At 65.2% G+C, this 113,416-nt stretch carries 105 protein-coding genes, 1 pseudogene and 1 riboswitch (1 of these 107 running past the window's edge); of the genes and pseudogenes, 63 read left to right on the forward strand and 43 right to left on the reverse strand.

Translation table 11 applies throughout. The features are described from left to right. Positions 1-154, reverse strand: a pseudogene (locus tag AEQU_RS11670) (M15 family metallopeptidase); its annotated part reaches 858 nt to the left of the window's first position; the annotation flags it as partial. 273 nt (positions 155-427) lie between these two features. On the opposite strand from AEQU_RS11670, the gene AEQU_RS12730 reads away from it, so the two are divergent. Together AEQU_RS12730 and AEQU_RS02025 are read left to right on the forward strand one after the other, a co-directional pair. Next, the gene (locus AEQU_RS12730; RefSeq protein ID WP_244874831.1) at positions 428-916 is read left to right on the forward strand and encodes a very short patch repair endonuclease; all 489 of its coding nucleotides are present in this window, start codon (positions 428-430) and stop codon (positions 914-916) included. 167 nt (positions 917-1,083) lie between these two features. After that, on the forward strand, positions 1,084-2,721 hold the full coding sequence (locus AEQU_RS02025; protein ID WP_022739258.1) for an ATP-binding protein: 1,638 nt from the start codon (positions 1,084-1,086) through the stop codon (positions 2,719-2,721). On the opposite strand, the gene pdxT is transcribed toward AEQU_RS02025, so the two are convergent. Further along, entirely contained in the window at positions 2,715-3,266 is a 552-nt protein-coding gene (gene pdxT, locus AEQU_RS02030) for a pyridoxal 5'-phosphate synthase glutaminase subunit PdxT (RefSeq protein WP_022739259.1), read from the reverse strand. The two genes, AEQU_RS02025 and pdxT, sit on opposite strands and share 7 nt — an antisense overlap. A gap of 5 nt (positions 3,267-3,271) precedes the next feature. Then, positions 3,272-4,150: a pyridoxal 5'-phosphate synthase lyase subunit PdxS gene (pdxS, locus tag AEQU_RS02035; protein WP_041714841.1), complete on the reverse strand. Its 879-nt coding sequence runs from the start codon at positions 4,148-4,150 to the stop codon at positions 3,272-3,274. A gap of 262 nt (positions 4,151-4,412) precedes the next feature. Here pdxS and AEQU_RS12735 point away from each other — a divergent pair, with 262 nt between their 5' ends. Then, on the forward strand, positions 4,413-6,311 hold the full coding sequence (locus AEQU_RS12735; RefSeq protein WP_197536799.1) for an aminotransferase-like domain-containing protein: 1,899 nt from the start codon (positions 4,413-4,415) through the stop codon (positions 6,309-6,311). Here AEQU_RS12735 and AEQU_RS02045 read toward each other — a convergent pair. The 3 genes from AEQU_RS02045 to thiM form a co-directional block, all read right to left on the reverse strand. Then, positions 6,308-7,168, reverse strand: coding sequence for an ATP-binding protein (locus tag AEQU_RS02045; protein ID WP_022739262.1), 861 nt, complete (start codon positions 7,166-7,168; stop codon positions 6,308-6,310). The two genes, AEQU_RS12735 and AEQU_RS02045, sit on opposite strands and share 4 nt — an antisense overlap. A 103-nt stretch (positions 7,169-7,271) precedes the next feature. Further along, entirely contained in the window at positions 7,272-7,571 is a 300-nt protein-coding gene (locus tag AEQU_RS02050) for an MTH1187 family thiamine-binding protein (RefSeq protein WP_022739263.1), read from the reverse strand. A gap of 24 nt (positions 7,572-7,595) precedes the next feature. Continuing rightward, entirely contained in the window at positions 7,596-8,480 is an 885-nt protein-coding gene (gene thiM / locus AEQU_RS02055; protein ID WP_022739264.1) for a hydroxyethylthiazole kinase, read from the reverse strand. A 78-nt stretch (positions 8,481-8,558) separates the two neighbouring features. After that, positions 8,559-8,695: riboswitch (TPP riboswitch) on the reverse strand. A gap of 109 nt (positions 8,696-8,804) precedes the next feature. Between thiM and AEQU_RS02060 the strand changes: the two genes are divergently transcribed. Then, positions 8,805-10,043, forward strand: coding sequence for an MnmA/TRMU family protein (locus AEQU_RS02060; RefSeq protein WP_197536800.1), 1,239 nt, complete (start codon positions 8,805-8,807; stop codon positions 10,041-10,043). 51 nt (positions 10,044-10,094) lie between these two features. On the opposite strand, the gene AEQU_RS02065 is transcribed toward AEQU_RS02060, so the two are convergent. After that, on the reverse strand, positions 10,095-11,021 hold the full coding sequence (locus tag AEQU_RS02065; RefSeq protein ID WP_022739266.1) for a LysR family transcriptional regulator: 927 nt from the start codon (positions 11,019-11,021) through the stop codon (positions 10,095-10,097). A 397-nt stretch (positions 11,022-11,418) separates the two neighbouring features. Between AEQU_RS02065 and cysK the strand changes: the two genes are divergently transcribed. After that, positions 11,419-12,351, forward strand: coding sequence for a cysteine synthase A (gene cysK / locus AEQU_RS02070; RefSeq protein ID WP_022739267.1), 933 nt, complete (start codon positions 11,419-11,421; stop codon positions 12,349-12,351). A gap of 120 nt (positions 12,352-12,471) precedes the next feature. Next, positions 12,472-14,127 (forward strand): PAS domain-containing hybrid sensor histidine kinase/response regulator, encoded by a 1,656-nt coding sequence (locus tag AEQU_RS02075; protein ID WP_022739268.1) that lies wholly within the window; start codon positions 12,472-12,474, stop codon positions 14,125-14,127. Positions 14,128-14,133: 6 nt separating this feature from the next. Here AEQU_RS02075 and AEQU_RS02080 read toward each other — a convergent pair whose 3' ends face one another. The 4 genes from AEQU_RS02080 to AEQU_RS02095 form a co-directional block, all read right to left on the reverse strand. Further along, positions 14,134-15,114 (reverse strand): helix-turn-helix transcriptional regulator, encoded by a 981-nt coding sequence (locus AEQU_RS02080; protein WP_022739269.1) that lies wholly within the window; start codon positions 15,112-15,114, stop codon positions 14,134-14,136. 25 nt (positions 15,115-15,139) lie between these two features. After that, the gene (locus AEQU_RS02085; RefSeq protein WP_022739270.1) at positions 15,140-16,249 is read right to left on the reverse strand and encodes a cation diffusion facilitator family transporter; all 1,110 of its coding nucleotides are present in this window, start codon (positions 16,247-16,249) and stop codon (positions 15,140-15,142) included. Between the two features lie 409 nt (positions 16,250-16,658). After that, positions 16,659-17,597, reverse strand: coding sequence for a hypothetical protein (locus AEQU_RS12575; RefSeq protein ID WP_022739271.1), 939 nt, complete (start codon positions 17,595-17,597; stop codon positions 16,659-16,661). 160 nt (positions 17,598-17,757) lie between these two features. Beyond that, positions 17,758-18,993: an LL-diaminopimelate aminotransferase gene (locus AEQU_RS02095; protein WP_022739272.1), complete on the reverse strand. Its 1,236-nt coding sequence runs from the start codon at positions 18,991-18,993 to the stop codon at positions 17,758-17,760. A 267-nt stretch (positions 18,994-19,260) separates the two neighbouring features. Between AEQU_RS02095 and AEQU_RS02100 the strand changes: the two genes are divergently transcribed. Beyond that, on the forward strand, positions 19,261-22,650 hold the full coding sequence (locus AEQU_RS02100) for a molybdopterin-dependent oxidoreductase (RefSeq protein ID WP_022739273.1): 3,390 nt from the start codon (positions 19,261-19,263) through the stop codon (positions 22,648-22,650). 10 nt (positions 22,651-22,660) lie between these two features. After that, the gene (locus AEQU_RS02105; RefSeq protein ID WP_022739274.1) at positions 22,661-24,046 is read left to right on the forward strand and encodes a 4Fe-4S dicluster domain-containing protein; all 1,386 of its coding nucleotides are present in this window, start codon (positions 22,661-22,663) and stop codon (positions 24,044-24,046) included. A gap of 131 nt (positions 24,047-24,177) precedes the next feature. Here the strand turns inward: AEQU_RS02105 and AEQU_RS02110 are convergent, their stop codons facing one another. The 3 genes from AEQU_RS02110 to ettA all read right to left on the reverse strand — a co-directional run bounded on the left by AEQU_RS02110 (position 24,178) and on the right by ettA (position 27,401). Continuing rightward, entirely contained in the window at positions 24,178-24,945 is a 768-nt protein-coding gene (locus AEQU_RS02110; protein ID WP_022739275.1) for a zeta toxin family protein, read from the reverse strand. Between the two features lie 2 nt (positions 24,946-24,947). Further along, positions 24,948-25,502 carry a helix-turn-helix domain-containing protein gene (locus AEQU_RS02115; protein WP_022739276.1) on the reverse strand — a complete coding sequence of 185 codons (555 nt, stop codon included), beginning with the start codon at positions 25,500-25,502 and terminating at the stop codon, positions 24,948-24,950. A gap of 219 nt (positions 25,503-25,721) precedes the next feature. Further along, positions 25,722-27,401, reverse strand: a complete 1,680-nt coding sequence (ettA, locus tag AEQU_RS02120) for an energy-dependent translational throttle protein EttA (RefSeq protein WP_022739277.1) — start codon at positions 27,399-27,401, stop codon at positions 25,722-25,724. Between the two features lie 433 nt (positions 27,402-27,834). On the opposite strand from ettA, the gene AEQU_RS02125 reads away from it, so the two are divergent. Further along, positions 27,835-28,731, forward strand: coding sequence for a hypothetical protein (locus AEQU_RS02125; RefSeq protein ID WP_022739278.1), 897 nt, complete (start codon positions 27,835-27,837; stop codon positions 28,729-28,731). 340 nt (positions 28,732-29,071) lie between these two features. On the opposite strand, the gene AEQU_RS13015 is transcribed toward AEQU_RS02125, so the two are convergent. Beyond that, positions 29,072-29,197 (reverse strand): hypothetical protein, encoded by a 126-nt coding sequence (locus tag AEQU_RS13015; RefSeq protein ID WP_279055468.1) that lies wholly within the window; start codon positions 29,195-29,197, stop codon positions 29,072-29,074. Positions 29,198-29,354: 157 nt separating this feature from the next. Between AEQU_RS13015 and AEQU_RS02130 the strand changes: the two genes are divergently transcribed. Then, positions 29,355-29,822: a low molecular weight protein-tyrosine-phosphatase gene (locus AEQU_RS02130; RefSeq protein WP_022739279.1), complete on the forward strand. Its 468-nt coding sequence runs from the start codon at positions 29,355-29,357 to the stop codon at positions 29,820-29,822. 26 nt (positions 29,823-29,848) lie between these two features. Here the strand turns inward: AEQU_RS02130 and AEQU_RS02135 are convergent, their stop codons facing one another. From AEQU_RS02135 to AEQU_RS02155, 5 genes are all read right to left on the reverse strand, one after another. Then, the gene (locus AEQU_RS02135) at positions 29,849-30,202 is read right to left on the reverse strand and encodes a nitrous oxide-stimulated promoter family protein (RefSeq protein WP_022739280.1); all 354 of its coding nucleotides are present in this window, start codon (positions 30,200-30,202) and stop codon (positions 29,849-29,851) included. Between the two features lie 236 nt (positions 30,203-30,438). Then, positions 30,439-31,503 (reverse strand): class I SAM-dependent methyltransferase, encoded by a 1,065-nt coding sequence (locus tag AEQU_RS02140; RefSeq protein WP_022739281.1) that lies wholly within the window; start codon positions 31,501-31,503, stop codon positions 30,439-30,441. Continuing rightward, positions 31,500-33,476, reverse strand: a complete 1,977-nt coding sequence (locus tag AEQU_RS02145) for an elongator complex protein 3 (RefSeq protein WP_022739282.1) — start codon at positions 33,474-33,476, stop codon at positions 31,500-31,502. The genes AEQU_RS02140 and AEQU_RS02145 overlap by 4 nt, the downstream gene beginning before the upstream one ends. A 164-nt stretch (positions 33,477-33,640) precedes the next feature. Further along, positions 33,641-33,922, reverse strand: coding sequence for a hypothetical protein (locus AEQU_RS11680; protein ID WP_158318392.1), 282 nt, complete (start codon positions 33,920-33,922; stop codon positions 33,641-33,643). Positions 33,923-33,930: 8 nt separating this feature from the next. After that, positions 33,931-34,479, reverse strand: a complete 549-nt coding sequence (locus AEQU_RS02155) for a PD-(D/E)XK nuclease family transposase (protein ID WP_051353367.1) — start codon at positions 34,477-34,479, stop codon at positions 33,931-33,933. Between the two features lie 269 nt (positions 34,480-34,748). Here AEQU_RS02155 and AEQU_RS02160 point away from each other — a divergent pair, with 269 nt between their 5' ends. The 9 genes from AEQU_RS02160 to AEQU_RS02200 all read left to right on the forward strand — a co-directional run bounded on the left by AEQU_RS02160 (position 34,749) and on the right by AEQU_RS02200 (position 41,292). After that, the gene (locus AEQU_RS02160) at positions 34,749-35,213 is read left to right on the forward strand and encodes a hypothetical protein (protein ID WP_022739284.1); all 465 of its coding nucleotides are present in this window, start codon (positions 34,749-34,751) and stop codon (positions 35,211-35,213) included. 12 nt (positions 35,214-35,225) lie between these two features. Continuing rightward, positions 35,226-36,290, forward strand: a complete 1,065-nt coding sequence (locus AEQU_RS11685; RefSeq protein ID WP_051353368.1) for an Imm32 family immunity protein — start codon at positions 35,226-35,228, stop codon at positions 36,288-36,290. Positions 36,291-36,645: 355 nt separating this feature from the next. After that, the gene (locus AEQU_RS12795; protein ID WP_041714349.1) at positions 36,646-37,011 is read left to right on the forward strand and encodes a hypothetical protein; all 366 of its coding nucleotides are present in this window, start codon (positions 36,646-36,648) and stop codon (positions 37,009-37,011) included. A gap of 9 nt (positions 37,012-37,020) precedes the next feature. After that, positions 37,021-37,278, forward strand: coding sequence for a hypothetical protein (locus AEQU_RS02175; protein WP_022739286.1), 258 nt, complete (start codon positions 37,021-37,023; stop codon positions 37,276-37,278). A gap of 15 nt (positions 37,279-37,293) precedes the next feature. Next, complete coding sequence (locus tag AEQU_RS02180; protein ID WP_041714350.1) at positions 37,294-37,575, forward strand: hypothetical protein; 282 nt, start codon at positions 37,294-37,296, stop codon at positions 37,573-37,575. Positions 37,576-37,626: 51 nt separating this feature from the next. Then, positions 37,627-38,070, forward strand: coding sequence for a DUF4240 domain-containing protein (locus AEQU_RS11690; protein WP_022739288.1), 444 nt, complete (start codon positions 37,627-37,629; stop codon positions 38,068-38,070). A 53-nt stretch (positions 38,071-38,123) separates the two neighbouring features. After that, the gene (locus AEQU_RS12740) at positions 38,124-39,455 is read left to right on the forward strand and encodes an RHS repeat-associated core domain-containing protein (RefSeq protein ID WP_197536807.1); all 1,332 of its coding nucleotides are present in this window, start codon (positions 38,124-38,126) and stop codon (positions 39,453-39,455) included. After that, positions 39,455-40,003, forward strand: a complete 549-nt coding sequence (locus AEQU_RS02195; protein WP_022739290.1) for a hypothetical protein — start codon at positions 39,455-39,457, stop codon at positions 40,001-40,003. Before AEQU_RS12740 ends, AEQU_RS02195 begins: the two co-directional genes overlap by 1 nt. A gap of 566 nt (positions 40,004-40,569) precedes the next feature. After that, positions 40,570-41,292 (forward strand): hypothetical protein, encoded by a 723-nt coding sequence (locus AEQU_RS02200; RefSeq protein ID WP_022739291.1) that lies wholly within the window; start codon positions 40,570-40,572, stop codon positions 41,290-41,292. A gap of 235 nt (positions 41,293-41,527) precedes the next feature. Here AEQU_RS02200 and thrH read toward each other — a convergent pair whose 3' ends face one another. Continuing rightward, a complete protein-coding gene (gene thrH / locus AEQU_RS02205) occupies positions 41,528-42,127 on the reverse strand; it encodes a bifunctional phosphoserine phosphatase/homoserine phosphotransferase ThrH (RefSeq protein WP_022739292.1) in 600 nt (199 codons plus the stop codon). Between the two features lie 225 nt (positions 42,128-42,352). On the opposite strand from thrH, the gene AEQU_RS02210 reads away from it, so the two are divergent. Further along, on the forward strand, positions 42,353-43,039 hold the full coding sequence (locus AEQU_RS02210) for a beta/alpha barrel domain-containing protein (protein WP_022739293.1): 687 nt from the start codon (positions 42,353-42,355) through the stop codon (positions 43,037-43,039). Between the two features lie 150 nt (positions 43,040-43,189). On the opposite strand, the gene AEQU_RS02215 is transcribed toward AEQU_RS02210, so the two are convergent. Beyond that, positions 43,190-44,098, reverse strand: a complete 909-nt coding sequence (locus AEQU_RS02215) for a Ppx/GppA phosphatase family protein (RefSeq protein ID WP_022739294.1) — start codon at positions 44,096-44,098, stop codon at positions 43,190-43,192. 126 nt (positions 44,099-44,224) lie between these two features. Further along, positions 44,225-45,013, reverse strand: coding sequence for a sortase domain-containing protein (locus AEQU_RS02220; RefSeq protein WP_022739295.1), 789 nt, complete (start codon positions 45,011-45,013; stop codon positions 44,225-44,227). A 623-nt stretch (positions 45,014-45,636) separates the two neighbouring features. Here AEQU_RS02220 and AEQU_RS02225 point away from each other — a divergent pair. Next, positions 45,637-46,494 carry a hypothetical protein gene (locus tag AEQU_RS02225; RefSeq protein ID WP_022739296.1) on the forward strand — a complete coding sequence of 286 codons (858 nt, stop codon included), beginning with the start codon at positions 45,637-45,639 and terminating at the stop codon, positions 46,492-46,494. Between the two features lie 21 nt (positions 46,495-46,515). Further along, positions 46,516-47,676 carry a CapA family protein gene (locus AEQU_RS02230; protein ID WP_022739297.1) on the forward strand — a complete coding sequence of 387 codons (1,161 nt, stop codon included), beginning with the start codon at positions 46,516-46,518 and terminating at the stop codon, positions 47,674-47,676. On the opposite strand, the gene AEQU_RS02235 is transcribed toward AEQU_RS02230, so the two are convergent. Further along, positions 47,673-48,854, reverse strand: coding sequence for a beta-ketoacyl-ACP synthase 3 (locus tag AEQU_RS02235; protein ID WP_022739298.1), 1,182 nt, complete (start codon positions 48,852-48,854; stop codon positions 47,673-47,675). The genes AEQU_RS02230 and AEQU_RS02235 overlap by 4 nt on opposite strands. A gap of 196 nt (positions 48,855-49,050) precedes the next feature. On the opposite strand from AEQU_RS02235, the gene AEQU_RS02240 reads away from it, so the two are divergent. Genes AEQU_RS02240 through AEQU_RS12100 form a run of 6 tightly spaced genes read left to right on the forward strand, consistent with a single transcriptional unit; the run spans position 49,051 to position 56,110 of the window. Continuing rightward, positions 49,051-50,016, forward strand: coding sequence for a nitronate monooxygenase (locus tag AEQU_RS02240; protein ID WP_022739299.1), 966 nt, complete (start codon positions 49,051-49,053; stop codon positions 50,014-50,016). 10 nt (positions 50,017-50,026) lie between these two features. Continuing rightward, positions 50,027-50,989: an ACP S-malonyltransferase gene (locus tag AEQU_RS02245; RefSeq protein ID WP_022739300.1), complete on the forward strand. Its 963-nt coding sequence runs from the start codon at positions 50,027-50,029 to the stop codon at positions 50,987-50,989. Between the two features lie 2 nt (positions 50,990-50,991). Continuing rightward, positions 50,992-51,750, forward strand: a complete 759-nt coding sequence (gene fabG / locus AEQU_RS02250) for a 3-oxoacyl-[acyl-carrier-protein] reductase (protein WP_022739301.1) — start codon at positions 50,992-50,994, stop codon at positions 51,748-51,750. Then, positions 51,747-53,039, forward strand: a complete 1,293-nt coding sequence (gene fabF, locus AEQU_RS02255) for a beta-ketoacyl-ACP synthase II (RefSeq protein WP_022739302.1) — start codon at positions 51,747-51,749, stop codon at positions 53,037-53,039. The genes fabG and fabF overlap by 4 nt, the downstream gene beginning before the upstream one ends. A 9-nt stretch (positions 53,040-53,048) precedes the next feature. Further along, on the forward strand, positions 53,049-53,510 hold the full coding sequence (gene fabZ / locus AEQU_RS02260; RefSeq protein WP_244874832.1) for a 3-hydroxyacyl-ACP dehydratase FabZ: 462 nt from the start codon (positions 53,049-53,051) through the stop codon (positions 53,508-53,510). Between the two features lie 2 nt (positions 53,511-53,512). Continuing rightward, the gene (locus AEQU_RS12100; protein WP_022739304.1) at positions 53,513-56,110 is read left to right on the forward strand and encodes an acetyl-CoA carboxylase carboxyl transferase subunit; all 2,598 of its coding nucleotides are present in this window, start codon (positions 53,513-53,515) and stop codon (positions 56,108-56,110) included. Between the two features lie 403 nt (positions 56,111-56,513). Here the strand turns inward: AEQU_RS12100 and AEQU_RS02270 are convergent, their stop codons facing one another. The 3 genes from AEQU_RS02270 to AEQU_RS02280 all read right to left on the reverse strand — a co-directional run bounded on the left by AEQU_RS02270 (position 56,514) and on the right by AEQU_RS02280 (position 60,479). Continuing rightward, positions 56,514-57,503, reverse strand: a complete 990-nt coding sequence (locus AEQU_RS02270) for a diaminopimelate dehydrogenase (RefSeq protein WP_022739305.1) — start codon at positions 57,501-57,503, stop codon at positions 56,514-56,516. 71 nt (positions 57,504-57,574) lie between these two features. Next, entirely contained in the window at positions 57,575-59,770 is a 2,196-nt protein-coding gene (locus tag AEQU_RS13175) for a sensor histidine kinase (RefSeq protein ID WP_022739306.1), read from the reverse strand. Then, the gene (locus tag AEQU_RS02280) at positions 59,760-60,479 is read right to left on the reverse strand and encodes a response regulator transcription factor (RefSeq protein ID WP_041714355.1); all 720 of its coding nucleotides are present in this window, start codon (positions 60,477-60,479) and stop codon (positions 59,760-59,762) included. The genes AEQU_RS13175 and AEQU_RS02280 overlap by 11 nt, the downstream gene beginning before the upstream one ends. Before the next feature lie 467 nt (positions 60,480-60,946). Between AEQU_RS02280 and AEQU_RS12850 the strand changes: the two genes are divergently transcribed. From AEQU_RS12850 to AEQU_RS11700, 6 genes are all read left to right on the forward strand, one after another. After that, positions 60,947-61,702: a C39 family peptidase gene (locus AEQU_RS12850; RefSeq protein WP_244874833.1), complete on the forward strand. Its 756-nt coding sequence runs from the start codon at positions 60,947-60,949 to the stop codon at positions 61,700-61,702. Positions 61,703-61,797: 95 nt separating this feature from the next. Next, positions 61,798-62,523 carry an ABC transporter ATP-binding protein gene (locus AEQU_RS02295; RefSeq protein ID WP_022739309.1) on the forward strand — a complete coding sequence of 242 codons (726 nt, stop codon included), beginning with the start codon at positions 61,798-61,800 and terminating at the stop codon, positions 62,521-62,523. After that, complete coding sequence (locus AEQU_RS02300) at positions 62,517-63,350, forward strand: hypothetical protein (protein ID WP_022739310.1); 834 nt, start codon at positions 62,517-62,519, stop codon at positions 63,348-63,350. Before AEQU_RS02295 ends, AEQU_RS02300 begins: the two co-directional genes overlap by 7 nt. A 109-nt stretch (positions 63,351-63,459) precedes the next feature. Beyond that, positions 63,460-64,176, forward strand: a complete 717-nt coding sequence (locus AEQU_RS02305) for a DUF5067 domain-containing protein (protein WP_022739311.1) — start codon at positions 63,460-63,462, stop codon at positions 64,174-64,176. A 101-nt stretch (positions 64,177-64,277) separates the two neighbouring features. Next, positions 64,278-64,697: a helix-turn-helix domain-containing protein gene (locus AEQU_RS02310; protein ID WP_022739312.1), complete on the forward strand. Its 420-nt coding sequence runs from the start codon at positions 64,278-64,280 to the stop codon at positions 64,695-64,697. 19 nt (positions 64,698-64,716) lie between these two features. Then, positions 64,717-66,090, forward strand: coding sequence for a serine/threonine protein kinase (locus tag AEQU_RS11700; protein ID WP_051353370.1), 1,374 nt, complete (start codon positions 64,717-64,719; stop codon positions 66,088-66,090). A 118-nt stretch (positions 66,091-66,208) separates the two neighbouring features. On the opposite strand, the gene AEQU_RS02320 is transcribed toward AEQU_RS11700, so the two are convergent. From AEQU_RS02320 to AEQU_RS02330, 3 genes are all read right to left on the reverse strand, one after another. Continuing rightward, positions 66,209-67,096 (reverse strand): TrmH family RNA methyltransferase, encoded by an 888-nt coding sequence (locus AEQU_RS02320; protein ID WP_022739314.1) that lies wholly within the window; start codon positions 67,094-67,096, stop codon positions 66,209-66,211. A 15-nt stretch (positions 67,097-67,111) separates the two neighbouring features. Then, the gene (locus AEQU_RS02325) at positions 67,112-68,194 is read right to left on the reverse strand and encodes an acyltransferase family protein (RefSeq protein WP_022739315.1); all 1,083 of its coding nucleotides are present in this window, start codon (positions 68,192-68,194) and stop codon (positions 67,112-67,114) included. Positions 68,195-68,477: 283 nt separating this feature from the next. Continuing rightward, positions 68,478-69,299 (reverse strand): helix-turn-helix transcriptional regulator, encoded by an 822-nt coding sequence (locus tag AEQU_RS02330; protein ID WP_022739316.1) that lies wholly within the window; start codon positions 69,297-69,299, stop codon positions 68,478-68,480. Positions 69,300-69,942: 643 nt separating this feature from the next. On the opposite strand from AEQU_RS02330, the gene AEQU_RS02335 reads away from it, so the two are divergent. The 7 genes from AEQU_RS02335 (at position 69,943) to AEQU_RS02365 (ending at position 75,440) form a co-directional block, all read left to right on the forward strand. Next, a complete protein-coding gene (locus AEQU_RS02335; protein WP_041714865.1) occupies positions 69,943-70,890 on the forward strand; it encodes an undecaprenyl-diphosphate phosphatase in 948 nt (315 codons plus the stop codon). Between the two features lie 382 nt (positions 70,891-71,272). Next, positions 71,273-72,250, forward strand: a complete 978-nt coding sequence (gene nrfD, locus AEQU_RS02340) for an NrfD/PsrC family molybdoenzyme membrane anchor subunit (RefSeq protein ID WP_022739318.1) — start codon at positions 71,273-71,275, stop codon at positions 72,248-72,250. 21 nt (positions 72,251-72,271) lie between these two features. After that, complete coding sequence (locus tag AEQU_RS02345; RefSeq protein ID WP_022739319.1) at positions 72,272-72,733, forward strand: GntR family transcriptional regulator; 462 nt, start codon at positions 72,272-72,274, stop codon at positions 72,731-72,733. A gap of 83 nt (positions 72,734-72,816) precedes the next feature. Continuing rightward, a complete protein-coding gene (locus tag AEQU_RS02350; protein WP_022739320.1) occupies positions 72,817-73,749 on the forward strand; it encodes a slipin family protein in 933 nt (310 codons plus the stop codon). Positions 73,750-73,860: 111 nt separating this feature from the next. Continuing rightward, positions 73,861-74,154, forward strand: a complete 294-nt coding sequence (locus tag AEQU_RS02355) for a helix-turn-helix transcriptional regulator (RefSeq protein WP_022739321.1) — start codon at positions 73,861-73,863, stop codon at positions 74,152-74,154. Then, entirely contained in the window at positions 74,151-74,801 is a 651-nt protein-coding gene (locus AEQU_RS02360) for a HipA N-terminal domain-containing protein (RefSeq protein WP_022739322.1), read from the forward strand. The genes AEQU_RS02355 and AEQU_RS02360 overlap by 4 nt, the downstream gene beginning before the upstream one ends. 3 nt (positions 74,802-74,804) lie before the next feature. Further along, positions 74,805-75,440, forward strand: coding sequence for a HipA domain-containing protein (locus tag AEQU_RS02365; RefSeq protein WP_022739323.1), 636 nt, complete (start codon positions 74,805-74,807; stop codon positions 75,438-75,440). 4 nt (positions 75,441-75,444) lie between these two features. Here AEQU_RS02365 and AEQU_RS12455 read toward each other — a convergent pair whose 3' ends face one another. Continuing rightward, a complete protein-coding gene (locus AEQU_RS12455; RefSeq protein ID WP_041714364.1) occupies positions 75,445-75,687 on the reverse strand; it encodes a helix-turn-helix domain-containing protein in 243 nt (80 codons plus the stop codon). Here AEQU_RS12455 and AEQU_RS02375 point away from each other — a divergent pair. The 10 genes from AEQU_RS02375 to aroF all read left to right on the forward strand — a co-directional run bounded on the left by AEQU_RS02375 (position 75,686) and on the right by aroF (position 84,167). Next, positions 75,686-76,003 carry a hypothetical protein gene (locus tag AEQU_RS02375; protein ID WP_022739324.1) on the forward strand — a complete coding sequence of 106 codons (318 nt, stop codon included), beginning with the start codon at positions 75,686-75,688 and terminating at the stop codon, positions 76,001-76,003. The two genes, AEQU_RS12455 and AEQU_RS02375, sit on opposite strands and share 2 nt — an antisense overlap. Further along, positions 75,996-76,265, forward strand: a complete 270-nt coding sequence (locus tag AEQU_RS02380; protein WP_022739325.1) for a hypothetical protein — start codon at positions 75,996-75,998, stop codon at positions 76,263-76,265. The genes AEQU_RS02375 and AEQU_RS02380 overlap by 8 nt, the downstream gene beginning before the upstream one ends. A gap of 254 nt (positions 76,266-76,519) precedes the next feature. Next, positions 76,520-78,949, forward strand: a complete 2,430-nt coding sequence (locus AEQU_RS02385) for a molybdopterin-dependent oxidoreductase (RefSeq protein WP_022739326.1) — start codon at positions 76,520-76,522, stop codon at positions 78,947-78,949. 9 nt (positions 78,950-78,958) lie between these two features. Then, on the forward strand, positions 78,959-79,576 hold the full coding sequence (locus AEQU_RS02390; RefSeq protein WP_041714367.1) for a 4Fe-4S dicluster domain-containing protein: 618 nt from the start codon (positions 78,959-78,961) through the stop codon (positions 79,574-79,576). 12 nt (positions 79,577-79,588) lie between these two features. After that, complete coding sequence (gene nrfD, locus AEQU_RS02395) at positions 79,589-80,791, forward strand: NrfD/PsrC family molybdoenzyme membrane anchor subunit (protein ID WP_022739328.1); 1,203 nt, start codon at positions 79,589-79,591, stop codon at positions 80,789-80,791. A 112-nt stretch (positions 80,792-80,903) separates the two neighbouring features. Then, a complete protein-coding gene (locus tag AEQU_RS11705) occupies positions 80,904-81,590 on the forward strand; it encodes a nucleotidyltransferase domain-containing protein (protein ID WP_022739329.1) in 687 nt (228 codons plus the stop codon). Further along, positions 81,580-81,969, forward strand: a complete 390-nt coding sequence (locus tag AEQU_RS11710) for a HepT-like ribonuclease domain-containing protein (RefSeq protein WP_022739330.1) — start codon at positions 81,580-81,582, stop codon at positions 81,967-81,969. Before AEQU_RS11705 ends, AEQU_RS11710 begins: the two co-directional genes overlap by 11 nt. Positions 81,970-82,228: 259 nt before the next feature. Beyond that, the gene (locus AEQU_RS02415) at positions 82,229-82,792 is read left to right on the forward strand and encodes an HdeD family acid-resistance protein (protein ID WP_022739331.1); all 564 of its coding nucleotides are present in this window, start codon (positions 82,229-82,231) and stop codon (positions 82,790-82,792) included. A gap of 296 nt (positions 82,793-83,088) precedes the next feature. Further along, positions 83,089-83,370 carry a chorismate mutase gene (locus tag AEQU_RS02420; protein ID WP_022739332.1) on the forward strand — a complete coding sequence of 94 codons (282 nt, stop codon included), beginning with the start codon at positions 83,089-83,091 and terminating at the stop codon, positions 83,368-83,370. Next, the gene (gene aroF / locus AEQU_RS02425; RefSeq protein ID WP_022739333.1) at positions 83,367-84,167 is read left to right on the forward strand and encodes a 3-deoxy-7-phosphoheptulonate synthase; all 801 of its coding nucleotides are present in this window, start codon (positions 83,367-83,369) and stop codon (positions 84,165-84,167) included. Before AEQU_RS02420 ends, aroF begins: the two co-directional genes overlap by 4 nt. A gap of 111 nt (positions 84,168-84,278) precedes the next feature. On the opposite strand, the gene AEQU_RS12585 is transcribed toward aroF, so the two are convergent. Next, positions 84,279-84,854, reverse strand: coding sequence for a DUF1269 domain-containing protein (locus AEQU_RS12585; protein WP_022739334.1), 576 nt, complete (start codon positions 84,852-84,854; stop codon positions 84,279-84,281). A 628-nt stretch (positions 84,855-85,482) separates the two neighbouring features. On the opposite strand from AEQU_RS12585, the gene AEQU_RS02435 reads away from it, so the two are divergent. From AEQU_RS02435 to AEQU_RS02455, 5 genes are all read left to right on the forward strand, one after another. Beyond that, complete coding sequence (locus AEQU_RS02435) at positions 85,483-86,469, forward strand: hypothetical protein (protein ID WP_022739335.1); 987 nt, start codon at positions 85,483-85,485, stop codon at positions 86,467-86,469. Positions 86,470-87,300: 831 nt separating this feature from the next. Continuing rightward, the gene (locus AEQU_RS02440) at positions 87,301-87,909 is read left to right on the forward strand and encodes a hypothetical protein (protein ID WP_022739336.1); all 609 of its coding nucleotides are present in this window, start codon (positions 87,301-87,303) and stop codon (positions 87,907-87,909) included. A gap of 33 nt (positions 87,910-87,942) precedes the next feature. After that, the gene (locus AEQU_RS02445) at positions 87,943-88,782 is read left to right on the forward strand and encodes an energy-coupling factor ABC transporter ATP-binding protein (RefSeq protein ID WP_022739337.1); all 840 of its coding nucleotides are present in this window, start codon (positions 87,943-87,945) and stop codon (positions 88,780-88,782) included. Next, positions 88,779-89,633, forward strand: coding sequence for an energy-coupling factor ABC transporter ATP-binding protein (locus AEQU_RS02450; RefSeq protein WP_022739338.1), 855 nt, complete (start codon positions 88,779-88,781; stop codon positions 89,631-89,633). The genes AEQU_RS02445 and AEQU_RS02450 overlap by 4 nt, the downstream gene beginning before the upstream one ends. Then, positions 89,633-90,400, forward strand: a complete 768-nt coding sequence (locus tag AEQU_RS02455; protein ID WP_022739339.1) for an energy-coupling factor transporter transmembrane component T family protein — start codon at positions 89,633-89,635, stop codon at positions 90,398-90,400. Before AEQU_RS02450 ends, AEQU_RS02455 begins: the two co-directional genes overlap by 1 nt. Before the next feature lie 18 nt (positions 90,401-90,418). Here AEQU_RS02455 and AEQU_RS12855 read toward each other — a convergent pair whose 3' ends face one another. After that, positions 90,419-92,278 carry a DUF6320 domain-containing protein gene (locus tag AEQU_RS12855; RefSeq protein ID WP_022739340.1) on the reverse strand — a complete coding sequence of 620 codons (1,860 nt, stop codon included), beginning with the start codon at positions 92,276-92,278 and terminating at the stop codon, positions 90,419-90,421. Then, positions 92,251-93,267 (reverse strand): alpha/beta hydrolase, encoded by a 1,017-nt coding sequence (locus AEQU_RS02465; RefSeq protein ID WP_022739341.1) that lies wholly within the window; start codon positions 93,265-93,267, stop codon positions 92,251-92,253. Before AEQU_RS02465 ends, AEQU_RS12855 begins: the two co-directional genes overlap by 28 nt. 391 nt (positions 93,268-93,658) lie before the next feature. Here AEQU_RS02465 and AEQU_RS02470 point away from each other — a divergent pair, with 391 nt between their 5' ends. Further along, positions 93,659-95,860, forward strand: coding sequence for a HelD family protein (locus AEQU_RS02470; protein ID WP_022739342.1), 2,202 nt, complete (start codon positions 93,659-93,661; stop codon positions 95,858-95,860). 4 nt (positions 95,861-95,864) lie between these two features. Here AEQU_RS02470 and AEQU_RS02475 read toward each other — a convergent pair whose 3' ends face one another. The 5 genes from AEQU_RS02475 to AEQU_RS02495 form a co-directional block, all read right to left on the reverse strand. Next, positions 95,865-96,296, reverse strand: coding sequence for a hypothetical protein (locus AEQU_RS02475; protein ID WP_022739343.1), 432 nt, complete (start codon positions 96,294-96,296; stop codon positions 95,865-95,867). Between the two features lie 12 nt (positions 96,297-96,308). Beyond that, positions 96,309-96,746 (reverse strand): LytTR family DNA-binding domain-containing protein, encoded by a 438-nt coding sequence (locus AEQU_RS02480; protein WP_022739344.1) that lies wholly within the window; start codon positions 96,744-96,746, stop codon positions 96,309-96,311. A gap of 265 nt (positions 96,747-97,011) precedes the next feature. After that, positions 97,012-98,583, reverse strand: a complete 1,572-nt coding sequence (locus AEQU_RS02485) for a C69 family dipeptidase (protein ID WP_022739345.1) — start codon at positions 98,581-98,583, stop codon at positions 97,012-97,014. 157 nt (positions 98,584-98,740) lie between these two features. Beyond that, the gene (locus AEQU_RS02490; protein ID WP_022739346.1) at positions 98,741-100,099 is read right to left on the reverse strand and encodes an MFS transporter; all 1,359 of its coding nucleotides are present in this window, start codon (positions 100,097-100,099) and stop codon (positions 98,741-98,743) included. 51 nt (positions 100,100-100,150) lie between these two features. Then, positions 100,151-100,996 (reverse strand): MerR family transcriptional regulator, encoded by an 846-nt coding sequence (locus AEQU_RS02495; RefSeq protein ID WP_022739347.1) that lies wholly within the window; start codon positions 100,994-100,996, stop codon positions 100,151-100,153. 446 nt (positions 100,997-101,442) lie between these two features. Here AEQU_RS02495 and AEQU_RS02500 point away from each other — a divergent pair, with 446 nt between their 5' ends. The 6 genes from AEQU_RS02500 (at position 101,443) to AEQU_RS02525 (ending at position 109,974) form a co-directional block, all read left to right on the forward strand. Further along, the gene (locus tag AEQU_RS02500) at positions 101,443-101,748 is read left to right on the forward strand and encodes a hypothetical protein (RefSeq protein ID WP_022739348.1); all 306 of its coding nucleotides are present in this window, start codon (positions 101,443-101,445) and stop codon (positions 101,746-101,748) included. Positions 101,749-101,777: 29 nt separating this feature from the next. Next, a complete protein-coding gene (locus tag AEQU_RS02505; protein WP_022739349.1) occupies positions 101,778-101,975 on the forward strand; it encodes a hypothetical protein in 198 nt (65 codons plus the stop codon). After that, positions 101,972-107,059: a DEAD/DEAH box helicase gene (locus AEQU_RS02510; RefSeq protein WP_022739350.1), complete on the forward strand. Its 5,088-nt coding sequence runs from the start codon at positions 101,972-101,974 to the stop codon at positions 107,057-107,059. The genes AEQU_RS02505 and AEQU_RS02510 overlap by 4 nt, the downstream gene beginning before the upstream one ends. 554 nt (positions 107,060-107,613) lie before the next feature. Then, positions 107,614-109,191, forward strand: coding sequence for a helix-turn-helix transcriptional regulator (locus AEQU_RS02515; protein WP_022739351.1), 1,578 nt, complete (start codon positions 107,614-107,616; stop codon positions 109,189-109,191). 116 nt (positions 109,192-109,307) lie between these two features. Further along, positions 109,308-109,577 carry a nucleotidyltransferase domain-containing protein gene (locus tag AEQU_RS02520; RefSeq protein ID WP_197536802.1) on the forward strand — a complete coding sequence of 90 codons (270 nt, stop codon included), beginning with the start codon at positions 109,308-109,310 and terminating at the stop codon, positions 109,575-109,577. Next, positions 109,561-109,974 (forward strand): HI0074 family nucleotidyltransferase substrate-binding subunit, encoded by a 414-nt coding sequence (locus AEQU_RS02525; protein ID WP_022739353.1) that lies wholly within the window; start codon positions 109,561-109,563, stop codon positions 109,972-109,974. Before AEQU_RS02520 ends, AEQU_RS02525 begins: the two co-directional genes overlap by 17 nt. Positions 109,975-110,123: 149 nt before the next feature. Here the strand turns inward: AEQU_RS02525 and AEQU_RS11715 are convergent, their stop codons facing one another. From AEQU_RS11715 to AEQU_RS02545, 4 genes are all read right to left on the reverse strand, one after another. Further along, positions 110,124-110,645, reverse strand: coding sequence for an acyl-CoA thioesterase (locus tag AEQU_RS11715; RefSeq protein WP_022739354.1), 522 nt, complete (start codon positions 110,643-110,645; stop codon positions 110,124-110,126). Between the two features lie 227 nt (positions 110,646-110,872). Further along, the gene (gene rhaM, locus AEQU_RS02535) at positions 110,873-111,184 is read right to left on the reverse strand and encodes an L-rhamnose mutarotase (protein ID WP_022739355.1); all 312 of its coding nucleotides are present in this window, start codon (positions 111,182-111,184) and stop codon (positions 110,873-110,875) included. Between the two features lie 168 nt (positions 111,185-111,352). Continuing rightward, positions 111,353-112,039, reverse strand: a complete 687-nt coding sequence (locus tag AEQU_RS11720) for a LexA family transcriptional regulator (RefSeq protein WP_022739356.1) — start codon at positions 112,037-112,039, stop codon at positions 111,353-111,355. Positions 112,040-112,043: 4 nt separating this feature from the next. Then, positions 112,044-113,294 (reverse strand): arginine deiminase, encoded by a 1,251-nt coding sequence (locus AEQU_RS02545; RefSeq protein ID WP_022739357.1) that lies wholly within the window; start codon positions 113,292-113,294, stop codon positions 112,044-112,046. Between the last annotated feature and the right edge of the window lie 122 nt (positions 113,295-113,416).

The raw sequence follows: 113,416 nt of genomic DNA on the forward strand, positions 1-113,416 counted from the left end.
CCTTCGGCTGGTGCGTTGTCGCTTGGGGCTCGGCTCGCTTTTGGGGCGGCCGGCTCCGGCGACGTGCGATCGTCACTGGAATGCGCCAGTTGCGACTGGCGGGACGATGGGGGCTCCCATGGTAGCGCTTGAGTTGCACGACGCGTGACAGCATCGGGAAAAAGACGCACACCTTACGCTTTCTTAATCGGGGCGTTCAGGGTTCCGCAAGCGGGAAGGTGCAGGCGCTATAATAGCGGTCATGAAAAAGCCGATAGAGAAAACGAAAGAGGCGATTGCGCAGAACGATGCGGGCGATGCTTCCGACGTCGCGACTGATCGCGCAATCGAGGCGAGGGAGGAAGTCTCAACGGAAGCTGCCGACGAAGGCTCTGCGGAGACCGCAAGCAGAGGCTCTGCGGAAGGCGAGGAGGATGCCGAATCTCGCGTGCGCTTATCGAAGACGAACCGCTATGATTTCGGGGTTGTGTCGGCGGCCACGCATAAATCGATGCAGGGCAACAAGAGGCGCGACACGAAGCCGGAGGTGCTCGTGCGCCGCATGCTGCGCGAGATGGGCTTTACCGGCTACCGCTGCGATTGGAAAAAGGCGCCTGGGCGGCCCGATGTGGCGTTCGTGGGGCGCAAGCTGGCCATCGAGGTTCGCGGGTGCTTCTGGCATCGGTGCCCCGTGTGCAGCCTGTCGGTGCCCAAGAAGAACCTCGATTACTGGGAGGCCAAGTTCGCCCGCAACGTCGAGCGCGACGAGCAGAACCTGGCGGCATTAGAGGAGGCCGGCTGGAAGGTGCTCGTGCTGTGGGAGCACCAGCTAAAGAAGAAAGAGCTACCCGCCACGCGCCGCCTTCTATACGAATTCGTGCGCCGCGAGGACGACCCCGACTACGACGAGGCGTTTCCTGCAGAAGAGATGGTCTGAGTATGCTATTCAAATCCAGATTTATCAAATCGTGATTTGAATTCTCTGAACTGGGGTCTTGCACAATGTTGGGTTTGCGCGCACCGACAAATACAAGCGCTGTTGCAAATAGTCTCAGGTTGTTTCATACTAATGAGACTTCTTGAAGCTATTTACGGGGGTGGGCTATGAGTGTGTACGACTTCAATCTGGAGGACTATATCGGTCTTGCCCGACGCCTTGGCACCGACACGGAGCGGGTAGAGGTGAAAGCGGCCGCTCAGGGGCTTCCGAAAAGTATGGCGGAGACGCTGAGCGCGTTTTCGAACACATCGGGCGGCGTGGTGGTTCTGGGGTTGGCGGAGCGCGCGGGCTTCCAGGCTGTTCCGGGCTTTAAGGCGCGCGCTGTGGCCGATGGGTTGGCGCAGATGTGCGGCGAGAAGATGAAACCGCCCGTGCGGGCGTCGGTGGAGATCGTTGAATTCGAAGGGTCGCCCGTGGTGGTGGCCACGGTGCCCGAACTGCCGCCCGAGCTTAAGCCCTGCTTCGTCAAGTCGTGCGCAATGCATGACGGCTCCTATGTGCGTGTGGGGGATGGTGATCGGAGGCTGAGCCCCTACGAGGTGGACCGCCTGCTGGAGGGGCGTCGGCCGCCGCACTACGATCGCGAGGTGGTCGAAGGGGCTTCAGCGGGAGATTTTGACGACGAACTTCTGGAGGGGTTCATTCGCCGGCAGCGTGCCGATTCGCCGCGCGCGTTCAAGGGCATGAGCGACGAGGAGCTGCTTGAGGCGCTCTGCGTGACGGCTCGTGACGGGGAGGGGATCGTGCGACCCACATTGGCGGGACTTATGGCGCTCGGGCGCTTTCCACAGCGTTATTTCCCGCGGGCCTGCCTTTCGTTTACGGTGATCCCGGGGACGTCGAAGGCCGATGTGAGCGTCGAAGGGCTGCGTTTTCTCGATTCTCGCGAGATCGTCGGGCCCATCCCTGTGATGATATCGGAGCTGATGGTGGCGCTGCGACGCAACGTGCGCGTCTCGTCGAAGGTGGAGGGGGCGTTTCGCATCGATAGACTCGAGTATCCCGAGACGGCCGTGCGCGAGGCGGTGGCCAACGCGCTCATGCACCGCGATTACTCGCCGGACGGGTGCGCCTCCCAGGTTCAGGTGACTATGTACGGCGACCGCATTGAGATATTGAGTCCAGGTGGTTTGTGCCGGGCTATGACGGTCGACCGTTTGGGCGAGCTTGGCGTTTCCTTCCCGCGCAACCAGGCACTGGCCAACATCCTGCGCGCCACCCCCTATGCCGAGGGGTTTGCCGAGGTGGGCAGTGTGGTGGAGAACAAGGGCACGGGTTACTTCCAGATTCGGGCCAGCTTGCGCGAGGCGAATATGCCGGAACCGGTAGCCATTGACCACATCACCGCTTTCGAGGTGGCGCTGTACAAGGCCGGCGCTGGCGCGGAGGCAGGGCGGTTCGGGTTCGGGTTCGGCGGCCGCGCGGGGGGTGGCGGCCGCGGTGGTGTTCGGCTGCCTGAGGGCGCTGCGGGCGGGAAGATCGTGCGATCCGTCACGGAGTGGTCAGACGAAACAGGTCGCTTCCATACCATTCATGTGCTGGCGCCGGGTACGGTGGAGTGCGACATCGTCGACTTCTTGGAAGAGGCGCCCGCACCGGTGAGCTCGCGGATTCTTATGGACGCGTTGGGCAAGTCGAAGGCGACGATTAGCCGCGCGCTCAATCGGCTGATGGACAAGTCTCTTGTGGAACGGCTGGGGCCGTCGCGCGGCCCGGGCGCCGTCTATCGGTTGGTTCAGTAGGCGCGCTTCAAAGGCGCGAGGAACGCTTCGTAGAGGCGGTTGTCGTCGTCGAGTTCGGGGTGGAAGGCGGCGGCAATCTGGTTGCGGTAGCGCACGGCCACCGGTGCGTCGTCCAGGGTGACGAGGAGCTCGACGTCAGAACCGAGGGCTTCGATGCGCGGGGCGCGAATAAAGGTGAGAGGAACTGCTTCATCTTCCCAGCGACCCTCGGCGTGGAAGCTGCCGAGTTGGCGGCCGTAGGCGTTGCGGCGCACGGTGACGGGCAGGGTGCGGAAATGGTCGGCGAGCAGGATGAGGCCGGCGCAGGTGCCGAGGGCGGGGAGGCCCTCGGCGATGCGTTGGCGCAGCGGTTCGAACATTCCCAGGTCATGCAGCAGCTTCGCCTGTACGGTGGACTCGCCGCCGGGGAGCACCAGGCCGTCGAAGGGACGGGCGAGGTCGGCGGCCTGGCGCAGCTCGATGGTGGTGCAGCCGAGGGATTGCAGGCGCTGCTCGTGCTCGATGAAAGCGCCTTGCAGGGCGAGAACGGCGATGGTTGGGGACATGGGTTCTACTGCCCCCGCTCTTCCATGATGATCTGGATCTCCTGCTCGTTGATGCCCACCATGGCCTCGCCGAGGTCTTCGGACAAGGCGGCGAGCATCTCAGGATCGTTGAAGTTCGTGGTGGCCTTTACGATGGCCTCGGCGCGTCGGGCCGGGTCGCCCGACTTGAAGATACCGCTGCCCACGAAGACGCCCTCGGCGCCCAGCTGCATCATAAGGGCCGCGTCGGCCGGGGTGGCGATGCCGCCGGCGGCAAAGTTCACGACGGGCAGCTTGCCGGCCTCGTGCACCTCGCGCAGCAGCTCCACCGGCACTTGCAGCTCCTTCGCCGCTTCGAACAGCTCATCGTCGCGCAGGTTCTGGATGCGGCGGATTTCAGCGTTCATCCGGCGCATGTGGCGCACGGCCTGCACGACGTCGCCGGTGCCCGGCTCGCCCTTGGTGCGGATCATCGTGGCGCCCTCGGCAATGCGGCGCAGGGCCTCGCCGAGGTCGCGGGCGCCGCAGACGAAGGGGACGGCGAAGACGGTCTTGTCGATGTGGTAGGTGTCGTCGGCCGGCGAGAGCACTTCGGATTCGTCGATGTAGTCGATGTCGATGGCCTGGAGGATCTGCGCTTCGGCGAAGTGCCCGATGCGGCATTTCGCCATGACGGGGACGGAAACGGCCGCCTGGATGCCCTCGATCATGGCCGGGTCGCTCATGCGGGACACGCCGCCGGCCGCGCGGATGTCGGCGGGGATGCGCTCGAGCGCCATAACGGCCGCGGCTCCGGCGGCCTCGGCGATGCGGGCCTGCTCGGGGGTGGTGACGTCCATGATGACGCCGCCTTTCAGCATTTGGGCGAGCTGGCGGTTGAGGGCTACGCGCTCAGCAGAGGTGATGGGAGTAGCGGGGTTGCCGGCCTGGTTAGCGGCGGGGGCGGTTTCGGTCACGAGGACTCCTTCCTTTTGCAAAAGATATGAGCGGAAGGGTAAGGGATAACTGAGCTTAGTGTTATATTCAATTTGGGAAGTTTTAATAAGGTCAGTTGGAAGTGGCCTCGGTTTCGCAAAGAGCCGACGAGCTGGCGATCTGGCAGAAGACCAGGTGGTCGTAAAGGAGCAGCTCGTTCAAAGCGTGCTGCAGGAGGAGGAAGGGAAAGCGATGCTCACGTATGTGCTAAATCGCGGAGGGGAGACGAGCCTGTACGAGCAGCTTTACCGGGCGCTTCGAGCCGACATCGAGTCGGGTGCTCTTTCGGCCGGCGCGCGTCTCCCTTCCAAGCGGGCGTTCGCGAAGCATTTGGGAGTGAGCGTCGTCACCGTAGAGGGGGCCTTAGACCAGCTGGTGGCCGAGGGCTATGTGCGCGCCGTGCCCCGCAGCGGCTTCTATGTGCAGGAAATCGGCCCGAATTTGGCAAGTTTTTCGAGGGTTTCGACGCGTGAAACCGTGAAATCGCCTTCCAAAGCCGATTTCGAGGGCAAAAGCGCGCTCGGCGTAGCCAAAATGGGGGTTTCGGGAAACGATGACGTCGAAACCCTCGAAAAACTTGCCACAAAAGACGAGTCCTTTTGTATAGCTTGTGGCAAAGGGGATGTTTCGGGGGCGTGTGGGGGGTTCCAGGGCGAAGCGAGCCTCTGCGGGAATGCGACGAAAATCCGGAGCAACGCGTGCATCGGGGATGACAGGGCCGAATGCGGGGCATCTTGGTGCGGCCAGAATGGCGCCGGACGCAAATGGCTCGCCGATTTCACGGGGGCGACGGCGCCGGAAGGGGTGTTTCCCTACGCGGCGTGGGCACGGACGCTGCGGCGCGTGTTGGCCGACGAGAGCGAGCGCACGGTGCTGGAGGCGTCGGGGCCTCAGGGATCGCCTCGGTTGCGGGCGGCCATCGCAGCGCATCTGCGGGGCTTTCGCGGCATGGAGGTGCATCCCGACCAGATCGTGATCGGTTCCGGTGCCCAGTCGCTTTATGGCCTGCTCGTGCAGCTGCTCGGTCGTAATCTGGCGTACGGCGTGGAAGACCCCGGCTATCCGCGGCTTACGCGCATCTACGAGTCGAACGACGTGGCGGTGCGGCCGATCGCTCTCGATGGGGAAGGGCCGGTCTTGGAGGCGCTTGAGCGCGCCCGCATCGACGTGCTGCACTGCACGCCGTCGCACCAGTTTCCCACCGGTATCACGGTGCCGGTGTCGCGCCGGCGCTCGTTGTTGGAATGGGCCCAGAGTGGGGTTGCCGCGCCCGAGGACGGTGCAGCGGCTAGGGAGATTCGCGGTCGGAGCGTGAAAGCTTCCAGTGCCCGGTCGCGCTACCTCATCGAAGATGACTTCGACTGCGAGTTCCGCATGGCGGGGCGTCCCGTACCTCCACTCGCGGCCCTCGATGGGGCTGGGCGGGTCATTTACGCGAACACGTTCTCGAAGACGCTCGGGGGTGCTTTCCGCATTGGCTACATGGTGCTGCCCGAGGCGCTGGCCGAACGGTTCCGCGACCGACTTGGCTTTTACGCCTGCACGGTGGGTGCATTGGAGCAGCTGACGTTGGCGCGGTTCATGGAGTCGGGGGACTACGAGCGCCATGTCAATCGCCAGCGGACGCGTTACCGGCGGCGGCTGAGCGCGCTGATTGACGCACTAGCGGCGTCTTCGGCCGGCGATCATTTGCACTTTGCCAATGCGGGTGCCGGGCTGCACTTTCTCATGGAGGTTAGGGGTGTCGAAGGAGACGAGAGAGATAGTGCGACTTTCGAGGAGCGCGTGGCCCGGCGCGCTGCGATTCGGGGCGTGCGCCTGGCGCCTTTGGGCCGTTATCGGTTCACGGGTTGCGAGGCGGGAGCTCCTGGGCGCAGCTCGAACGAAACGGTAGGCTGCCGGTGCGAGGCTCGCGAAGTCGAGGGTGCCCGAAGGGTATGCGACGAGGTGCGGTCTGGGTGCAGCGAGGGGAGGGGTCGGCGCCGTCCCGCCTTCGTGATGAGCTTCTCTTCCTTGGAAGAAGAGACGATCCCGGAGGTAGCCGGGATCGTCTCGGAGGCGGTTATGGTCGAGCTGGGCGCCCGTGTCTAGCCGATGACGTCGCCGTTGACGGCGAAGGTGACCACTTCGAAGGGGATGTCCTTGCCCGATTGGGCGCAGGCCTCGGCGGCGGCGCGCTCGAGGCCGCAGCAGCAGGGCACCTCCATGCGGGCGACGGTGACCGAGGTGATGTCGTTGGCGGCGATGATGGCGGCGAGCTTGTCGGTGTAGGAGCCCTCGTCCAGCTTGGGGCAGCCGATGATGGTGACGTTGCCGCTCATGAAGCGCTCGTGGAAGCTGGCGCAGGCAAACGCGGTGCAGTCGGCGGCGATAAGCAGCCCGCGGCCCTGGTAGTAGGGGGCCTGCACCGGTACGAGCTTGATCTGGCACGGCCACTGGGCCAGGCGGTTCGGCAGGGCGGCGGCCACGGCGGAAAGCGCGTCGGTGGCGCCGGCAGCGGCCGGAGCGGCGGCGCGGCCGGCCGGCGTGGGGGCCGGTGCCGAGGCGCCGTTCAGGGAGCGGCTGCGGGAACCGGGGCATCCGCCCTGGTGCGCAGGCGACGGCGCCGGCTTCGGAGCGTCGTCGATGAGGGTGCGGGCGGCCGAGCCGGGACAGCCGCTGCGGTGCTCGGCCGCGGCCGGAACGCTGCCAGCCGTCGCGCCGCCGTTGCGGGCGGCCAGGTGTGCCGCCACGGCAGCCTCGTCGTAGGGAGCGGCTTCCCGCTCGACGAAGGAGATGGCGTCGGTGGGGCAGGCCGGCAGGCAGTCGCCCAGCCCGTCGCAATAGTCGTCGCGCACCAGGCGCGCCTTGCCGTCGACCATGGCGATGGCGCCCTCGTGGCATGCGTCGACGCACAGGCCGCAGCCGGTGCACTTGTCCTCGTCGATGTGAATAATCTTGCGGAGCATGGAACCTCTTTCGCTTCGTGTCGTATTTCGGGCAGCATCATAGCGGGCCAACGCGAAAGCGCAAGGGCCTCCATGCAGATGATGGAAAGTTGTGGACGAACCCCTACTCGGTCAGCAGTGCCTCCACCTTCTCGACTTTGGTGTGCAGGGTGTCGCTGTGCCCCGGGCGGATGTCGGCCTTCAGGATTACCTCGGTGCGGATGCCCTGATCGGCGAGGCGCATGGTGGCGTCGCGCACGACGGCCATGACCTCGTCCCACTCGCCCTCGATCTCGGTGAACATAGAGGTAGTGCGGTAGGGCAGCCCGGAGTCGCGGATGACGCGAATGGCCTCCGCCACATAGGGGGCCAGCTCGTCTCCCACGCCGAAGGGGGCGATGGCAACGGCAATAAGGGTGTTCATGGGAAGCTCCTTTTGTTTCTCGGCTTACGCGGCTGATGTGCTGGTGAGTTCCAGGGGCGCTTCGGCCACTTCCTCGGCGGTGAGGTTGTAGAGGGCGTCGAGGAAGGCGACTTGGAAGCTGCCGGAGCCGTTGCAGGTTTCGGCAGCGCGCAGGCCGGCCAGGTTGTAGGCGGCCGTTGCGGCGAGCGCCGCCACGAAGGGATCGGCCACGCAGGCGTAGACCGCGCACACGCCCCCCAGCGAGCAGCCGGAGCCGGTGATGCAGGTCATGAGGGGCGATCCGCCGGAAAGGCGCGCCACCTGGGCGCCGTCGGTGACAAGGTCGGTAGTGCCGGAGACGGCCACGGCCCCTCCCGTGAAGCGGGCGCACGCCACGGCGGCGCGCTCGGCGGCGTCCACAGAGTCGGTACTGTCCACTCCGCGGGGACCGTCGCCGGAAGCGTCTTCGGCCGCGTCGTTCCCGAGTCCCCACAGCTCGGCCACGGCGATGATCTCCGAGGCGTTACCGCGCAGGATAGCGGGGGGATTCTCGCGCGCGGCCTCGATGAGCTGGGTGCGCAGGCTGCCGATGCCGATGCCCACCGGGTCGAGCACCCAGGGCTTGCCCGCCGCCGCGCAGGCCCGCGCCGTGGCGGGAACCGTTTGCTCGTAGACGGGCAGCAGGGTACCCAGGTTAATGTACACGGCCCCTCCCAGGGCTGCGACGCATTCGCCCTCGTCGGGCAAATACACCATGGCCGCCGAGCCGCCGACGGCCAGCTGGGCGTTGGCGACGAAGTTCTGGGTCACGGTGTTGGTGATGGAAGGCGCCAGCGGGTTCGTCTCGCGCACCTCGTGCACGGCACGGGCCATGAGCGCCCGAAGTTCCGCCTCGGTGCGGACGGTGGGATTGGTGGAAGGTTCGATCACGACGATTCCTTTCCGGAAGCCGGAGAGCTGGCTGCGAGTTGCGCCAAAAAAAGACGCTCCCCGCAGGAAGCGCCCCTTGTGCTTGGTGAGCATGCTCCCTACGACAGTGTTAGCTGACAGGTTCGAAGGGTTGGGCAGTGCCCTCTCAACCGCATCGACGAGGCTGCCATAGGCTTTCGGCTCGCTTCGCCGGGGCGGTACCCCTGCATGCTTTCAGCTTAGCACGTTTGCCACCGCGCTCGGATAGCGCTGTTTCGCCTGCTGCTTGAAAGGCAGGGAAAAGAGGGAAAGCGGGCGGGGGCGCGCTGTGCTATGATGCGCCTCATGACTTTCGGAAATGACAGAGGAACGGCCGCGACGCCCGAGGCGGCCAGCGTGATGGCGGCGATGTCGGGGGGTGTCGATAGCTCCGTGTGCGCGTTGCTCTTGCAGCAGGCGGGCTACGACGTGCGCGGCGCGACGATGGTGCTGCGCGGCGGGGAGGTTTTAGGCGCCGCCGGGGAAGGCGAGGGGTCGACGTGTGGGTCGACGCGCGATGTGGAAGATGCGCGGGCGGTGTGCCGGCGTCTCGACATTCCCCACGATGCCTTCGATCTGCGCGATCGTTTCGATGCGGCGGTGGTGCGCCCCTTCTGCGATGCCTATCTCGAGGGGCGCACGCCCAACCCCTGCATCGACTGCAACCGGTTCCTGAAGTTCGAGGCGCTGCAAAAGCGCCGGCGCGAGATGGGACTCGATTACGTGGCCACGGGGCACTACGCACGGCGCCGTTGGGACGAGGCGACCGGGCGCTGGCAGCTTCTGCGGGCGAGCGACCCGGCCAAGGACCAGAGCTACGTGCTGTACCATCTTGCCCAGGATACGCTGGCCCACATGCTGTTCCCCTTAGGCGAGCTGACCAAAGACGAGGTGCGCGAGCTGGCCCGCGCCCACGGCTTCGTCACGGCGGAGAAGCCCGAGAGCCAGGACATCTGCTTCGTCCCCGACGGCGACTACGCGGGGTTCATCGAAGGCTGGTGCCGGACACGTTGCTGCGAGGGAGAGGCCCCGTGCGTGCCCTTGGCGGTTGCGGCCGAGGGCGGACCAAGGTCCGCCCCTACGGGGTCGGGTTCGGTTGCTGCTTCGGTTGCAACCGCTTTCGAGCCGGGGGAGATCGTGAATCGGGGAGGGCGCGTTCTCGGGGAGCATGCGGGGCTCATCCGCTACACCATTGGACAGCGCAAGGGCATCGGCGTGGCGGCTCGCGAGCCGCTGTACGTGCTGGGGAAGGACGCGTCCGCCAACCGGCTCGTCGTCGGCTTCAAAGACGAACTGCTCAGCTCAGGAGTGGTGGCTTGCGATGTGAATCTCATCAGCGGAGGCGTTTTGGAAGGCCCGCGCAAGGTGCAGGTGAAGACTCACTACCGCCAGCGACCGGTGCTGGCAACAGCCGAGCAGACCGGCCCCGACGAGCTGACGGTCACCTTCGAAGAACCTCAACGCGCCGCCGCCCCCGGCCAGGCCGCCGTCCTCTACGAAGGCGACGTCGTCCTCGGCGGCGGCACCATCGCGAGGACCTTCTAGGCCGCCCGGAAGGGAACAGAGGCAGGGGGATGCTGCCCGCGCTGCTTCGGCCTACAGCCCGGCGAGGCCGATTTGGTAGCCTTCTACGAACAGGCTCAGCTTCTCGATGTAGCTGGCGGCAAGGGGGGAGAGCTGCCGCTCGTTGTGAACGATGTAGCCCACGCGCATGAGCTCCTTGGTCTGCAGGGGCACGCTGGCGATGCCGGTGTACATCTCGCTGGAGAGCACGCCGGTGGAGATGGTGTAGCCGTCATGATGGGCGAGCAAGTTCGACAAGGTCCCGCGGTCGCTCACGGAGATGCACTTCTTGTGCGGCAGCTCGGCCAAGGGTTCCTCGGAATAGAAGAACGAGTTGTTCGCGCCCTGTTCGAAGGCGTAGCGGGGGTAGTCCTCCAAATCCTCTACGGTCACCTCGGTGCGCGAGGCTAGGGGGTGCTTGTCGCTCACGAACACGTGGGGCTGGGCGGTGAACAGCAGGTTGAAGGAGAGGTTCGCGTCGGAAAGGGCGTGCCCGATGACGCTCTCGTTGAACGTGGAGAGGTACAGCACGCCCAGATCGCTGCGGAAGTCGCGCACGTCCTCGATGACCTCGGAGGTGCGGGTCTCGCGCAGGCTGAAGTTGTAGCCGGCACCCTCGTACTCCTCGGCCAGTTCCAGGAACGCCTCCACCACGAAGGCGTAATGTTGGGAGGTGATGGACAGGCGCTGCGCCGCCTCGCCGCCGCGGCCGGAGTAGCGCTGCTCCATGAGATCGGCCTGCTCCACCACTTGGCGCGCGTAACCCAATAGCTCGATGCCGTCGCTCGTGAGCGTGATGCCGCGGTTGGAACGCTCGAAGATGGTGACGCCGGTCTCGCGCTCGATGTCGCGCACAGCCACCGACAGGCTCGACTGGGACACGTACAGCGTGTGCGCCGCCGCGGAGATGGAGCCGTGGTTCGCGATGGCGATGAGGTAGCGAAGTTGCTGCAGGGTCATGGGAAGCTCCTATGGCGGGTTGGAATTCAAGTCTAGGGAACTGCTAGGTATTATACGGCCGCCGAGCGGCGATGGAAGGGGGAACTTGGCGGTTCGCGACGGTTTTCTCGGCCGCGTCGCCATCGGAAACCGCTATGGCGCGGGGCGTTGACGAAGCGGAGGCAACCAGTAGGATGGGGGCAACACCCGTTACGAGCGCACCAATTCGACCAAGGGAGAGCGCTGAGGGAGCGCGGGGTGTTCTGACCGAGCGAGTTCCGCAGATGGTATTGAAGGCGCGGTGATGCGGGGAGACGTAATGCCCGCTGCGCCTTCGATACCAGCGAGGACTGTCTGAGCGAATCAGAATTCCCCGCGCTCCCGCCCCGCGGTGCGTTTCAACCAGAAAGGACCTGCCATGACCATCCACAAGAACGTCACCGAGCTGATCGGGCATACGCCGTTGGTGGAGCTGACCAACTACGAGCGCGCCCACGAGCTGCCCGCCACGCTCATCGGGAAGGTGGAGTCGTTCAACCCCACCGGCTCGGTGAAGGACCGCGCCGCCCAATCGATGATCGACGCCGCCGTGGAGGCCGGGGTCCTCGATGACGAGACGGTCATCATCGAGCCTACCTCCGGCAATACCGGCATCGGCCTTTCTGCCATCGCCGCCGTGCGGGGCAACCGCATCATCATCGTCATGCCCGAGACCATGTCCGTGGAGCGGCGCAACCTCATGCGCGCCTTTGGGGCGGAACTGGTGCTCACCGAAGGCGCCAAGGGCATGAAGGGCGCCATCGAGGAGGCCGAGCGGCTGGCGGCGGAGATTCCGAACTCGTTCATTCCCTCGCAGTTCTCCAACCCGGCGAATCCGGCCGTGCACGAGCGCACCACCGGCCCGGAGATCTGGGAGGACACCGATGGCGCGGTGGACATTCTCGTGGCCGGCGTGGGCACCGGCGGCACGCTTTCGGGCACCGGGGCCTATCTGAAGGCGCAGAACCCGGCCATCCAGGTGGTGGCCGTGGAACCGGCCGGATCCCCGGTGCTCTCCGAGGGCCGCGCCGGCGCCCACAAGATTCAGGGCATCGGCGCCGGGTTCGTGCCCGAGACGCTGGACACCGCTATCTACGACGAGGTCATCGCCATCGAAGACGAGGAGGCCTTCGAGGCCGGGCGCGAGCTGGCTGCCCATGACGGACTGCTCGTGGGCATCTCCTCGGGCGCGGCGGTGGCGGCGGCGGCGAAGTTGGCGCGCCGGCCTGAAAACGCGGGCAAGAACATCGTCGTCATCCTGCCCGACACGGGCGAGCGCTACCTTTCCACCGCCATGTTCGATTTCTCGTAAGCCTTCCACGTTTCTCTTTCGTTACAAATTCGTGGGCTCATCGACAGCTTCGAGGGCGCTGGGCAACGGCCGTGGTAGCATACGGAAAGCACCTTTTCGACCGACAGAAGAAAGCAGCACATGGCAACCTCGGCGCCCTCCATATTCCCCGCTTTAGCCCAGCTCGACATCGGCGACGTTCTCGCTCATATGCCAGGCGGCTTTTTCGTCTACCATGCCGATGGCGACGAGGCGGTGGTCTACGTCAACGAGGCCTGCCTGCGCATCTTCGGCTGCGCTGACGAGGAGCAGTTCGTCGCGCTGACGGGCGGCACCTTCCCCGGCATGGTGCACCCCGAGGACATCGAGGCCGTGGAACACTCCATCAGCCGTCAGATTCAGGCCGACCGGTACTCCATGGACTACGTGGAGTACCGCATCATCCGCCGCGACGGCTCGGTGCGTTGGATAGAGGACTACGGCCATCACGTCACGTTGGACGCGGGCGAGTTCTTCTACGTGTTCATCAACGACGCCACGGACAAGCTGCGCGAGCGGGCCGACGAGCTGGAGGCGGTGAACGCCCAGCTGCGCGAGGCCTATGCCCGCGAGCTCGAGCACCGTACCATGCTGCGCAACGCCCTTTCCGAGGCCGAGGCCGCCAACGTGGCGAAAAACACGTTCCTCTCGAACATGTCCCACGACATCCGCACGCCGCTGAACGCCGTGGTGGGCTACGCGTCGCTCATCTCGGCCCATGGCGGCGAGGCCGAGCGGGTGCGCGCCTACAGCGACAAAGTGCTGGCCGCTTCCGAGCAGCTGCTCGACGTGGTGAACGAGACGCTGGAGATCAGCCGCATGGAAGCGGGCCATGTGCAGCTGGCCGAGGCGGAATGCTCGCTTTCCGAGCTGGTTCTGCAGGCGCGCATGGACATGGTGGATCTGGCGGACCGCGCCGACGTCACCCTGGCCTGCGACATTGAGCCTCTGGCCCACGATCGCGTGCTCGTGGATGCCGTGCGCCTGTCCCACGTGCTCACCCAGCTGGTGGACAACGCCATCAAGTACTCGCCGGCTGGCAGCACCGTGCGCATCAGCGTGGCCGAGAACGCCGGCGCGCCCCAGGGCTTTGCCAGCTTCCGCTTCGTCGTGGCCGATAAGGGCGTAGGGATGGAGCCCGCGTTCATGGAGCGCATGTGCATGCCCTTCGAACGGGAGAGCAACACCACGGCTTCGGGCGTTCAGGGCACGGGACTCGGGCTCACCATCGTGCGCAACGTGCTCGATCTTATGGAAGGCGAGCTCGCCGTGGAAAGCGCGCCGGGGGAGGGCTCCACTTTCACCGTGGACATCACCTTCCGCCAGGCTCCCGCCGACGTGGCCGCCGAGGTGCCGCGTCCGAGCCGCGGGCGGGGCCCGGTGCACCGCATTCTGCTCGTGGAGGACAACGAGCTCAACCGCGAGATCGCCTGCTGTCTTCTGGACGACGCGGGCTATGCGGTGGACACGGCGGAAAACGGCGAGGTGGCCGTGGGGATGATCGAAGATGCCGATGCGTGCGCCTACGACTTGGTGCTCATGGACATTCAGATGCCGGTCATGGACGGCTATGCCGCCACCCGCGCCATCCGCGCGCTGCCCGACCCGCTGCGCGCATCGCTGCCCATCATCGCCGTGAGCGCCAACGCGTTTTCCGAGGACCGCAAGCGCTCGCTGGAATGCGGCATGGACGCGCACCTTCCCAAGCCGCTTGACGTTCACCGTCTTCAGTCCCTCATCGAGAAGGTCGTTCACTAAAAGGATCTAATAGCTGTCGGCGATGTCTCTCAGGTAGTCAGCGTACTGGCGGGCCAGGGCACTGGGGGCCTCTAGGCGCACGGCGGTGCCGAACTGGGCGAGCCAGCCGAAGAACACGGGGCTGGCGGCCACGGTGACGTGCACGCGGGCATGGGTCGCATCCACCGGCGCGCTTTCCACGTCCTTGCCGAAGCGGTCGATAATGGCGCTCATGACCGATTCCTCCACCAGCAGCGTCGCCGGCGTCGTCTCGCCGCCGAACATGGAGAACGTGCGAGAAGTGTAGGCCGCCGCATCGAAGGTGGCGATGCGCTCGTTGCGCACGGCCGCCTCGTCGGTGATGCGCAGCCCCTGCATGCGGTCGAGGCGGTAGCTGGGGAAGGAGTCGTGCTTCTCGTTGTAGGCGATGAGGTAGTAGCAGCCCTCGGAGTAAATGAGGCACACCGGCGTCTCACAGTAGATGCGGCCGCCCCCTTGGGGCTGTGGGCGCTTGTTCACGTCGTGCTTCACGTAGCGGAAGGCCACCTGCCGGTGGCGGCGGATGGCCTCGTGCAAGGTGTCCACGTGGTGGAACACCGATTCGTTCTGCATCTTGATGCGGCCTTCCACGTGCACGTTCTTGGAAAGCGCGGCGGCCTGGTGGCAGGAGCCCAGAGACGCCAGGCCTTCGGTGAGGCGATGGGCCATGCGAACCGTGAGAAAGCGCGAGGACTGCACGGCGTCGGTGAGCAGCATGAGCTCGGCGGCGGTGAAGGTGCGCGAGACGAGGGCGTAGCTGACCGGGTACGTGGGAAGCTTCGCGATGTCGAGACCGAAGTCGCGAAGGGCGTCTAAGTCGCGGTACACCGATTTGCGCTCGGCCTCGATGCCCGCCTCGGCCAGCCCGGCGATGATTTCGGGGCAGGTGAGGCCGTGGCTCTCGTCGGTGCGCTCGTAGAGCATCTTGGCGAGGTTGAGCAGCTTCAGTTTCTGGCTCTCGCCCGCCATCGTGCGCCCCTTTCCCCATGATCGCCTACGTTGGCTGATCGTCTTCGTAATCGTGGTCGATGACGACATTGTAGGTGTAATCGGGATATTTTTCCTTCAGATGGGCGATTATTTTGTCGCGGATGGCGTCGTCGTCGGCCTTAAAGCCTATGACCAAATCGAAGTAGACGGTCGAGGTTTTCTCGTCCACGTAGAAGCCGTGCACCTGCAGGATCGCCGGGTCGCTTTTCGCGAGGGCGTCGAGGTCGGCATGCAGAGGGGCGAACGCACCGGTCGTGTTGGCGGCGTAGATGCCCACGGTGGTGAGGATGCCGAACTTCTCGGTGAGCCCTTCGCTGATCTGGCGGGTGAGGGCGTGGATGTCGCGGGCGCACATATCGTCGGGCACTTCGATGTGCACCGAGCCCAAAATCTCGTTGGGGCCGAAGTTGTCCAGCACCACGTCGTAGGTGCCGCGCACGTCGGGGAAACTGTTGGCGTAGGCAGTGATGTCGTCGACGAGCTTTTTGTCCTCGGGGCCGCCGATGAGCGGGGAGAGCGCGTCGCCGAGCACTTCGAAGCCGGCTTTCAGCACCACGAGCGAGATGATGAGGCCCACGGCGCCGTCGATGTTCAGGTTCCAGAAGTTCTGGGCCGCCGCTACCACGAGCGTGCCGGCCGACAGCACTGCGTCATAGTTGGAATCGATGCCCGAGGCGATGAGGGCCTCGGAGTTCGTTTTGTCGCCGAAGCGCTTGAACATGATGCCGATGGCGATCTTCGCGAGGATGGCCACCACGATGACGGTGATGGTGATGGCCGAGTAGCTGGGGGTGCCGGGGTGGATGATCTTGTCGATGGACTCGCGCAGGGAGATGAAGCCGGCCACCAGGATAATGATGGCGATGACGACGCTCGTGAGGTATTCCACGCGACCGTAGCCGAAGGGGTGGTGGCGGTCGGGCCGGCGCCCGGCGAGCTTGGTGCCCACGATGGTGACGATGGAGGACAAGGCGTCGGTGGCGTTGTTGACGCCGTCCAAGATGATGGCGATGGAATGGGACATGAACCCGACGGCCATCTTGAAGGCGACGAGCAGCGCATTGCCGATAATGCCGTAGATGCTCGCCTTGACGATTTCCCTCTCGCGGTTCATGACTCTCACCCCTGATGATGTTGCTGTCCTGCTCGCTGCTTCGGCGGCGCGTCTCGTGGCGCACAGATTGCGGGCGCGCTTGGGCGCGCTTTCGTCCCGCAATTCGATTATAGGCCTCCTCCCGGCCGGCTAAGTCCCCGCCCCGTTGCCTTTCCGAAGCAGTTCGGCAACTATCTTACTCAGTGGAGGTGGCTTGGTACGTCGGGAGCACCCCACCATCTTGCCAGAGCGAGAGCGCCCAAAGATACCAAACCCCCAGTTTTTGTCCGGCACTGCAGACGGCGGCATCGCAATTACATGGAAAGGTGGTCAGAAAAGTGCTCAAAAGAAAAGACCTCCTGACCGGAGGCGGGAGGTCTTTTGGCGGTTGGCTGCCAGTGCCGTGAAGGCTGCTCAGGGAATTTTCGCGCTAGGCGCTGGGCTTGTCGTTGTCGTCGGCTTCGGCCGCAGTGTCGGCGGCTGCGGTGTCGGCGTCGGAGGGGATCTCCTCGACAACGGTCACGCCGGCCTGGGCATCTTCGATGTAGTTGTCGGGCAGGATGATGGCGGGCTCGGCTGCGGCCTCGGCGGCTTCCTCGGGGGTCTCGGCCGGGGCGAAGGTGTCCTCCTCGACCGTTTCCATCACGGCGGCGGGAACGGGCTCGGCGACCGTCTCCTCCGCAACGGCGGCCACGGGCTCGGCCGGGACGGGGTCGGCGCCCTTGGTCGTCACGGCCTCGGCAGCAACCGGCTCGGCAGGGGCGGCGGCCACGGTCTCGGTCACGACGGCCTCCGCGGCTACGGGGGCGGTAGCAGCGACGGGCGCCGGGGCGGCAGGCTGCTGGGGCGCGACGGGGGCGGCCTGGACGGGCTGCTGCGGGGCTACCGGTGCGACAGGCGCAGCGGCCGGCGCGTAGCCGTAGGGAGCCGCGGGCGCCGGCGCGGCGGCGTACAGGGCGCGATCCTTGTTGGCGAACACGGCCACGATGATGCAGAGCACGAGCGACACCCAGCAGCAGGAGAGAAGGCTCACCACGGCGGCGACGATGTTCCAGATCATGATGCCGCGCAGTTTGTCGGGCTTGGCCGCGCCGCGCACGCCGAGGATGCCGGCGATGAGAATGAGCACGGCGCAGACGATCACGAGGAAGACGAGGAAGCCCAGCATGCCGAGCAGCACTGACACGTCATCGGTGGTGAAATAGAGGCCGTCGTCGGTGTAGAAGTAGTCGTAGCCGGAGCCGGAAATGGCGGCGCCGCCGACGCCGAGGCCTGCCCAAGCGATGAGCATGCCGAAAATGCCGAGGGCTGCGAGCACGATATTGGCAATGCTCATGCCCTTGATGGCCTTCGCATGGTTGGTGTTCATGGTGTCTCTCCTTGAATCGATGCGGTCAATGCGATGGTGACCAGTATAGCGGCGAATTGTTGAGTCGCGTCATCGGCGATCAATTGTGGAGCGTTTGTTGACAAGCGTCAGCAAACGGCGCGCGGGCTCGACTGAGCGCCGGTTCCGTGGTGCGCTTCGGCTAGTCGCGACTCTCGGCATCGAGCATCCGCTTGATGCGCTCGACGGCCTCGCGCGTGTCGTCCGCGTCGCCGAAGGCGGTCAGGCGGATGTAGCCCTCGCCGGCCGGCCCGAACCCGGCGCCGGGAGTGGTGATGACGTTGGCCTCTTCCAGAAGGCGGTTGAAGAAGTCCCAGGAGCCGGTGCCGTTAGGGGTGCGGCACCACACGTACGGGCTGTTGTCGGCGCCGTACACCTCAAGGCCGGCCGCCGCCAGGCCCTCCTTTATCGTGCGGGCATTGGCGCGGTAGAAGTCGATCGTCTCGTCCACCTGGGCCGCCCCCTCCGGAGTGTAGATGGCCGCCGCGCCCCGCTGGATGACGTAGGAGGCGCCGTTGAACTTGGTGGTCTGGCGGCGGTTCCACATGGCGTTTAAGCTCTGGCCCTCGCGCACCAAATCGCGCGGCACCACGGTGTAGCCGCAGCGGGCCCCGGTGAAGCCGGCGGTCTTCGAGAAGCTGCGGAACTCGATGGCGCACGTCTTCGCGCCGGGGATCTCGTAGATGGAGTGGGGAATGGCGGGGTCGGTGATGAAGCGCTCGTAGGCGGCGTCGAAGAGGATGACGGCGTCCGTGGCGTTGGCGTAATCGACCCATTTTTGCAGGGCCTCGCGGGAGAGCACCGTGCCCGTGGGGTTGTTCGGCGAGCAGAGGTAGATGAGGTCGACGGGCACGTCGGGCAGGGCTGGCGTGAAGTCGTTCTCGGAGGTGGTGGGCATGTAGACGATGTTCGTCCAGCGCTCGGCGTCCGCATCGTAGTCGCCGGCACGGCCGGCCATGGCGTTCGTGTCCACGTAGACGGGATAGACCGGGTCGCACACGGCCACGACGTTGTCCTCGGCGAAGATGTCGCCGATGTTGCCGCAGTCGCTCTTGGCGCCGTCGGAGACGAAGATCTCGTCGGGGTCGATGGCGATGTTGCGGGCGGCGAAATCGTGCTCGGCGATGGCGTCGCGCAAAAAGGCGTAGCCCTGCTCGGGCCCATAGCCGTGGAAGGTCTCGGCGGCGGCGAGGTCGTCTACGGCGGCGTGCATGGCGGCGACGACGGCCGGGGCGAGCGGGCGGGTGACGTCGCCGATGCCCATCTTGATGAGGCGCGCGTCGGGGTTCGCTTCCTGGTAGGCGGCGGTGCGCCGGGCGATTTCCGAGAACAGGTAGCTGCCGGGCAGCTTCTCGTAGTTGCGATTGATGCGGGCCATGGGGCCTCCTTCATGGTGCGGTTTTCTGATGCGCTTAGGTTAGGGGGCGAATGTTTCCAATGGGAAAAGACGAGGATAAACCTCATCAATGGGCAGATCAGCGCCGCAATCGTGGACAATTTGTGGGCATCTCGCCTACGGCGCGCGCTCGGGGTTTTTGAGCGTCCGCACGACGGTCTCTTGTGTGAAAATGAAGGTTCTAAGAGACAGGGTGTGAATAGGCTTGCGCTAGCAGGACGCGGGCCTGTGCGAAGGAGACGTTCGTCCATGAAATTGACGCGGAGAGGCTTTCTGGCTGGTGCCGGAGCCGTGGCGGCGGGAAGCGCGGCATGGGGTTTGGATCCGAATCGAGCCTGGGCCGACGAAGGGGTCGCCGAAGAGCCCGCCGGCACCGACGAGGCGCCGGCCGAAGAGCCTGCGGCCCCTGCGGGGCCGGTCGTCGTCTGCGAGGAGTGTCCGGGCGCCTGCACACTGGTGCTCGAGGTGGAGGACGGGCGGGTGGCGGCGGTGCGCGGCGACGGCGCGAATCCGTTCTCTGAAGGGCGGCTCTGCCTGCGCGCTCAGGCGCTGACCGACTTGTGGAAGGCGCCCGAAGGGGCGACCGAGGACGGCGCCGGTGGCGATGGTGGCAATGGCGCGGGCGGCAACGACGCCGCGAGCGAAGGCGCGACGACGGCCAGTCCGGGGCGCTTGACCTCGCCGCGGGTGCGTCGTGCTGGGTCGGATGCGTGGGAAGACATCTCCTGGGATCGAGCACTGGATGAGATCGCCACCTTGGTGAAGGACACGCGGGATGCCACCTTCGAAGAGAGCATCGAGGGCGTGGAGGCCGACGATGAGGCGCAGGGCGAGACGGACTTCGACGAATGGGACTGGAGCGACCGCGGCGGCTACGGCGACGATGGCTACGGCGACAACGACTACGGCGCCCGGAAGCGTCCCCGCGGCGTGCCGGTCATGCGCACTCGGGCCATCGGCAGCTTCGGCGGCGCGCGCCTTGTGGCTGAGGAGCAGTTCCTGCTCGCCAAGGCGCTGCGATCCTGGGGCGTGGTGAACATCGACTCCGAAGCGGCTTTCGGTCGGCGCGCCTTCGCAGCCGGTGTCGCCGCGACCCTCGGCATCGCCGAGCCCGACGGGCTCTGGAGCGATATCGCGAACACGGGCTGCCTGCTCACTCTGGGTGCCGATGTTGCCACAAGCCAGCCGCTCTCCCTTCGCTGGATCGAGCGTGCCCGGGATGCGGGCGCGCTCTGGATCGCCGTGGATCCGCTGCGCTCGGCCTCGGCCGAGATGGCCGACATCCACGTGCCCATCCGGCCCGGCACCGACATCGCGTTTCTCGGGGGATTGGCCAAGTACGCCATGGACAATTCCCTCTGGCAGCCCGAGTACGTGCTGAACTTCACCAACGCCTCCTACCTCATGGATCCCTCTTTCTCCTTCGACGCGTCCTCCGGGGCCTTCTTCGGCTGGGATCCTCTGACGGGCGCCTACGACAAGACCAGTTGGGGCTATCAGACCGACGGCTTCGACACGTGGAACATGCGCTTCGACGGCGAGTTCTCCTGGGTGCGCGGTGAGGGCGTCCCTGCCTGGGCCGTGCCGTCCCAGCCGCGCTGCGAGCGCAATATCACGCTGCAGGACCCGGCTTGCGCCTGGGTGCGCCTGCAGGAGTTTCTCGCCCGCTACGACTTGGACACGGTGGCCACCGTCTGCGGCGTGGAGCGGTCGCTGCTCGAGCGCGCCTACGGGGCCTTCGCGGCTACGGGCGCGGTGGAGGGGGCGGGCAAGATGCTGGCCGGCCCCGGCCTCGTGCAGCATGGTACGGGCGCCCAGGCGGCTCGGGCGGCCGCCGTGGTGCAGCTGCTTTTGGGCAACATCGGCGTGCCGGGGGGCGGTATCTCCTATCTGGGCGGTGCCGCGAACGAGGGGCTGGCCGATGCCATGGGGCTTTCGCCGGACATGTTCTGCGGCGATCTTCCCTGGCCCACCGAGGGCGAGACGACGCTCCAGGCGTGGCTCGAGGCCCATACCGAGCCGGCCGGCGCGGGTTCTCTGCGGCCCCGTGCCCTGGTGTCGGCCCTGCGCGAGTGGTGGGGCGAGGAGGCGGCTTTCGACAACGATTACGGCTACGATTGGCTGCCCAAGGCGCCAGCTGGCGGTGCGTCGTTCAGCGAGGCGCTGCGCACAGGCTTGCTGCAGGGGTGTTTCCTGTGGGGCGCCGATCTGGTGGGGAGCGCGTCTTCGGGCGTTACGGCCGACGATGTGGGGCGCCTGGCGTGGCTCGTCGTGACCGACGGCTCGCCGAACCTCACGGCTACGTTCTGGGAACGGGTGGAAGATCCCTCCCAGCAGCAGACGACGGTGTTCCAGCTGCCGAGCGCCCTCGGTTTCGAGAAGGCCGGCATCCGGGCGAGCGGCGGCCGCCTTCTGCAGCATGCTGCGGCGGCGGTTGAGCCGGCGGCCGAGAGCCGCACGGACGCTGCCATCATCGGCGATGTGTGGGAGCGCGTGTTCAACCTGTACGACACCAAGGGCGGTGCGGCGACGGATCCGATCCTTAAGGCCCGGTGGGACTACGTGACATCCGACAGCATCGATCTGGTGAAGGTGGCCTGGGCGATGAACGGCTATGTCGTCGAGGACAGCGACTGGGACGGCGGCGAGCTGGTGCTTTTGGAAGGTGCCGACGGGCTGCGCGCCGACGGCTCGACGGCCTGCGGCGCGGCTTTCCTGGCGGGGCTGTGGTCGAACGGCGCCAGTGCGGCTGATGCGGCCGAGCAACCCGTGGGACGTCGCGACGGTGCCGACGAGAGCGGTCTGGGGCTCTTCCCCGGCTGGCGCTTCACGTGGCCCGGCAACGTGCGGGTGCGCGGCAACCGGGCGAGCGCGAACTTGGCGGGCCAGCCCTGGGTGCGCGAGCGCAATCTCCTTACTTGGGAGGGGGAGAGCTGGGCCTGCATCGACGCGCCCGACTTCCCGATTCTGCGCGACGGACGATGGCTCGAGCCGGACAACCAGGCCTTCCCCGGTACTTGGGAGCAGGTGGGGCTTTTGGTGTCCGACCGGTTGGGCGACGGGCCTGTGCCCGAGCACTACGAACCGTTGGAGTCCCCGTTGAACAATCGCCTGAACGGGGCTTACGCCTCTCCGGTGCTGCTGGCGGCCGCCGCGAAGGCGTCCGGTGCCGCAGGCGATGACGGGGCGGTGGATGCCGCCGTGGCCGATGCGCTGGCGCCGGACTACTCCTCTATGCAGGCGGATCGCGCGGCCTATCCCATTGCGGCGGTCATCAACGGCTCGGACGGCCGCGACGGCGCTCGGCGCGCCCTGAGCGAGACGCTGGCTGCCGCGGAGCCCGGCTGCTTCGTGGAAATGTCGGCGAGTTTGGCTCGCATTCGCGGCCTGGCCACGGGGGAGTGGGCCCGCGTGTTCAACGAGCGCGGATCCGTTGAGGCGCCGGTGCTCGTCACCGACCGCATCCGTCCCTTCCAATGCGAGGACAACGAGGGCCACTATGTGTGCTTGAACGGCATGGCCCTCGGCAGCGAGGACGCCGCGGCGGCCATGTGGGGCGTTTTGGCCCCTGCGGCGGAAAGCCCCGTGGGGGCGGCCCGCGATGTCAAGGGTTTCCTGGTCGATATCGAGAAGGCTTAGGGGGAGCATCATGGCTGACAAGGCAATTCTTTTCGACAGCAGTCGGTGCTCTGCCTGCCAGGCGTGCGTCGCTGCCTGCAAGGGCCGCTTCGGCCTCGGGCCTGCGTCGTCGTCGGAGGATATGGCGGCGCGCGCGTTCGGGCGGGCGGCCGTGCTGGACGAGGAGGCGCCGCTTGCCGTGGCGCGCTTCGAGCGCACGCTGGCCGACGGCGGCACGGTGTGGGAGGCGGCCCGCGCCGGCTGCGTGCACTGCGCCGAGGCGCCTTGCGCGGAAGCGTGCCCCACCGGGGCGCTGGCGGTGAGCGGCGAGACGGGCTTTGTGACCTTGGATGCGGAGCGTTGCGTGAGCTGCCATTTGTGCGCCATGGTATGTCCCGCCGATGCCCCCCGCCATCGGGGAGAGCACGGCGAGCTGTGCCTGTGCGACGGGTGCGCGGCCGAGGTGGCCGAGGGAGGCGTTCCCGCTTGTGTGGCTGCCTGCCCGCTGGACGCGCTGGCCTTCGACGATCGCGATGCCGTGGTTTCCCGGGCCAACGAGCGCGCAGCGGCTCTGCGCGAGCGCGGCTGGGCCAACGCTTCAGTGCTCGGTGTGAGCGAGCAGGGCGGCCACCACGTGGTACAGGTGATGAAGTACGGCGTTGCCGGCAGCATGCACGAAGCGCTGGCCTCCACCGGTGAGGTGGAATGGCTCGATGCCGCGAAGATGGCCGGTCCTGCGTCCGTGGGCGTCCTCGGCCTTGCCGCTGCGGGCGCCGTAGCGGGCTTGGTTTCCGAGTCCCGCAAGCAGCGCACTGCCGAGGCGGAGGCGGCTGCCGCTTCAGTGGCCACCTTCAACCCCTTGCTTGATGACGAGAGCGTTGAAGGCGGGGAGGGCGCCGATGGCGATGCGCGCGAGGTCGTGGAAGAGACCGCTCTTCAGGCCGCCTTGCGCCGCCGCAACGCCCTGCGTTCCAGGAAGGGCGCCACACCGGCCGCCGCCGCGGCTGCTGCAGTGGCCGCCGTACCGGTGGAGGAGTACCACTGGTACAACGCTGATGCTGCGAGCGACGATGAGGCGGAAGGCTTCGAGCCGCGCCTGGTGAGCTGCGGTCGTGCGCGCTTCGGCATGAAGGACTACGGCGTTGCGGACGGCTGGGGCGAGGACTTTGCCGGCGATGCGGACGACGCTGACGAGATTCCCGTGGTGGACGAGCTGAGCGACACCGGCGAGCTGTACGACGTGGAGGAGTTCAACCGCCTTCTGGCCGAAGACGCCGCCCTTGCCGCGGAGGCCGGGGAGGCCGACGACGCCGAAGAGCCCGGCGATTCCGAGCCGGCCGATGAGCTCGAGGCGATAGACGATTCCGAGCCAGTTGACGACGCTGAGGAAGAAGAGTCGGCTACAGAGCGTTCATAACGAATAGCGCATCTCTCGGCTATCCCGCGGTATCTCCATTCATGCTAGAATGAAGACAGCTGTGGGGGACGGTTCGGTTCGTCCCCCACGGGGCTTGAAACCCGCTCGTCGTTGGTAGCGCAGGGCGGGTTTTACTTTGTCTTCAGGTAGTTCAGCTTGGCTTTGAGCTCGTTGTAGTGGCGTCGCTCCTCGGGAGTCCAGGGGTCGAAGAGGATGGTGCGTAAGGCTTCTTCGGCGCTGTCGCCAGCTCCCTCGCGGGGGAACAGACGCGTTTGGCTTCGGTCGTAGAGGGCGATCTCGTCGAACATTCCGCTTGCTTCCAGGACGCCGAGGTTGGAGACGATCTGATCGATGATCTTGTTGTGGTGCGCCGGGTCGGTGGCCCGGGGCGTCGCGCCGGCTACGCGCATCTCCTCGTAGCGAATTTGGCAGCTGACGAGCGAGATCTCCGGCTTTACGGCCATAAGCGCGAGGGACACCCCGTAACCGCGCTGGCGCAGCAGCTCCGCCGTTTTCAAGGGCGCTTCCGCCGTGCGCAGCGTGCCCTCGATGACGAGGTTGTACCCGATGCGCGAGAGCGAGTCGATAAGCGCCTCGGTCATGCGCCCCGCCCATGGCGCGGTGTAATTAACGGCTTCGTCCCCGTAAATGCGCTGAAGCTCCAAGAAGCGGGGGTGAAACTTTCGATAGTCGCCCCCGTTGATGCTGATACCGTTGCCGTCCAGTCGACGATGGATGATCTTGTGGAGTGTGGTTTTTCCTGCCCCGCTCTGGCCTCCGAGCAAAAAAGCCTGGGGCGCCGATTCAAGTGTGGGGCGATAGGCGTTCAGGAGGTTCCAACGCAACTCTTCGAACTTTTCGCTGAACTCCCTTTCGGTGTACTTTTCTTCGTCGCTCATAGTTAGGCCGCCTTTGCAAGCTGGATCGAAAGGAACTGCTGGAAACCTTTCAGCTGACCTCGTATCTCATCGATAGCTCGTTGGTTGGCGGCTGAGTCTGAGAGAATTTCGGGCACAAGACGAGCGATCTGTTGCTCGATGTCGTCATAGATTATCGTCAGCTCGTCGTTGCCTTTGAGCTTCGCGTCGGCGCGCGCTCGGGAGATTTGCGCCATAATATCCCAGGCGGATTCGTTCAACACCTCCTGCTGCAACGTCAGCTCGTAGATTTCCGTCATGTCCATGATGTCTCCTTCCTCATCAAAGGTCACTTCCGCATAGACGATCTTCTCGACCGATGCGCGCTGCTTGGGGGTGAGCACGTCGCCGTCGCGCTCGAGGCAGCCGGCCATGAACTCGGGGATCATGGCGGCGCGAATGAGGTTGGCGTTGGCCTTGGTAGGGGCGATGCCCTTCTCGTAGCGAGTGATGCTGGCCTCGCCGATGCCGAGTAGCCGCGCAAAGGCCTGCTGGGAGAGTCCGTAGTGCTTCCGGATCTCCTTAATTTGCTGGGACATGTCGTGTTCTCTCATGATTATCCAATCTATAGATTGCCTAATAGGGGCATCATATCAGTTAGGTTAGGACATATTCGACATGAATTCGAAAAAATGATAGAGAAAAGCTCAGCAATATATCAATCAAAAGATAGAAAGAGGGCGATCCCTGTGAGATCGCCCTCTTCGGTAGGAAAATATGATGCTCGGGGCCTTGATGGCCCCTGGAGCTGTCGGTGCCTAGTCGCGGGTTAGTTTGCGGTGGAGGCGGTGGGGCTTGGCGGCCTCCTTGCCGAGACGCGCCTCGCGGTCGGCCTGGTAGGCTTCGAAGTTGCCCTCGAAGAAGTGCCAGCGGCCGGGGTTCTCGTCATCGCCTTCCCAAGCCAGAATGTGCGTGGCGATGCGGTCGAGGAACATGCGGTCGTGGCTGACCACGACTGAGCAGCCGGGGAAGTCGAGCAGCGCCGCTTCAAGGCTGGAGAGGGTCTCCACGTCCAGGTCGTTGGTGGGCTCGTCCAGAAGGAGCAGGTTGCCTCCCTCCTTCAGGGTGAGCGCCAGGTTCAGCCGGTTGCGCTCGCCGCCGGAGAGCACGCCCGCGGGCTTCTGCTGGTCGGCTCCCTTGAAACCGAAGGCGGCCACGTAGGCGCGGGAGGGCACTTCGGTCTCACCGACCATCATGTAGTCGGTGCCACCGGACACCACTTCCCAAAGCTTCTTGTCCGGGTCGATGCCCGCGCGGTTCTGGTCGACGTAGGCGATCTTCACCGTCTCGCCGATTTCCAGCTCGCCGCCGTCGAGCGGTTCTAGGCCCACGATGGTCTTGAACAGGGTGGTCTTGCCGACGCCGTTGGGGCCGATCACGCCCACAATGCCGTTGCGGGGGAGCTCGAAGGACAAGTCGTCGATGAGCACGCGGCCGTCGAATTCCTTGTGCAGGTTTTTCGCTACGAGCACCTTCGAGCCCAAACGGGGGCCGGCGGGAATCTGAATCTCCGCGAAATCGAGCTTCTTCGCCTTGCCGGCCTCGGCCACCATGGCGTCGTAGTTGGCTAGACGCGCCTTCGACTTCGCCTGACGGGCCTTCGGCGAGCTGCGCACCCACTCCAGTTCGCGCTCCATGCGCTTGGCAAGTTTGGCCTGGGCCTGGCCCTGGGCGGCCATGCGGGCGGCCTTGGTCTCCAGGTAGGTGGAGTAGTTGCCCTTGTAGGGGAACAGCTGGCCGCGGTCGACCTCGCAGATCCACTCGGCGGCGTGGTCGAGGAAGTAGCGGTCGTGGGTGACGGCGAGCACGGCGCCGGGGTAGGTCTTCAGGTGCTGTTCGAGCCAGAGGACCGACTCGGCGTCCAGGTGGTTGGTGGGCTCGTCGAGCAGCAGCAAGTCGGGCTGTTCCAGAAGCAAGCGGCACAGCGCCACGCGACGGCGCTCGCCGCCGGAAAGGATGCTCACGGGCGCGTCCGGGTCGGGACACTGCAGCGCGTCCATGGCCTGGGAGAGCTGGGAGTCGAGATCCCACCCGTTCGCGGCGTCGATCTCGTCCTGCAGCTTGCCCATCTCGTCCATGAGGGCGTCGAAGTCGGCGTCGGGCGCGGCCATCTCCTCGCCGATCTGGTTGAAGCGTTCCATCTTGGCGAGCACGTCGGCAAAGGCCATCTGAATGTTCTCGAGGACGGTCTTGTCCTCCTCAAGCGGCGGCTCCTGCAGAAGGATGCCCACGGTGTAGCCAGGCGTCAGGCGCGCCTCGCCGTTGGAGACTTCCTCCAGGCCGGCCATGACCTTCAACAGGGTGGACTTGCCCATGCCGTTGGGCCCCACGACGCCGATCTTCGCGCCGGGATAGAACGACAGCGTGACGTCGTCCAGAATAACCTTGTCGCCCACCGCCTTGCGGGCCTTGTACATTTGGTAGATGAACTCTGCCATTTACTGCTTTCTCCTTATCTTATCAGGTGATATAAAACAAATATTTGCTTCCTGTGTCAGCCTGTAGTGTCAGAATTTTCATTTTGAAATTGCATTGCCTGTGTCAGAAACTGAACGGCTTTCTGAATTATAAAGGCCCTTGCTTTAGGAGGGAAGCGCAAAAAGCCAGCGGAAGAATACGCCTTACCACAACTGTTCCTTCCGGAACGCTTACAACTTCATCTGAACCACTGTCAAGGAGGGTATCCACCTTTCTTTGGTGGTTCGCATTTGCGAGCGTTCCGAACAGTTGTGGCGACCGCGGTGGATACTCTCCTTTTCAATTGAGCCTTCTCCGCAGTAGAAAAGTGCTGCCTTTGCCATTTGTTGCGCAACAAGTTACGCACGACATGAGGTAGAAATGGCGCACTGGCTACAACTGGAAGGAGAAGAAATGAGCGGGAGATTTAAGGGAGTTGCGGTGGCGTCGCTTGTGACTGTCTTGGCGTTTTGCGTGTCTGGCTGTCTTGACGGATGTAGTTCGAGCCAAGAGGTGAACTCCGGCTTAAATGCTCAAGAGCAAGCAGCCAAAAGCGATGAGGTTGCGTCTTCGGATGCCAGCGAAGACGTAGAAGTCAGCCAGGATACCAGCGAATTAAACGGTGCTGACGAACTGGTTGGGATTTGGGATGATGGGTACAATGAGGTGATGTTTGACGGAAAACTCGCCTACTTAGGTGATGGAGAGATTCCTTCCTTATACACAGTCAGAGCCGTGGAAGGCAACTCTATTACCCTCTCGTTTGATGAATCAGGTGGTGAATTGAGCTTTGAGTTCGACGACCCCGACACCCTTATTGGTGAGAATGGCTCCGACAAGCCAGCAAAAAGGATCTCTGACAATCCCTACGACGAAATGCCTAGGAGGGTTATTCTTCCACTTGGCGAGGACTATTCTGGGGATGACATGGCTGTTTCTCTTGAATCTGTCGAATGGAAGGAAAGTTTCGAGATTCGCAGCAGAAAGCACGATTACGCCTTGAACTCCGAAGATGACGTTCCGGGTGAGTCGTACCTTCTTGTTCAGGGGGAAATGGAGAGCAGGTTCCCCTCGTCTGTCCATTTGGGATCAGATGCCTATGCAGCAATTCTCATCAATAATAAATACTTTATTCGTGCAAGTATTTCAAATGGCGAAGCCGCCTTCATCGAACCGTTGTCGAAGGAAAATCTGGCAATATATTGTTCCTTGTCGGAAGAAGCTAAAGCTAGTATTGAGAGCGCCGTTCTCTATCTTTCTTTCGCAGATGCCGGAGAGATGGGTCAGCTTTTTGTAACGCCATTGATTTGATGGTATGCGCGTGGTTTGATGAGGCATCCGAAACTCGCCGCCGCGCTTTGCGGCGCTAGCAATGAGTTTCGCTTTTTCAGGAAATATAGAATCATGGAATGATGTACTGCGCAAAAGTAAAAGGCCCCATTATCGGTGCCTTTTGGCGGGTTTAGTGATTAGTTTAAGCTTGAAGTCAGCCAGCGAGCTTCGGCCGAAGAGTTTCCGAAGAGCAATCTCGAAACGGTTCCCAAAAGCGCTGCAAGGGGCTATAATATAAGGCGTACCAGCAAAGCCCGTTCCGTAGTTGCTAGGCTAAGGTGTCACGGGCGGCGCAGGTATTTTCGAAATGAAGGGTCAGTTAGCGCTGGCCCTCTCTCTTTCTCCCTTCGTCATCCGTTCGCGTCGATTTCATCTCCCGCCAGACCTCAAGAACGAAGCCTGCTATTGTGGCGACCGCCGCAGCGGCGAAAAGAATACTCTCCATGGCAGCACTCCTTTACTCTCGGAGCGCCGCCCGCGCGGACTTTGCTGGCACGTGGGCGGAATTTTAGCATAGAAAGTGCACGATTGAACGAAATCCAAGTTCCTCTATAATTTACTGGAAAGCAAGGACCGCCCCTCTCCATGCAAAGGATTTCCCCATGTCCCAAACACCCATTCGCATCCTTTTCGTTTGCCACGGCAACATCTGCCGATCGACCATGGCCGAGTTCGTGTTGAAGGACATGGTGACGCGGCGGGGGCTTGCCGAGCAGTTCCACATCGAGTCGGCGGCGACGAGCACCGAGGAGATCGGCAACCCGGTGCATCCGGGCACGGCGGCGGTGCTGCGCGAGTACGGCATTGGCGGCTTTGAGGCCAAGCGTGCTCGGCAGCTGCGCCGTGCCGACTACGATGCCTTCGACTTCATCATCGGCATGGACACGGCCAATATCCGCAACATGAATTGGATACTTGGCGGTGATCCCGACGGCAAGGTGTTCAAGCTCTTGGAATTCGCCGGCACCAGCCGCAGCGTCGACGACCCGTGGTACACGGGCGATTTCGAAACCACCTACGCAGACGTGTGCGATGGCTGCGAGGGGCTGTTGGCGTATCTGGGGATGTAGCACCGTCAAGGGGCGCGAGGGCGCCCTTATTTCTTCAGAAGGTGGCGGATGACGGCCACGGGGTGATGGAGGATCATCCGGGGGCCAGCGTAGCGCATGATGGCGCGGATCTGTTCGCGCTGGGCGGGGGCGTAACAGTGGTTACCGCATTCCTCGCAGCTTGTTTTGTGAGCCATGGATCGGCAGCGCTCGGTGCGCAGGACGCAGTAGTCGTCGATGGCCTTGCACGCGGGGCAGAGCGTCTCGCCGGCGAAACTTGTCTCGGTGCGCGCAGGCGCGTCGTGATTGCCAGCGCAGTAAATCGCCACCATGTTCGAGATGGTGCGCTTCTCGCGCTCGCGGCGGCGAGCGACTTTGGGGGTATCAGGTGTTCTTGCCATGGGCTGCACTTTAGCAGATTTCCCGCTGATGCGTCGTCCTTGTTAGCTCCTTCAAACTTTCGCCAAAAGAGCGAGCAGCCGCAAAATGACGATGTTGACGTCACAGGCGTCATTTTGCGGCTGCATTTCTCTCAAACGGGGCTGTTTTGGTCTCTGGTCAGTCACGAATTGACGCTTGTTACGGCAAGACCGTGAATTCGCGGCTGGAAAACGGTGGGGGTGAGGGTGCGTCTAAGCTAGAGGCGCTGCAAAATGAGGTAGCGGTTGAGGTTGCCGAGTTTGCCGTCGGCGGAGAAGCGAGCGATCTCGCGGAAGGAGGGGGGAGCGGCAGACGCGCAGCCGCTGGTGGAGGGCGCGCTGGGTTCGCGGATGGCGGCGAGGAGGGCGTCGATTTCGTCCTCGGGTGTGTGGTGGCAGAAGCGGTAGACGCCCTCGGCATGCTGCCAGCCGAGGAGAAAGTCGTTTTCGTGGAAGGTGGGGAGGCAATGGGCGGCGCGGCCCTCGGCGGTGACCGTGGCGGCTTTGGCAGCCAGGCGCGGGTCGTTCAGGAACTGCCAGAACGACACGACGGCAAAGCCGCCGGGTCGCAGGGAGCCGAGGAGCCCCTCGAGAACCCGGGCGCGCAGGGCGAATGTCGGCAGATGGTGCATGAGTCCGAAGGCGACGGCGAGGTCGTGCGAGTTGCATGGGAGACGGTCGGCGAAGGTGCTGTCGAGGAGGGATTCCACGATGTCGAGGGCGCGGAGATCTACGATGGTCTTTTCGGGGGGATTCGCGCCCTGCCCTGAAGCATTCTCCTCTTTCGTTTTGGAAGCAGCAGAGGAGCTGCGAAGGCTGTGCGGGAAGGCGGCAGATAGAGCGCCGATTTCGGGAGATGCCAGATCGGGGCAGTTGTCGAGGGCGGTGACGCGCAGGGGGGCGTTTGTGCGTTCGGCGAGGAAGCGTTCGAAGCGGAGGTTGCCGCAGCCAAGGTCGAGGACAGCGAGGGAGTCCTTGGAATTGCTGGCATAGTCATCGGAGATGCGGGTGGCGCGGCTGGAGAGGGAGTCTCGCACGGCGGCGTGGCTGGGAAAGGGGCCTTGCGCGGCATCGGGGGCCGTGATGAGCTCCCAAGCCTTCTCCCAACCATGCCAAGGGGCTTGTCTCGTGGCCGAGAACGAGGTGGCCTCGCGGGCGTAGAAGTCGCTCGTGAGGTCATTCAGTTTGCGGATGACCTGGGGGGAGTAGGCGTCGGGCTGCGAGGCGCTCTGCGCGGTGGTTGCTCCGGATGCGGAAACACGCTGCTCGTCGGCGATGCTCATGGCAGCGGCCGCTTCTGGTAGAGCCCGGCGTCCTTAAAGCCGAGGTTGCGGTAGTAGACGCGGGTGCCCACGGCGCTGATGACGTTAATCGCGGTGTACCCGGCTGCCGTCGCTTGGGCGCAGGCCTCTTCCACGAGCGCCCGCCCGAGGCCCAGATGCTGGGTGCCCTCGCCGGTGCGGTGCAGGGCGGCCACCTTCCCGTACACATGCACTTCGCGGATCATGGCCTCCTGCGGTGCGGAGGGGGAAGCAAGCGAGGAACCCCTCGCCTCGCTTTGCTCGCTCTTGATGGGAGGGGGAGAGGACTCGTTGGCGGTGTCGCGGGGAAGTGCCGTCGGCAGCGACAGGCGGCAGAAGCCGGCGATCTTGTTTTCGGGGGTGATCCATTCAAGGAAGCGCTCTTCGGTGGTGGCGGTCTGGTAGGCGATGGTCTGAAGGGAAAGGTCGCCCACGGTGGCGCCTTCTACGGAGATTTCGCGGGAGCGAATCTCGGCAACCGCTTCGTCTGTGGCATCAACGGCGGCTTCTACCACTTGGCGCAGGTTGGTCTTCTTGTTGCCGGCGAGGATGTCGGTGGCGGAGATGTCGCGGACCATGCGGGAGATGCGCGTCCAGGGCGGGGTGGCCAGCACGTCCTGGACGAGGACTCTCACGAGCTCTTCCTCGGTGTAGGGGCGCCAGCGGCCGGCCTCGTAGCAGTCAGTGAGTTGGGCGCTTTCCACAAGGCAGCAGGGATAGAGCTTCACCTCATCGGGCAGAAACGCCGGGTCGGTGACGAGACGACGGTAGTCGGCAATGTCGGAGGCGGGGTCGGCGCCGAGCAGGTTCACCATGAAGTGCACGTGGCTTTTGAAGCCGAACCGCCGCAAGAGGGCCATGGCATCGGCGATGCGCGCGGACGTGATGGCGCGGCCGTTGGCGGCGAGAAGGTCGTCGGAGAGGCTCTGGATGCCGATCTGCACCTTGGTGCAGCCGAGTGCGCGCAGGCTGCGGCAGGCATCGGCGGTGACGAGGTCGGGGCGCGTTTCCGCCACCAGCCCGACGACGCGCTTCGGTGCCGTTTCGTTGGCGCGATGCAGGGCGAAAAGATCGTCCCAGGAAAGTTCCTTCGGTGCTGCGCTTTCAGCGTCTTCCCGTAGGGGCAGACCTTGGTCTGCCCTCTGGGCCGCCGTCGAAATGCCGGGATGCGGGAATGCCTCGGCCTCGTGCCCGCGTGGGCCCTCTGCCGCATAGGCCTCCCGCCATGCCTCGTTGTAGGTGAGCTCTCCGGCATCGATGCGCTGTTGGAGGGATGCTGCCGCAGCGGCCAGGGCATCGCGATCGCGGGGAAGGCCGCGGCTCTCGTACCACCTCTGGCGCTCGGTCGCTTCACGGGCGCGTTCCTCATCGGGCAGGTTCAAAGCGCGGAAGAGCTCGCCTATGAACCAGCGCTGATAGCTTTCGGGGTAGTCGCTCCAGGTGCCGCCCAGCACGATGAGCTCCACTTTGTCGGTGACATGCCCCATGGCGGTCAGCGTCCGCAGGCGCGCGGCCACTTGGAGGAAGGGGTCGAACCAGCATCGCTCGGCCCGCTGGCAGGCCGGCTCGTCGGAAAGATAGCTCTTCGGCATACGGATATCGTTCGGACAGAACACGCAGGCGCCCGAGCACGGCCAGGGCTTCGTGAGCACGGTGATGGTGGCCACGCCCGAGGCGGTGCGCCGCGGTTTGGCCTGCAGAAGGCGCACGAGGGCTGCGTCGGTCGCCTCGCTCACGTTCCACGCCGCCCACCGCTCGGGCTCCTCGGCCTTCACGCGCAGGTAGAAGGGGAGGAGTCGCCGCTTGGCCACTTGGCGCGTGCCGTCGTGGGCGGCGCGGTTGTGCCGACGCACCAGTTTGTCGAGCCATGCGGCGTCGGCGTTGCTGTCGGCTCCTTCGCCACCGACGACGCCGCTGCGCACGGCTTCGATTATTTCCAGGAGTGCTTCTTCCATGGCTCAAGCATACACGGTTTCGTTCCCGATGCGCGCTGCTCGTCATTCGGTTTGCGAAAAACTGGCAAGTTTTCTAAGCTTTTCGGTTCTATGTTTTGGTTCTGTCAAAGGCTAACAAGACGGAGATCCGTGAAGAAGGGCAGCACGGCTTCTTGGAAGACGCTTCAGCAGCGCTTGGAGCGATCAGCATCGTCCCCGAGCCCGAACTCCGCGAGCAGCATATCGCGGTAGGCGGCGTCCTCGGAGGCGCGCCTGGCGTCGTCCAAGCGCCCCGCGTCCAATAGAAGGCCGACGAGGGATCCCAAGCGATCCATTCCTTGCTCGATTCCTTGTTCGATCCCTTGCTCGATGCCCCTGGCCTCTGCGCGGCGGCAGCGCATCTCGGTATCCTGCTCGTAGGTCAGCACCTTGGTCACCCACTCCCGGTCACGGTTGTACTCCTCCACGAGGGAGTCTATCTCGCGGGACAGCGCGCCCTCGGGCCGCCCCGTCGCCACGTAGTGTAGCAAATCGCGCAGGTCGGGGTCGGCGACATCCTCGGCGGCCGACGCGTTGAACACGCGCCAGTGCGAGTCGTCCCCCGCGACCAGCCCGGGGGCCTCCAGGCAGACCCGCTCGATCGAATAGACCGCGCCGCCCTGAAGGGGTCGGTCGCGCAGAAGAACACGACGAAGCTCTCCGGGAGCAGCTCGTAGTCTTCTCCGGGGCCCAACTCCGTCGCGTCGATCGCCGCCTGGTAGTAGCGCATCCGGCGCCCTATCCGGTCCTCGGGGGAGACCTGCATCTCGATGTCGAACACGCGGCTTCCCTCCCGGGCGAACACGTCCATGCGGACGCCGCGGCTCGCCGCCGCCGGCTCCTTCGCCTGCTCGGCGTTCAGGTAGGCTATCTCCCCCACCTCTATCCCCAGCGCGGCGCGCAGGACCTTGCGGCACACCTCCTCCTCGCATAGCACTCTGTTAAACATCCAGCGGTCGGTGAACTTCAGGTTCCTTTTCGGCATGGCGGAATCCTTTCATCGGACATCACGATTCCCCAAGCCTACGACAGCGCGACCGCAGAAATGACGCGGGAATGCCCCGATCCGTTCCCCGCGCCGACCGCACTTGCGCCGCAGCAGAGTCGCATCGGAGTCCCCGCCTGCCCCTCGCCGGATGTCGCATCCCTCTGGTTGAACCGGTCGCCCTCCTAACGATGCAGCAGACGCAAAGCCCACGGTTACCAAGCCCAGCCGTCCCCATTGTCAAAGGTCTGACAGCTGGGAACAGGCCGATGCGTGTAAGCCTGGCGATCGCCGACACCTACCTGGAGGACGGGCTGGGCAGCGTCAGCGCCGTGCTGCGCGAGGGCGGCGCCGTGGCCGCCAGCCTCTCCTGCTCCCCGTGGGGCGAGGAGGAGCTGGCCACGGAGTCGCTGCCGGGCTACGGCGACAGGTTCGAGCGGCCCCACTACGGATACAACGCCGAGCCCACCTCGCCCGAGGGAAGCCCGCAGTGCCTGCGCGCCCGCTGGTACGACCCCTCCGGTTCCTGGGGCTATGGAGAAGTGGAGCCTTGCCGTTTTGTCTCAGCCGATGGCACTCGTGTATTCAGGATGAAAGATTCCGATCTGGCTGGAAAAGACACCGGTGGAGTTCCTCATGTGCACTTTGAGGTGATCGGCCCTAGCCCAACAAGGCCCGATGTCAAAATGACTACTCTTGAAAAGTCGCACACCTATTTCGATGATATTGAGTAGGAAGGGATGACGATGAAAAGAAAGTTGACCTACCCCGTGTTGAGGGATGGAGGCTCTTTGGTATACCAGTGGGCACCCTGCTACAGGATTTGGGCGACGGAACGTGCCGGCAAGATTGTCATAATCGCCAACCGCACGGGACTCATCTCCCTTTCCCGTATTTGCATGACGCTCGCGCGCTCCGGTACGAGTTGCCCGCTGCACGACCATCTCGAAGTGGGCACCGATTTGGAGGACGGCTCTACCGAGCTGACCTTGGTTCTCGAGGGCGACGGCTGCGGCGTCGAGGGAACGCCGACGGGCGATCTGGGAGAGGTCGTGTTCGATATTCCCGTGGCGGGAAGCCGAATTGACCGCGAGTTTCGGCTCGGCCCCTCGGAGCGAGTGGAATCGGCAATCGACGGGGATGGCTTGACCATCACTGCGAGCCGGGAGGGATTCGTCGCTCTGGCCCGTATTTTCATGATTTTGGCCGAGCCGGAAGCGAGGTTTGGGACGCGCGTCGTGCTGTCGCGGTCCTCCGGCCTGGGCGATGGGCCGGCGATCGAGATCGAGAAGGCGGTCCCCGCCGAGGACGGGGCGCCCTCCCGACCCCGCGCGTGGAGGATTTGGGCCAGTGAGGCGTGGCGGGAGGAAGGGCGCGGCGACGCGGAGCCCCTCGTAGACGGCACGTTGCTTTTGGACGACCGGGCCCGGGCGCTTTTCGCGGAGGCCTGCGGCCTCGTCGCGAGTCCGTCGGACGAAGGGGCCGCCGAGGGGCTCCCGTGGCGCCTATCCGATATGCCCGAGGCAGACGGCGTTGTCTACGAGGAGATGGATCTGGCCCAAGGAGAGGACGGGGGCGTGTGGATTCGCCGGTACGCCCTGGCGCCCGAGCACATTGCCGGATACGATCTCTTCCGGCTAAAGGGCGATCCGACCTGCGGGATATATGCTTCCCAGCGTCTCTTCGAGCGGTGGCTCGACGCGGGCCTCGCGGGCCTTGCGTTCCAGCTCGTGTGGGACAGCAGCTACGAGGAACAGCCTGTCTTCGCCACCCCGGACGATGACGGCCCCGCATGGATCGACGAGGTGTAGGGCTACGAGGGTCGTTGGCTGAGAGGCTTTCAGTCAAGCGAGTGCAAAGAGCGAATGCAGGTAAGGAGACAGCATGAAAGAGCAGATAGGCCCTATGCCGATGGCTGAGTATTTTATTGGTCTTGAGGAAGCTTGTCGTGCTCAGGGTCGATGTGCTCCGAGTGTTCAGATGTGGGTATGTTCTTCGCTGTGGGGATACATATCTACGAAGGAGGATTTTTGCGCCGAGGCTGCCTCCTGGCTCAGTCGTCTGTGGGGATTGCCTCCAGCGCGTGTGCTCCTTTGCGCCTCGTCGCGAGGACGTGGGAGCACGCCTCGTATACGGCAGCACTACGGTCTCTGGAAGACTTTGGATATGGCTAACAAAGGTCTGCGCTTGAAAAACCCACGGGAAGAAAGGGTAGACGAAGGAGACGACTTTTCTTTCATGGGAACCGCAGAGTTGCCGGATGGCCTGACGGATCACGCAGTGCTTGCCCTCTGGAGCGCAGGGCGAGCCTCCAAGTTCCTGTACCTTGCCCGATCTGACTCGCTGGTTGACCAGGAGCACATAATGAGGAAGCTCCTAGAGGTATTCGCCGGAGACGGACTCCCGTTTTTCGCTTCATTCGATCTATGCCCCTTGTTCGATTCGATGCCTGCGGGAGATGGAGTCGTTTGTTTCCAGAATTACGGTGACGGTCTGGCGGTCTATCTCTTCGAAAAAGAAGTAAGTCGGTAGGAGCCGAAGATGACCGAAAGCAACACGATAAAGTCGATCGAATGTCTGTTCATGGGAGACGGCTATCAAGCGGGCGCATTCGCCGACGGGGATGTCCTGGTGACAGTGCATGACGGGGAGGCGCTCTTCAAAATCAACGGCGATGGGGCGGCCATGTTGACGGAGAGGTTTCTCGATTTGGCGGCCCCCGACGTCCTCTTGGCGTCGTGCGCGGAGCTCCAGGAGTGGAGCGGCATGGCGCGGGGGTCGCTTGAGCTGTACATCTAGAGGGAAGACCCGGCGGTGCCCGAGTCCGAGGCGCGGATGCGCCGCCAGAGCCGGATCCGGTGCGAGGACCTGGGGGAGATATCGGAATCGGAGGACGCGCTGCGGCCGAGGGGGATGCGGCTTGCGGGCGAGTGTGGGCGGGAAGGGGACGATGCGCCTTTCTTCGTCGACGCCCGGCGCTCGTCGGATGATGTCATCGTCTACGCCGACGGTCCCGGCATGCGTCTGCTCGCCGACGCCTTCTCAGACGTGGGGTCGTGGCCCGCGGGCCACGAGGAGACGCTGCTCGCGCGCTGAGGGCGGGCAGGGGGCGAGCCGCGTCGTTCGCTTTGCTGGAAAGGAATTCGCATGGACGAGGACGAGTTTTGGGACACCGTCGGGCTCCTGGACCGGGCTCGCGGGGGCGACGACGTGGCCGCGGCAGAGCCCCTCGTGGCATATCTGGCCGCGCTCCCCAACGGGGAGCTGTTCGCCTTCGGCAACGCGCTGGCGGAGCACTTGCGGGCGCTGGACAGGCGCGACGTCGCGGAGCGGGCCTTCGGGTTCTCCCGCGACCGCCTCTTCCCCGACGAGTTCCTGGGCTGGCGCTGCGCGTGCGTCGCGGGTGGCAGGGAGTGCTACGCGGACGCCCTCGCGGGGCGCTCCGCCCCGGCCGCCGGCGCGCGCTTCGAGGAGCTCATGTTCGCCCCCATGAGGGCGTGGGCCCGCAAGTACGGCGACGACCCCGCCGACTATCCCCACGAGCCCCGCCCCGGCTTCCAGACCTTCGCCAACGAGGACGGCTGGTCGTAGGGCGTCCCGGCGGCCGTGGCGCGGCCTTCCCCGCACCTTGAAATCCCCCAGAAATCTCCGCCAGCCTCTCCTGCTCCCCGTGGGGCGAGGAGGAGCTCTCCACGGAGTCGCTGCCCGGCTACGGCGACAGGTTCGAGCGGCCCCACTACGGATACAACGCCGAGCCCACCTCGCCCGAGGGAGGGCTGCAGTACCTGCGCGCCCGCTGGTACGACCCCTCCATGGGCGCGTTCGGCAGCCGCGACTCGCTGCTGGGCGACGCGGCCGACCCGGCCACCCTCAACCGCTACGCCTACGCCGGGGGCAACCCGGTGGCGAGCTGCGACCCGACGGGGCATGTCACCGCCTATAAGAACCGGGTGTCGAGGCAGCGCGCGACGCAGAGGCGCGTGCAGGCGTCCGGCAGCAGGAGGACGACCTCCGCCAAGAAGACCAGCGTCTTCGCGAAGGTGTCCACAGCGGTCGCGCGCTTCGCCGGCCCGCTGGTCAAGGCGCCCCCGCTGAAGAAGATGACCAAGGAGCTCTCGTACGCGACCAACCGGACGTTCAACAGGCTGCCCCCCGCGCCGGCGGCGTCGGTGGTCGCGGTGGGGGCGGGCGCCGCGCTGCGGAGCGTCTACTACGGGAGCGGCAAGGGCGGGGGCGGCCCTGGGAGCTACTCCCCGGGCACCGCGAGGACGGTCGCCCTCACCGCCTCCGCGATCCGCGCCCGCAACTACGCCGCCGCGGCCAGGGCCGCGTTCTGCGGCACCGCCGCCCATATGGGCGAGTCGAAGACCCAGGGGGTGGACCTCGCCGCCATAGGACACGGCGCCCTGGACCTGCTCGGGTTCATCCCGGGGATCGGCGCCGCCGCCGACGTCGCCAACGGCCTGTGGTATGCTGCCGAGGGCAACTACGTGGACGCGGCCATGTCCTTCGTCTCGGCCATCCCCGGCGTGGGCGATGCGGCCGGCGCCGCCAAGGTGGGCGCCAAGGCCGGCCTGGCCGCCCTGGACGCCGCCGACGCCGCGATGGCTGCGACTCGTGCCGCCAAGAAGCTGGAGGCCGTGAAACTTGGAGGCGGCGCGTATAAGGATGTTCGTACAGCGGGTCGAGAGGCTCATCATATGCCCGCAAAATCAGTCAGTCATCTTGGGGAGCGGGAAGGCCCAGCAATAAGTATGACGCCCGAGGATCATCGTTTAACGGCGAGTTGGGGCAATAGCAAAGCAGCGCAAGACTACAGAAAAGAACAGCAGAGACTGGTTGACGAGGGGAGGTTCAGAGAGGCTCAGCAACAAGACATTGATCATGTGCGAAAAATTGCTGGTGATAAATATGACAGGGAGATATCCCAAATGATAGCCTATACCGACGAACTTGAGCGAAAAGGAAGAATTTAATGCAGAATACTGAGAGGCCAACTGCAACTTACAACGTGGAGCCCTACCAGGGAGCGGCGGGCGTGAAGTTCGGGATGACGCGCTGTGATGTGGCAAAAGCGATCGGCGGCCCAGAGGGGACCTTTCATAGAGGAGGAGAGGAGAGAGACCCTGGCGGCACTGACCAGTACTCTGATTTCTTCGTAAGCTACGATGCAGACGGCGCCTGCGAGGCGATCGAGTTCTTCGGCGGGGAGGTACGCTGCGAGGGCATTCTCCTATTTCCGAATCCCTACGCCGACGCTCTCGAAAAGCTGCAGGAAGCGGGGGTCGACCTGCTGTGCAATGGCGATGGGTGCACTTCTCTGGCGCTGGGAGTGGGGGTGTACGCGCCATTCGCGAGGGATATCCTGGGAGGCGAGGAAGCCGACGGCGATGTGCCTCTGGTGGAGAGCGTGATCGCTTTTCGGAAGGGGTACTACGACGATCTCGTGGAGGCATATCCCGGCATTCTCGGGGTGCCGGTCGAGGAATGGCTGGCGCCGGCGCGGCGCGAGCGCTCGCGCTGATTCGGCTGCCAGATGGATGCGTCGTCAAGGAAAACGGCGGAAGGAGACCATCTATATGGGCGAGGATGAGTTCTGGGATGCCATTGGACTGCTGGACTGGGGCCGTGGGGGCGACGATGTGACCGCGGTAGAGCCCCTCGTGGCGCATCTGGCCGCCTCTTCCCCGACGAGTTCCTGGGCTGGCGCTGCGCGTGCGTCGCGGGTGGCAGGGAGTGCTACGCGGACGCCCTCGCGGGGCGCTCCGCCCCGGCCGCCAGCGCGCGCTTCGAGGAGCTCGCGTTCGCCCCGATGAGGGCGTGGGCCCGCAAGTACGGCGCCGACCCCGCCGACTACCCGCACGAGCCCCGCTCCGGCTTCCAGACCTTCGCCAACGAAGAGGGCTGGTCGTAGGGCGACCGGCGCCGGGGCCGCTAGGCCCAATCGGCGACACGAAAAGGCAGCGGCGCCGCCGAGGGTCGCGGTCGGCACGAGGCTGCTGCGGTTCGGGACAGCACTGCAATAGGGGCGGCAGCGGGCGGAAAGGATATAATAGCCGCATATTCGCTTCTCCAAGGAAAGAGGGCGGCATGCGGAAGGTGGTTCCCTACCGGAGTGTGGGCCCGGTGGAGTTCGGGATGGCCCCGGAGGAGGTCTCGGCGGCCCTGGGCGCGCGGCCCGACGCAGTGTACGGCGAGGGTTACGTCGAGAGTTACGGCCAAATTTTTGTGCGCTACGACCCGCAGCGACGATGCCGCGCTGTTGCCGTGAGCGACCCGACCCTCATGTTCGAGGACGATCCAGGCGTGGGAGGGCCTGCTTGCGAATGGATCAAAGCGAAAATAATGGCGCGTGACGGCGACGCGATTGCCTGGGACTCGGGCATCGCGTCATTCGGCCTTGGTCTGATGGCCAGATGCGGTCGCCAGTTTTGCGAACGCGCCCCGCACGTGCGCGTGACGGCCTTCGCGCCCGGCGATCTGGTGTTGGACATGCAGAGGGCGCGGATCGTGCTGGAGTGTAAAGCTTTCAGGGAGCAGGACAGGCGCGTGGTCGAGGAATGGCTCGACAACGGTGAGTGGGAGCTCGCGCTCGGGGATCTCGCCTTGATGTGCGAGGCGGCGGCCCCGGAAGTTCCCTCGCCGGATCTCGAGATGCTCGCCGATTTGGCCAGGCGCGCCGGAGAGGACGCGCCGGCGTGCAATGGGGAAGCGCTCTTCAAGGTCGACGGTGGCGGGGCCTTCTTCGCCGACTACCCGCACGAGCGTCGCCCCGGCTTCCAGACCTTCGACAACGAGGAGGGCTGGTCGTAGGCCGCGTTGTCGCTATGGGCGGTCAAGTACACGCCTGTGGCGGCAACTTGCAGGACCGCGCAGGAAGATCAGTTCGGATTTGGCAAGTTTTCTAAGTTTTTCGACGGAGGAAAGGGCGGGAGGTGCGCTCAGCGCTACCGAATCGCCCTCGAACCTTCGATTTCCGTGTCTGAGGGGTCTTTTCGAAGGGGACGATGTCGAAACCCTCGAAAAACTTGCCAGATTTCCGTTCGAATTACAGCGCGGCCTTGATGGCGGCGAGCAGCTCGTCGTAGGTTTCCAGGGCCGGCAGCTCCGGGTACTCGGCCTTGATGGCGTCGGTGGTGCGGAACAAAAAGCCGGCCTTCGAATCCAGGATCATGCCCAAATCGTTGTGGGAGTCGCCGGCGGCGATGGTCTGCATGCCGCAGGAGTGCAGCGCGCGCACCGTGGTGAGCTTGGTCTCGGGGCAGCGCATGGCGAAGTCGGTGATGGTGCCGTCTTCGGCGACGACGAGCTCGTTGCAGAACAACGTCGGCCAGCCGAGCTTCTCCATGAGGGGCTTGGCGAACTGTTCGAAGGTGTCGGAGATGATGATGACCTGGGTGAGGCTGCGCAGCTCGTCCAAAAACGCGCGGGCGCCGGGCATGGGGTCGATCTCCGCGATGGTCGCCTGCACATCGGGCAGGCCCAGCCCGTGCTCGGCCAGAACGTCGAGGCGCCACTTCATGAGCTTGTCGTAATCGGGCTCGTCGCGGGTGGTGCGCTTAAGCTCGGGGATGCCGGCTTCTTCGGCGAAGGCGATCCAGATTTCGGGAACCAGCACGCCTTCCAAATCGAGGCACACGACGTTCATAGGGCACTCCTTCCGTGGGCGGCGCCGGGGCTTAAGGCCTGCGCGCCGCAGGGTATCGTCGGCAGAAGCGTACCCCACCGAAGGCGCCTTGCCGCCTCGGAAGCGGAAAGATGGCGCAGGGGGCGACTTCAGCGGTAGCGCGGGCGCCGGGATTGCTATACTGGGCGTTCCAAAAAGAAGGCGCCGGCAAGGGCGCCACGGGCGGCAAGAGCGAGGAGCGCGGCTGTGACCAAGGTCATCAAGAGAGAACATGCGGAGCGGGCCCAGGCACACGAGAGCGTACTCGCTGTGCCCGAGGTCATGCGTACGGCCCCCGGCATCGCCATTCAGGGGCGCAAGATCCGCTCGCTGGTGTTCTCGACGGATCTGGCCGTCATCTGCCACTGCGACGCCGATGCGGTGCTGGCGGTGTACCCCTTCACCTGCCAGCCGGCCATCACCCAGGCGCTTGTGGCCGCGTCCCAGCGCCCGGTGTTCAACGGGGTCGGCGGCTCCATCACCCAGGGCGAGCGCTGCGTGGAGGCGGCCCTGCACTCCGAAATGTCCGGCGTGGCGGCCGTCGTGGTGAACACGTCCATTCCTGTGGAGTCCATCTCGGCGCTCGTGGAGAAGGTGGCCGTGCCCGTGTGCGTGACCGCCTGCGCTGCCGACGACGTGGTGCACCGCCAGATTGCGGCGGGGGCCTCCATCGTGAACGTGGCCGCCGGCGCCCGCACGCCCCAGGTGGTGGAGGCTCTGCGCCAGGAATATCCCGACCTGCCGATCATCGCCACGGGCGGCCCGACCGACGATGCCATCCGCGCCACCATTGCGGCCGGCGCCGACGCCGTCAGCTGGACGCCGCCGGCCATTGCCGATCTGGAGCGCGAGGTGATGGAGAAAGCCCGGCGTTTGGCGGCCGAGCTGTTGTAGAGCCCTGCAAGTGCGATCCGTAGGGGCGACCTTGGTCGCCCCTACGCAGCTGGGGGCACCATTCCGGTTGGGAGGGCTGACCAAGGTCAGCTCCTACGGGATGTGGGGCAAGCGAGGTTGACCGGCTCTACGTGGTAAACCGGCGGGGCCCTAAAGCATGTGGGTGACGAGGTAGCCTTCGCGGATGCCGTATTTGCAGGGGATAACTTCGGCGGCGGCCAGCTCCTCTGCGAGCGTGCGCACGATGATCATGCCGGGAACGAGGCTGTGAACACGGTCGGGGGCGGCTTTCACGGCGCGATGGGCGAAAACGGAGACGTCGCCCTGAAGGAGATCGGCGAGTCCTTCCATGTCCTTGCGGCTGATGCTCTTGGGCCGGGTGTCGTCGCCCCACACGGCGGCGACCATCTTCGCGAGGGCGCGCACCGATCCGCCGATGCCGTAGAGTCGCTCGCTTCGGTACCCCTCCAAATTCGGCAGCGCCTGGAGTTCTTTGCGGAACGCGTCGGCGATGGTGCGGCATTCGGCCGGGGTGGGAATGACGCAGCGCACGTAGTTCGCGTAGGCGAGCACGCAGCCGAAAGGTATCGAGATCCCCGCATGGTCGCCATCGGCCGCAAGGGCCGTCAGCTCCGTCGAGCCGCCGCCGACATCGATGAGCGTGCCTGCTGCAAGGGGTGCGCCGATGGAGGCGCCGACGAACCCGAGGTGGGCCTCCTCGCGGGCGGAGAGCACGCGCACCTTGTGATCGATGGCCGCCTCGATGGCCGCGGTTGCCGCTTCGGAATTCGCGCAGTTGCGCAGCACGGCGGTGGCGAAGATATCGACGCGCGCGCAGTTGAGGTTGTCGGCCAGCTTCAGCAGGTCGCCCAGCACGGCTACGGCTCGCGCGATGCCCGCGTTGGAGAGCGCCCCGTCGGTCACGTAGGCGGCAAGGCCGGCCATCTTCTTCTCGTCGACCAACGTGCGGAAGGGCTTGGCGGCATCTTCCCGCTTGGTCTCGTAAACGACCAGGCGAACCGAATTGGAGCCGAGGTCGATAACGCCGAGGCGTGCCATGAGGATCCTTTCTCGAGGGTGCATTCCGCAGTGCTTCCCTAGGGTAACGCAACCTGCCGGCAAAGAGCCGCCCGATCGGGAAGACCGGGCGGCTCGGAGGAGGGGAGGAGCGGGTCGCTGTCGCCTCTAGACGGCGATGACCACGCGGTAATGGGCGTTGTCCCCGCAGCATGTCTGCAGAATGATCGACTCGCCGTAGTCGGTCACGCGGGACTGGATGTCCTCCCAGTAGGTGTCGTCGGGCACGATGAACTCGTCGACGACGGAGTAGGTGCGCGTGTTCCCATCGGAGTCGCACACGGTGACGGGATCCCCGTTCTTCAGGGTCATGACGCAGGTGAAGTCGCCGGGGTTGTGGCCGATGAAGTAGCCCCAGCTGCCATCGGTGGTGCTATCGGAGCCCATCCACAGCCCCGCGCCGGAGGCGGGAGCCGAGGCGCTTTCGTAGGAGGGGACGTAGGTGACGATGTCCCCGTTCACGTCGATGGAGTCCGCTACCATTTCATCGCCTTCGGGGGAGATGGTCTCGAGGGGCTCGGTCACGTCGACGGCCTCCACGTCGATGGAATCGTTGGAGCCTTCGGGCGTCTCGCCGGCAGCGCTCGCGGCGGCCTTGGCGCCGGCATCGTGGCTTGCGCTGTGCTTGGCGGACAGGGAGGCGCGGCTGGAAACCGCGTCCATGGCCAACTCGTCGTGGATGTCATCGAACTCGGAGGCCATGGCCACCGCCTCTTCCTGATCCTCGTAGACGATGATGGAGGCCACCTGCTTGACGATGGACGTGTCCTGGGCCGCCTCGGGCATGGGCAGCGTGGCCGGATCGCGGTCGGGCTCCATGGCGTAGGCAATGCCGCCGACCAGGGCGAGCGCAGCGGCGCCGGAAACAACGGCGGCTATGAGTTTCGATGCCTTCATGACGCTTCTTCCTTTCACGAGGCCTATCGACGGAGTCGCGGACGGGCTTCTTCTTTGCGAGGCGAACCCTCTCGTGCGGTAAGGGCCAAGAATGGAACTTGACAGTGCCTATCTTAGGGTGTCCAGGTCACAAATAGGCTCTGAACTGGGCATTGTTGGAATCGCGTATGCGTAAGAGAACTTGTTCGGAAGAAAGAAGCCGCCTTGAAATACGCCCGTTTCCATCCCGTCGCCATTGTTGACGGCATGCAAGCGGAAACGGCGCGGGTTGCGCAGAAGTTGTGGGGGGCCGCTGCCGTTTGGCTCCCATAGGGGGCGACCTTGGGCGCCCCTGTTTTGTCGCGCGTGGTCGTCCCACTCGCTAGGGCTGACCAAGGTCAGCCCTACGGGGGAGCGACGTTGGCGACCCTTGCTGCACGCGTTGAGGTTTTCGTCGCTGCCGATTGTTGAGGTCTGAGGGCTTTTCGCGAAGAGGGGAGGTCGCAAGGCGATATTTTGCCTATAATGAGCCCACCTGTATTTCGATGGACACAACCGCACGCAAGCTGCTTCGGCGGCAGGCGTGCTGCCACCAAACGAACACGCGAAACGCACGACGGAAACGAACACGAGGTTGATCATCCATGGGAATGAACCAAGACCCCCGAGGGGATGCCTACGGCCGCAGCCCCGAGCGACCCGATGCGCCGGCTCCGGCCGGCCGGGCTCCCCAGGGCTCGCGGGGCAAGATCACCACGCGCCCCTCGCGAGAGAGCATTCTGCAGTCCTACGCGACCCAAGACGAGATGCGCGCCCGTGACGCGCGCCTGCGCTCCCAGCAGGCGTCCCGCGCCTATACGGCCAGCGCCGCCCAGCGCGACGCCGATCGCGCGGCGCGGCGCGAGGCGCTCGCGGCCCAGCAGCGCGAGCAGGAGGCTCGTCGCGCCGCCCAGCAGCGGCCCGCGCCCGCGGCGACTCCGGCCCAGCGCGCCGGCCAGCGCCGAACCCGCGTGGTGCCCCCGCTCTCTTCCCAGGAGAGCTACGACCTCACTCGCTCTTCCATGGAAAGCTACGAGCGTGCCCGCGCCTCCCGCGATGCCCTTTCCGAGGCTCGCCGGGGCCGTGCGCTCAACCGCGAGGTCATCGACGGCCGCGGCAGCATCGATTCGCGCACCTTCAACGAGAGCCACCAGATTTCCGCCTACTCGCGCGACGATCGCGACCGCCATGACCCGATGATTGACACGATGGACAATCGCACGTGGTATTCTCGGGCCGGGCAGGGGTTCGCCACGCCCGCCGAGGGGGCTCCCGGCGCTCCGGCGCCTGTGCGTCGCCCTCGTAGTTCTCGCGCCTCCGACGTGGGGTTTGCCGGCGTTATGAGCGGAAGTGCCAACTATGGCGGAGCGCAGGGCGGCTCCGGCGTGCCGCTGTTCGTCAAGGTGGCCGTCCCCCTGATCGTCGTTCTTCTTGTTGTAATCGTTTGCCTCTTAGTGTTCTAAAGGTTCTAGAAAAGGCTTTACATGTACGCGAAACCGACCTGTCCGACTCCGCTGAAGATCCTTCTCATTGTTGTTATTGCGGTCGAGCTTGTGGCCATCGGGCTCTTGCTCGCCGGCCGCGCCGGCGCTTCCGAGGGAGGTGCGGCGGCCGGATCGTCGGCTGATTCGGCGGGGGCTGCGGCTCCCATTGCCAACGATGCCGCCTCTCAGGGCGCCGACGGGAATGCCGCCGCTTCCGACCCTGCCACCGCTCCCGAGCCCGTGACGCTGACCGTCACCTTCGCCGGCGACTGCACGCTCGGCACCGACATCAACTACGAGAACGAGCGATCCTTCAACAGCCGCTGGCAGGCCGAGGAGGGCGACGCCACCTACTTCTTGCGCAACGTCGCCGACTTGTTCGGCTCCGACGACCTCACCGTGGTGAACATGGAGGGCGCGCTGACCGAGGGCGGCGAGCGGGCCGACAAGAAGTTCGCCTTCCGCGGCAAGCCGGAGTACGCCAAGATCCTCTCCAGCGCCTCGGTGGAGGCGGCGACGCTCGCGAACAACCACTCTCAGGATTACGGCCAGACGGGCTACGACGACACCATTGCCGCGCTGGACGCCGAGGGGGTGCAAAGCTTCGGCTACGACCGCATCGCGTATCTGGATGTGAAGGGCGTGAAGGTGGCGCTCATCGGGTCGTACTTCCCCGAGGACAGCGCCGAGAACACCAAGGAGATGACCGACAACATCGCCGCGGCCCGCGCCGAGGGCGCCCAGCTCGTGATCGTGTACGTGCACTGGGGCCAGGAGCACGAGTACGACATCACCGAGGGGCAGCAGGCCGCCGGGCGCGCCGCTATTGATGCGGGGGCCGATTTGGTGGTGGGCTCGCATCCCCACGTGGTGCAGGGCTGGGAGGTGTATCAGGGCCGCTACATCGTCTACAGCCTCGGCAACTTCTGCTTCGGCGGCAACACCAACCCCGACGACAAGGACTGCCTCATCTTCCAGCAGACCTTCACCGTGACCGGCGATACGGTGGCCAAGAACGACGACGTGGACTTCATCGCCGCCTCGGTTTCCACGGAGACCGACCGCAACACCTACCAGCCGATGCTGGCCGAAGGGGACGAGAAGGCCCGCATCGAGGCGAAGGTGCAAGAGGCCGCCGACCGCATCGCGGCTGCAGCCTAGATCCGGATCACGCAGGAGCCGGCGGTGAGGCCGCCGCCGAAGGCGGTCATGCAGGCGATGTCTCCCGGCTGCAGCTTGCCCTCGCAAAGCGCCTCGTTCAGGGCGATGAGGGCGCTGGCGCCGCTGACGTTGCCGACGTGGTCGATGATCACTTGGAAGCGCTCCATGGGGAGGCCCATCTTCTTGGCGGCGTAGCGGATGATGCGCTCGTTGGCCTGGTGCGGCGTGAACAGGGTGACGTCGTCGGTGGTCAGTCCGGCGCGGGTAAGCGCCTCCTCGGTGCAGCGAATCATGGCGGAGGTGGCGAACTTGAACACCGCCTGGCCGGCCATGCGCATATAGGGGTCGCTTTCCGCATCGGCAGCGGCGAGGCGCGGGGCATCGGTGGTGGAGGTGCCAGCAGCGGTCGTGCCGTCGGCGGCGAAGGGCACCTCGCGGGAGGCGAAGGCGCTGTCGCACCAGAGGGTGCGGTCGACGTCGTCGGTGTTTTCCATGTACGAGGAGAGGATGCCAGGGGCGTCGGCTCCGGCGGCTCCGGCGGCACCGGCGGCACCGGCAGTGCCATCAGCGCCGCCGGCTCCGGCCTCCGCCTCGTCGCGCCATTCCAGCATCACGGCCCCGGCGCCGTCGCCGAACAGGATGCACGTGGCGCGCTCCTCCCAATCGACGAGCTTGCTCAGGCGCTCGGCGGCCACCACGAGCACGCGGCGCACGTCGTTGCAGCGCATAGGGCCCCCGGTGCGGGCGGCTTCCAGGCGCGCGAAGGCGGCGCCGGCCATGATGAGGTCGGCGGTGGAAAGCCCGTAGACGCAGCCCGAACAGGCGCAGGACATGTCGTAGCACACGGCGTTTGTGGCACCGATGCGCTCGCGGATGCGGGCGGCCTCGGAGGGGAAGTGGGTGTCGGCGGTGAGCGTCGGGCAGATGATCATGTCCAGGCTGGCGGCATCGATCGCTCCCGCCTCGCGCTGCCAACCGCCCTCCTCAAGCCCCAGCGCCCGCAGCGCCGCCTGGGTGCCCAGGTCGGTGCAGGTCTCCTCGATGGCGACGTGGCGGGTGTGAATGCCCGTGCGCGGGACGATCCACTCGTCGGTGGTGTCTACGATTTCCGAGAGCTCGTCGTTGGTGACGATGCGCGCGGGCAGCGCTCTGCCCGATCCGATGATGACGCTGCCCAAAGCCGTTCCTTTCCGTAAATGATGCCTCAACCTGCCCTATGATGCCCCATATCGCCAAGTTTTCTGCTCAACGATGAGATGTTTGGTGAAGATTTTAAACGCGCGGTCAGTTTTTGGGGCGAATTCCTTAAGATTTCTCAGATAGTTTATCTCAAGGCGCGTGTTGCCGCAGCGAAAGAGAGGACGAGCTGCTTTCATGAAGACCCGTATCACAGAGCTTTTGGGCATTGAGTATCCCGTCGTGCAAGGGGCCATGGCCCGCATCGCCGACGGAGGGCTGGCCGGCGCCGTAAGCGAAGCCGGCGGCTTGGGCATCATCGCTTGCGGAGGGGCCCGCCCCGAATGGATTCGCGAGCAGGTGGCCCGCGCCCGCGCCATCACGAGCAAGCCCATCGGCATCAATGTCATGCTGATGGATCCGCGCGCGGGCGAGGTGGCCGAGCTGGTGTGCGAGCTGGGCGTGGAAGTGGTGACCACCGGTGCCGGCAGCCCTGCGAACTACATGAAGATGTGGAAGGAAGCGGGCGTGAAGGTGGTGCCCGTGGTGGCCTCATCGGCGCTGGCGGCCCGCATGGAGCGTCTCGGCGCCGATGCCGTGGTGGCCGAGGGCACCGAGGCCGGCGGGCACATCGGCGAGCTGACCACCATGGCCCTTGTGCCGTCGGTGTGTGCGGCGGTTTCCATTCCCGTCATCGCCGCCGGCGGCATCGTGGACGGCCGGGGCATGCTCGCCGCCTTCGCGCTGGGCGCCGAGGGCGTGCAGTGCGGCACGCGCTTCCTCACCGTGGAGGAGTGCAGCGTGCACGAGGCGTGGAAGGAGAAGGTGCTGAAGGCGAAGGACTCCGACACCATCGTCACCGGGCGCGGCACGGGGCATCCCGTGCGCGGCCTGAAGAACAAGTTCGCCCGCGAATGCCGCAAGATTGAGATGGCCGCCACCTCCGGGGAAGAGCTGGAGGGCATGTACGCCGGCTCGCTCGCCCGCGCCGTGGCGGGAGACGTGGAAAACGGCTCGGTCATGGCGGGCCAGGTGGCCGCGCTGGTGACCGAGCGCGGCACGGCGGCCGGCGTCATTGCCGATATGGTGCGCGAGGCCGAGGCCCTGGCCGGGCGCTCCTTGGGCGAGCTGGCCGAGCTGAACAGCCGCCGGGCGCGCGTGTAGGGAGGCCGCCATGCTTGATGAGACTCCCTTGGCGCCCTTGGGCCCGGCTGGCCTGGTGTTCATGGCCTCGGGCCAGGGCTCGCAGAAGCCCGGCATGGGCGCCGATATGCTGGATATTCCCGAGGTGGCGTCCGTGTTCGCCTGCGCCTCGGACGTGCTCGGCCGCGACGTGGCGGCGCTTGTGCGCGACGCGTCGCCCGAAGAGCTGAACGACACGCGCAACGCCCAGATCGCCATCGCGGCGCTGTCGGTCGGCATGGGGCGGGCGCTTGAGGCGCGCGGCATCGTGCCGGACGCGCTGCTCGGGTTCTCCCTCGGGCAGGTTTCCGCCATGGTGCTCGGCGGCATGCTCGTCGAGGAGGACGCCTTCGCGCTCATCGCCGAGCGGTCGCGCCTCATGGGAGAGGCGGCCGACGCGAACCCCGGCGTTATGAGCGCGCTTCTGAAGATCACGCTGCCCGAGGCCGAGGTGCTGTGCGCCCAGTGCGCCGAGGGCGAGGTGCTCGTGCCCGCGAACTTGAACGGCGGCGGCCAGATCGTCGTCGCCGGCACGCCGGCGGCGGTGGCGCGCGCCGAGGAGGCTTGGGCCGCGAGCAAGGGCCGCTTCTCGCGCCTGGCCACCTCCGGCGCCTTCCACAGTCCGCTCATGGTACCGGCGCAAGAGCCCTTCGCCGACTACCTGGCGCAGGTGGAGTTCCGCGAGCCGGTGGTGCCGGTCATCGGCAACGTGCACGCCGCGCCGCTTGACGCCGCCGGCGCTCGCGACGAGCTGGTGGCGCACTTGGTGTCGCCCGTGCAGTTCGAGGCCAGCGTGGCGAAGCTTCAGGAGGCCGGCGCGAAGATGTTCGCGGAAGTGGGCTTCGGCGGCGTGCTCGCCAATCTCGTGAAGCGCATCGACCGCAGCGCGCCCCGAGCCGCCATTCAGGATCGTCCCTCCTTCGACGCTTTCGTCGAGGAATTCGGAAAGGAATAGACGTGACCGAACCAGAAAACCGCCGCTGCGCCGTTGTGACCGGCTCCACCCGCGGCATCGGACGCGCCGTGGCCCGCGAGCTGGCGGCCGCTGGCATGAACGTGGTGGTGAACAGCTCTTCTGAGCGCAGCCTGCCCGCCGCCGAGGCGGTGGCTGCCGAGATCGCCGAAGAGTTCGGCGTGGAAACCCTGGCCGTGGCCGCCAACGTGGCCATAGAAGAGGAGGCCAACGCGCTCATCGCCGCCGCGGCCGAGGCCAACGGGCGGGTGGACGTGCTCGTGAACAACGCCGGCATCACCCGCGACGGCCTGGCCGCCCGCATGTCCGACGACGACTTCGACGCCGTCATCGACATCAACCTGAAGGGCACCTTCCATTGCTGCCGCGCCGCCGCGAAGCTGATGATGAAGCAGCGCTGGGGCCGCATCGTGAACATGTCCAGCGTGGTGGGCGTGTACGGCAACGCGGGCCAGGTGAACTACGCCGCCTCCAAGGCCGGCGTCATCGGGCTCACGAAGTCGCTCGCCCGCGAGCTTGCGCGCCGCAACATCACGGCCAACGCCGTGGCGCCCGGCTTCATTGCCACCGACATGACCGACGCGCTTTCCGATGCCCAGCGCGAGGCCATCGTGAGCCGCATCGGCAGCGGGCGCTTGGGCGAGCCGGACGACATCGCCCATTTGGTGCGCTTCCTTGCCTCGGACGAGGCGTCTTACATCACCGGTCAGGTCATTTGCGTGGACGGAGGTATGTCCCTATGAGCGAGAACGCAAGCGAGAGCATTCAGACCCGGCGGCTCGACGGCACCCATCGCGTCGTCATCACCGGCGTGGGCGCGGTGACGCCGGCCGGCGTGGGCGTCGAGGCGTTGTGGGAGGCGCTCATGGGGCGCGAGTGCTGCATTGAGCCCATCGAGCGCTTCGATACGAGCGAGTACGAGGTGCACATTGCCGGCGAGGTGCGCGACTTCGACGGCGTCGAGCACGGCCTGACCAAGAAGGAGGCCCGTCGCTTCGAGCGCTTCGTGCAGTATGCCATTGTGGCGGCCGACGAGGCGCTGGCCCAGTCCGGCTTGGAAGTGACCGACGAGAACCGCGACCGCATTGCGGTGGTGTTCGGCACCGGCATCGGCGGCATCGACGAGCTGCAGAAGAGCTTCGCCACCTTGGAGGAGAAGGGCCCCAAGCGCGTGAATCCCCTGTTCATCCCCACGATGATCGGGAACATCGCGGCCGGCAACCTGGCCATTCGTTACGGCATGCGCGGCGAGTGCCTGAACGTGGTGACCGCCTGCGCCACCGGTGCCCACTGCATCGGCACGGCGCTGCGTGACATCCGCCACGGCTACATCGACGCGGCGCTCGTGGGCGGCACGGAGGAGTCCGTGAGTCCCATCTGCATCGCCGGCTTCACCAATTTGTCGGCCCTTACCCGCGCCGAGGATCCCAAGGAGGCCTCGCTGCCCTTCGACGCCCGCCGCGGCGGGTTCGTGGCCGGCGAGGGGGCGGGGGCCCTGGTCATCGAGTCGTTGGAAAGCGCGCTCGCCCGCGGGGCTGAGCCCATCGCCGAGATCACCGGCTTCGGCAGCACGGGCGACGCCTATCACATGACCGCGCCCGACCCGGAGGCCACCGCGATCACGGCAGCCATGGCTGCGGCTCTGGCCGAGGGCGGCTTCACCCCGGCCGATCTGGGGCACCTGAACGCCCACGGCACGGGCACGCCGGCCAACGACGCCACGGAGTCGAAGGCGCTCGCGAATCTCATGGGCGGCGCGGAGGCGGCCGCTTCCGTGCCCGTCACGTCCATCAAGGGCACCACGGGCCACATGCTCGGCGCCGCCGGTGCCGTGGAGGCCATCGTGTGCGCCCTGTCCGTGGCCCGCGACGCGGTGCCCCCCACGGCCGGCTTCGCCGAGGCCGCCGAGGACTGCCCGGTGGCGGTGGTCACCGAGGCGGTCACCGACTATCCGCAGAAGGTGGCCCTGTCGACCTCGCTGGGCTTCGGCGGCCACAACGCCGCCTTGGCCTTCTCGCCCTATAACGGTTAGGAGGAGCCGATGACTGAGGAGAACGCGATGGCGCCGCTGCCCTGGGGGCGCGAGGTCATCGAAGGGATTCTGCCCCATCGCGATCCGTTCGTGTGGGTGAGTCGCATTGTGGCCATCGAGCCCGGCGCTTCCATTGAAGGAGAGCTGGATGTGCCCGCCGACCTGGATATCTTCCGCGGGCATTTTCCCGATCACCCGGTGCTGCCGGGCGTCATCATCATGGAGGCGCTCGCCCAATGCGCTTCCATCGCGGTGCTGCAGTCGCCCGAGCTGCGCGGGTGCATCGGCTTTCTCACCGGCATAGACGCGGCGAAGTTCCGCCGTCAGGTGGCCCCGGGCGAGACGGTGACGTTGCGAGCGACCATCGTGAAGTCGTCGCGCCGCCTCGTGGTGGCCGAGGTGGAGGCGTCCGTGGACGGCGAGGTCTGCGCCACGGCCACCCAGAAGTACGTGCTCGCACCCAAGGAGTAACTATGGCCAAAGCGGCTTCCAAGTACATCAGCTTCGACACGGCGGGGAACTTCGTCTCCGAGCTTGCGGATGGCCCTGCGGCCCCTGAGGCGACCGAGGACGGCTCGCTGAAATCGGCGGTCTCCTACGCCCTGGACGCCATCGTGGAAGCGGCCGGCACCCTGCCGGACACGGCGGCGGCCCTGGTGAGCGCCCGTGCCGGGGCGACCCATCGCGACCCGGAGGAGAAGGTGGCCGACGTCTCCGAGCACGTCCGGTCCACCATCGGCGACGACTTCGCCGTAAGTGCGACAACGGGCGCCAAGCCCCGGGCCCTCGTCATCGCCTCGGCCAAGAACGCCCGGGCCTTCGTGGTGCCCATGGAGCAGGCGGGCCTCGACGTCGTCTTCGCCACGGTGGACAACCGCTCGCTGGACGGCTTCGCTCGGCGCATGCTGCCCACGCACAACCTGGGCAGCACCACGGCCGATGTGGACGCCGATACGCTTTCCGCCAACATCTACACGGTGCTCTCGGCGGCCAAGGCCTGCGGCGCCTCGCTCATCTTCCTCGACAGCGCCAAGGCGCCGCTCGCCGAGGACGCCTATTTCCTGCGCCATGCCGCTAAGCGCGGTCTGCGCGTGTTCGCTCCGGCCACCGAGGGCACCTTGCGCACCGGTTGGGTGGAGCTTTTGCCCGCCGCCAGCACGACGGAGCCCTCCGAGGCGCCTTGGGAGTCGGCGCCGGCGCCAGCGCCGCTTGTCGATGACGATGAGGGGCCGACCCATTGGCGCCGCTGCCACTACTGCAAGCTCTTCTTCGACAAAGAGGAGATCATCGAGCTGGGCGGCTATTGCCCGGCCTGCGGCACCCTGCAGCGCCTGCGCTCCGACGAGCGTCTGGCCGCCACGATGGACGCGGATTCGTTCGAGGAGTGGAACGCGGTCATGCCCGATTTCGATCCGCTCGACTTCCCCGGCTATCCCGAGAAAATTGCCGATCAGCGCGCAAAGAGCGGGCTTGAAGAGGCCGTGCGCACGGGGCGCGCGACTATTGCGGGGCTGCCTTTGGCTGTAGGCGTCATGGAGTCCGGCTTCTTCATGGGCTCGATGGGGCATGCGGTGGGCGAGAAAGTGGCCGCGATGATCGACCGCGCCATCGCCGAGCGTCTGCCGGTCGTCGTGTTCTGCGCATCCGGGGGCGCCCGCATGCAGGAGGGGCTCGTCTCGCTGATGCAGATGGCGAAGGTGTCCTGCGCCGTGGAACGCCTGGGGGCGGCCCATCTGCCCTTCATCACCGTGCTCACCGACCCCACGACCGGCGGCGTGACGGCGTCGTTCGCCATGCAGGGCGACATCATTTTGGCCGAACCCGGCGCGCTCATCGGGTTTGCCGGGCAGCGCGTCATCCGCGACACCATCAAGCAGGAGCTGCCGGAAGGGTTCCAAACCGCCGAGTTCGCGCTCGAGCACGGGCTCATCGACGCCATTGTCGAGCGCTCCCAGATGCGCAGCGTTCTGGCGCAGCTGCTCGCGCTGCACGCGCCCGCCGACGATATGGGGCGCATCGTCACCTACCACAGCGTCATGGACGCCCTGCGCGTCGGCCCGGGCGCCTACGGCTCGGTGGATGTGGCCCCTGAGGCCCAGGCGGTGGGCGAGCGCATTCGCGACGAGGAAGCCGCCGGGTTGTGGCGCAGCTTGGCTGGAGTGCCGGTGGTGGGCGAGCTTATCGGGCGGTCGGAAAGCCCCGAGGAGGCCGAGGAGGCGTGCCGCCGCGAATTGGAGCGCCACGCCCGCCGCGAGGCCCGCAAGTCCGGGGTGAGTTTGGAGGCTCCGGCCGGCAGCGCGTGGGAGAGCGTGCAGATCGCCCGCAACGTGCACCGTCCCACGGCGCGCCGCTATATCGACGGCATCGTCGAGGGCTTCATCGAGCTGCACGGCGACCGCGCCTTCGCCGACGACGGGGCCATTCTTGCCGGCATCGGCTGGATTTCCGGCCATCCGGTGACGATCATCGCCCAGGAGAAGGGCGTGAACTTGGCCGATCGCGTGGCCCGCAATTTCGGCTGCCCCCAACCTGAGGGCTACCGCAAGTCGCTGCGCCTCATGCGCGAGGCGGAGAAGTTCGGCCGGCCGATTCTCTGCCTGGTGGACACTCAGGGTGCCTTCTGCGGCACCGAGGCCGAGGAGCGCGGCCAGGGCAACGCCATCGCCGACAACCTGGTCGCCATGGCCGGCCTGCGCGTTCCCGTGGTGAGTGTGCTTCTGGGCGAGGGCGGAAGCGGCGGCGCCTTGGCGCTGGCCGTGGGCAACCGCGTGGCCATGCAGGAGCACGCGGTGTACTCGGTGCTCTCGCCGGAAGGTTTCGCTTCCATCCTGTGGAAGGACCGCACCCGCGCGCCCGAGGCCGCCGAGGCCATGCAGATGGACGCTGCCTCGGTTTTGGCCGGCGGCATCATCGACGCGGTCATCTCGGAGGGGGAGGGCCCGGCTCACGAGAACCCGGAGGCCGCCATCGCCGCCGTGCGCGACTACGTCCGCGAGGCCTACAAGGAGCTGTCTGGCATGACGCCCGACGAACTCGTAGCCCAGCGCCAGGAACGCTTCGCGAAGTTCTAGGAGGATATCCGGCTTTCCGGCCGCCCCGCGTTGCGCCTCGCGCTACGGCGGCCGGATGCTCTCGGGACAATTTGCATGTCTCTATTTTCGCAAAAATTGCGATTGTTAGCACGAGGGGATGGCTCACACTCTGTCTTGTTCTGAAACGGGATCTTTTGATGGGAAGATAGAGCATTTTAAAGGAAAGACGATGCGCAATGAGCTGGTTTTGCTCCGCTTCGCGTCGTCCTCGTCCCCTTGGGCATTCTTCGTTTGCTAACAATCGCAATTTCTTGGAAAAAACCGAGGGGCAAGTTGTCTCGAGCGATGAAAATGTCTCGGGCGATGAAAAAGCGGACCACCCGGTGGGCGATCCGCTTGCTAATGAGCGTGCGTGTTCGCTGGTGCCGTCGGGCGTGCGGCCTTACAGCATCTTCGCGCGGAGCTCCTCGGGGGTCATGGGCGAGAGCAGCGCCGGCGCGATGTCAAAGATAGTACGGCAGCCCGTCTCGCCCGCACAGGCCATGCGCCAGCAGGCGCGGGCGCAGGCGACGAGCACGCTGCCGGTGAACTCCGGGTTGGAATCGAGCTTCAGCGAGTACTCGATCACATGGGTGTTCTCGCCGGCGGCGCCCGTGGTGCCGGTGCGGATGACCGAGCCGCCGTGGGGAATGCCGGCGTGATCGCGGTCGAGCTCTTCCTGGGAGATGAAGGTGACTGTGGTGTCGTAGTCGGCGAAGTAGTTCGGCATCGTGACGATGGCCTCTTCGATGGCGGCCGTATCGGCGCCCTCCTCGGCCACGACGAAGCACTCGCGGGTGTGTTTCTGGCGCGTGGTCAGCTCCGGGTTGGCACCGGAGCGCACGGCCTCCAGCGCCTCGGGCACGGGCACCGTGTACTGGCGGGCGTCCACCACGCCGGGGATGCGGCGGATGGCGTCGGAGTGCCCCTGGGAGACGCCGCGGCCCCAGAAGGTGTAGTCGGCGCCGTTGGGCATGATGGCGTTGGCGTAAACGCGCGAGACCGAAAACATGCCCGGATCCCAGCCCACCGAGATGACGGCCACATGCCCCGTCTCGCGGGCCACCGCGTCGACGGCGGCGAAGTGCGCCGGGATGTTGGCGTGGGTGTCGAAGGAGTCGACCACGTTGTAGAGCGCAGCGGCTGCCGGGGTCTGCTCGGGCAAGTCGGTGGCCGAGCCGCCGGCGAGCATGAGCACGTCGATGTCGTCGGTGTGGGCGGCCAGCTCCGTGGCGGGCCAGACGGCGACGTTCTCGCCGAGCGGGTGCACGCTGGCCGGGTCGCGGCGAGTGAACACGCCCACCAATTCCATGTCGTCGTTGGCGGCGACGGCCAGTTCAATGCCGCGGCCGAGGTTGCCATAGCCGAGAATGCCGATGCGGATGGGGTTCAATGGTGCCTCCTTGGGTGTTCGCTAAGTGGGAAAGCGGTGCTTCGGGGCCGATGCCTGCTTTGGTTTTGAAGCTAGCGGGACAGGCCGCGCCGCCGGGGTGTCGCATCATTATCGCGTACCGTCTTACGCGCGGGAACCTGTCCGTGGCGAGCGTTACGAGGATTTAACGGAGAGGTACCTTGGCGCGGCGCTTGCGTCCGTTCGCCGACGGGGCGTTGTGGAATCGGGCGGGCGGAGGGCCCGCGACGCGTCGTTGCGGAAGGCGGCGCGGAAGTTGCTCGCGTGCTTGCCGGTCGTACGGTGCGGGGCGGCACGGGCTCAACCGGCCGTTGGACGCCCTCAGTCGCGCCCGGGATGCGCGGCGCGGCGGCTGCCCCTTCAATCTCCTCCCCCTGGGTGGGTATGCGCAGGGTGAACACGGTGACGCCCCGCTCGCTCGCCGCCTCGATGTCGCCGTGATGCGCCACGACGATTTCCCGGGCGATGGCGAGCCCCAGCCCCGCGCCGCCCTTCTTCGAGGAGCGCGCCCCGTCTTCGCGGTAGAACTTCTCGAAGATGGTCTCCAGATGGGCGTCGGATATCTCGCGTCCGCGGTTGGCCACGGTGATGGTGGTCGTGCGGGCGTCCTGGCGGGCGGCGATGGCGATGACGGAGTTCGCGTCGGCGTAGGCCACGGCGTTGCGCAGCACGTTGCCCAGCGCCCGGGCGAGCTTGTCCGGGTCGATGAAGAACTGGCCGGCGCCGGCGGCATCCACGGTGATGCGAATGTTGCGGGCGGCGGCCTCGGGGAAGAACGCCTCGGCCACCTGCTGGCAGAACAGGCGCACCCCCACGGTCTCCCGCTCGATGGGAATGGCCGACAGATTGTAGCGGGTGATCTCGAAGAACTCGTTGATGAGGCTTTCCAAGCGCTCGGCCTTCGAATAGGCGATGTCGGCGTACTTGCGCAGGGTCTCCCGGGGCAGATCGGTCGTCTCGCGCAGCAGGTCCAGGTAGCCGAGCACCGAGGTGAGCGGCGTGCGGATGTCGTGGGCCAGATAGGCCACCAGCTCGTTCTTGCGCTGCTCGGCGGCGTGGGCGGCGCGCTCGTCGGCCAGCGACTGCGAGCGGATAACCGCCAGCTCGTTGCGGGCGATGGACAAGTCGGCCGGCAGCTCGATGGGGGCGTCCTTGTCGGCGAGCAGGCGTCCCACGGCTCCGGACAGCTCGTCGAAGTAGCGCAGCGACCGGTTCAGGGCTCTCAGGATGATGGCGAGCCAGCCGGCCACGAAGACGAGCAGGGCCAGCGGGAGCTTGAACGACTTGACGAACGTGTAGGTGGCCACGTCGCGCATGCGGTAGACGCCGTCCTCGCCGTACTGGATTTGCCAGACGGGGCTCTCGTCGGAGACGCCCAGCGCCTGCGCCTCTTCGGCGGAGGTCAGGTCGAGCCAGGCGCTGTAGGCCTGCTCCTGGGATTGGCGAAAGGCGCTTTGCAGAAGGTCGTTCAGCGTCGGCTGATCATAGCCCAGGACGGCGGCGCTGACGAGAATTCGCGTGGCCGCATCCACCGTGGTCTCCGGCGGCATGAACGTCTGGGCCTCGGGCAGCGAGAGCCCCAGCTCCTGCAGGGATGCCGACACGCGCAGGGCCGCTATGGCTTGGGCGGCGCTCGCGTCGTCAGCGGGAATGGCCTCGGCGGTCAGAATGGTCTGATAGGGAAGGAGGGGAACGGCCCGGGCGGTCTTGTCGGCCGGGGCGCTGTCGGTCTCAACATCGAGGGCGGTCGCGTCGTCGATGAAGGTGCTCGCGTCGCCGATGGCCGCGGCGTTGGTGCCCGAGGCGACGGCCACATCCGTCCCGAGCTTCTCAGCCCGTTCCTTGGCGTGGGCCGCGGCAGCCTCGGCGTTCTCGGGCGAGTCGGCCATCATGCTCGCGTATTCCGCCAGGGCATCTTCCATCTCGTTCACTTCGCCTTGAACCTCGGCGATAGTGCCCGCATCGTTGGTGTAGCCGCCCTCGATGGCCTCGTTGACCCAGAGGTCGAACAGGCTGGCATCGTCGAGCAGCCCCTGGTCGGTGAGGATCTGCTGGAACTGCTCGGAGGAGTTCAGGGTGCGCCAAGACGAGGTCGAGTCGGCCACCCAGTTCGCGATCGAGGGCACCATGAAGGTCTCGATGGCCAGGCAGGCCAGAGCGAAGGCCCCGCTAAACAGCAAAAGGTTGCGAATGAGGCCGCCGAGCACGCGCCGGCGCAGGACGCGGGCCTGCTCGCTTTTAAGCGCCATGACCGGTGTCGCCGGGCGCGCCGCGCAGCTTGTAACCGACGCCCCAAGCGGTTTCGATGAACGTCGTGGAAGCGTCGATATCGGCGAGCTTCTTGCGCAGGCGGCGGATGTGCACCATGACCGTGTTGGCCGCCGCGTCGTCGAAGCGCTCGTGCCAGGCCCCTTCGAACAGATCGGCCGCCGAGACCGGTGAGCCGACCGACTGGGCCAGAATCGCCAGAATGGCGAACTCCTTGGGGGTGAGGTGCAAAGGTTCGCCGTGGAGTGTGGCCAGATGCGTGCGCAGATCCACCTCGATGGCACCGGCGGAAAGCAGGGTGGAGGAAGCCTGGGGCGCTGCTTGGCGCCGGCGCAGGCGCGCCTTCACGCGGGCCACCAGCTCGCGGGGCCGGAAGGGCTTGGTGACGTAGTCTTCGGCGCCCAAGGTGAAGCCGACGACTTGGTCGGCCTCCTCGTCCTTCGCCGAGAGGAAGATGACGGGAATGTCCCGCATCTGGCGCATGCGAACGCACAGCTCGAAGCCGTCGATGCCCGGCATCATGATATCCACGATGGCCAGGTCGAACGGCGTGCGGGCGAGCATGTCGAGGGCCGCCTGTCCGCTGTAGCAGGCCAGCGCGTCCATGCCCTCGGCCACGAGCAGGTTGACAACCAGATCGGCGATGGCTTGCTCGTCGTCCACCACCAGTATGTGAGCGCGTTTTTCCATAAGGGCTATTGTACGCGATTCGCCCCGGGTTTTGCCAATGGGCATGCCATCCCGTGACAGCTTCAGGAAAAGTTAAGGTGCCCTGCCGGAAATGTCAGATTTCGCTATGGGACGCGTAAGCCGGCTCGTCGGTAAGGTAGAGGCGCAACGTAAGGAGAAAACCCATGGACACTGCTGCCTACCGTTTTGACGAGGGGAACTTTTACGGAGGAGATGAGCCCCTAAGCCGCACTGGGAGAGTGGACGCTTTGGACGTTTCAGATGCTCGGGGTGCTTCGGGTGTTCGGAATGTTTCGGGGGTCGCCCCCAACCCTTTCGGGCGTGATGCCTGGGTGCGGCCGCAGGGCGCGGGGGGCCGGCCGGGCAATGGTGCGGGATCAACGACCGCCCGGAGCTCCTCGCCGCAGCGGAGGCAGACTCGCGGGTCGGCCGTAGCCCCGACTGCTACGCCGGGCGTGGTGGCGGCCATGCTGGGCGGTCTGGTTCGCACGAGCCGCGCCGCGCGGGGCCGCCGCATCGGGCGGCGACGCTGGCATCTGTGGTCGGTGCTGGGCGTGGCGGCGCTTTCCGTCTTCGTCGTAGTCGCGCTGTTCCAGATGGCGAACCTGTACGCCGAAGGGCTGGGGCTGGCGGGGCCGGGCATCGCCTCGCCCACGGCCGACGCCTCTGTGGCCGCTGCGGACGCGGGTGGCGGAGCCGAGGCCGCTAGCACCCCGCGCGACGAGTGGCGCGGCGGCGAGCTGCCCTTTCTCTACCAGACCGACCCCCAGTACCGCGACGCGCCCTATGCCGGCGCCACGGTGGGAGAGGCCGGATGCGGGCCGACGAGCCTGGCCATGGTCTACATTGCGCTGACGGGGAAGACCGACAAGGATCCCGCCGCCATGGCCGCCTTCAGCGAGGCCGAAGGCTACGTGGAAGAGGGTCTCACCGCCTGGCGATTCATGACCGACGGCGCGGCCGAGCTGGGGCTTTCCTCCCATGAGGTGCCGGCAGACGCAGGGCGGCTTAAGGAGGAGCTCGCCCAGGGGCATCCGATCATCTGCAGTATGCGCCCCGGCGATTTCACGAGCACAGGGCACTTTCTCGTGGTGGCCGGCGTGGCCGACAACGGCGAGCTGGTCATTCACGACCCCAACAGCCCCGCCAACAGCGCTCGCACGTGGGATGCCGAGCGTGTGCTTGCCCAGTGCGCCAACCTCTGGGCCTTCGAGCGGGGCTAGCGGGAGCGATTCGCTCATTCGGTGGGGTTCCTGCTTGACGATCGGCGTCCGTGCTAGGATGGGGCCAGTGATTCCGAACGATGAGGAGGCTTCCCATGGATGCCTTTGTCCCCGAAGTTGCGCCGCCGCCCTTGCTCGAGTGCCGCGACCTCACTAAGCGCTATGGCGCCACGGTGGCGCTCGATCGCTTTACTGTCAGCTTGCCCGTCGGCCGCATCGTGGGGCTGCTCGGCCCGAACGGCTCGGGCAAGACCACGCTGCTGAAGATGATCGCCGGCGTGGCCCATCCCACGGCGGGCGACATTCGCGTGGCGGGCTATGAGGTGGGCCCGGAATCGAAGGCGCTCGTCTCCTATCTGCCCGAGCGGCCCTACTTCTCCCGCTCCATGCGCGTGCGCGAGATGATCGCCTACTTCGCCGACTTCTACGAGGACTTCGACGCCGCCTTGGCGCGTGACATGCTCGCCCGGCTCGGCGTGCCCGAGGACGCTCCCACCTCGGCGCTTTCCAAGGGCACGGTTGAGAAGGTGCAGCTCACGCTCGTCATGGCCCGCCATGCGGCACTGTATTTGCTGGACGAGCCCATCGGCGGCGTGGATCCAGCGGCCCGCGATTACATCCTGCAAACGGTCATTCGCGCCTATCGGCCGCAGTCGTCCATCATCCTTTCCACCCATCTCGTACGCGATGTGGAGGCGTTCCTGGATGACTTCATCCTGCTGCGCTATGGCCAGATGTTGTTGCACGCGCCCGTGGCCTACGTGACCCAGGAGAAGGGCATGACGCTGGACGCGTTCTTCCGAGAGGAGTTCCGATGCTAGGAAAGCTCTTCGCCCAGGAAATGCGGGCGCTTTGGAAGCCCGCGGCCATCATGCTGGCCGTTATGGTCGTCGCCGGCGTGGTGGGCATCGGCTGCATCGAGGCCACCGACGCCGTGAGCCGCGCGGCGGGATTCGCCTCCCGTTACGTCAACGAGGCATCGGCCGCCTCCAACCTGACCGTGGTGTTCGTAATGGCCGCGCTGTTCTGCGGCTTTCTCGTGTGGGCCAGCCTTGTGGCGGTCTACGTGTTCATCGCGATGCGCTTCTACCGCACGATGTTCACCGACGAGGGCTATCTCACGCTCACGCTGCCGGTGCGCGCGGGCACGCTGGTGGCGGCGAAGTTCTGGGCTGCCTTTTTGCTGGCGGCGGTGTTCACGCTTATGGCCTGCGCGCTCGCCTCGCTGGCCATGCTCGCGATCACCGACGGCGATGGGGACATGGTGTCGGTGGTGCTGTCGCTTTTGGGCGGCTGGTCGGCGCTGACGGGCAACGGCGGGGTGGCCTCGTCGATCATGGGCGTGGCGAATGCCCTCGTGTCCGCCGCCTACACCGTGGGGCTGGCGTTCCTCTCGCTGACGCTGGGCGCTTGGTGGGCGCGGCGGCATAAGGTGGCTGCGGCCGTGGCGCTGTATGTGGGAATTGGCTGGGTGATCTCTCTTCTGTTCTCTATTGTCGGCGTTCTGGCCATGGTGGGGGACACGGGCACGGCGTCGTTTATGCTCAGCGTGGTGTCCATCATGCAGACGGTGGTGAACCTTGCCGTGGCCGGTGGCGGTGTCGCCCTGTCCGCCTACCTCGTGCGCGCCAAGGTCGACCTGAGCTAGGGAAAATTTGCAGCCGCCTTAGCTGGCAGCTAATGAAACGGTTAACGAGAACGGATACCCTTCTTCCTTGTCCGTTAGGAATAGCGCGTTTAGAAGAAGGGAATCATCTATGGAAACGCAACCTCGCTCGGCTATGGCCGTGGCTTCTCTCGTATTGGGAATCGTGGCACTGGTCACGTCGATTCTGCCGATTATCAACAACCTCTCCTTCCTTTTGGCCATTCTCGGCATCGTCTTCGCCATCATTGGATTGGTAGGTATTTCGAAGGGGAAGAAGAGCGGCAAGGGCCTAGGGATCGCCGGCCTCGTGCTTTCCGTGATCGCCTTCATTCTCGTGCTCGTAATGCAGAGCGCCTTCAGCGCCGCCCTCGACCAGGCCATGGAGGAGAGCGGCCTGGATACGGCGACGGCGCAGGGTGCAGCAGTCGAAGATTCCGGATCTGCGACTGAGCCCCAGGCGGCCGAGCAGAGCGCATCGGACGCGGCCGCTTACGGCGTGACCATCGACGGCTGCCGGGTGACTGAGGACTACCAGGGAAATCCGGCTGCCGTGGTGACCTACACCTTCACGAACAATTCCGACGAGGCGACCAGCTTCATGGTGGCGCTTTATCCCAAAGTGTTCCAAAACGGCGTTGAGCTGGGCACAGCCATCGGCAGCGATTGGGATTCCGAGAAGTACTCGAGCGATGTGAAGCCTGATTCCTCTACGACGGTGGAGATGGGCTACGCCCTGGAGGACATGAGCGACATCACGGTTGAGGTCGAGGAGCTTTTGAGCTTCAGCGACGCCGTCTTGGCCGAGCAGACGTTCTCGCTGAGCTAGCGTGCCCGATGGCGCACGTCTCGGGCACCCGTCTCCGAAGGCGGGCGCTCGAGGCGCTACAATAGGGGCTTCGTGATATGGGTCGAAGGAGAAAGAAGCGCGTGGAGGAACCGCTGACAGAGGATATGCTGGCCGAGCTCTTGGACGCGCCGGATCCGCGGGCGTTCATCAAACGGCGCGAGGTGGGCGAGCGCAGCTTGGCGGAGTACCTGGACGCCCTTCTGCTAGAGAAGGGGCTGAAGCGCTCAGTGGTGGTGAGAGAGGCCGGTATCAACGAGACCTTCGGCTACCAGATTTTCACCGGCGCTCGGCGCGCCTCGCGGGATAACTTGCTGAAACTTGCCTTCGCTATGGGGTGCTCGTTGCGCGAGACGAACCGCCTTTTGCAGGCGGGAGGCGCCAACGAGCTGTATTGCAAGAATCGGCGAGATGCCATTGTCATCTTCGCCATCAGCCATGGCTATACGCTGCAGAAGACTGAGGAGGAGCTTTACCGGTTCGGCGAGGCGACCATCAGCTAACTTTGGTACCATGGCATTTATGGAAAACGACCCTCTTGCCGCATATCTTGACGCCCTCGCCCGCGACGTGTGCTATCGCGTCGATGAGGTATTGAAGACGGCGCCCCACGAGACGACCGAGGTGGTGTACTTTGTGGGGGCCAACGCGGCGGAGCTCGGACCGTTCGTTCGCAAGCGCATCGCGGTTGATGCGGCCATGGGAGACGCCTACGGCCACTTGTTCCAAGCGCAGCGCGCCGGGCGTCGCTTCCGACATTTGCCGCGCATCTACGATGTTCATACCACTGGCAACGAGCTGGTGGTGGTCATGGAATACATCCAGGGACGCACGCTGCGGGACGAGGTGTACGAACGCGACGGATCGGTCGCCCTGGCGGCGCAGTGGTTTCCACTCCTTTGCGACGGGGTGATGGAATTGCACGAGCAGTTCTCGCCGCCTTTGATCCATCGCGATTTGAAGCCAACGAACATCGTGGTGAGCGATGCGGGTCTCACGATCATCGACTTCGGCATTGCCCGGGCCTTTCGCGAGGGGGCTGCGGGGGATACGGCTCATTTCGGCACGCGCTGCTACGCGCCGCCCGAGCAGTTCGGCTACGGGCAGACCGACGAGCGCAGCGACGTGTATGCGCTGGGAATGCTGCTCTACTACCTGCTGGCCGAGCGCGATCCGTCGCCGTCGGTGGCTGCGGCGGGGTTCGCGGGGCCGGAAGTGCCTTTCGCGCTGCGCCCCGTGCTCCAGCGCGCCTGCGCCTTTGATCCGGCGGCCCGCTTCCAGACGGTGCGCGACCTGAAGGCGGCGTTCCTCGCGGCGCTCGCCCCAGCCGGGGCTTCTCCTGCAGACCGGGGTGTCGTTGTGACCCAGGTCGCCGGCGCGGGTCGGGTTTCCCCTGCGGATTGGGCCGCCCCTGCAGGCCAGGCTGCTCCCGTAGGGGGCGACCTTGGTCGCCCCTGGGCCGCGACGGCGGTGAGTGCCGCAGCTCCGATCGATGACAGACCGCATGGCGTAGTCGTTTCTCGGGTAAGGCGTGCTTTCTCGACGCTCTCCTCCGGTGAAACGGCAGGGCTCGTGGTCGATGTCGCCCTCTTGGTGGTGTGGTTGCTGTTCATGGCAGTCCTCATCGCAATGCCGTTCACGCCCGACGAGCGTTACGCCACCTGGCCGTTCTGGCTGCTCGCCTTTCAGTATTGGACGTTCGGTATTCCGTTCTTCACGGGCTTTCTTTTCATTTTGACCGACGTCCGCGTTTTGCGTCGGGCGGCTCCGAGGCTTCGCCTTCTGCAGGGAGCTCGTTTGCGAATCTTGGGCATCGCGCTGGTTGCCGTGGGCGTGATAGCCGTGGGCGTGACGATGGCGATCGCGAACGCCATGGGACTTCCGACCGGCTCGTAGGGGGCCGAGCTTCCGCTCCATCCGTAGGGGGCGACCTCGGTCGCCCCTCACAAGAGGGATAACCTTGCCTGATGAGGGCTGATCAAGGTCAGCCCCTACGGGATGTGGCTGCGCGACGCTAGCCTTCCCGGCGGGTTTCCCAGAAGGCGACGGCGCTGGCGGCGGCGACGTTCAGGGAATCGACCCCGTGGTGCATGGGGATGCGCACGGTCCAGTCGCAGGCGGCGATGGTGGAGGCGGCCAGGCCGCCGCCTTCCGTGCCCAGTACGAGGGCCAGCTTGTCGGCTGCCTTCAGACGCGTATCGGCGATGGAAAGCGCGTCGTCGGCCAGGGCCAGGGCGGCTGTGACAAAGCCGGCCTCGCGCAGGCGCGCCACGCCTTCGGCCGCCCAATCGCGCGCGTGCCCGATGCGGGCCCAGGGCACTTGGAACACCGTGCCCATGGAAACGCGCGACGCGCGGCGGAACAGCGGGTCGTGGCAGGCCGGCGTGAGCAGCACCGCATCGATGCCGAGGGCGGCGGCGCTGCGGAAGATGGCCCCGATGTTGGTGTAGTTCGTGACGTCCTCCAGCACGGCGACGCGGTGGGCGCCAGTAAGCAGGGCGGCCAGGTCGGGCTCGGGCGGCCGGTGAAAGGCGGCCAAGGGCCCGCGGGTCATCTCGTAGCCGGTGATGGAGCGCATCTCCTCCGAGGAGACCACGGCCACGGGGGCGGCCGGATTAGCCGCGTGCACCTTTTCCAAGAGCGCTTCGGAGGCGGCGAGCCAGCGCCGGTCGGTGAGCACGGCGAAGGGGACGCACCCGGCGTTAAGGGCGCGGTCGATGACGTTCACGGACTCAGCGACGAACAGGCCCGACGCCAAGCGCTCCGGCGCGCCCTCCGGGTCGATGGCGCGGGCCAGGCCCACGAGCTGCTTGGGGTCGCGCAGCTGCCCGTCGGTCATGGACGAGAACGGCGCCAGATACGGGTCGCCCCCCGCCAGAAAAGATGTTTGCGACTTGTTCATGGGCCTCAGTATACGTTAGTGCGGCGTCTTCCGGAGCATGGTGGCCGGCGCGGGCGGCAGATGGCGGGCCGGATACACGATGATGCCGGCCTTCCCAAGGCGCGAAAGGGCGGCCATGATCAGCACCGGCATGCCGTAGCAGACGAGCGCCGCCCCCGCGGCCGCCATCCACGGTGCTGCCGTGACGGAGATGCCGGCCGCCTTCCAAAGATGGAAGTACAGGGCGAGGCAGATGCCGTGGAAGAGCCAGATGGCCATGGTGTAGCGGGTCACGAAGCCGTAGAAGCGGTTCTGCCGCCCGCTGCGGAACACGGTGGAGAACAGGGAGGTCGCCCACAGCACGCCGAGCGCGTCCAGAACGGCGTGGGACGTCTCGCCGGTCCAGCCGGCGTAGAAGGCGATCACGCTGGTGGCCACCCACAGGGCGCCGAGGGCCCAGGCCTTCTCGGATCCGCGCACGAGGGGCAGGCCCCGGTAGAGCGCCATGGCCATGCCGCCGGCAACCCAGATCCAGTTCTCGGCCACGGAGGTGACGGCGTAGGGGAGGCGCGCGGCCATCTCGGCGGTGGCGGGCAGCGAAGCGAGCGCCACGATGGCTGCTTTCGCTGCGACGGCGGCGAACAGGAGGCCGCTGGCGTTGCGGCGGCTCTTCACGGTGGGGGTGATGGCGTAAATGATGAGGCAGGTATAGAAGTAGCCGACGGGAATGACGGGCTCGATGAAGAGCGCGCGGAGGAGATCGGCGACCGACAGAGGCGGCTTCGCGCCGACGACCGAGTTCGTGAGCAGCACGAGCACGGTGAACGCTGCGAAGGGGATGCCCATGAGCGCCAGCTCGCGGCGGAGGTTCTGGCCCCAGGCGCGAGGGGTGCGCGTCGTGCGGTAGCGCTGGTAGAGAAAGCCCAGGCAGAAGTAGAAAATCGGCAGCTGGAAGGGAACGAGGTACTCGAGAATCCACCGACTGGCGGTCGAGGGGGTGAAAAGGCCCTGGGCGCTGCAGGTGGTGATGAGGGTGCCGAAGGCGATGAGGAGGGACGCGGTGGCTTCCACGTTGTGCGTCCAGACGTCCTTGGGGCCGCCGGAGCCGTGGCCGTGCATCTCGCCTTCGGGGACGTCGGGCGTCTTTCGAGAGCGGCTTCCCGCAAATGTTGCCGAGTCTTTCGGGCGGCCGTCAGGGGAGGCGGTCGTTGCGCTTTCGAGTTGCGGCGATGCAGGGCACGCTATGTCGGCGAAGTTGCTCATGGGTTCACGGTAGCACGCGGGCACCACGACGAAGGCGGCGTGCGGGCGTCTGTTTCCCCAATGATGACCTCTCGCGGACGCGCCTGCGAGTGCCGGCGCCGCCTACCAGATGGGCGGGCGCGCTAGCGAACGGCGCTGGCTATGGCCGTCCTCCCTCCTGCCTGCCGTGGCGCAGGGCCGCCCTGCTGCGGAGGGTCGTGGGGCTGCCAGCGGGACGGTCGGGATCTCCGCGCTCTTGCTCGCTGCCAGGGTTTTGCGCGGGGAGGCCCGTCGCCGGGTTGTCGGAGCCGCCCCCGGGCAAGCAGGTATTTTGGCCGCGGAGGGCGCATCCGGGGCGCGCGGCGCCTCGGCCGTCGGGCGGTGTCGTTTGGTTGCTGCGGCAGCAGGGAGTGTCGCGACGGCCGCCGTCGCTCCGGTCGTCGTTGCGCTCGTCGGCCAGGATGACACGCTCGAAATCGCGCCGATTGCTGACATAGGCCTTCCGGAAGATATTCGTGGCATGGAATTGCACCGTGCGCACGGCCAGGTGCCGCTCGGCGGCGATGGTCGCGTAGCTTTGATGCTGCAGGATGAGCTTGGCAATGGGCATCTCCTTGGGCGTGAGGCCCAGACTGTCCAGCTCTCCCTGGATCTGCTCGGCACGGGTGACGCGGCGCATTTGCTGCGTGCGCAGGCTTCTCTCCCGCAAGGCCAGCATCATGCCGAGTGCCGCCAGGGCGCAGGCCGCTGCCAAGGATCCGAACACGAGGGTCGACTGGTCGAGGTTCGCCGGCGCTGGCGCTCCGGCGGCGAACGAAACGGCAGCGCCGATGAGCACGAGAGCTAGCCCGAAGGAAGCCACGGCGCCTGCGAACAGGAGCGCGCCCGTCCGGTCGGTGCGCTCGCCGGTGTTTTCGCGGTTGAGCGGGGAGGGATGGAGGATGGGCGGGATCAGACCGCCGGGGTGGGCAGCTTTCAGCATGATAGTATCCTTTTGTCGGAAGGGGGAGACCCTTCGGTTGGTGGGCGCATCCGTGATGAGGCAAGGACGTCCGTGCGCCGCGGGTTGTGCCGCAGTGCGCCTGAGCGCCAGGAAGAGGGCGAGGCCTGTTGAGTTGAAAGCTGCGTTTGCCGGGCCGGAAAAACATTTCGCTTCCGGTCTCTCGCGGGTGTCCCATGATACCCCAATGGAACTGACATCGTTGGTAAAAGTGCGATCTTCGATAGTTTTATTACCACGATGCTTGGTGTTCGTTGGCGCATCGTTGCTTTCGAAAAGAGGCTTTGAGCAGGGAAAACGAACCTGCTTGCTATGTTGTATCTGACATGAAATCGGCTACGTGCACAAGCCGTGGTGGAATGGGCGGCACGCGCGACACGACGGGTTGTGTCGCGCGCTGCGAGCGCTGGGCTGGCCGGCGCCTCGGTAGACCAAAGTGACAAACGTGGACTTTCTCCGTAGGAATCCTGACGATTCGCAGTGCCGTGATAGCATTTCCGAGGCTCGAAAGAGGGAGTGCCCCTTGTGCGCTTTTCCTCGTGTTGGCGGCGCGCTCTGGCCTGGGTTGCCGCTCGCCGCTTGGGCCGACAGGCAAGCAAATCGTACGGAGGCAGTTTCTGTGGACATGTTTATCGAAGTTCTGAAGGCGTTCTTCATCGGCGTCGTGGAGGGCATCACCGAATGGCTGCCCATCTCTTCCACGGGCCACATGATTCTCGTGGACGAGTTCGTGAAGCTGAACGTGTCGGCGGAGTTCCTGGAGCTGTTCTTAGTGGTCATCCAACTGGGCGCCATCATGGCCGTGCTCATCCTGTACTTCCATAAGCTGAACCCGTTCTCGCCGAAGAAGACGTCGGCCGAGAAGCGCGGCACGTGGCGGCTGTGGGGCATGGTGGCCATCGGCTGCATCCCGGCGGCGGCCATCGGACTTACGCTGGACGACTTCTTCAACGAGTACTTCTACAACGCGTGGACGGTGGCCATCGCCCTTATCGTCTACGGCGTCGTGTTCATCCTGCTGGAGCGGCGCAACCGTCGGCGCGAGGCAGCCTACCTGGCCAGTCGCGCCCCTCGGCGTCCCCGCGGCGCCCATGCGCGTCCCGTGCCTGAGGTGGGTCCGGGCGACGATGGCGACGACGCCGAGATGGCCCTGTTCCGCGTGCGCACCGTGGACGAGATCGACTGGAAGACGTCGCTGAAGATCGGCTGCTTCCAAATGCTTGCCATCATCCCCGGCACGTCGCGCTCGGGCTCCACCATCATCGGCGGCATGCTGTGCGGCTGCTCGCGCACGGCGGCGGCGGAGTTCACGTTCTTTCTCGCGATTCCCGTCATGTTCGGCTGGGGCGTGCTGAAGCTCATCAAGTATCTGATGGCCGTGGGTCTGGCCATGACGGCCACCGAGATCGCCGTGCTCGTGGTGGGCATCGTGACGGCATTCGTGGTGTCGGTGATCTCCATCAAGTTCCTCATGGGCTACATCAAGAAGAACGACTTCACGGCGTTCGGCGTCTACCGCATCATCGTAGGTTTGGTGGTGCTCGCCTACTTCGGCGTGAAGGTGCTGCTGTAGCCGACGCAAAAGCGGCGCGATTTCAACGTGAATTAACCGTGCGAATCGGGAACGAAGGCCTTCTCGGAAAAGCTTGCCGTCGGATTCGGGCTGTTTTTTCGAGTTGTTAGACTTTAGGTACGCGCGATGGTTCGCTCAAAAACTGTGGCAGAACAAAATGTGTAAGAAAAGTAATAAAATACGATATATGAGAAGACAAGATGGAAGCAGGCAATCACCTGCGAGCGCGTTGGATGTCTAACAACTCGAAATTCTTGGTGCTGCTCTCCCTGAATCTTTCCTGACGGACGCATCGCTTCTTCGATTGTCTTATGATAATCTTAACGCCGGAATGCGGGGTCGGTGGGTTCCGTAGGCATTGTCTAGGGCAAGAGGAGGAGTCGTGTTCAGCGAACTGGTGGTTGCTTACCTCTTTCTGGGAGGGACAGGGGCGGGCGCGCTCTTGATTGCCGCAGTGCTGATGCTCCTCGCTGACGAGAGAGCCGTGAGCCGCGGAGTGGTTGTGCGCTTCAGAGACAACGGAAGCGCTGCCTATCGCCGACTGTTCGTGTCGATACTCGTGGCCTCGCTGGTAGTCTTAGTGCTGGGGGTCCTGTGCCTTGCGGCTGATGTGGGGCGCCTCGATCGCATCCTTTTGCTGGCGGTTTCATCCCCTTCGAATTATCTGGTCGTAGGATTCTGGGCACTTTTGCTTTGTGGCACGTTGGCGGCAGCCATGCTTCTTGTGTGGCTCGGGGTGCCGTCGGTGTCTCTGCCTCTATTCAGAGCGCTCGCTGTCTTGCTTGCGGCGGTGTCTTTCGTCGCGGTGATCTATACGGGACTGTTGCTGTCGGGTATGCCGTCGGTGCCGTTGTGGTTCGGCCCGTGGCTGCCGGGGCTGTTCGCGATCTCGGCTCTCTCGTGCGGAGTGGCGCTTGTGGGCATGGTGGCAGTATTTTCGGGAATGGCGACGGTTTTCGGCCGAACGATGCGGCAAGTCGTTCGCGCCGATATGGTTCTCCTTGCCCTGGAGGCGGTCGTCGTGGCGCTGTGGCTTGGTGCAGCGTGGCTGGAACACGGCGGCTCGGCTTCCTCGGGGGCAACGCCTACCGATGCGGCCGCGTTGGCATCGGTGGCCTCCGTATTGAACGGTGCGTGCTCTCTGCCGTTCTGGGGCGGCCTTGTGCTCGTTGGCCTTGTTGCTCCTTTTGCGATAGAGGCTGTCCTCGCGCGTTGCAATGCGAGTAAGGACGTCGCCGAGGCGTCTCTCGCCTCGCGCGCGTTGCTCGCCAGCGCCGGTTGCGTTCTTGTTGGCGGCGCCTGTTTGCGCGCGGTCGTAGTGGCGGCCGGGATGCTGCCCGTTGTTTCTGTTCCCTTCTAGTCCTTGAGAGAAAGGTCGTCCATGTTTCCCTTCGAAGTTGATCCGACAAGCGACTTGCCCCTGTGGGTGCAGCTGCGCAACCGCATCGCCTACCTCATCAACGACGGCACCCTGGCGCCCGGCGACAAGCTGCCCACGGTGCGCGGCCTGGCTTCGGAGATCTCCATCAACTACAACACGGTGAACAAGGCCTACCTGAGCCTCGTGTCCGACGGGTACCTGGAATCGACGCGGGGTCGTGGCGTGTTCGTGACCGATTTGGGTGCGAAGATGGGTGCGGAAGGGGAGGGTGAGGCCGATGCGGTGCTAGACGAGTGCATCGCGGCGTGCCGCGAGCTGGGCATGGGGCTAGATGACATCGAGCGCGCCATGAGCCGAAAGATCAAGCGCCTGAAGTACGATGAGGCCCGTGAGCGCGGCGAGGTGTCCGCTCGCATCATCGATTTCGAGAAGCCCGCCGTGCGGGCCGAGAAGGGGGCGTGACAGCTCGCGCCTCCCGTCCCTGTTTGCGTCTCTGACTGCGCCGAATGACGCCGTCCCGCAAGTCCCGATCTGAAGGAGTTCCCATGTTCGGCAAAGAGAAGTCTTCCGACGAGCGTCGCTTCCGCGTGGTGCCGGATGTGTCTACGGAAGTGGTGGGGGAGCGCGCCTCTTCGGCGGGCGTGCTGCTGTTCTCCGCCGTGCTGTTCGTCGTGGTGCTGGCCTGCGTGCTGGGCGTTGGCGCGCTTGCGACCGGCCGCGTGACCCTAGGACTTATCATCGTGGCCGCGTTGGTGGCGCTTCTTGCCATCGGTTGCTGTCATATCGCTCAGCAGTGGGAGCGCGTGGTGGTGCTTCGCCTCGGGCGCTTTAACCGCGTGTCGGGGCCGGGGCTGTTCTGGACTATTCCCGTCATCGAGTCGAATACCATGCGGGTGGACACGCGCACCCGGGTGACCACCTTCTACGCCGAGGAGACGCTGACGGCCGATCTCGTGCCCATGAACGTGGACGCCGTGCTGTTCTGGCACGTGTGGGACGCCGCCGCGGCCTGCACCGAAGTGGGCGACTTCACCCGCGCCGTGGAGATGGCGGCCCAAACGGCCCTGCGCGACGCTATCGGCCGGGCAAGCGCTGCCGAGGTGGCCATCCGCCGCGAGCAGCTGGATCGGGAGCTCAAACGGGTGCTGGAGGAGAAGGTGGCGCCCTGGGGCGTGACCGTGCTTTCGGTGGAGGTGCGCGACATCCTTCTGCCAAAGGAGCTGCAGGAGGCCATGAGTCTGGAGGCCCAGGCCGAGCAACGCAAGAAGGCCCGCATCATCCTCATGGAGGCGGAGCACGACATCTACGAGATCTTGGACGAAATGGAAGAGCTCATCGGCGACCACGAGGCGATCTCGCGCCTGCGCACCATGCACCTGCTGAACGAGTCGCTGCGCGAGGGCAAGGGCACCGTCGTCATCCCCAGCGCCTTCGCCGAGGGCTTCAACGAGGGCCTGGGCGACCTGCTCAAGGGCTAACTGTCAAAAATATTTGACAATCACCTCGTTTTCCAATCTATCAAGAATATTTGACATTTTCCCAATATCGACTAATATCAAGAAAAATTGATATCCGATGGGAGATGTACGATGAAGTGGACCAATGTGTACGGCCTTGACCAGCTCGGGTCGTTTCTCCAGAAAACCCGCAAGGAAAAGGGGTACACCCAAGATGAGTTCGCCGAGATCATCGGTGCCTCCCACGCCACCCTTTCGGCTCTTGAAAATGGCAAGGGCGTCAGCTCCCAGACCCTCATGCGCGCCATCAGCGATTTGGGCTTGAAGCTGGTGGTGCTCCCCAAGGGCGCTCAAGCCGAAGTGCATGATGCCCCTGCGTCGGTGGTGTCGCTTCTGCGCTCGCGCCAAGAAGGGGGTCAACAGTGAATTCCGAGACCCTTGAGGTTCGCCTCGGCGGCGAAAAGATTGGGCAATTGGCTCGCACGAAGAACGGCGCTCGTTTCGCGTTCGCGGAAGAGATGGCCTCGGCGCATCCCTCTTCGCCCCTGCTCTCAACGGCGCTCTGCGTGCAAGAGGAGCCCTTCGATGCCCAGCGGACATTTTCCTGGTTCTCGGGGCTTTTGCCCGAAGACGCGAGGCTCGATGAGCTGCAGCGGTTCTACGGTGTTGCCGAGGGCGACTATTTCGGATTGCTCGCCCAGATTGGCTGGGAGTGCGCCGGCGCCGTTGAGGTGATGCCCTCGGAAGATTGGGCGTTGGCGCGTGCGAGCCAGGAGCTGCCGCGCGAGAAGCGATTGACTCCCGAGGAACTGTCGGCACGTCTGGCGGCATTGCCGTCGCACCCTTACGATGACGCATCTTCTCTGCGGGTGTCGCTTGGCGGCTTTCAGGAGAAGCTGTGCGTGACTGCGAGACCAGAAGACTGGGCTGCGGCTGAGCCAGGCCACAGGGCCTTAAGTTCCGCGGCGCTTCCTTTGGACGGGGCTCCTTCGACGCATATATTGAAGCCGCAGCCCCAGGGTCGGCTTGCAGGATTGGTCGAAGCGGAAGCATGGGGAATGGAGGTCGCATGACATGTGACGGAGACGGCTGGCTCAGCCATTCTCGATTTGCCCGACGTGCCGCCTACGCTGGCTGTGGAACGCTTCGACCGAGTTGAAACCGAAAGAGGGCTTGTGCGGCTGCACCAGGAAGACTGCGCGCAGGCTCTCGGCATAGAGCCGGGACGCAAGTACGCGGCAACGGCGACGCCCACGAAAAGCGATCCGACCTATAAGGGCATTGCCGAGCTGCTGTCCCGCTATGCCGCCGACTCGCTGGAAGAGCGCAAGCGGCTGCTGCGGCATCTCTTCGTGAGCACCGTTCTGGGAAATACCGACGCTCACGCCAAGAACTACGCGCTGCTCCACGGGGGCGACGAGGTGTGCCTCGCGCCGCTCTATGACGTCGTGCCAGCCCTTGAGATTACGCCGAACGTGCTGTTCATGGGCTTGCGCATCGATGGCTGCATTCGCATCGATAGGATCGAGCGAGAGAATATTGTAGCTGAGGCCCGCTCATGGGGCCTGCCTGCTCGCGTCGTAGACGAAGTGCTTGGAAAGGCGGCGGAAGATGTTCGCCTCGGCATCGCGATTGCCTCCGAGCTGTATCCCGAAGCCGGCGCCCGCCACGCCGCGCCCGCTTTGGAGCGGTTGAAGGCGATGGGATTCTAGATTCCTACAGGCAGGCAGCTTGGTTGAAGGGACGGATCCGCTTGAGCTCGGGGGCGAGCTTGCGCCTTGTGATTTCCAGGTCGTAGGCTTCTTGGGCGCGAAGCCAGTAGCCATCGGTGAGGCCGAAGAAGCGGCAGAAGCGCAAATCAGAATCTGTTGATCTATGGAACTGAATTTGATATTGAATAAGGTATCGATTTTGAGTAGTATATAGATATCTAACTGAGTACTTTAAGGAGATTGCCATGACAGTTCCTGCATATGAGGCACCAAGGGCTACCCCTATCTACTCCTTTGCCGCCTTGAAAACCAAGCAAAGAGAAATTAAAGACAGGGCTGCTGAAGAAGTGGTCCACATTACCGAGAACGGCAATGCTGCTTACATCTTTTGCTCCGAGGATGTTTTAGCACAAGAAAAAGCGCGTGCTGTAGAGGAGGCGTTGTACGAGCGAAGAGTTATGGAAGTGCTCGAGAGGGGAGAGGCCGATTTTGCGGCCGGGCGTGTATTCCATGGCGTAGCGGAAGCAAGAGCCGAAGTCGAAAAGAGGCTTGGTCGTGGCTAAAGTCGAAGTCTCTGAAGGCTTTGTTGAGGATATGACCCAGGTATACATGGACTCAAAGCGCGAGGAGATATGGTATGCGGTATCTCTTCTTGAGTTTGCGCCCGAGATGGGGTCGAGGATACTGCCCACTTCAATCAAGCGACGCTTCGGCGACACGGTTCGCAAAGTCGTTGTAGACCCCTTCGATATAATCTACCGCTATTTTGCTGAGCAGGATTTGGTCTATGTAGTGGGCTTAGTGCACCAGCGCGCGGCTCAATAGATAAACTATCCTCAAAATAGATAACCTGCTTTGAAAATTGTCCTATGATAATCCTTGCATTGTCATAGGACAATTTGTTATAGTGCTTCCCGTGGAATTTGGCCAATTCTCAAGGATTACCAGCAGAGGGGATAGCGACCTGCGCGATTGAGGAGACGCAGGTGCGGAGTCAAAGACCCGTTGTCGCAGAACTTCAGCAGAAGCTACGCGCGGCGTCCCGCGACTCAGTCCCTGGGAATTCAAAAGGAGGAGAGATGTCCGAGACAACCCATCCCACGGGCGGACTCACTCGACGCGGTTTCTTGAAAACCACGGGTGCCGCAGCTGCGGGCCTTGCCTGCGCGGGCGCTGTGGGCGCGGCCATCGGCGGGGGCATGCTGGCACCCGCGAAGGCCACGGCCCAGGGGGAGGAGCGAACGGCGCACCTGTGCCATCAGTTCCATTGCCTGACCGGGTGCAACTTGAAGTGCACTATTCGCGACGAACGTATCACGCTGATCGAGCCGAGCGATATCGTAGCGGACAAGAAACATTCGACCATCTGCCTGCGTGGCATTGGCGAGCTGTCCCATATTTACGCGCAGGATCGGCTGAAGGTGCCGCTGAAGCGCGTTGGTGAGCGCGGCGCCGGCGAGTTCGAGCAGATCAGCTGGGACGAGGCCATTAAGACGATTGCCGACAACCTCAAGGAAGCCCAGCAGAAATACGGCGAAGGCTCGGTGTTCATCCGCAAGTCCACCGAGGCGGGCATCGAGTTCGACTTCATCACGCAGTTGCTGCATGCTGACTCGGGTGGCAACTGGGGCCTTGATCGCGGGCAGGCAAACGGCCTGGGGCCGGCTTTCGGTCCTTGGAGCTATCTATCGAACCGCTCCCACTGGGAGTTCAAAGACGCGGCCACCATCATCGAACTGAGCCACAACCCGCTGGAGAGCGCCATGGTTTGGTCGCGCCCCCTCATGGATGCCAAAGAGGCTGGAACCTATATCGTCACCATCGATCCGCGCTTTACGGGCACGGCGGCGAAGTCCGACGAGTGGCTGCCGGTGCGACCCGGCACGGATGCGGCCCTTATCCAGGGCATGCTTAAGGCCGTCGTGGACAACGAGTGGTACGACGAGGCCTTCGTGCTCGCTCACACCTCCTGCCCCTACCTGGTCGATCGCGACGCAGGCAAAAGCTACCGCAGCGCCGAGGTCATGGCGCCCAATCCCGCCGTGGTGAGCGCCGAGCCGGTGGGCGCTCCTATGGTGTGGGATACGGTGACCGGCGCTCCCGTTCTCTACGACAGCGCCAATGCGATTCCGGCGCTTGAAGGCGAGTGGACGGTGGACGGCAAGCACTTGATCACTGAGTTCACGCTCATAAAGGAATGGCTCGACACCCTCACCCTCGAATGGGCCGCCGAGACCTCGGGCATCGATCAGCAGACAATCGTGAATCTGGCCGACCGCTATGCCAACAACGGACCTGCCATCATCGACATCGGCCTGGGCGGCGCCGACAAGTACACCAACGCCGATGTGCTGGGGCATTCCACGGCCATGTTGGTGGCCCTGACCGGCCAGTACGGCAAGAAGGGCGCCGGCTATGGTTCCTATTGCGGCCTGGGCGCCAACGATCCGTCGGCGACGTTCAATTACTGGGTCCTTCCCGAGGAGTACCACTACGGAGACAGCCCCGTCTCTATGTACGACATGCCCTATCAGGAGAACAGCATCCATGCGGCCCTGACCTTCGGCGATGCCTTCACCTTGGAGGCGGGCGCGGCCAATGACATGTTGGAATGGGTGAAGAGCCTCGACTTCTTCGCTATCGTCGATATCTACCACTCCTCGGCGGTAGACTATGCTGACATCGTGCTGCCGGCCTGCACCAAATTCGAGTGCGAGGAAAACGTGAAGCAGCTGCGCGACAGCATGGGCCATGTGATGCTGGCCAACGGCATGGTGGATCCGATGTTCGAATCGAAGAGCGATCTGCAAATCGAGCGCCTGCTGGCCGCCCAGTGGGGCCTGGAAGACCTGCTTCCCGAATCCTACGAGGAACTTGCGCGTTTCATGCTCGACGGGGCTGCCGAGCTTGATCCCCGGATGGAGGGCATCACCTATGATGCGCTGTTGGAGCACGGCGGCGTGATGGCCCTGCCCGAGACGGGCGACGACTATATGCCCGACGGTCTGGCTGAAGGGTTCCTCACACCCTCCACGCGCATCGAGCTGTACTACGAGTATCTGGTCGACCAAGGCCACGAGCTGCCGGTGTACGAGGACGCGAACGAGGCCTACGAGAGCAATCCGAAGAAGACACAGTTCCCGCTCTATTTCACTCAGGGCAAGAGTCGCTATCGCATCCACGCCTACTATTCTGCCAATGAATGGTTCCAGGAAGATTTCGGCCCCAGCCTGAACATCGCTCCGGAAGATGCGGAGGCCCGCGGCATTGTGACGGGCGACGATGTCCGCGTATTCAACGACCGCGGCTCGTTCGTGGCCACGGCACTCGTCAACCGCTCGCTGCAGCCGGGCGTCCTGTTCATGGCCGAGACCACCTACACGCGTTACTACAAGGAAGGGTTCCTGCAGAACGTGACCAACTCCGCGCGTCTGGAGCGCGGGTACTCGATGTTCTTCGGTCCGCAGATCCCCTATAACGACGTGCTGGTGGAAGTAGAGAAGGCGTAGGTGAGAATTATGACGAGATACGGAATGGCCATCAACAAGACCCGTTGCATTGGCTGCCAGACCTGCGTCTTCGCATGCAAGATGCAGAACGGCGTTCCGAAGGACCTCCGATGGAACCGCGTTGTAACCGAAGGCGGAGGCGTAGCGGACGACGCCCAGGGGGAGTATCCCAATCTGACCCGGTCCTATCTGCCTTTGGCGTGCCAGCATTGCGAGAACCCGGCGTGCCAGCGCGTGTGCCCCACGGGCGCTACCTACAAGGACGAGCTCGGTCGCGTGGAGATCGACTACGATAAGTGCATCGGTTGTCGCATGTGCATGGCCGCCTGCCCCTACAACGCGCGCTCCTTCAACTGGGACGAGCCGGTTCATGTGCCGGATTTCGCCTACGGCGATGCTAACGTCGAAGGGCGCGTGCGAGGCGTGGCCGAGAAGTGCACCCTCTGCAAGGAGCGCACCGACCAAGGTGAGGAACCACGCTGCGTGCAGTGCTGCCCCATGGACGCCCGCATTTTCGGCGATTTGGACGATCCCGATTCCGAGGTGTCGAAGGTGATCCGCGCTCGAGGTGGTCGCGTCCTTTTGGAGGAACAGGGCACCCGTCCGCAAGTCTACTACTTTGAATAGGAGAGTGGCATCATGGAACTTCTGACCAAGAACAAGCCGCTCACGGCGGTGCTCGCGGTGCTGGCGGTGGTGGGCATCGGGGCCTATATCTACCAGCTGGTCGGCGGCCTGGCGGTGACGGGCATGTCCAACGGCGTGTCGTGGGGTCTCTACATCACCATGTTCATGTTCTTCGTGGGACTTTCCGCCGGCGGCCTTATCGTGGCCTCCTCGGCGAGCGTCTTCCGCATCAGGCGCTTCAAAGCCGTGGCCATGCCGGCGATTATCCTGTCGACGGTGTGCATCTGTCTGGCGGGCATGTTCGTTCTCATCGACCTGGGCGGCGTCCAGCGTGTCTGGCGCATTGTGACCGGCCCGAACCCCGCGTCGCCCCTGGTGTGGGACATCTGCGTCATCACTCTGCATCTGGTGATCAACGTGCTGTATTTGGTGAACATGCGCCGCGGCAACGATCATGCGGTGTCCATCATCTCGCGGTTTGCCCTGCCCTGCGCCATTCTGGTGCACTCGGTGACCGCTTGGATCTTCGGCCTGCAGATCGCCAAAGAGGGCTGGTACTCGGCCATCATGGCTCCCATCTTCGTGGCTTCGGCCATGGACTCGGGCCTGGCGCTGCTGCTGTGCGTGTTGGCCGCGCTTAAGAAGGCGCGTCTGTTCGACACCTCCCGCGAGCTTATGGCGTCGTTGGCTGGGCTTCTGGCCACCTGCATCGCTGTAGACGCGTTCTTCATCTTCTGCGAGGTACTGACCATGGCTTATCCCGGCGCTGCCGGTGCCGAGACGTTGGCGCTCATGACGAGCGGGCCTACGTCGCCGTTCTTCTGGTTCGAGATCGCTGGCGGCCTGGTTGTCCCGTTCCTCGTGCTGGTGTTCGCGAAGAACCGCGAGCGCACGGGGCTTGTGGTGGGGGCGAGCGTGCTCGTCATCGCCGGCGTGCTCTGCAAGCGCCTGTGGCTGCTGTTCACCTCGTTCATCGTGCCGAATGTGGAGGGCGCGCCGGGCGTTCTGTCCGACGGCGGCTGGGCACTTCTCGGTTCCTACGCACCGACGGTGCCCGAAGTGCTGATCGTGCTGGGCGTCGTGTCGGTGGGCACGCTGGGATTCATGGCGCTGGGTTCGAAATTGCTCGTGCCCGCGACCGAGACCGAGCGCGCGTCTGCTCGCGCTGCCGCGCCGGCCGAGCCCGACAGCGACTTCGAGCCGCTGACCGCATAAGTCACAAGTAGATAGCAGCATTAATCTTGGGCGACCCGTCAATAGCTGGCGGGTCTCCTTGTGCTATACTCGCTTGGAAGCTTGGTACCAAGCGCTTGGTGAGGAGGAAAGCATGGCGGAGGCGGCTCGCATGGCGCCGCAGCGGATCAAAGTGTCCAGCAAGCGGCAGATCACTATTCCGGCGAAAGCCTACAAGGATATGGGGTTCACCGAGTATGCTCTCATCGAGCAGACTGACGAGGGGTTGCTCATCAAGCCGCTGAACGTGGAGGACGAGGGAATGTCCCTTGACGTGCTGCGCCGGCTTATCGCCGAAGGCTACGAGGGTGAGGCGCTGGTCGAGCGCTACGCTGCCGTGTGCCCTCATGTGATTAAGTTCGAAGACGCACGGGCGTGCACGGCCGTGGACGGGGGCGACGCGAGCGAAGCTAAGCGGTTGAACGAGGCCGCGAATAAGGACTGCGTGTCCCATTTTGGCATGGCGCGCGAGGTCCGCGAGACCGAAAGGGCGCATGTGCTTGAAGCCGTCGCCTCCGAGTGTGCCCGTTTCGCCGCCATCACGAAGGGCTACGTGTTTGGCTCGTTCGCCCGCGGGGATTTCGCTGCCGAAAGCGACGTGGATGTTCGCCTCGAGTACGATGGGGCGGCCCCTTTCACCCTGTTCGAGGTGTCCCAGTTCCAAAAGCACCTCGAACGCGCCTGCGGGCGCGCCGTCGACGTGGTGACGGCCAAGCAGATAAAGAATCCCAACCTCGCCGCGGCCATAGAGCGGGAGAAGGTGCTGGTCTATGAGCGCTAAGGCCACTGATCTCGCCCGCATTCAGGAAATGTTCGATCTCATCACGGAGGCCCAAGGGCAAATTGAGCGTTTGGGCATCACCGAGGAGCGCTTCAAAAGGCCCGCTACTGATGCGGATCGGCTTTTCTCGGAGGCCATCATGAATCGGGTGCTCCGGGTGACTGAGGAAGCCGGTTCGCTCAGCGACGAAGCCCTTGCGCACTACGAATTCGAGCGCCGGGCTATCAAGGGCGTTCGCAATCGGCTTGCCCACGCCTATGGTGATGTAGACACCGATATTGTCTGGGATGTGGTGCAAGGGGACTTTCCCAAGTTGCTAGAAGGTTGTCAGGCGTACTGCGATGACTTGGGTCTGGAGCTGGAGTCTGCGCGACGCTAGAGCTATCCCCGCTGTTAACAAGATGGCAACAGCATTATTTCGCGCGGGTGCTCTTGTTGACGGAATGGTGGCAAGCTTCATCTCTGTTCAACCGATTGTTTTCAAGGAGCCCCCGACGGGCTTGGTTTTGTGCGCTCGCTTTACCATGACGCCCATAGGAGATAGCTTCGATGTCGAGTGCGCCATGGGAGGGGCCGGCGCCCGTCGGTATCGGATCGAGGCGAGAACGCCGTACGGGTCGGGCGATAGGAGCAGCGTCATGGAGAAGTTTCTGAACTTGGTGCGATCGAATAACATGGTGCAGGCGGTGCTTTGCATCGCATTCGGTCTGTTTCTGATGATCTATCCGTCCATTACCGTGCAGGGTATCATCTTGCTGTTCGGCGTGGCGCTCGCGGTCATGGGCGCGGCGGGGCTTGTGTCGTACTTCCGTCAGCGCAGTGTGCGCTACCGCGATTCGGGCACCCTTATGTCGGCGGTGTTCTACGTCATCATCGCGCTCATTGCGTTTATCTTTCCGAAAGTGATCGCCGGGTTCTTTTCGGTGGTGCTCGGCGTGGTGCTCATTTTGCTCGCTATCGTGAACGTGGTGCGCGCCTTCGGGCTGCGCGCTTTCGGCAGCAGCATCTGGATTGCCGTGCTGGCGACGGCGGTGCTGGTGGGTATCGGCGGTGTGCTTATCGTGGTGAACCCGTGGGGCGCCTCCATGACCTTCGTGCTCGTGCTGGGCGCGACGTTCATCGTCAACGGCGCGGTGGATCTGTTCATCGAGTGGTACACCCGCGATTCTGAGAAGAAGGCCGGCGGGATTTCGCGCCGGTAGACGTCTTTGCTGCGGGGCGAGTACCTCGCGGGACAGCGCGCCCCTGGGCCGCCCCGGCGCCGTGCAGCGTGGCAAATCGCGCAGGTCGGGATCGTCTACACCCTCGGCGCCGACGCGTCGGACACGCCCTTCGTTTTTGCCGATGCCTGCCCATTAAGGGCTTCTATATCCGTTTTCCCTTGCGACCCCCGTGCGGACGGGGGTCTTTGCTATCATGAACGCCACGCGAGGGCGGCGGCGCTTTAGGGCGGTGCGGCCAGGCTCGTTCAAGTTTTTGGTACACGAAAGGAAAAGCGATGTCTGAAGAGAACAGCAATCTTGCCGAGATTCAGAAGCATCGTGAGCAGATCGACGAAATCGACCGCGAGATCGTCGCGCTTCTGAACAAGCGCGCCGGTCATTCGCTGGTCATTCGCGGTCTGAAACCCGGTGCGCATCTGGGTCTGTACGACGCGCGCCGCGAGGAGGAAATCTTCGCGCGGGTGGATAGCTACAACGAGGGGCCGCTCTATAACGAGAACCTCCGGGAGATTTACGCTACCATCTTGAAGATCATGAAGGAGACGCCGTCCGTATGAGCGAAGTGAAGATTGCCCCCATCCCCGATCTCGGCCAGCGCACGGACGAGATCACCATTTACGCCGGGCCTTGCTCGGTGGAGTCCGCCGAGCAGTTCGACGAGGTGGCCGAGTGCGTGGCCGATTTGGGCTTGCACTGGATTCGCGGCGGCGCGTTTAAGCCGCGCACCAACCCGCATTCTTTCCAAGGTCTCGGCGAAGAGGCCCTGAAGATCATGAAGGCCGCCGGCGATAAGTACAACCTGAAGACGCTCACCGAGGTGATGGACTCGGCCCATTGCCAGCTCGTGAGCGATTATGTGGACGGCCTGCAGGTGGGCGCCCGCAACTTCCAGAACTTCAGCCTGCTGAAGAAAATCGGCCAGGTGACCGCCGATACGCATCAGATGGTGCTGTACAAGCGCGGTTTCGCCGGCACCATCGCCGAGTGGCTCGCCGCCACCGACTACATCACCGATTGCGGCAACGACAACGTGGTGCTCTGCGAGCGCGGTATCCGCACCTTCGAGACGGCCACGCGCTTCACGCTGGACATCGCCGCCGTGCCGGTCATCCACAAGCAGTCGCTGTACCCGGTGTGCATCGACGTGTCGCATCCGGCCGGCCAGCGCGATTTGGTGCCGGCTTTGGCGAAGGCCGCCGTGGCCGCCGGAGCCGACTCGCTCATGATCGAGGTGCACCCCAACCCGCCGGTGGCGCTTTCCGACGGCCCCCAGCAGCTGACGCCGGCCCAGTTCCGCGAACTGGTTGCCGAGCTGCGCGAGCTGGCGGCCTGCCTGGGCAAGAAGATCGTGTAAGACGCTTCGACCGTCTTCTGGAATGGAAGCGGCCGCCCTTCCGAGTGGAGGGCGGCCGCTTTGTGCTTAGGGGCTCGACGTGGGCCGAGCGCAGGGCGCGGGTTCGGCGCACTACTTGTCCTTGCGCGCTTCGCGACGGGCTTTCCGCGCTTCCCTGCGGGCCTCGCGGAGCTGCTTGCGGGTTTCGGCGGCCAACGAGTCGCGCAGGGCCTCCCCGCGCTCCACTTCTGCATTTACCTCATCGGCGTCCCAGCGGTAGATGACGCAGGTCTCATCGAACTGGGCGTCCAGGGCGTCCTCGTCGTCTTCCTTGGCGAGCATCACGAGCGCCGTCGCGCCGGGGGTAAGCTCGCTCGCGCAGTATTCCATAAGGGAGTCGTCGTCATCGATGTCCTTGTCGTCCATCGCCATGCCGGCCACAAGGCCGATGCCGGCGCCCAGAAGCACGCCGACCGGGCCGCCGAGCAGGCCGACCACGGCGCCGATGACCCCACCGAAGGCCGTGTTGTCGGTCTCGTCGTAGCCGTCCTGGAAGCCGTCGGGCACCATGATGGTTCCGTCGACGTTCTTCACCACGGCCATCTCCAAAATGGTGAAGTCGGCCGTCGCCTCGTTGTCCTTCAGGCGGTTGAACTCCTCGTAGGCCTTCCCCTCATCTTCGAAGGTGACCAAAACCACGTTATCCATGAGCGCTCCTTTGTCTCGCTGCGAATGGGCCGCCGTGCTGCGCGCGTCGCATGGGCGGCACGGCCGGCGGGCAATGCGACGGCGCCGCAGGGCACCGCGCATCTTCGAGTATAGGGGAGCGAGGAGGTCGAAAGAGTCGCTGCCCTCGTCTGTCACGAGAGCGTTGCGGGGACGGGCGAGAGGTTCTGCGCGCATTTTTTTGCGAGGGCCTGTGCCAAGCCCCTCGGTGCTTCGTGTGCGAAATGGGCAAAACGGGGCACTTATCGTAGTTTTCGAGGAAGCAGGGGTGCTCTCCTTCGACGGACTGAACGAGAAATCCCTGTTCAGTGTCATCGCGAGGATAAAGCGTCCACTTTTGGGCTACGAGAAGTGCCCCATTTTGCACATTTGGAGCCGACAGCGCATAGGGCGGTTGCAGACGCGGGCGAGCCGACTGCGGAGGTGCAACCCCAGAGGCCGCAACCATGAGTGAAACGGTTGGCACAGCGGAGAGTTGGTGAATCTGCCGTTCGTGCGTCCTCGATACGCCTGGGCCGTTAAACTGCCCTGCATGCGATTCGTTCTCTACGGCACATCCTCATTCTCGTATTGGCTGTCGGCCCCTTGCCGGCCGTCGTCAAAGAGCGCTGTGGGAACAAATGCATTGAAGCGGTGTGTCCCGACGGCGCGGACGGTTGCTTATCTGGAGAAGATTTTCCCTCAGATTCCGCAGCCCTATCACGCGCTCGTACCCGATCATCGCAAAAGCACCGTTCCCCAGGCAGTAACTCATGTGTCGATTTATCCCTATCGGGAGAAGCCGTTCGTTCGCATCGCTGACGGCGTGTATGCAAGTTGCCCCGAGTTGTGCTTCGTGCAGCTCGCACTTGTTCTTCCTTTGCACGAGCTTTTAAAAGCGGGCGATGCCCTATGCGGGACGTTCTTCATCGACCCGTCATCGCGCAACGGACTGGGCAGTAGAACGCCTTTGACCTCGAAACGTCGCATCGAGTCGTTTGTCCGCCGCAACGCTGGGCTGCGTGGATCGGCGGCAGCGAAGTCGGCGCTGCGATTCGTGGCGGATAATGCCGCTTCACCGCCAGAGGCGTTTCTTTGGTCCGTGCTGAGCATTCCCCATCGTTATGGCGGCTATGCCCTCCCCGGATTGGAAATGAATCGACGCGTGAGGCCGAGCAAAAAAGCGCGCAAGATCGCCAAAAGGGAAACACTCGTCCCCGACCTCTGTCACAGCGAGTCGCGCCTGGCGATCGAGTACGATTCGAATGCCGAGCATCTTACTTCGCGACAGATCGCGAAGGATTCCTCGAAGCGGTTGGCGTTGGAGGCCGATGGCTACAAGGTGATATCGGTGACGACACGACAGCTGTGCGATCGCAGTGAGATGCGCAGCGTGGCCCACGAGGCGGGATCTCGCATGAGCAGGCGCATTCAAATTCGCGCCAAGAGTTTCGGGAACGCTCAGAGGAAACTGTATGCGACGGGATGGTCTCTGAGGGTCTACCATCGTCGCGAATGGCTGAAGGGGGAGGTTTCCGAAGGCGGGTTGAAGGAGTGCGTCCAGAACTCCGAAAGCGGATTGGAAGATTGTATCTGGGACGGATCTGCCTGGGATTGAGCGGCGGCTGTCTCGGGGTGTTCTTGTCGAGCGCGACCGAGGCGATCTGTTGGCTGCGAACCGCGATGGCTTGTCGGTTTCGGGCGGCGACGATCTGCGAAGCGGTACTCGCATTGCGAGGAGGTGCCTCGTTTTGTGCAAAATGCCCCACTTCTCGTAGCCATTTGGACTAGATGGGGCGACGCGGACAATTTTGACCTGGGAAAATGGTTCCGTTTTGAAGTTGAGCTGATCCTGGAGTCTGGTAAAACTACGAGAAGTACCCCGTTTTGCACATTTTTCGCTCTACTGCTTGGGCAAAGTTCTTTGTCGGCGCAACGGGTGAAAACTAGAGCCCGATGTGCTGGCTCGTTGGCAGGTTGCCGAATTGAGGGGTTGCGCGATCGGGATTCTGTGCTAAAGTACGCAACCAGCAATTGAATATACCTTAAACCGATGAGGCGAAAGTCAAGCCATCCGGGCACTCACAGAGAGCGGGCGCAGCTGAGATTCCCGCAGAACGCCAGAGGGTAAATGGATCGCCGAGGGAAAGGGGAAAGGCCCGCCGTCGTTTGTTCCGATGAGGCCGAGTATCTGGACCGTGAGCCTGCGTTAAAGGCAGAATGGGTGATGGCCCGTTCATGAGAGGGTTCGCATCGTGCGAATCAATTAAAGGTGGCACCGCAGATCAAGGGATCTGTCCTTTAAGCGAAGGACAGATCCCTTTTTTGTTGGGGTCGGCTGGCAACCTCTCGAAAGGCGTCGGCGAAGGAGCAATTGCTACGGAAGAGGACGCCCGCAGGCGCGGGCACGAGGGGCGGTGAGGAACCGCCCGAGAAAGGACTGATCGACATGGCAGAACTCCGTATGACCGCCGACGCTGAAACCGCGACCCCCGCCGCCGGTGCCAAGCGCACCGTGGCCGCATCCGAGAAGAAGGGGCTGGCCATTCAGGATCTCATTCTGGTAGCGGTGCTTTTGGCCGCCGGTGCCGTGCTGAAGCTCACGGTGGGCAGCCTTCTCGCCTCCTTCGGTATGAAGCCGAACTTCATCATCGCCGCCTACTGCTTGGCTATCATTCTCATTCGCCCGACGATCGCCCAGTCGCTCGTCATCGGCCTTATCGCCGGGCTCGTGTGCCAGATTCCGATGCTGAACGCCACGCCGCTGCTCAACATCCCCTCGGAACTGCTGGGTGCTCTGGTGTGTGGCCTGCTCATCCGCGTGCCCATGAAGATCGGCAAGCTGGATGTGAACCCGCTCGCGAACACGTTCATTTCGACCTGCGTGTCCGGCTTCACCTTCGCGGCGCTGTCCGCCTACATCAACGTCGTGTCCGTGGGCGGCGACTTCGCCGTGGCTATGGCAGCCTACGTGGCCATCGTGCTGGGCACCGCCACCTTCAACTGCATCTTCGTCGAGGTGCTGGCGACGCCCCTGAAGAAGGTACTGAAGCGCTAAACTGCTGGTTCGGCGCGAGCAAGAGAGGTCATCATGATCGAGTTCAATGAGTTCAGTTTTCGGTATCGGGAAGGGGTTGAGCCCGTGGTGCGTGACATCACGCTTTCCATTCCCGATGGCTGCTTCGTCGGCATCACCGGGGCGGCGGGCAGTGGGAAGTCCACGCTCACCTACGCTATCAATGGCATCATTCCGCACTGCTATCCGGGCGACTTCTACGGCTCGGTCACGGTGGAGGGTCTCGACACGGTGGACACCTCGCTCACCGACCTGTCGCGGCTGGTGGGCAGTGTGTGTCAGGACATCGACTCGCAGATGGTGTCCACGGTGGTGGAGGACGAGATTCTCTACGGCCTGGAGAACTTCGCGGTGCCACGTGAGGAGATTCCTGCGCGCGTGGACGAGGCGCTTGACGCCATGGGCATCGCTGGTTTGCGCGACCGCACCATCGACAGCCTGTCCGGCGGCCAGAAGCAGAAGGTGGCGGTGGCCTCGGTGCTGGCGCTGCACCCCAAAGTGCTCGTGCTGGACGAGCCTACCGCCGAGCTGGACCCGGCCTCGTCGGTGACGGTGTTCGATCTGCTTTCCCGCTACGCCCGGGAGCACGGCACCACGGTCGTCGTGGTGGAGCAGAAGATCGCGCTTCTGTCCGATTATGCCGATATGCTTGTCATCGTTGACGAGGGCCGCATCCGCTTCGCCGATACGCCGGACGCGGTGCTGGCCCACTCCGAGGAGCTGCTGGCGCTCGGTGTGAACGTGCCGCGCTCGACGACGCTTATGAACGCGCTTTCCGCCCAGGGTCTGTACGCCGGTTCCACGGTGCGCAACGTGGCCGGGGCCGCGGCGGCGCTGAAGGAGGTGCTCGCATGATCGAGTTCAAGAACGTCTCGGCGTCCTACGACGGCGAGCTGGCGGTGCTCGCCGACGTGAGCTTCACGGTGAACGATGGCGACTTCGTGGCCTTTGTCGGCACCAACGGGGCGGGGAAGTCCACCACGATGCGCCTGGCCAACGGGCTTCTGAAGCCCACCTCCGGGGAAGTGCTCATCGATGGCGTGCCCACGACCTCTCTGAAGACGAGCGAGCTGGCCCGGCGCATCGGCTTCCTCTTTCAGAACCCCGATCGGCAGATCTGTTGCAACACCGTGCGCGAGGAGCTCATGTTCGGATTTGCGGCCCTCGGCGAGGAAGGGCCCGAAGCTGAGGCGCGGGTGGACGCCATGATCGAGCGCTTCGGCTTCGACGCGGATGCCGAGCCCTACCTGCTGAACCGCGGCACGCGGCAGCTGCTCGCCCTGGCCTCCATCATCGTGCTGGCGCCGCCCACCATCATTCTGGACGAGCCGACCACGGGCCTCGACTTCCGCGAGTGTGTGAAGGTGATGGACGTGGTGCGCGAGCTGAACGAGAACGGCACCACGGTCATTATGGTCTGCCACGACATGGAAGTGGTGGGAGACTTCGCTCGCCGCGTCATTGCCATGACGGCCGGGCGCGTGGTGGCCGACGGCCCCACCTTCGAGGTGCTGCGCGACGGGCGCGTGCTGAAGGAGGCGCACATCCTGCCGCCCCAGGTGACTGAGGTGTCGCTTATCCTCGGGCGCGAGGCGGCCTGTCCCGCGGCCGTGGCCGAGGCCAACACCGTGGCCCAAATGGTGACGGCGGTGGCCCAGGCATGCGATAGGGAGGTCGAAGACGTGGAAGTGGAGGCGATCGACTAATGGCCAAGTTTCTGGAATACGTGCCGGGGGAGAGCTTCCTGCATCGCATGAACCCCTGTGTGAAGCTCGTCGGCGCGGTGCTCATCGCCATCGCCTGCTTCGTGACGAGCAACCTGGTGTTTCTACTGATCCTTCTGGCCGCCGCGCTCGTCATGGCCGTCTCGTGCGGGTTGGGCCGCGAGACGGCGGGGCTGTGCAAGGCGGTGTTCGCGTTCTCGCTCATTCTGGCCGTGGTCATCCTGCTCACGACGCCCCACGGCGCACTGCTTGTGCCGCTGCCCTGGGGCTACATCGGCACCGGCAGCCTGCTGGCGGCTCTCACGGTTATCGTGCGCCTCATGGCGGCGGCCATCCCCTTGTTCCTCGTGTTCTACGTCACGAAGATGAACGACCTGACGAACGCTGCCGTCAAGCAGCTGCACGTGCCCTACAAGTACGCGTTCACCTTCACGAGCACGGTGCACTTCATCCCCGTGTTCATGAACGACATGGCCGGCATCATGGAGGCCCAGACGGCCCGCGGCGTGGAATTCGACGGCTCCTTTGCGAAGAAGGTGCGGCTCATGATTCCGCTGTGCGTGCCGCTTCTGGTGAGCTCGGTGCGCAAGACGAACTCCGCCGCCATCGCCGCCGAAGTGCGCGGCTTCAACCTGCGCACGCGCACGAGCGGCTACAAGGACTACCCGCTGCACGGCGAGGACTTCGTGGCCCTGGCCGTGTGCCTGGCGGTGCTGGCCGTCGCCATTGCGCTGGCGGTGGTGGGGTAGGGACTGGAGGCGGGTGGTCTACCGCAGCGAGAACAGCTTGCGGGCTTCGGCGGCCAGTTGCTTGCGGCCGACCAGGAGCAGGATGGCCAGCAGGGCCGCGGCGGCGGTGCCGGCAGCTACGGCCAAGGGCGGCCAGGTGATAAGGCCCGCGGCTAGAAGCGCCAAAGGAACGAGGCCGAGCAGCATCTCGTAGATGAGGTACTTCGCGTAGCCGGTGACGAACGATCCTCGGAAGGCGATGAGGAGCACCGCGTTGAACGCGAGGGCCAAAAGACACAGCCCTGGTATCACGTAGGTGGCAACGATGAGATTGCCCGTGGAGAGAAACCATAGCCCCGCCACGGCCAGAAGCACGAGGAAGTAGCGCTCCACCACGCGGATGAAGTCGGGGGCGTGCACGATCATGTTCCGCACGAACAGCCAGTTCAGGGCCACGGCCGCACACGGCGCCCCCACGGCCAGCGCGCTGCCGCCCGCAGTGCCGCCCAAAAGCGCGATAAGTGCGATGCAGATAAGGGTGAGCACCACCAGAACCGTGCGGACGCGGGTGCTCTTGCGCTCGAAGGAGTTCGGCGGGAACACCGATGGCACGGGAGCCGCCTTGCGGGCGGCCGCCAGCGGACCGGGGCGGTGGAACGCCGGCGCGTCGCGGTTCGCGTTCAGATATCCGCGCATCCCCTCGTCTTCCAAAACCTCTGCCAGGGCGCGGGTCACCTTCTGGCCGAGGAAGCGGCTGGAGATGCCGATGGATAGATCGTCGCCGTAGGTGCACACGATGAAGTTGAGGCCGGAGGTGGACGTGAGCGCGCTGATGCCTTCCACGTAGGGGGCCATGCACGGATCCAGCGCCACGCGACCGAGACTCGAGACGGTGGTGGTGACCTCGCGGGCGGCGCGCGCGTCGGCGATGGCCAGCGCCGCGTCCTTCACGATGAGGGGCGCCGCGCGCAGAAGCGGGTTCTTCTCCAGCTTGATCATGGACATCATGCGGCGCTTCAGGGAGGCGGGCTCGCATCCGGCGGTCAGCTGGCGCTGCACCTCGGCGGCCACATCGGCTAGGGGCGCATCGGCATCGCCGGGGGTGTAGGTGATGAAAGCGAGTCCGAAGAAGTTGCGCAGGGTGGCAGAGCCAAAGAGGCTCCGCAGATCGACGGGCACATCCAGGTGGATGGCCCGGCGCCGGTCGCGGGCGGTCATGGTAGTGCGCACGGCGCAGATGACCGCCGCGATGAGGTAGGAGGTGACGCTGACTCCGGCGTCTTTGGCGGCGGCGTGCACGGCGCTGGCCGATAGGTGGTATTCCAGGTAAAGCGGATCGGCGTCGGTCTTCAGGCCCGTCAGATGGAAAACCCGCGGCTTTTTCGCCTTTCCCGCTGCGGCGCGATCGTAGTTGGCCGTGAAGCTGTCCTCGGTCTTCTGCGCCTCGGTGCCCGCATAGGCGCAGGTGGCGGCTTCGGGCAGCCCGTAGCGCTCGGCCACGTAGGCACCGAGCAGCGCCTTCAGGAACTCCAGGGCGCCGCGCCCGTCGGAGATCATGTGGGACACTTCCACGTTGATGCGGCGGCGGTAGTAGCTCACGCGGAAGAGCACGCTTTGGGGCCCGGCGTGCAGGCCGTAGCAAATGGGCAGGTTCTCGGGGGTCACGCGCGGCGCGGTGCCGGAAGGTTCCAGGTAATGCCAGAACATGCCGGAGCGCAGCGACACGTTGAAGCCGGGGAACTGCGCCACGGCGGCGTCCAACGCGCGCTGCAGCGCCTGTTCGTCAACCTCGTCGACCATGGTGGCCGCCAAGCGGAAGATGGTCTGGTTCGGGCTTCCCGCCTGGGCGGCGTAGAACTTGCCGACGTTGTCTAGTCGGTACCAAGGAGCGTCAGCCATGGCCGGTCACCGGGTTTCGGGAGCGGGTCGCCATCGAGGAAGTGCGCGATGAGACGGTAGGTGTCGCGCACGAGCGAGAGCACGGAGGGGTACAAAAAGTAGCCGTGGACGCCGTCGTTCATGCGGAAGCAGGCCACTTCGTTGCCCTCCGCATCCAGGCGCGCAGCGAAAGCCTCGCCCTCGTCGCGCAAAGGGTCGTACTCGGCGGTGATGACGAGCGTGCGGGGCAGGTCGGCCAGCGACGTCGCGATGAGCGGTGCGAAGCGGGAGTCGTGGAAATCTTCGGGCGTGCGCAGGTACAGCTCGATGTAGTCGACGATGGCCTGGCGGGTGAGAATGTAGTCCTCGCCGTTGTCGCGCACGGAATCGAACAGCGTCGTTTCGGAGTGGTCGTTGTACACGAGCGGGTACAAGAGGATCTGGGTGTGCGGGCGGAAGTCGCCGCGCTCGCGGGCGAGAAGGCTTACGGCCGCCGTGAGGTTGCCGCCGGCCGAGTCGCCCATGAGCACGATGCGCTCGGGATCGGCGTCGCGGACGAGCGTGCCGGCGAACAGCTGCCGCGCCACGGCGTAGCAGTCCTCAAGCGCGGTGGGGAAGCGGTGCTCGGGGCTGCGTCGGTAGTCGACGGCAATGACGCGGCGCTCGAGCTTCAGCGCCGTGCGCATGCAGGCGTCGCTGTAGAATTCCACGTCGCCGTTGGCCCAGCCGCCGCCGTGCAAGTACAGGATGGTGCCGCGGTGATCCTCGTTCACGTGCAGGCCCCGCTTCAGGGAGAAGTCGATGTCGAGGGGCGTGAACACGCGCAAGGGAATCTCGTAGCCGTCGTCGGCTTGGGCGGTGATCTCGTCGATGCGGCAGCGCGGGTCGGCAATGGTGAGTTTGCCGGCGGCGTCCTCCACCTTGCGCTGGGAGTTCCAGGAATTGGCCACGTCGGGCTGCAGGCGCGTGATGGCCTTGATGACCGCTTGGACGGCGGGGTTCATGGGCATGAGCGCTCCTTGTCTCGGGGTCGGCGGCGTCGAGCGCCGCGGTCGACAGCGGCATCGGGCGCCGCAGTCGGCGACGCTTTTGACGCCACGTAAACGCTGAGTTCCATGCTAAGGGAAGTTGTCCCTGCTGGCGTCTGGCTGCTGCCCCTTGGCATCAAACGGTAAACGACTCGCTACGGCCATACCGTCTTAGCATGGGAAGCGAAGTTGCGCGAATTTTGTGGAGGTCGGTGCGGTGGTGACTGGTGCTCAGGCACGGGGCCGCTAGCATAACGTTTCCCCTTGACGTCGGCGCATCTCACGGCTTCGACCTCTCAGGTTTCCCGGACGGGGCCCAGCGAGGGCCGAGCCGTCCGCGTTTCGTGAAACTTGGATGAGGAAGGGGAAGGCCGTGGATGCGGAACATGACGAGGCACTGCTTCGGTCTGCAGGCGCAGATGCCGATGCGGGTGCCGATGGAGGATCCCCTAGCATAGAAGCGGAAGAACAAGCCCATCTTGACGAAGTGCTGGGCGCGGTGCGGGCGGCCGTCGATCGTGCGCGTGGGTTGGCCGAGCGCACGGAGGCGAGCCATCGCGAGGCGGGGGCGCAGCTGGCGGCCTCGCGCGGCGAATTGGCGCCGGAGGAGGCGCATCTTTCTGCCTATGAGCTGAACCGCATGGACGCCCAGGCCGCTTTGGCCCATCGCTCCCGGGGCCGGTTGGAGAAGCTGCTCGATTCGCCCTACTTCGCCCGGGTCGATTTCGTCGAAGGCGAGGAGGGGGCGTCCTCATCTGCCGGTTCGGCCGAAGGCGAGACGGCGGCCGCACGCCAGATCACCTACCTCGGGCGCTTCGCCCTCACCTGGGAGAACCAGGCGCTCATCTCCGATTGGCGAAGCCCGGTGGCCGCGCTGTTCTACGACTTCGAGCCGGGGCCGGCCGCCTTCGAGGCACCGGCCGGGCGCCGGGAGGGAACGCTCGCGCTCAAGCGGCAGATCTCCATCGAGGAGGGGCAGCTGCGCTACGCGGTGGACTCCAGCTCCAGCGTGCGCGACGAGGTACTCGCGACGGTTCTCGGGCGCACGTCTGACGCGAAGATGCATGATATCGTCTCCTCCATCCAGCGCGAGCAGAACGCCGTCATTCGCGATGAGGCGCCCGGCACGCTTATCATTCAGGGCGTGGCCGGCTCGGGCAAGACTTCCATCGCGCTGCACCGGGTTGCCTACCTGTTGTATCGCCAGAAAGAGCGGCTGACCTCGCAGTCGGTGGCCATCCTCTCGCCGAGCCGGGTGTTCTCCGACTACATTTCCGGGGTGCTGCCGGAGCTGGGTGAGGAGCCAGTGCGGCAGTGGAGCCTGCACGACTTGGCGGCCCTCCTTTTGGAAGGGATCACGAAAGTGGCGCCCCCGGTGTCGGCTGCCGATGAGGCCGACCCGGTTCGGGCGGCCCGTGCTGCCGCCAAGGGCACCGAGGCGTTCGCTGCCTCGTTGACGGCGTGGCTCGGCGCTCAGCTGGGGGAGAAGGGCTCCGGCGATGGGAAGGTGGCGGCATCGGAGCTCTTCGAGCCGCGCGACTTGGCCGTCGGGGGCGACGTGGCCGAGGCGTCCTGGCTCGCCGAGCGCTTTGCGGCTTACGCGCCGGTGCCCTTCGATGAGCGCCTCGACCTTATCGCCGGCGACGCGTTGGAGTTGGCCCATGGCAAGACCTTCGGCCGCTATGCCCACACCATGCCGACGCGCCGCGAGCTGCGCGGGCGGCTCCTGCGCATGATGCGGGCCAAGAACCCGCTGGCGCTGTACAAGCGCTTTTTAGCCGACACGGGCCAGCGCGCCCTGTTTAAGGCGCCGGCCAAGGGCGTGGTGGAATGGGAGGACGCCTTCCCCGTCGTGCTGTGCGCCCTGGCCTTCGCGGGCCCCGACGGGTTCGCCCCCACTTCTGCCGTGCGCCATCTGGTCATCGACGAGATGCAGGATCTGACGCCGGTGCAGCACGAGGCCATCTCCCGCCTGTTCCGCTGCGATCGCACTATCCTGGGGGATGTGAACCAGCTCGTGGACGGCCGTGCGGTGTCGGCGCCCGAGGCGGTGGCGGCCCATTATCCGGGCGCGCGGGTGGTTCGGCTCATGACGAGTTACCGTTCGACCAGCGAGATCACCGAGCTGGCCGCCCGGGTGATGCCCGTTGCGGGTCTCGTCGCCGTCCAGCGCCATGGGGAGGCGGTGCGCTTTGCGCGCTGCGGCGACACCGTGGGGGTGCTCGCGGCGGTGGACGAGGCCATCGGGCGGTGGCGTGCCTCGGGGCGGCGCACCTTGGGAGTCATCGCGAAATCGGACTTCCTCGCCGCCCGCTACGCTGAGCTCATCGCGCGCGATCACGACCTTATGCTGCTCACCGATGAGACGGACGCCTACCCGGGCGGTATCGTCGTCAGCTCGGTGCGCCTGGCCAAGGGCCTCGAGTTCGACGAGGCGGTGCTGCTGGACGCCGACGGCCGCCAGTACGCCACCGAGGCCGATCGCAACCTGCTCTACGTGGCCGTCACCCGCGCCATGCACGCCCTGACCGTCCTCTACCGCGACGAACCGAGCCCGTTTCTGGGGGAGCAGTAGATCGCTACCCCTTGCGGCTTTCGCGGTAGCGGGCGAGGGCGGCGTCGAAGCTGCCGGCGGTGCGACGGTAGTAGATGGTGTAGCCGGCGGTGATGGCGGCCAGGGTGACCAGGTAGATGGCAACGAAGCTGACCCAGGCGCCGATGTTGTCCAGGGGGAACCAACCGCCGAGCGCGGCGCACAGGACGAGCACCGGAAGGCCCGTCAGGCCGAACCCGGCGATGCGCGCGGGGTAGCTCGGGCGCTTGAGTGCTACTTCGGTGAACCAGAATGCCTGCAGGGCGCACAGGGCCAAGGCGGCGGCGAGCAGCGAGAGCGTGATGACGATGCCCTCGACGGGCCCGGCGAAAATGAGGCCGGCTGCGCACCAGAGGGCCATGGCGACGGTGAAGATGACGCAAGCGCGGACAAAGGCGCTCTTGATGATGTTTCTCATGGCGAATCCTTTCTACAGCCCGATCTTCTGCTTGATGGCCGGGGCGTACTGGCGCGAGGCGATGACGGACTCGCCGTTGCTGAGCACCAATTCCAGCCGGGCGTTCAGGTAGGGGCGAAGCGCCCGCACGTGGTCGAAGTTCACGATGAGGGATTTCGAGGCCCGCACGAACTCGGTGCCGGCGAGGGCCTCTTCCAGCTCGTAGAGGCGCAGCGGGCTTTCCAACACGCGGTCGCGACTGTAGAGGAAGGTGCGGCCGTCGACGGTTTCCGCGTACAGCACTTCCGACGGTTCCACGATGAACGTGCCTGCGCCGTCGGTGCCGAGAAGCCGGCAATCCACTGCGTTCGCGGCCGCCATGATGGCCCGCACCCGCCGGTCGATGGCCGGGCAGCGGATGGTGACCTCCGCCTCTTCTAAGTCGGGCCGCTCTTCCACGGTCAGCTTCACGGGCGCTCCTTTCCGTCTCCTGTCCGTAGCGCTAGTGTGCCTCGACGGGGCAGCGACGGCAAGGGGGCGCCGCTTCACTTGCACGAGAAGAGCCCTGTGTTGCAGAGAGAGGGGAGCGAGTGGGTCGTGAATGCGAAAAGGGTCGTGAATGCAAAAGAACCGTGAATGCGAAAAGGCCGGCCCCGGCGTCGCCAGCGAATGACGAGGCGCCGGGACCGGCCCAATCAGGCATTGGCGTTGCGCTCGGGGGCGCAACGGCGCGCTATCAGTGGTCGTTCATGTTGAAGGCGTTCTTCATCGTGACCGTGCGCTGGTCGAGCACGGTGCCGAGCAGGGCACGGGTCTGCGTTTGCACGCTGTCGACGAGCGCCTGATTTGCACGCTCGAGCTCGGCGATAACCGTCGGGTCGTCCATGTCGTCCAGGTTCGCCTTGCCCTCGGCGGCGAGCTTCTCAAGCGCGGCATCGGTCTCGCGCAGCGACTGGTAGCCCTGGGCCATGGTGTTCAGGCGGTAGCCCTGGATGGCCTCGTAGCTCTCGAAGAACTGCGGATCGGAAAGACCTGCCACCAGGCGGTTGTTCCAGTAGAGGCTGTCGGTGGTCACTTCCGTGGGTGTGTCCAGGTAGGCGGGGAGCTCCTTCACGTTCGCGTACAGGGCCACGGCCGTGTTGAACGGGCCCGACGCCGGCGCGAACCAGTGCACGCCGCGCAGCGCCTTGGGCGCGTTCGGGCGAATGCACAGGATGGAGCACTCGGAGGTGCGGTCGATGCCGACGTAGCGGTACTGGTGACGCGTGGCGGGCGTGCCCTTGGTGCCGTAGGGGTCGTACTCGGTGCCGTCGTAGGTGGTGGCGAGCAGGTCCTTCACATCCGATGCCGACAGCTTCTTGTCGGGGCGCATGGCCCAGGGGATGTCGAGGCTCTCGGGGCCGAAGGCGGGCGCCGGGCCGGCGAAGCGGGCATCGGAGGGCGTCAAGCGGCTGCACAGGTACCACTTGCGCGGGGCGTTGTACAGCTGGTCGAGCCAGGTGTAGGTGGAAAACGCGATGCGGGCGTTGAAGTAGCGCGGCAGTCCCTCGACGGTCTCGCCGGCATCCTCCTCGTGGGCGGGCATATCCATGAGCAGGTCGTTCTCGCGGATCCACTGGGCCAGATCGGCGCTGCACATGTAGTCGTGCTGATCGCCCAGCGCGTCGGCCAGGTCGAAGTGGTCGATGCCCTGGCGGTTGGGCTGCACCACGTAGCAGTCGTCGGGCACGCGCCGCGCGATCCAATGGTGGCCGCCGATGTTCTCCCAGTACCAGACCTCGTCCGCGTCGCCGAAGGCCACGCCGTTGGTCTCGTAGGTGCCGTACTTCTCCACGAGCATGCCGAGGCGACGAACGCCCTCGCGGGCGCTTTTGATGTAGGGCAGTGTGATGGTGGGCAGGTTCTCCTCGCCGATGCCGCCGGGCACCTCGGGCTTGTAGTTGGCATCGCCGGGCTTTCCGACGGCCGGTTGGTAGGTGACGAGCGGGTCGGCGCCGAGCACGCGGGCATTGGCCGAGATGGTCTCGGTGGCCGACATGGACACGTTCGCCGCGTTGATGCCGGTCTCGGCCCACACGCCGTTTGTCGGGTCGGCGTTGGGCGTGCAGGTGTAGCGCAGGGGATTGTCGGGCAGCTCGATGGTCAGGTGGCTGGCCACGCCGGTGTAGGTGCGCGGCTGGTCTTCCGGCATGACCACGATCATCTTCTTCGGGTCGAACGAGAAGTCCTCGCCGTCCTCGTTGCGGGCGACGATGGTGGAGCCGTCGTTGGTGGCGTGGCGGCCCACGAGAAGCGTTGTGCAAGCCATGGTGTCTCCTTGGTTGAGGGATAGTTCCTGCTCTCATGGTGGCCCTGCAGAACGCCCGCCCGCAGCTCGCGGGCAACTTGTTCGGAGACCGTTGCCAGATGGCTGCGACGCCGAAAGCCAGCTGGTCGTACTGCCGGCTTTCGGGCAATGCGAGGTGCTAGATGCGCTCGGCGTCGGGAACGAAGGGAATGGGGTCGGGATGGCTCTCCTTGTCGTCCAGGTACTTCAGGCTGTGGGTGTTGAGGGCCCACACGGTGATGAGCATCCAGCAGCCGGCGAGGGCCAGGGCGGCCACGGACACCCCGGCGCCCTCCACGACGAGCGAGGTGGCGAAGACGGCCACGGGCGCGGCGGCCAGGGTGAGCGAATTCTGCGTGCCGAGGGTGCTTCCTCGATTTTCGGCGGGAATGCGGTCGAAGATGAAGAAGCCGAGCAGGGCCGAGATGGGGCCGGCCGAAAGACCCAGCATGAGCGCGCTCGCGATGAGCAGCGGGAACGACGGCAGAAGGCCCAGCCCCAAGATTCCCAAGGCCATGCCGGTGAGCGACAGGATGTACCAGGTGCGGCGGCGCAGCTTGTGGGCGAGCGCCGCGTAGCCGAGCGAGCTGGCGAGCATGCCGGCGGACATGGCCGACAGCACGTAGCCGAGCAGCTCGGGGCTGTTCGCGGCAGTGAAGTGCACCGGCAGGACGAGGCCTTGGAAGGAACCCATGACCATGACCACGCCGAAACTGATGAGCATGGACGAGCGCAGAAGTGTGTCGCTCGCGAACAGCACGCGCACCCCGTCGCGCAGGGCGTTCCACGCGCCGGACACAAGGCCGCGCCGTGGCTGTGTGCTCGCGGTGCCGATGTGCACGGCGGTCGGGCTGGCGGCGGGAGTTGCCGCGCCGCAGACGGCGCCGAGGGAGCGGGGCAGCGTGAGGGTGATGAGCGCTGCGGAAAGCGACATGGCGGCCGTGAACCACAGGGCGTTCACGCTTCCCACTGCGCCCATGAGGAAGGCGGCCAGGGCCGGGCCGACAATGACCACGAGGGAATCGAGGGACTGGGCGAGACCCATAAACTTCTGCAGGCTGCGCCCGTCGCGCTCGCAGACGGCCGGCACGAGGGAGTCGCGGGCCGTCATGCCGGGAATGTCGCCGATGGCGCCGAGAAGGCCGAGGGCCACGAACCAACCGAAGGACAGGCCCCATACCATATCGACCACGGGAAGCAGGGCCACGCTGGCCGCCGACAGAATGTCGGAGACGATGGAGACGTTGCGGCGGTTGAAGCGATCGGTGAGCGCGCCGCCGATAAGGCCGATGACGAACTGGGGCACGGCGCAGATGAGCGCGAGGGTGCCGGCTGCCAGGGCATCGCCGGTGGTGGCGAGCAGCACGAGCGGCAAGATGACGCCGGCCACGGAGTTGCCGAGAAGCGAACAGGCGCAGGAAAGCAGGTAGCGGGGGGCGGTCTTGCGCGGCCGGTACGGTTTGCGGGGCCGGCGGAATTTCGGAGACGCGAGGGTCATGGCGGGGCCTTTCTCGAACGGGGGATCGTGCGCTCGAAAGGCCAGTTAAAACTATGACGTTACGTCGGAGTCAAGCGGCTCGTGGATGACTTGTGAAGGGGCGGCGGCCGCCTTCTCCCTTTGTGCCCGCTCGGCCATGACGGCCTCGATGCCGCGTTCGATGCGCCCGTACACGTCCTGCTGGGCCTCGTTGTAGTCCGCGAAGGCGATCTCGTCCAGGAACTGCTCGCGGTCGGTTGGGGGCCGCAGCCAGTTGGCGGTGTCGAAGCAGGCGATGACGGGGGCGAGTGCCGCGAGGGAATCCTCGGCGAGGGCCGCCCGCTCCCGCTCGGGGGCATCGGGCGTAAGAGCGTCCAGCCTGCGATCGAGCTCTTCCATGGCTTCCACGAGGTTCTCGCTTGAAATGCGTTCCACCACGCGCTCCAGCTCGCCGAGCGCCTCGTCGTCGTACAGGTGCCCGGCGACGATGAGAGCGGTGCGGTCGACAGCTCGGGCGCCGGCGAGGGTGTCCACGCCGGAGAGCATGCGCAGGATGCGGGCGAAGCGCACGGGCAGGTCGGGGTCGAGGTGCTCCGCGCGCAGCTCGGCGATGGTGCGCCGCTGCTCTTGCAGACGCTCGATCTCCAAGGCCAGTTCGCGGTCGAGCTCGTCCAAGGCGCTCGCGGGTGTCGCGTTCCCCTCGACATCCATCTCGTCCAGAACATCTCCGATGCGCGAAAGGGGAAAGCCCAGGCCGGCCAGGCGCTTGATGCGCAGCACGCGGGCCACGTCGGCGGGGGAGTAGTCGCGGTACCCGTTGGCCCGCCGCGGCGGCTCGGACAGAAGCCCCAGCTGGTGGTAGTGCCGCAGCGTGCGCACGGTCACGCCCGCCAATTTCGCCACCTCGTTGCTATGCACCGATTTCCCCCTTGCGGTCGTTCACGTTTCATTAGACGCCTCCATTGTAATGGCTCTTCGGGCGCCTGTCCTTGGAAAGGAGAAGCGGCGCCCCGGAGAGACTTCGGCTCGGCTTCATAGGCAAGTTGGCAAAACTCACTCTTGACAAGAACATCCGTTCCCTTATAATGAACGAAAACAAATGTTCTAAAGGCTGGGTATATCCCTAACTTCTGTGCTCGAAGGACAGCCGTCCGATGTAAAGGAGGCTGTCATGGGCCGTTTTCCCTCACATTTTCTCAGACGGTTTCAGCGAGGCAACGCTTGTTGATGGCTGTTGCCGAGCCGTTCACCCTGCAGTATAATTTCGTTTAACGAAAGTAGGTAGCTGTACCGCTGATATACCATGCTTTCACGCCGCCTACAAAAAGTGTTCTCCGGGAACTCGGACTTGCAAGGAGGCAGTAATGTCCAAAAAGGATTTTGAGAACATGTCCCAAAAAGAAATTGAAGACTATTTTGGTGTTACCCGGGAGGAGATTGAGGCTCTTGCTGCTCCATGGGATGCCGGAGGCGTTGATGGCGTGCCGGTGGGGGAGGTGATCGTCGGGCGCCCCCTCAAGTTCGGGGAGCATTTGAGGCTCGTGGGCTTTAAGGAGACCGAGCAGAAGATCGAGCGCATGGATGAGCGGGCGGATAGCTTGGGCATGAAGCGCTCCGACTATTTGCGATGGCTCGTCGACAAAGATCTCGCCGCTGCCGATGTCGCCTAAGTTTTCGCGTGCGTGGAAGGGGAATGGGAATGGACGATAGCGAGCGCCTCGCGCGGTTCGAGGCGGTGCTGGCCGCTCTGCTGGCAGAGCAGGAGTCGGTGTGCGTGACTCTTGAGGGCTTGCAGGCCCAAGGCAAGACGCGCACGGCCACCTACCAGCAGCTGACGGCGCGCAAGCTGGCGCTGAAATCGATGCTGGGCGCCTTCGAGGAGCAGGGGCTTCTGTGAGTGCGGCGTTGGATGCACGGGGAAGAGCCGTCGCGGGCATAGATGCTGAGAGCGAGGCCGTCGAAGGCTTAGAGGAGAACGGTCTTGAGCTGTTTTCCCGTTCGGTGCACCGCTGGTTCGCCGATGCCTTCGGGGCGCCCACGGCGGTGCAGGCCGAGGCATGGCAGGCTATCGCTCGGGGCGAGAATGCGCTCGTGATAGCGCCGACGGGCTCGGGCAAGACGTTGGCGGCGTTTCTGTGGGCGATCGACGCGCTCATGGGCGAGAAGGCGCGGGTCGCTGAAGCGGGCGAGAAGTGGGTCCGCGGCGTGCGCGTGCTGTACGTGTCGCCCCTGAAGGCCCTCGGCGCCGATGTGGATCGCAACTTGCAGGGGCCGCTTTCGGCTATCTCCGAGCTGGCGGCCGTCGAGAGCGCGCGCCGTGGCGCGAAGGCCCCCGAAATCCGCACGGCCATGCGCACCGGCGACACCCCCGCCGACGAGCGTCGCAAGATCGCTCGTAATCCGCCTGATATTCTCATCACGACACCGGAGTCGCTGTACCTCATGCTCACGTCGGCGGCCCGAGAGGCGCTGCGCACAGTTGAGACGGTCATCGTGGACGAGGTGCACGCCCTGGCCGGCGACAAGCGAGGGGCGCATCTGTCGCTTTCGTTGGAGCGGCTGGACGATTTGCTGGAGGCTCCGGCCCAGCGCATCGGGCTGTCGGCCACGGTGCGCCCGCGCGACGAAGTAGCCCGGTTCCTCGGCGGTGCGCATCCGGTGACCGTGGTGGCCACCGAAGCGCTCCCGAGCCTCGACCTTTCGGTGCGCGTGCCTGTGCGCGACATGACGGCCGTTCCCGCCTTCGGGGGATTTGCCGGCGCCGGCGACGGCACGCGGCAGCGGGGCGCCGGTCCGCGCCGGGCGCCTATCGAGAATGCGTGGAAGTCTGACCGGGCGCTTCGGGCCGTCATGGCCGAGGGCGCCTCGCCCGCGCCGCATCCTGACAGCCGCCTGGGCAGCTCCTCTATCTGGCCTCATATCGAGGCGGCCATTCTGGACGAGGTGCTGGCCCATAAATCCACCATCGTCTTCGTGAACTCGCGCGGTTTGTGCGAGAAGCTGACGGCGCGGCTGAACGAGCTGTACGCGAAGCGCCTCGGTCTGGACGCGCCCCATTCCGAGGTGGCCGGCTTCTGGGCGGCCGCGGGCAGCGGGGAAGCGACGGCTTTCGGCGATGATGCGGTGCGCGGCGTGCCCACGGGCTCCGATGCCATGCGGGGGGCACCGGGGGCGAGCTTCCGTTCCGACATCGGCTCTACCACGGCGTTGGTGACCGAGCCCGCGGTGGTCATCGCGAAGGCCCACCACGGCTCGGTCTCCAAGGAGAAGCGGCTGCAGGTGGAACGGGAGCTGAAGGCAGGAGAGCTGCCCTGCGTGGTGGCCACTTCCAGCTTGGAATTGGGCATCGATATGGGTTCCATCGATTTGGTACTGCAGGTGGCCGCTCCTCCCTCGGTGGCCAGCGGGCTGCAGCGCGTGGGACGGGCGAACCACCAGGTGGGCGGCCGCTCCCAGGGCGTCATCTTCCCGCGCACCCGGGTGGAGGTCATCGATGCCGCCGTCATGGCCGAGGGTATGGAGGCCGGTGCCATCGAGAGCACGCGTCTCGTGCGCAACGCGCTGGACGTGCTGGCCCAGCAGACCGTGGCCACCGTGGCCATGGCGCCGGACGGCCTTCCAGCCGACGATTGGCTTGCCTGCGTGCGGCGGTCGGCCTGCTACGCCGATTTGGGCCGGCGCTCCTTCGAGGGAGTGCTCGATATGCTCGCCGGGCGTTACGGTTCGGGCGAGGTGGCTGAGTTCGCGCCGCGGATCCTGTGGGATCGCGAGACGGGGCTGCTCACGCCGCGTCCCGGTTCGCAGCGCCTGGCCGTAACGGCGGCGGGCACCATTCCCGACCGCGGCATGTTCTCGGTGGTGCTGCCGGAGGGCGACGCCCGGCAGGGCCGCCGACGTGTGGGCGAGCTGGACGAGGAGATGGTGATGGAGTCGCGGGTGGGCGACATCATCGCCCTGGGCACGAGCACCTGGCGCATCAAGGAGATCGGTGCCGACCGGGTTATCGTGGAAGCGGCGCCGGGACGCGCTGCGCGACTGCCCTTCTGGCACGGCGAGGCCATTGGTCGCCCCTACGAGACGGGTCGCGCCCGGGGGGCTCTTGTTCGGGCGCTCGACGGCGGTATTGCGCGCGCTGCCGAGCGGGACGAAGCGCCGAGTGGGGGCTCGGAAGAGGGCGCCATGGCCCCGGCGCTGCGCGATCGCCTGACGGCCGACGGGCTGGACGAGGACGCCCGGCGCAACCTGGCGGCTCTCATAGAGGCCCAGCGTGCCTGTACCGGGGCGGTGCCCACGGATCGGCGGCTCGTGGTGGAGACCTGCCCCGATGAAACGGGCGATATGCGCGTTATTCTGCATTCCCCCTTCGGTCGCCGCGTGCACGAGCCCTGGGCGCTGGCCGTGGCCCATCGCGTTACCACTGCGCTGGGCTTCGACCCGCAGGCGGTGGCCTCTGACGACGGCATCGTGCTGCGCGTGCCCGCCGCCGAGGACGCCCTGCCAGGAAGCGATCTGTTCCGTTTCGATTCCGACGAGCTGGAATCCATCGTGCGCGAACGCGTGGGGTTCACGGCCCTGTTCGCCGCCCGTTTCCGCGAATGCGCGGCCCGGGCCCTGCTCATGTCGCCGACGGCCCCGGGCAAGCGGGCGCCTTTATGGCAGCAGCGTCTCAAGGGCGGACAGCTTTTGGAGGCGGCCCGGCGCGAGGAGGATTTCCCCATCGTTCTGGAGGCCTTGCGCGAGTGTCTGCAGGACGTGTTCGACCTGTCGGCCCTGCGCGAGGTGATGGACGGTCTTGCCTCGGGTTCCATCAAGATGAGCGAAGTTCGCACGGCCGCCCCGTCGCCGTTCGCGGCGCCGCTCGTGTTCGGGTATTTGGGCGAGCACCTCTACGAGGGCGATCTGCCCCATGCCGAGCGGCAGGCGTCGCTTCTGTCCGTGGATCCGACGCTTCTGGGCGAGCTTCTGGGCACCGGTGCTGTGGAAGATATGCTGGATACAGAGGTGGTGGCGCGCACCGTGGCCGAGCTGCAGCGGACGGCCGATGGTTGGAAGGCGCGGGGCGCGGAAGGCGTGGCCGATCTTCTGCGCGAGCTGGGGCCGCTTACGGTGGAGGAGATTGCCGTCCGAACCGAGGGCGGCGAAGTCGCCGTCCTTCTCGCGGACTTGGAAGCCGCCCATCGCGCTTTCTCCGCCGTCATCAGCGGCGAGAAGAGGTGGGCTGCCGCTGATGATGGCCCGCGTTTGAGCGCGGTGCTCGGCATTGTGGCTCCCCTCTGGGCCCAGCGAGAGGGAAAGCTGTCCCGCCCCCTGGACGGACTTGCGGCCCGCTTCGCGCGCACCCACGGGCCTTTCGACAGCGAAGAGGCCGCATGCACCCTGAGGGTCGGCGTGGCGCTTGCGGCCGAGTCGCTGGAACGGCTGGCCGCCGAGGGGCGTCTCGTGCGCTTGGGGCCCGACCGCTGGGCCGACGGCGCCGTGCTCGCCCGCTTGCGCAGCCGATCCCTCGCCCGGGCCCGCGAGGCGGTGCGCCCCATTCCCGCCGACGCCTATGTGCGCTTCTTGCTGGATCGTCAGGACATCGCGCGCGCCGGTGAGCCGACGCTTGCGGGCGTCGACGGGGTAGCCCAGGTCATCGCGCAGTTCGAGGGCGCGGCCCTTCCCATGGAACAGTGGGAGAGAGAGGTGCTGCCCGCGCGCGTGCCCGACTATCGGCCGGCCATGCTGGACGAGCTCATCGCCGCCGGCGAGGTGCTGTGGGCGGCCTCTACTGTGGGGGAGGCGCATCCCATCTCGTTCTTCCCGACGGACTCGCCCCTGGCGCCGCTGCCCGTTGACGCCCAGGCCGGGGTGGCGGAGGCCTCCGCGGCCGAGCCGGGGGAGTTGGAGGATCCTTCGCTGGACGCCATCGTGCGCCACGTGCTGGTCGCCCAAGGGCCGCTCACGTTCCGTGCTTTGACGGATGGCGCCGCGCAGCTCGCCGGGCCCGCGGCACGCACGGATCGCGAGGTGGCCGAGGCGCTGCAGCGGCTCGTGTGGAAGGGGGAGGCGACCAGCGACGGGCTGGGCTTTCCCCGCGCCGGAGGGCTGGCCGCGGCAGCATCGGCGTCCGCAGCCGGCGGCCAGACGCCGCCGCCCTCGCGGCGGCGGGCGAGCAGCCGGCGGGGTCGGTCGCTCCACAGCGAGGCCCGCAGGGCCGCCCGTGCGGCCGTGGTGGGCCGCCAGGTTGCGTCGACCGCCTTCGACGCCGCTCTCGCCGGGCGCTGGTCGGCCTTGGCGCCGAGTGGCCAGAGTTCCACGGTGCAAGCGGTGGCTCTGGTGGAGTCGCTGCTCGACCGCTACGGCGTCGTGACGCGCGACATCGCGCTGGCGGCGGGCGTGCCCGGCGGCCTTTCGATGCTGTACCCGGTGCTCAAGGCCATGGAAGAGGCAGGCGATCTCGCGCGCGGCATGTTCGTGGAGGGCATGGGCCCGGCCCAGTTCGCCCAGCGCGAGACGGTGGAGGCCCTGCGCGCCTTCGCCCAGCCTGCGGACGCATCGGCGCCCGCCCCCCTCGTCGCGCTTCCCGCCGACGACCCGGCATGCCTCTTCGGTGTCGGCATCCCGTGGCCCGAAGTGGCCTGGGAGGCGGCGGGCGAGGCCCCTGCGGCCGATTCCGCCCTCGCGGCCGCGCGGCCGTCCCGCCGCGAGGGAGCGCTTGTGGTCATTGCCGATGGCTCGCCGGTGCTGTGGGCCGCGCCGCGCCTGAAATCGCTGCTGGCGTTTTCTGCCGATGAAAAACTGCTGGAGGCGGCCGTTGCCGCCCTGGTCGCCTCGGTGCGCGCCGCCCTCAAGCGCGAGGGCGCCCCTGCCGCGCGTCGCAAGATCGTCGTCGAGCATTTCAACGGCCGCGATGTTCTGGCCACGCCGGCCGCTTCGTGGCTTCAGGGCGCCGGGCTCGTGCGCCTCCCCGACGGCTTCCGCCTCTATGCGAGCCCGTTCTAAAGCGACCTCGCCGAAAAAAAGAAGGGCCGCTGCGCCTCTCTCCGACGCGGCGGCCCTGCGATTCCGGCTGCGGTCCCCCTGATGATACGCAGCCGTTCCGAGTTAGCACGAGGTAAAGAAAGCGGGCGGCGGCCAGAAAGGAGAACCGCCGCCCCTCGAGTTCCCAGCGCGCTGCGCCGGGTTCCCGCATAGCCCTTGGTGAAGGCGGAGCGGCCTGGTCTCAATGGCCCCAGAAGACCAAGCTGTGGGAGTCCGCCTCCAAGAGGAACGACGTCTACTATAGGGGGCGCGGCCGTCGGGCGCCATCGCCGCTTATAGGTAAGGGCATCGCGCTTTTTAGGTATTGCGGAGCCGCAGCCTGAAAAGACTGCCGGCAGGCGCATTATCACAGGTCGGCCACGAGTTCCCGAATCGTCGGGCGCTATCCTGCGGCGATGCTAGAATCGGCGTTTGGAAGGGAGCGCACCTGTTCGGTGCGCTGTGTCGCACGATTACCCGGCGATGTGCGCGCATCTCGTCTGTGCGCTGGAGCGAAGAAAGGAGGCGGAAAGGCCATGGAAGGTTTTGCGTTGCGCGATGCGGGCGACGAGGCGCGCGCCCCGCTTGCCCTGCGCCCTGTACACCTCGCCCTCGTCGCTTTCGTGGTTACGCTGCCCGCCTATGCGCCGACCATGGGGGCTTTTGCCGAGGCCCCTCAGTTCGAGGCGGTCGCCGACGTGTTTCTGTTCGCGCTGTTTCTCGCTGCCGTTACCTCGTCTGCCGTGGTGCTCCTGCGCGGTTTGCAGCGCCCGCGCAAAGTGTTCTCGCGCGCCCGGGTCACCACCATTGCGGCGGTGGCCTATCTGCTCGGCACGATGGGCGTTCTGGGGCTTCTGTTCGCCCCTGCGCCGCTGCCGGCGGCAGCCGTGGGCGCGGGGCTTTTGGCAGGGGCGGCGCTGCCCCTGCTGGTGGCCGAATGGGCCCGCGCTGTGGCCGTCCCCATCGATCAGGCCCTTGTCCTGTGCGCTTTCGTCGTGCTGACGGCATCCTTCGTCGGTTGGATTCTCGCGCTGCTGCCGCTTTTGGTGCTCGTTCCCGTGTTCTGCCTGCTGCTCGTGGCGGGAGTCGTCGTGCCGCCGGTGGCCGCCCGCGTGGGCGACCCGGCGCTTCCCCTCGCCCGCCCCGCTGACACGATGCGCCGCCTCGTGTCGGTGACCTGGCTGCCTCTTTTGGGGTTCGCCGTGTACGCGTTCATGACCGACGTGATGGCCCATAGCGCCTTCGGCGTCGTGCAGGCGTCGTTTCTCGGTGGAGCCGTTGCGGCGCTCGTGATGTTCGGCGTCTGCTTTTTGTGGGGACGCACGCCCCTGCTGCCCTGGTCCTACCGCATCCTCGTGCCCCTTATGGCGGCGGCGTTCGTGGTGTTGGGCGCGTTTCCCGCGGGCACGTTCCCGCGGGACGCCTCGGTGGTGGCCCTCTACGTGTTCTACATCGTCCTCGCCCTGCTGGGGTGCGCGGTGCTGCTCGCCGTGGTGCGCAATCGCGAGTTGCCGGCAAACGTGGCGTCGGGCTTCGCCTGCGGCGTGGCTGCGGCTGCGGCGCTTTTGGGACAGATTCTCTCCCAAGTGCTCGCGGTGACCGACGACTTCGCCCCGTGGCTTGCGGTACTCACTGGCGCATTTGTGGCGGTGCTCCTGGTGTTTCTCGGCCGCACGTCGTGGAACGAGCTGGTGGCGCCTCGCGAGTCGGCTGCCGCGGAGGAGTCGGTTCTGGCCGCAGGATCGGGTGCTGGCGACGCCGCTGGCGGGGGTACCGCCGGCGCGGCTCGCGGAGAAGAGCCCGAGGGCGCAGGCGCTCCCGATGGCTTTGAGCCCTCCGGCCGCGCCGATGCGCCCGGCGATGCCTTCGAGCTGGCCGAGTCGAGCATGCAAAGCACTCTGGAGGCCCGCTGCGCCGAGGTGGCGGCGGCCCGGGGGCTCTCTCCCCGCGAGACCGAGGTGCTCGTGTTTCTGGCCCGCGGCTTCACGCCGGCCTACATCGCGAAGTCCCTCGTCCTCTCCATCTCGACGGTGCGCACCCACGTCCGCAACATCTACCGCAAGCTCGACGTCAACAAGCGCGAGGAGCTCATCCACCTCATCGACGAGAGGTAGCGCTTCGCCCCTCGTGCGGTGGTCGTTGCTTTGCGTCATTGGCATGCCTTCGGAAAGCCTCGAGAGTCTCATCGTGTACAATGCTCCTTATGGTTGATACGGGGATTAAAGAGAACGTGCTGGAATCCATCCGCGCCGTCGCGCGCCGGTGTGGTGTGTCCCGTGTCGTGCTGTTCGGCTCGCGGGCGCGTGGGGAGCACCGGCCCAAGAGCGACGTCGATCTGGCGGTGTTCGGCGGCGATCAGGTGCGCTTCACCCTGGATGTCGAGGAGGAGGCGCCGACCCTGCTCTCCTTCGATTTCGTGAACATGGACGGTCCGGTTTCCCAGGAGCTGGAGGCCCGCGTGGCGCAGGAAGGCGTGGTGCTCTATGAAGAAGTACGATAACTACGCGGCGCAGCTGGCGGTGCTCGAGCGCGCGAAGGACGAGGATCTCTCCAACGAGTTCGTCATGAGCGGCGTCACGAACAAGTTCGCGCTCCAGTTCGAGTTGGCGTGGAAGCTGCTGAAGGAGACGCTGGCCTACGAGGGCGTTGCCGCTGCGGCATCGGGCTCGCCCCGCGAGATTCTCAAGGCCGCTTTTGCCACCTACGATTTCATCGACGGCGATCTGTGGCTCGAAATGCTGAAGACCCGCAACGACCTCTCGCATATCTACGATGGGGACGCCGCCCGCGCCATGGTCGACCGCATCGTCGAGGCGTATATTCCGGAGTTCAGGGCTCTGAAAGCCGGTTTGGACGAACTCTATGAGGGAGTGCTTTTCGGGGTGCAGGACGAGTAGCGCGCTCCTGTGTGCCGAGCTTATTTAGCTCAAATTGCAAAATGCGGCATTTCACAAAGCCCATTTTTAACAAAATGCAGCAATTCAAAATGTCGATAATCAACAAAATTCGCAATTGAGGCGAGCGGCCAAGTGGTGGAGCTGCTCTATCAAGCCCCTTCAACAATGTCCTCGTATTTGACGTAGAGGTCGGGGAAGGTGCGGCGCAGGCTCACGGGCTTGAAGGTGTCGCGCTCGACGACGCACACGGTGACGAGCGCATCCACGAGCGGCGTCGCGCCCTCGCGCAGCTGGGGCTCGCGACGGCCGAGTGCCGCCGCGCCTTCTGCGTTCGGATCGCCGGCGATCCCGTCGGCCGCCTCGCCTTCCAGAACATCCTCCGCACGGTAGACCTGCTGGCGGTAGACCGTGCGCATCGGCAGGTTCTTCGCGATCGACGTGCGCACGACGCCCGCCTCGCCGTAGCGCAGCGGCGCCTTGTAGTGGATCTCGATGTCGTGGATGGGGCTCATGTAGCCGGCTCCCTCGATGCGCTCCGCATAGGAGAAGTCCAGCGCGTCCAGGAAGTCGATGCGGGCGTCCTCGAAGTACAGCAGGTAGTTCGCGTGGTAGACCACCCCCATCATGTCCGTCTCGCCGTACCGTACCTTGATGGGGGTGTGCACATGCATCTCTTCGCTCGCTTTCGCCGTCTCGCTCGGGTTCCGTCGATCATTATAGTGAAGGCGGCGCGGCAGGGCGTCATTTTGTGCAAAATGGCATGGTTCTCGTAGTTTTAGCTGTGGCGTTATGAGAGGCAGAAAATTGCGACCTGGGGAGATGCCCATGACGAGACAGCTGTCGAAGTCAACGGACTACGAGAAGTAGGCTGTTTTGCACATTTTGGGCTTTTGCCGAATTAGTCCAAATGGAACAGCACGGGCAGGTCGACGGAGACGGGCGAGTTGTCCGGGTTGGTCTCCATGATGTCGGCCATGAAGTCCCACCACTTCCGGTTGATGGCGGTGTCGGCGCCGGCGGCCCACCGCTCGGGATCGTCGATCTCGATGTAGCCGAACAGCGTCAGCGTGTCGGGATCCAGCGCGATGGTGTAGTTGCGGCCGCCGTGCTCGTGGATCATGTCGATCATCTCGGGCCACAGCTCGTTGTGCCGCCGCTCGTACTCCTCTTCCATGCCGGGATACAGCTTCATCTTGAACGTCTTGATCATCGTTTGCTCCTTGGGCGAAGGTAGGTGGACCCGCGTGCTGCGGGCACTTTCTGGTGGCTATGCTAGCGCGTTGCTCCGGGAAAACCGAGGATGCGCTTATCTTGCGACGAAACTGACAAAGTGCAGATCGTGCGCATGGGGGCGATTGCGTGGAGTCGGAAAGCCGGCTCAGAGCGCTTCCGTGTCGTGGCTGGCCTGGAAGAAGACCACCACGCCGATGATGCGCACTCGGCGCTTGTCTAGGATGAGGTCGGGCGAGGGTGCATCGTAGGACCATGAGGAAAGCACGACGGTGTTGTTGCCCGCCGTGTAACGGCGCACGACGATAGTGGCGTTGTCCACCAGAGCCACGACGGTGCACCCGTTGTAGGGCCGGGCCCGCTGGTCGACGAGTAGGAGACTGCCGACGGGATAGAGGCGCGTCATCTCTCGATAGTCCATGCGCACGAAGATGCTGGCCACGTGACGGGCCGCCACGTCGGACGGCGCGCAGGCGTAGCCGGTATGGCGCAGCGTCGTGCCGTTGCCCGAGCGATCCGTCTTGTACATGGGAAGGATCGCATCTCCCGCCCCCTCAGCGGCACCCGTGCCGTCGTTTCGCGTCTCTGGGCCCGGCCAGTTGTCTGCGGTCGGGGCGCTCGGCGCCGTGCCCAGCCCGCGCTCCTCGCTCATGATGTCGTCAGCGCAGACGGCGAAGTCGGCGATCATCTTGTCCAGATGGGTGCGCCGGGGGAAGGTGCGGCCGCTTTCCCAACGGCCCACCGTCTCCTTGGTGACGCCGAGCCTGCCTGCGAAGGCGGTCTGCGACAGTCCCTCCCGCTCGCGCAGGCGCCGTATGTTCTCGCCGATGCTCACAACGCTAGAGATCCTCGCGCACGAGGGGCAAACACAGGCTGTTGGGACCGCCGAACCCGACCGTCATCTCCTGGATAGATACTGGGTGCACGGTCATGCCCGCATCGACGAGCGCCTCGTTGGCGGCGAGATTCTCCGCGCACACGCAGAGGTTGCCGGGCGCAAGGGGCAGGATGCCCGCTGCTCCGTTGCCGTACTCGAAGGCCATAGGGCCGCCGCCGTCGCCGAAGTCGATGAGCCGCACCGGGCCGCCTCCCGTGGCCGCCTCCAGGATACGAGCGAGGCCCTCGCTACAGGGCTCGATGCGCACGCCGCCCCGCCGCCGGGTCCGCCGCAGGCGGTAGACGCGGGGCTCGCGGGCCAGGAGGGGATCCACCACAAAGGTGTCCCCGTCGATGGGAGAGAGGTAGGCGTCCAGATGCAGGCGGTTGCCGCTCTGGGGCACTTCGATCACGTACACATCGGTGACAGACGACCCGTCGCCCCACAGCAGCCCCTGACTCAGACGGTCGATGGCCAGGCTCTCCGTGCGACTCGAGAGCCCGATGGCCACGGCGTGCCCGCTCAAGTTGACGATATCTCCGCCTTCCAGGTGGAAAGAGCTGTCGTGGCCGAACCATTGGGGCGTGTCCGCGAAGCACGGGTGATGCTCCGCGACGGTCTGGAGCAGGTCTACCTCGCGGTTGCGGTCGTGCCAGTACATATGGTTGAGACTGATGCCGCCGCCGATCACGCTTAAGGGATCGCGCGTGAAAAACGCCGTGTTCAGCGGGCTCGAGAGGAAGGTATCGGGATCGAAAGCGCTGTCGGTGAGGGCGGCTAGCGGAAAGCGGTCGGAGGCGTCGAGGTCGGTGTCGCCGTAGCGTATGCCGTTGAAGAGGCGGGTGACGAACTGCTCGGCGTCGGCGGCCTCGGACATGTACCGGGTCGCCGCCTCGGTCAGCTCGGAGCCCTCGATGCGGCAGTTGGCCAGGAAGCGCTCGAGCAGTTCGTCTTTGGCCTCAGGCGCGAAGGCGAGGGTCTCCCCGACCAGCTCAGTCAGCTCGACAACCTCGGCGCCCTCGGCGCGAAGGATCGCCGTGAGGGCATCGTGCTCGTCCTGGGCCCGTGCCAGATCGAAGTCGCTGCTCGTGGGCCGCAAGGGGAAGGCCAGAGCAAATTCCCCGTGAGGGAAGCGCCGCGTCTCTGGGCCCGGCCGGTGGACGAGCACTCGCTTGAGGCGGCCCACTTCGTTGTTCACTCGCACGGTATCCATGGCTGTTTCGCTCCGTTTCTTCTCTCGTTGTCCTTCCAAAGCATAGGGAATTTTCGAGCCTGAGAAAAGGCACTGAGGAAAGAAGGTGACTTTTAACGTCACCTTCTACCGCTCAGGCGGCG

Origin of the sequence: Adlercreutzia equolifaciens DSM 19450 (genome assembly GCF_000478885.1) — a bacterium.
In the GTDB taxonomy this organism is placed as follows: domain Bacteria; phylum Actinomycetota; class Coriobacteriia; order Coriobacteriales; family Eggerthellaceae; genus Adlercreutzia; species Adlercreutzia equolifaciens.

Coding starts and splice junctions, on each gene's coding strand:
- AEQU_RS02355 (WP_022739321.1), top strand. CDS start 73,861: ATGAAGTGGACCAATGTGTACGGCCTTGACCAGCTCGGGTCGTTTCTC.
- AEQU_RS11685 (WP_051353368.1), top strand. CDS start 35,226: ATGAAAAGAAAGTTGACCTACCCCGTGTTGAGGGATGGAGGCTCTTTG.
- AEQU_RS02060 (WP_197536800.1), top strand. CDS start 8,805: ATGACTTTCGGAAATGACAGAGGAACGGCCGCGACGCCCGAGGCGGCC.
- AEQU_RS02320 (WP_022739314.1), bottom strand. CDS start 67,096: ATGAACAAGTCGCAAACATCTTTTCTGGCGGGGGGCGACCCGTATCTG.
- AEQU_RS02155 (WP_051353367.1), bottom strand. CDS start 34,479: ATGCCGAAAAGGAACCTGAAGTTCACCGACCGCTGGATGTTTAACAGA.
- AEQU_RS02195 (WP_022739290.1), top strand. CDS start 39,455: ATGCAGAATACTGAGAGGCCAACTGCAACTTACAACGTGGAGCCCTAC.
- AEQU_RS02215 (WP_022739294.1), bottom strand. CDS start 44,098: ATGGCACGCCTCGGCGTTATCGACCTCGGCTCCAATTCGGTTCGCCTG.
- AEQU_RS02115 (WP_022739276.1), bottom strand. CDS start 25,502: ATGTCCCAGCAAATTAAGGAGATCCGGAAGCACTACGGACTCTCCCAG.
- rhaM (WP_022739355.1), bottom strand. CDS start 111,184: ATGATCAAGACGTTCAAGATGAAGCTGTATCCCGGCATGGAAGAGGAG.
- AEQU_RS02445 (WP_022739337.1), top strand. CDS start 87,943: ATGATCGAGTTCAATGAGTTCAGTTTTCGGTATCGGGAAGGGGTTGAG.
- AEQU_RS02415 (WP_022739331.1), top strand. CDS start 82,229: ATGGAGAAGTTTCTGAACTTGGTGCGATCGAATAACATGGTGCAGGCG.
- AEQU_RS02075 (WP_022739268.1), top strand. CDS start 12,472: ATGGCAACCTCGGCGCCCTCCATATTCCCCGCTTTAGCCCAGCTCGAC.
- AEQU_RS02095 (WP_022739272.1), bottom strand. CDS start 18,993: ATGGCCCGCATCAATCGCAACTACGAGAAGCTGCCCGGCAGCTACCTG.
- AEQU_RS02450 (WP_022739338.1), top strand. CDS start 88,779: ATGATCGAGTTCAAGAACGTCTCGGCGTCCTACGACGGCGAGCTGGCG.
- AEQU_RS02545 (WP_022739357.1), bottom strand. CDS start 113,294: ATGGATACCGTGCGAGTGAACAACGAAGTGGGCCGCCTCAAGCGAGTG.
- AEQU_RS02335 (WP_041714865.1), top strand. CDS start 69,943: ATGTTTATCGAAGTTCTGAAGGCGTTCTTCATCGGCGTCGTGGAGGGC.
- AEQU_RS02385 (WP_022739326.1), top strand. CDS start 76,520: ATGTCCGAGACAACCCATCCCACGGGCGGACTCACTCGACGCGGTTTC.
- AEQU_RS02110 (WP_022739275.1), bottom strand. CDS start 24,945: ATGAGCGACGAAGAAAAGTACACCGAAAGGGAGTTCAGCGAAAAGTTC.
- AEQU_RS02350 (WP_022739320.1), top strand. CDS start 72,817: ATGTTCGGCAAAGAGAAGTCTTCCGACGAGCGTCGCTTCCGCGTGGTG.
- AEQU_RS02145 (WP_022739282.1), bottom strand. CDS start 33,476: ATGGAAGAAGCACTCCTGGAAATAATCGAAGCCGTGCGCAGCGGCGTC.
- AEQU_RS02135 (WP_022739280.1), bottom strand. CDS start 30,202: ATGGCAAGAACACCTGATACCCCCAAAGTCGCTCGCCGCCGCGAGCGC.
- AEQU_RS02485 (WP_022739345.1), bottom strand. CDS start 98,583: ATGGCTTGCACAACGCTTCTCGTGGGCCGCCACGCCACCAACGACGGC.
- AEQU_RS02345 (WP_022739319.1), top strand. CDS start 72,272: ATGTTTCCCTTCGAAGTTGATCCGACAAGCGACTTGCCCCTGTGGGTG.
- AEQU_RS12585 (WP_022739334.1), bottom strand. CDS start 84,854: ATGGATAACGTGGTTTTGGTCACCTTCGAAGATGAGGGGAAGGCCTAC.
- AEQU_RS02140 (WP_022739281.1), bottom strand. CDS start 31,503: ATGAGCATCGCCGACGAGCAGCGTGTTTCCGCATCCGGAGCAACCACC.
- AEQU_RS02050 (WP_022739263.1), bottom strand. CDS start 7,571: ATGAACACCCTTATTGCCGTTGCCATCGCCCCCTTCGGCGTGGGAGAC.
- AEQU_RS02105 (WP_022739274.1), top strand. CDS start 22,661: ATGGCTGACAAGGCAATTCTTTTCGACAGCAGTCGGTGCTCTGCCTGC.
- AEQU_RS02515 (WP_022739351.1), top strand. CDS start 107,614: ATGGAAGGTTTTGCGTTGCGCGATGCGGGCGACGAGGCGCGCGCCCCG.
- AEQU_RS02280 (WP_041714355.1), bottom strand. CDS start 60,479: ATGGAAAAACGCGCTCACATACTGGTGGTGGACGACGAGCAAGCCATC.
- AEQU_RS11715 (WP_022739354.1), bottom strand. CDS start 110,645: ATGCATGTGCACACCCCCATCAAGGTACGGTACGGCGAGACGGACATG.
- AEQU_RS02065 (WP_022739266.1), bottom strand. CDS start 11,021: ATGACCCTGCAGCAACTTCGCTACCTCATCGCCATCGCGAACCACGGC.
- AEQU_RS11710 (WP_022739330.1), top strand. CDS start 81,580: ATGAGCGCTAAGGCCACTGATCTCGCCCGCATTCAGGAAATGTTCGAT.
- AEQU_RS02390 (WP_041714367.1), top strand. CDS start 78,959: ATGACGAGATACGGAATGGCCATCAACAAGACCCGTTGCATTGGCTGC.
- AEQU_RS02240 (WP_022739299.1), top strand. CDS start 49,051: ATGAAGACCCGTATCACAGAGCTTTTGGGCATTGAGTATCCCGTCGTG.
- AEQU_RS02490 (WP_022739346.1), bottom strand. CDS start 100,099: ATGACCCTCGCGTCTCCGAAATTCCGCCGGCCCCGCAAACCGTACCGG.
- AEQU_RS12455 (WP_041714364.1), bottom strand. CDS start 75,687: ATGGCAATCTCCTTAAAGTACTCAGTTAGATATCTATATACTACTCAA.
- AEQU_RS02130 (WP_022739279.1), top strand. CDS start 29,355: ATGTCCCAAACACCCATTCGCATCCTTTTCGTTTGCCACGGCAACATC.
- ettA (WP_022739277.1), bottom strand. CDS start 27,401: ATGGCAGAGTTCATCTACCAAATGTACAAGGCCCGCAAGGCGGTGGGC.
- AEQU_RS02305 (WP_022739311.1), top strand. CDS start 63,460: ATGGAAACGCAACCTCGCTCGGCTATGGCCGTGGCTTCTCTCGTATTG.
- AEQU_RS02220 (WP_022739295.1), bottom strand. CDS start 45,013: ATGAAGGCATCGAAACTCATAGCCGCCGTTGTTTCCGGCGCCGCTGCG.
- AEQU_RS02085 (WP_022739270.1), bottom strand. CDS start 16,249: ATGAACCGCGAGAGGGAAATCGTCAAGGCGAGCATCTACGGCATTATC.
- AEQU_RS02455 (WP_022739339.1), top strand. CDS start 89,633: ATGGCCAAGTTTCTGGAATACGTGCCGGGGGAGAGCTTCCTGCATCGC.
- AEQU_RS02325 (WP_022739315.1), bottom strand. CDS start 68,194: ATGCACGGCCACGGCTCCGGCGGCCCCAAGGACGTCTGGACGCACAAC.
- AEQU_RS02500 (WP_022739348.1), top strand. CDS start 101,443: ATGTCCAAAAAGGATTTTGAGAACATGTCCCAAAAAGAAATTGAAGAC.
- AEQU_RS02475 (WP_022739343.1), bottom strand. CDS start 96,296: ATGAGAAACATCATCAAGAGCGCCTTTGTCCGCGCTTGCGTCATCTTC.
- AEQU_RS12855 (WP_022739340.1), bottom strand. CDS start 92,278: ATGGCTGACGCTCCTTGGTACCGACTAGACAACGTCGGCAAGTTCTAC.
- fabF (WP_022739302.1), top strand. CDS start 51,747: ATGAGCGAGAACGCAAGCGAGAGCATTCAGACCCGGCGGCTCGACGGC.
- AEQU_RS02245 (WP_022739300.1), top strand. CDS start 50,027: ATGCTTGATGAGACTCCCTTGGCGCCCTTGGGCCCGGCTGGCCTGGTG.
- AEQU_RS02025 (WP_022739258.1), top strand. CDS start 1,084: ATGAGTGTGTACGACTTCAATCTGGAGGACTATATCGGTCTTGCCCGA.
- AEQU_RS11700 (WP_051353370.1), top strand. CDS start 64,717: ATGGAAAACGACCCTCTTGCCGCATATCTTGACGCCCTCGCCCGCGAC.
- AEQU_RS02440 (WP_022739336.1), top strand. CDS start 87,301: ATGGCAGAACTCCGTATGACCGCCGACGCTGAAACCGCGACCCCCGCC.
- cysK (WP_022739267.1), top strand. CDS start 11,419: ATGACCATCCACAAGAACGTCACCGAGCTGATCGGGCATACGCCGTTG.
- fabZ (WP_244874832.1), top strand. CDS start 53,049: ATGACTGAGGAGAACGCGATGGCGCCGCTGCCCTGGGGGCGCGAGGTC.
- AEQU_RS13175 (WP_022739306.1), bottom strand. CDS start 59,770: ATGGCGCTTAAAAGCGAGCAGGCCCGCGTCCTGCGCCGGCGCGTGCTC.
- AEQU_RS12575 (WP_022739271.1), bottom strand. CDS start 17,597: ATGAACACCAACCATGCGAAGGCCATCAAGGGCATGAGCATTGCCAAT.
- AEQU_RS02160 (WP_022739284.1), top strand. CDS start 34,749: ATGCGTGTAAGCCTGGCGATCGCCGACACCTACCTGGAGGACGGGCTG.
- aroF (WP_022739333.1), top strand. CDS start 83,367: ATGAGCGAAGTGAAGATTGCCCCCATCCCCGATCTCGGCCAGCGCACG.
- AEQU_RS02465 (WP_022739341.1), bottom strand. CDS start 93,267: ATGCCCATGAACCCCGCCGTCCAAGCGGTCATCAAGGCCATCACGCGC.
- AEQU_RS02100 (WP_022739273.1), top strand. CDS start 19,261: ATGAAATTGACGCGGAGAGGCTTTCTGGCTGGTGCCGGAGCCGTGGCG.
- AEQU_RS13015 (WP_279055468.1), bottom strand. CDS start 29,197: ATGGAGAGTATTCTTTTCGCCGCTGCGGCGGTCGCCACAATAGCAGGC.
- AEQU_RS02125 (WP_022739278.1), top strand. CDS start 27,835: ATGAGCGGGAGATTTAAGGGAGTTGCGGTGGCGTCGCTTGTGACTGTC.
- AEQU_RS02300 (WP_022739310.1), top strand. CDS start 62,517: ATGCTAGGAAAGCTCTTCGCCCAGGAAATGCGGGCGCTTTGGAAGCCC.
- AEQU_RS02330 (WP_022739316.1), bottom strand. CDS start 69,299: ATGCTGAAAGCTGCCCACCCCGGCGGTCTGATCCCGCCCATCCTCCAT.
- AEQU_RS02200 (WP_022739291.1), top strand. CDS start 40,570: ATGCGGAAGGTGGTTCCCTACCGGAGTGTGGGCCCGGTGGAGTTCGGG.
- AEQU_RS02295 (WP_022739309.1), top strand. CDS start 61,798: ATGGATGCCTTTGTCCCCGAAGTTGCGCCGCCGCCCTTGCTCGAGTGC.
- thrH (WP_022739292.1), bottom strand. CDS start 42,127: ATGAACGTCGTGTGCCTCGATTTGGAAGGCGTGCTGGTTCCCGAAATC.
- AEQU_RS02175 (WP_022739286.1), top strand. CDS start 37,021: ATGACCGAAAGCAACACGATAAAGTCGATCGAATGTCTGTTCATGGGA.
- pdxT (WP_022739259.1), bottom strand. CDS start 3,266: ATGTCCCCAACCATCGCCGTTCTCGCCCTGCAAGGCGCTTTCATCGAG.
- nrfD (WP_022739328.1), top strand. CDS start 79,589: ATGGAACTTCTGACCAAGAACAAGCCGCTCACGGCGGTGCTCGCGGTG.
- AEQU_RS02045 (WP_022739262.1), bottom strand. CDS start 7,168: ATGCTCCGCAAGATTATTCACATCGACGAGGACAAGTGCACCGGCTGC.
- AEQU_RS02375 (WP_022739324.1), top strand. CDS start 75,686: ATGACAGTTCCTGCATATGAGGCACCAAGGGCTACCCCTATCTACTCC.
- AEQU_RS02230 (WP_022739297.1), top strand. CDS start 46,516: ATGTACGCGAAACCGACCTGTCCGACTCCGCTGAAGATCCTTCTCATT.
- AEQU_RS12795 (WP_041714349.1), top strand. CDS start 36,646: ATGGCTAACAAAGGTCTGCGCTTGAAAAACCCACGGGAAGAAAGGGTA.
- AEQU_RS11705 (WP_022739329.1), top strand. CDS start 80,904: ATGGCGGAGGCGGCTCGCATGGCGCCGCAGCGGATCAAAGTGTCCAGC.
- AEQU_RS12100 (WP_022739304.1), top strand. CDS start 53,513: ATGGCCAAAGCGGCTTCCAAGTACATCAGCTTCGACACGGCGGGGAAC.
- AEQU_RS02525 (WP_022739353.1), top strand. CDS start 109,561: ATGAAGAAGTACGATAACTACGCGGCGCAGCTGGCGGTGCTCGAGCGC.
- AEQU_RS12850 (WP_244874833.1), top strand. CDS start 60,947: ATGCTGGGCGGTCTGGTTCGCACGAGCCGCGCCGCGCGGGGCCGCCGC.
- AEQU_RS02505 (WP_022739349.1), top strand. CDS start 101,778: ATGGACGATAGCGAGCGCCTCGCGCGGTTCGAGGCGGTGCTGGCCGCT.
- AEQU_RS02420 (WP_022739332.1), top strand. CDS start 83,089: ATGTCTGAAGAGAACAGCAATCTTGCCGAGATTCAGAAGCATCGTGAG.
- AEQU_RS12735 (WP_197536799.1), top strand. CDS start 4,413: ATGCTCACGTATGTGCTAAATCGCGGAGGGGAGACGAGCCTGTACGAG.
- AEQU_RS11690 (WP_022739288.1), top strand. CDS start 37,627: ATGGACGAGGACGAGTTTTGGGACACCGTCGGGCTCCTGGACCGGGCT.
- AEQU_RS02080 (WP_022739269.1), bottom strand. CDS start 15,114: ATGGCGGGCGAGAGCCAGAAACTGAAGCTGCTCAACCTCGCCAAGATG.
- AEQU_RS02225 (WP_022739296.1), top strand. CDS start 45,637: ATGGGAATGAACCAAGACCCCCGAGGGGATGCCTACGGCCGCAGCCCC.